The organism is Geobacillus sp. FSL W8-1251 (assembly GCF_038005945.1).
Classification (GTDB): domain Bacteria; phylum Bacillota; class Bacilli; order Bacillales; family Anoxybacillaceae; genus Geobacillus; species Geobacillus stearothermophilus.
In genome coordinates, this window is record NZ_JBBOUF010000001.1 from 937,380 (window position 1) to 1,049,858 (window position 112,479).

Annotated in this window: 128 protein-coding genes, 8 pseudogenes and 1 riboswitch (2 of these 137 running past the window's edge); of the genes and pseudogenes, 30 read left to right on the top strand and 106 right to left on the bottom strand. The window is 50.4% G+C overall.

What is annotated here, in order from left to right:
- Positions 1–442, bottom strand: partial view of an N-acetyl-gamma-glutamyl-phosphate reductase gene (gene argC / locus NSS88_RS04805; RefSeq protein WP_049624662.1) — the 5' portion only. The gene continues 593 nt to the left of window position 1, outside the view; only the first 442 of its 1,035 coding nucleotides appear in the window; its start codon is at positions 440–442; its stop codon lies beyond the left edge, outside the window.
- A gap of 324 nt (positions 443–766) precedes the next feature.
- Between argC and NSS88_RS04810 the strand changes: the two genes are divergently transcribed.
- Complete coding sequence (locus NSS88_RS04810; RefSeq protein WP_049626625.1) at positions 767–1,453, top strand: Crp/Fnr family transcriptional regulator; 687 nt, start codon at positions 767–769, stop codon at positions 1,451–1,453.
- Positions 1,454–1,718: 265 nt separating this feature from the next.
- Here the strand turns inward: NSS88_RS04810 and adhP are convergent, their stop codons facing one another.
- Positions 1,719–2,732, bottom strand: a complete 1,014-nt coding sequence (adhP, locus tag NSS88_RS04815; protein ID WP_049626626.1) for an alcohol dehydrogenase AdhP — start codon at positions 2,730–2,732, stop codon at positions 1,719–1,721.
- Positions 2,733–3,234: 502 nt separating this feature from the next.
- Between adhP and NSS88_RS04820 the strand changes: the two genes are divergently transcribed.
- The 3 genes from NSS88_RS04820 (at position 3,235) to ybaK (ending at position 7,613) form a co-directional block, all read left to right on the top strand.
- A complete protein-coding gene (locus NSS88_RS04820; protein ID WP_011230510.1) occupies positions 3,235–4,113 on the top strand; it encodes an IS982 family transposase in 879 nt (292 codons plus the stop codon).
- A gap of 251 nt (positions 4,114–4,364) precedes the next feature.
- A complete protein-coding gene (gene adhE / locus NSS88_RS04825; RefSeq protein WP_033017072.1) occupies positions 4,365–6,971 on the top strand; it encodes a bifunctional acetaldehyde-CoA/alcohol dehydrogenase in 2,607 nt (868 codons plus the stop codon).
- A 141-nt stretch (positions 6,972–7,112) separates the two neighbouring features.
- Positions 7,113–7,613: a Cys-tRNA(Pro) deacylase gene (gene ybaK, locus NSS88_RS04830; RefSeq protein WP_033017071.1), complete on the top strand. Its 501-nt coding sequence runs from the start codon at positions 7,113–7,115 to the stop codon at positions 7,611–7,613.
- Here the strand turns inward: ybaK and NSS88_RS04835 are convergent.
- A pseudogene (locus tag NSS88_RS04835) lies at positions 7,610–7,816 on the bottom strand (endonuclease/exonuclease/phosphatase family protein); the annotation flags it as partial. The gene ybaK and the pseudogene NSS88_RS04835 overlap by 4 nt on opposite strands.
- A 96-nt stretch (positions 7,817–7,912) precedes the next feature.
- On the opposite strand from NSS88_RS04835, the gene NSS88_RS04840 reads away from it, so the two are divergent.
- Together NSS88_RS04840 and NSS88_RS04845 are read left to right on the top strand one after the other, a co-directional pair.
- Positions 7,913–8,452, top strand: a complete 540-nt coding sequence (locus tag NSS88_RS04840) for an IS630 family transposase (protein WP_341083326.1) — start codon at positions 7,913–7,915, stop codon at positions 8,450–8,452.
- Positions 8,442–8,969 (top strand): IS630 family transposase, encoded by a 528-nt coding sequence (locus tag NSS88_RS04845; protein ID WP_341083328.1) that lies wholly within the window; start codon positions 8,442–8,444, stop codon positions 8,967–8,969. Before NSS88_RS04840 ends, NSS88_RS04845 begins: the two co-directional genes overlap by 11 nt.
- A 701-nt stretch (positions 8,970–9,670) precedes the next feature.
- Here the strand turns inward: NSS88_RS04845 and NSS88_RS04850 are convergent.
- The 5 genes from NSS88_RS04850 to NSS88_RS04870 are packed head-to-tail and all read right to left on the bottom strand — an operon-like array spanning position 9,671 to position 12,852.
- Positions 9,671–10,399 (bottom strand): YwiC-like family protein, encoded by a 729-nt coding sequence (locus tag NSS88_RS04850; protein ID WP_061580625.1) that lies wholly within the window; start codon positions 10,397–10,399, stop codon positions 9,671–9,673.
- Between the two features lie 5 nt (positions 10,400–10,404).
- A complete protein-coding gene (gene moaD, locus NSS88_RS04855; protein ID WP_055358139.1) occupies positions 10,405–10,635 on the bottom strand; it encodes a molybdopterin converting factor subunit 1 in 231 nt (76 codons plus the stop codon).
- On the bottom strand, positions 10,632–11,099 hold the full coding sequence (locus tag NSS88_RS04860; protein WP_033013773.1) for a molybdenum cofactor biosynthesis protein MoaE: 468 nt from the start codon (positions 11,097–11,099) through the stop codon (positions 10,632–10,634). The genes moaD and NSS88_RS04860 overlap by 4 nt, the downstream gene beginning before the upstream one ends.
- Positions 11,096–11,596: a molybdopterin-guanine dinucleotide biosynthesis protein B gene (gene mobB / locus NSS88_RS04865; protein WP_033013774.1), complete on the bottom strand. Its 501-nt coding sequence runs from the start codon at positions 11,594–11,596 to the stop codon at positions 11,096–11,098. Before mobB ends, NSS88_RS04860 begins: the two co-directional genes overlap by 4 nt.
- Positions 11,593–12,852, bottom strand: a complete 1,260-nt coding sequence (locus NSS88_RS04870) for a molybdopterin molybdotransferase MoeA (protein ID WP_033013775.1) — start codon at positions 12,850–12,852, stop codon at positions 11,593–11,595. Before NSS88_RS04870 ends, mobB begins: the two co-directional genes overlap by 4 nt.
- Positions 12,853–13,264: 412 nt before the next feature.
- Here NSS88_RS04870 and ric point away from each other — a divergent pair, with 412 nt between their 5' ends.
- Positions 13,265–13,972 carry an iron-sulfur cluster repair di-iron protein gene (ric, locus tag NSS88_RS04875; RefSeq protein WP_049626321.1) on the top strand — a complete coding sequence of 236 codons (708 nt, stop codon included), beginning with the start codon at positions 13,265–13,267 and terminating at the stop codon, positions 13,970–13,972.
- Between the two features lie 101 nt (positions 13,973–14,073).
- Here ric and moaA read toward each other — a convergent pair whose 3' ends face one another.
- Positions 14,074–15,099 carry a GTP 3',8-cyclase MoaA gene (moaA, locus tag NSS88_RS04880; RefSeq protein WP_049625254.1) on the bottom strand — a complete coding sequence of 342 codons (1,026 nt, stop codon included), beginning with the start codon at positions 15,097–15,099 and terminating at the stop codon, positions 14,074–14,076.
- Between the two features lie 168 nt (positions 15,100–15,267).
- On the opposite strand from moaA, the gene NSS88_RS04885 reads away from it, so the two are divergent.
- Positions 15,268–16,704, top strand: coding sequence for a DDE-type integrase/transposase/recombinase (locus tag NSS88_RS04885; protein WP_289667381.1), 1,437 nt, complete (start codon positions 15,268–15,270; stop codon positions 16,702–16,704).
- A gap of 315 nt (positions 16,705–17,019) precedes the next feature.
- Here NSS88_RS04885 and NSS88_RS04890 read toward each other — a convergent pair whose 3' ends face one another.
- The gene (locus NSS88_RS04890) at positions 17,020–17,250 is read right to left on the bottom strand and encodes an uberolysin/carnocyclin family circular bacteriocin (RefSeq protein ID WP_033013796.1); all 231 of its coding nucleotides are present in this window, start codon (positions 17,248–17,250) and stop codon (positions 17,020–17,022) included.
- Between the two features lie 63 nt (positions 17,251–17,313).
- Positions 17,314–17,484 (bottom strand): hypothetical protein, encoded by a 171-nt coding sequence (locus NSS88_RS04895; protein WP_015374078.1) that lies wholly within the window; start codon positions 17,482–17,484, stop codon positions 17,314–17,316.
- Positions 17,485–17,785: 301 nt separating this feature from the next.
- On the opposite strand from NSS88_RS04895, the gene NSS88_RS04900 reads away from it, so the two are divergent.
- The 3 genes from NSS88_RS04900 to metH all read left to right on the top strand — a co-directional run bounded on the left by NSS88_RS04900 (position 17,786) and on the right by metH (position 23,726).
- The gene (locus tag NSS88_RS04900) at positions 17,786–18,169 is read left to right on the top strand and encodes a zinc ribbon domain-containing protein (protein WP_033013797.1); all 384 of its coding nucleotides are present in this window, start codon (positions 17,786–17,788) and stop codon (positions 18,167–18,169) included.
- Positions 18,170–18,301: 132 nt separating this feature from the next.
- A riboswitch (SAM riboswitch) is annotated at positions 18,302–18,404 on the top strand.
- 71 nt (positions 18,405–18,475) lie between these two features.
- Positions 18,476–20,323: a bifunctional homocysteine S-methyltransferase/methylenetetrahydrofolate reductase gene (locus tag NSS88_RS04905; RefSeq protein WP_121678317.1), complete on the top strand. Its 1,848-nt coding sequence runs from the start codon at positions 18,476–18,478 to the stop codon at positions 20,321–20,323.
- Positions 20,316–23,726, top strand: coding sequence for a methionine synthase (gene metH, locus NSS88_RS04910; protein WP_341083338.1), 3,411 nt, complete (start codon positions 20,316–20,318; stop codon positions 23,724–23,726). The genes NSS88_RS04905 and metH overlap by 8 nt, the downstream gene beginning before the upstream one ends.
- A gap of 147 nt (positions 23,727–23,873) precedes the next feature.
- On the opposite strand, the gene NSS88_RS04915 is transcribed toward metH, so the two are convergent.
- Positions 23,874–24,293, bottom strand: a complete 420-nt coding sequence (locus tag NSS88_RS04915; RefSeq protein WP_015374075.1) for a PIN domain-containing protein — start codon at positions 24,291–24,293, stop codon at positions 23,874–23,876.
- Positions 24,294–24,317: 24 nt separating this feature from the next.
- A complete protein-coding gene (locus NSS88_RS04920) occupies positions 24,318–24,611 on the bottom strand; it encodes an AbrB/MazE/SpoVT family DNA-binding domain-containing protein (RefSeq protein WP_013523104.1) in 294 nt (97 codons plus the stop codon).
- Positions 24,612–24,841: 230 nt separating this feature from the next.
- Here NSS88_RS04920 and NSS88_RS04925 point away from each other — a divergent pair, with 230 nt between their 5' ends.
- Complete coding sequence (locus NSS88_RS04925) at positions 24,842–25,705, top strand: SDR family oxidoreductase (RefSeq protein ID WP_055358796.1); 864 nt, start codon at positions 24,842–24,844, stop codon at positions 25,703–25,705.
- Positions 25,706–25,872: 167 nt separating this feature from the next.
- On the opposite strand, the gene NSS88_RS04930 is transcribed toward NSS88_RS04925, so the two are convergent.
- From NSS88_RS04930 to NSS88_RS04960, 7 genes are all read right to left on the bottom strand, one after another.
- A complete protein-coding gene (locus NSS88_RS04930; protein WP_055358797.1) occupies positions 25,873–26,085 on the bottom strand; it encodes a hypothetical protein in 213 nt (70 codons plus the stop codon).
- A gap of 136 nt (positions 26,086–26,221) precedes the next feature.
- Positions 26,222–26,437: an efflux RND transporter periplasmic adaptor subunit gene (locus NSS88_RS04935; protein WP_055358799.1), complete on the bottom strand. Its 216-nt coding sequence runs from the start codon at positions 26,435–26,437 to the stop codon at positions 26,222–26,224.
- Between the two features lie 52 nt (positions 26,438–26,489).
- A complete protein-coding gene (locus tag NSS88_RS04940; protein ID WP_152968886.1) occupies positions 26,490–27,530 on the bottom strand; it encodes a LacI family DNA-binding transcriptional regulator in 1,041 nt (346 codons plus the stop codon).
- A complete protein-coding gene (locus NSS88_RS04945; RefSeq protein ID WP_055358803.1) occupies positions 27,531–29,066 on the bottom strand; it encodes an alpha-amylase family glycosyl hydrolase in 1,536 nt (511 codons plus the stop codon).
- A gap of 72 nt (positions 29,067–29,138) precedes the next feature.
- Positions 29,139–29,981, bottom strand: a complete 843-nt coding sequence (locus NSS88_RS04950; RefSeq protein ID WP_341083344.1) for a sugar ABC transporter permease — start codon at positions 29,979–29,981, stop codon at positions 29,139–29,141.
- Entirely contained in the window at positions 29,981–31,261 is a 1,281-nt protein-coding gene (locus NSS88_RS04955; RefSeq protein ID WP_341083346.1) for a sugar ABC transporter permease, read from the bottom strand. Before NSS88_RS04955 ends, NSS88_RS04950 begins: the two co-directional genes overlap by 1 nt.
- 69 nt (positions 31,262–31,330) lie before the next feature.
- Positions 31,331–32,602, bottom strand: a complete 1,272-nt coding sequence (locus NSS88_RS04960) for a sugar ABC transporter substrate-binding protein (RefSeq protein WP_341083347.1) — start codon at positions 32,600–32,602, stop codon at positions 31,331–31,333.
- Between the two features lie 253 nt (positions 32,603–32,855).
- Here NSS88_RS04960 and NSS88_RS04965 point away from each other — a divergent pair, with 253 nt between their 5' ends.
- Positions 32,856–34,622 (top strand): alpha-glycosidase, encoded by a 1,767-nt coding sequence (locus tag NSS88_RS04965; RefSeq protein WP_055358804.1) that lies wholly within the window; start codon positions 32,856–32,858, stop codon positions 34,620–34,622.
- 115 nt (positions 34,623–34,737) lie between these two features.
- Here the strand turns inward: NSS88_RS04965 and NSS88_RS04970 are convergent, their stop codons facing one another.
- Positions 34,738–35,598 carry a helix-turn-helix transcriptional regulator gene (locus NSS88_RS04970; protein ID WP_055358805.1) on the bottom strand — a complete coding sequence of 287 codons (861 nt, stop codon included), beginning with the start codon at positions 35,596–35,598 and terminating at the stop codon, positions 34,738–34,740.
- A 126-nt stretch (positions 35,599–35,724) separates the two neighbouring features.
- Between NSS88_RS04970 and NSS88_RS04975 the strand changes: the two genes are divergently transcribed.
- Positions 35,725–37,077, top strand: coding sequence for an MATE family efflux transporter (locus NSS88_RS04975; protein WP_055358806.1), 1,353 nt, complete (start codon positions 35,725–35,727; stop codon positions 37,075–37,077).
- Between the two features lie 40 nt (positions 37,078–37,117).
- Here NSS88_RS04975 and asnB read toward each other — a convergent pair whose 3' ends face one another.
- Positions 37,118–38,965: an asparagine synthase (glutamine-hydrolyzing) gene (gene asnB / locus NSS88_RS04980; protein WP_341083352.1), complete on the bottom strand. Its 1,848-nt coding sequence runs from the start codon at positions 38,963–38,965 to the stop codon at positions 37,118–37,120.
- 243 nt (positions 38,966–39,208) lie between these two features.
- On the opposite strand from asnB, the gene NSS88_RS04985 reads away from it, so the two are divergent.
- On the top strand, positions 39,209–39,757 hold the full coding sequence (locus NSS88_RS04985; protein ID WP_033013813.1) for a DUF2777 domain-containing protein: 549 nt from the start codon (positions 39,209–39,211) through the stop codon (positions 39,755–39,757).
- Between the two features lie 39 nt (positions 39,758–39,796).
- On the opposite strand, the gene NSS88_RS04990 is transcribed toward NSS88_RS04985, so the two are convergent.
- The 3 genes and pseudogenes from NSS88_RS04990 to NSS88_RS05000 form a co-directional block, all read right to left on the bottom strand.
- On the bottom strand, positions 39,797–40,150 hold the full coding sequence (locus tag NSS88_RS04990; RefSeq protein WP_025950975.1) for a YisL family protein: 354 nt from the start codon (positions 40,148–40,150) through the stop codon (positions 39,797–39,799).
- Positions 40,151–40,294: 144 nt separating this feature from the next.
- A pseudogene (locus tag NSS88_RS04995) lies at positions 40,295–40,576 on the bottom strand (fumarylacetoacetate hydrolase family protein); the annotation flags it as partial.
- Positions 40,525–40,659, bottom strand: a complete 135-nt coding sequence (locus NSS88_RS05000; RefSeq protein ID WP_255350133.1) for a hypothetical protein — start codon at positions 40,657–40,659, stop codon at positions 40,525–40,527. The gene NSS88_RS05000 and the pseudogene NSS88_RS04995, both read right to left, overlap by 52 nt.
- 312 nt (positions 40,660–40,971) lie before the next feature.
- Between NSS88_RS05000 and NSS88_RS05005 the strand changes: the two genes are divergently transcribed.
- Entirely contained in the window at positions 40,972–41,142 is a 171-nt protein-coding gene (locus NSS88_RS05005; RefSeq protein ID WP_033013892.1) for an aspartyl-phosphate phosphatase Spo0E family protein, read from the top strand.
- Positions 41,143–41,152: 10 nt separating this feature from the next.
- Here NSS88_RS05005 and NSS88_RS05010 read toward each other — a convergent pair whose 3' ends face one another.
- The 3 genes and pseudogenes from NSS88_RS05010 to NSS88_RS05020 all read right to left on the bottom strand — a co-directional run bounded on the left by NSS88_RS05010 (position 41,153) and on the right by NSS88_RS05020 (position 43,984).
- The gene (locus NSS88_RS05010) at positions 41,153–42,319 is read right to left on the bottom strand and encodes a DUF418 domain-containing protein (protein WP_341083360.1); all 1,167 of its coding nucleotides are present in this window, start codon (positions 42,317–42,319) and stop codon (positions 41,153–41,155) included.
- 137 nt (positions 42,320–42,456) lie between these two features.
- Positions 42,457–43,659, bottom strand: a pseudogene (locus tag NSS88_RS05015) (class I adenylate-forming enzyme family protein).
- A 100-nt stretch (positions 43,660–43,759) separates the two neighbouring features.
- Positions 43,760–43,984 carry a spore germination protein gene (locus tag NSS88_RS05020; protein WP_033013815.1) on the bottom strand — a complete coding sequence of 75 codons (225 nt, stop codon included), beginning with the start codon at positions 43,982–43,984 and terminating at the stop codon, positions 43,760–43,762.
- Positions 43,985–44,128: 144 nt separating this feature from the next.
- Here NSS88_RS05020 and NSS88_RS05025 point away from each other — a divergent pair, with 144 nt between their 5' ends.
- The 7 genes from NSS88_RS05025 to NSS88_RS05055 all read left to right on the top strand — a co-directional run bounded on the left by NSS88_RS05025 (position 44,129) and on the right by NSS88_RS05055 (position 46,719).
- Complete coding sequence (locus NSS88_RS05025; protein ID WP_055358442.1) at positions 44,129–44,353, top strand: spore germination protein; 225 nt, start codon at positions 44,129–44,131, stop codon at positions 44,351–44,353.
- Between the two features lie 70 nt (positions 44,354–44,423).
- Positions 44,424–44,645 (top strand): spore germination protein, encoded by a 222-nt coding sequence (locus NSS88_RS05030; protein ID WP_055358443.1) that lies wholly within the window; start codon positions 44,424–44,426, stop codon positions 44,643–44,645.
- A 15-nt stretch (positions 44,646–44,660) separates the two neighbouring features.
- Entirely contained in the window at positions 44,661–44,885 is a 225-nt protein-coding gene (locus NSS88_RS05035) for a spore germination protein GerPB (protein WP_341083366.1), read from the top strand.
- Between the two features lie 83 nt (positions 44,886–44,968).
- Positions 44,969–45,571, top strand: coding sequence for a spore germination protein GerPC (locus NSS88_RS05040; RefSeq protein ID WP_033011650.1), 603 nt, complete (start codon positions 44,969–44,971; stop codon positions 45,569–45,571).
- A complete protein-coding gene (locus NSS88_RS05045; RefSeq protein WP_033013817.1) occupies positions 45,568–45,759 on the top strand; it encodes a hypothetical protein in 192 nt (63 codons plus the stop codon). The genes NSS88_RS05040 and NSS88_RS05045 overlap by 4 nt, the downstream gene beginning before the upstream one ends.
- Positions 45,756–46,142 (top strand): spore germination protein GerPE, encoded by a 387-nt coding sequence (locus NSS88_RS05050; protein ID WP_033013818.1) that lies wholly within the window; start codon positions 45,756–45,758, stop codon positions 46,140–46,142. Before NSS88_RS05045 ends, NSS88_RS05050 begins: the two co-directional genes overlap by 4 nt.
- Positions 46,143–46,497: 355 nt before the next feature.
- On the top strand, positions 46,498–46,719 hold the full coding sequence (locus tag NSS88_RS05055; protein ID WP_033011644.1) for a spore germination protein: 222 nt from the start codon (positions 46,498–46,500) through the stop codon (positions 46,717–46,719).
- Positions 46,720–46,836: 117 nt separating this feature from the next.
- On the opposite strand, the gene NSS88_RS05060 is transcribed toward NSS88_RS05055, so the two are convergent.
- The 9 genes and pseudogenes from NSS88_RS05060 to NSS88_RS05100 all read right to left on the bottom strand — a co-directional run bounded on the left by NSS88_RS05060 (position 46,837) and on the right by NSS88_RS05100 (position 61,826).
- Positions 46,837–50,181 (bottom strand): SbcC/MukB-like Walker B domain-containing protein, encoded by a 3,345-nt coding sequence (locus NSS88_RS05060; protein WP_055358448.1) that lies wholly within the window; start codon positions 50,179–50,181, stop codon positions 46,837–46,839.
- A complete protein-coding gene (locus NSS88_RS05065; RefSeq protein ID WP_055358449.1) occupies positions 50,178–51,362 on the bottom strand; it encodes an exonuclease SbcCD subunit D in 1,185 nt (394 codons plus the stop codon). The genes NSS88_RS05060 and NSS88_RS05065 overlap by 4 nt, the downstream gene beginning before the upstream one ends.
- A gap of 18 nt (positions 51,363–51,380) precedes the next feature.
- Positions 51,381–55,109, bottom strand: coding sequence for a helicase-exonuclease AddAB subunit AddA (gene addA / locus NSS88_RS05070; protein ID WP_055358450.1), 3,729 nt, complete (start codon positions 55,107–55,109; stop codon positions 51,381–51,383).
- Positions 55,106–58,612 carry a helicase-exonuclease AddAB subunit AddB gene (gene addB, locus NSS88_RS05075; protein WP_341085350.1) on the bottom strand — a complete coding sequence of 1,169 codons (3,507 nt, stop codon included), beginning with the start codon at positions 58,610–58,612 and terminating at the stop codon, positions 55,106–55,108. Before addB ends, addA begins: the two co-directional genes overlap by 4 nt.
- A gap of 137 nt (positions 58,613–58,749) precedes the next feature.
- The gene (gene lepB / locus NSS88_RS05080) at positions 58,750–59,304 is read right to left on the bottom strand and encodes a signal peptidase I (protein WP_033013823.1); all 555 of its coding nucleotides are present in this window, start codon (positions 59,302–59,304) and stop codon (positions 58,750–58,752) included.
- Positions 59,301–59,924, bottom strand: a complete 624-nt coding sequence (locus NSS88_RS05085) for a TVP38/TMEM64 family protein (RefSeq protein WP_033013824.1) — start codon at positions 59,922–59,924, stop codon at positions 59,301–59,303. Before NSS88_RS05085 ends, lepB begins: the two co-directional genes overlap by 4 nt.
- A gap of 100 nt (positions 59,925–60,024) precedes the next feature.
- Positions 60,025–60,564 (bottom strand): competence protein ComK, encoded by a 540-nt coding sequence (locus NSS88_RS05090; protein ID WP_341083373.1) that lies wholly within the window; start codon positions 60,562–60,564, stop codon positions 60,025–60,027.
- A gap of 126 nt (positions 60,565–60,690) precedes the next feature.
- Complete coding sequence (locus NSS88_RS05095; RefSeq protein WP_033011626.1) at positions 60,691–60,885, bottom strand: hypothetical protein; 195 nt, start codon at positions 60,883–60,885, stop codon at positions 60,691–60,693.
- A 103-nt stretch (positions 60,886–60,988) separates the two neighbouring features.
- Positions 60,989–61,826 (bottom strand): annotated as a pseudogene (locus tag NSS88_RS05100) (hypothetical protein).
- Positions 61,827–61,998: 172 nt separating this feature from the next.
- Between NSS88_RS05100 and NSS88_RS05105 the strand changes: the two are divergent.
- A complete protein-coding gene (locus tag NSS88_RS05105) occupies positions 61,999–62,589 on the top strand; it encodes an SCO family protein (RefSeq protein ID WP_033013825.1) in 591 nt (196 codons plus the stop codon).
- A 112-nt stretch (positions 62,590–62,701) separates the two neighbouring features.
- Here NSS88_RS05105 and NSS88_RS05110 read toward each other — a convergent pair whose 3' ends face one another.
- The gene (locus NSS88_RS05110) at positions 62,702–63,007 is read right to left on the bottom strand and encodes an AzlD domain-containing protein (protein WP_033011622.1); all 306 of its coding nucleotides are present in this window, start codon (positions 63,005–63,007) and stop codon (positions 62,702–62,704) included.
- A gap of 171 nt (positions 63,008–63,178) precedes the next feature.
- Positions 63,179–63,343: pseudogene (locus NSS88_RS05115) on the bottom strand (AzlC family ABC transporter permease); the annotation flags it as partial.
- 180 nt (positions 63,344–63,523) lie between these two features.
- Between NSS88_RS05115 and dat the strand changes: the two are divergent.
- Positions 63,524–64,384, top strand: a complete 861-nt coding sequence (gene dat / locus NSS88_RS05120; RefSeq protein ID WP_341083375.1) for a D-amino-acid transaminase — start codon at positions 63,524–63,526, stop codon at positions 64,382–64,384.
- 57 nt (positions 64,385–64,441) lie between these two features.
- On the opposite strand, the gene NSS88_RS05125 is transcribed toward dat, so the two are convergent.
- The 3 genes and pseudogenes from NSS88_RS05125 to NSS88_RS05135 form a co-directional block, all read right to left on the bottom strand.
- On the bottom strand, positions 64,442–65,239 hold the full coding sequence (locus NSS88_RS05125) for an ABC transporter ATP-binding protein (RefSeq protein WP_033013827.1): 798 nt from the start codon (positions 65,237–65,239) through the stop codon (positions 64,442–64,444).
- A gap of 19 nt (positions 65,240–65,258) precedes the next feature.
- A pseudogene (locus tag NSS88_RS05130) lies at positions 65,259–66,044 on the bottom strand (AMP-binding protein); the annotation flags it as partial.
- A 133-nt stretch (positions 66,045–66,177) separates the two neighbouring features.
- On the bottom strand, positions 66,178–66,912 hold the full coding sequence (locus tag NSS88_RS05135; protein WP_341083376.1) for an MBL fold metallo-hydrolase: 735 nt from the start codon (positions 66,910–66,912) through the stop codon (positions 66,178–66,180).
- 150 nt (positions 66,913–67,062) lie between these two features.
- Between NSS88_RS05135 and yhfH the strand changes: the two genes are divergently transcribed.
- Positions 67,063–67,200, top strand: a complete 138-nt coding sequence (gene yhfH, locus NSS88_RS05140; RefSeq protein ID WP_064502499.1) for a protein YhfH — start codon at positions 67,063–67,065, stop codon at positions 67,198–67,200.
- Positions 67,201–67,389: 189 nt separating this feature from the next.
- Here yhfH and NSS88_RS05145 read toward each other — a convergent pair.
- From NSS88_RS05145 to NSS88_RS05185, 9 genes and pseudogenes are all read right to left on the bottom strand, one after another.
- A pseudogene (locus NSS88_RS05145) lies at positions 67,390–67,533 on the bottom strand (TetR/AcrR family transcriptional regulator); the annotation flags it as partial.
- A 226-nt stretch (positions 67,534–67,759) separates the two neighbouring features.
- A complete protein-coding gene (hemY, locus tag NSS88_RS05150) occupies positions 67,760–69,163 on the bottom strand; it encodes a protoporphyrinogen oxidase (RefSeq protein ID WP_055358342.1) in 1,404 nt (467 codons plus the stop codon).
- Positions 69,156–70,103 carry a ferrochelatase gene (hemH, locus tag NSS88_RS05155; RefSeq protein ID WP_055358341.1) on the bottom strand — a complete coding sequence of 316 codons (948 nt, stop codon included), beginning with the start codon at positions 70,101–70,103 and terminating at the stop codon, positions 69,156–69,158. The genes hemY and hemH overlap by 8 nt, the downstream gene beginning before the upstream one ends.
- Before the next feature lie 15 nt (positions 70,104–70,118).
- Positions 70,119–71,156, bottom strand: coding sequence for a uroporphyrinogen decarboxylase (gene hemE / locus NSS88_RS05160; protein ID WP_055358340.1), 1,038 nt, complete (start codon positions 71,154–71,156; stop codon positions 70,119–70,121).
- Positions 71,157–71,345: 189 nt separating this feature from the next.
- A pseudogene (locus NSS88_RS05165) lies at positions 71,346–72,320 on the bottom strand (hypothetical protein); the annotation flags it as partial.
- Positions 72,321–72,375: 55 nt separating this feature from the next.
- Positions 72,376–72,558, bottom strand: coding sequence for a hypothetical protein (locus tag NSS88_RS05170; RefSeq protein ID WP_341083379.1), 183 nt, complete (start codon positions 72,556–72,558; stop codon positions 72,376–72,378).
- 13 nt (positions 72,559–72,571) lie between these two features.
- Positions 72,572–73,081: a replication-relaxation family protein gene (locus NSS88_RS05175; RefSeq protein ID WP_341085351.1), complete on the bottom strand. Its 510-nt coding sequence runs from the start codon at positions 73,079–73,081 to the stop codon at positions 72,572–72,574.
- Between the two features lie 34 nt (positions 73,082–73,115).
- Positions 73,116–74,288 (bottom strand): FtsK/SpoIIIE domain-containing protein, encoded by a 1,173-nt coding sequence (locus NSS88_RS05180; RefSeq protein ID WP_341083381.1) that lies wholly within the window; start codon positions 74,286–74,288, stop codon positions 73,116–73,118.
- Between the two features lie 130 nt (positions 74,289–74,418).
- Positions 74,419–74,589, bottom strand: a complete 171-nt coding sequence (locus NSS88_RS05185; protein WP_165754801.1) for a hypothetical protein — start codon at positions 74,587–74,589, stop codon at positions 74,419–74,421.
- A 401-nt stretch (positions 74,590–74,990) separates the two neighbouring features.
- Between NSS88_RS05185 and NSS88_RS05190 the strand changes: the two genes are divergently transcribed.
- The gene (locus NSS88_RS05190; protein ID WP_341083383.1) at positions 74,991–75,206 is read left to right on the top strand and encodes a helix-turn-helix transcriptional regulator; all 216 of its coding nucleotides are present in this window, start codon (positions 74,991–74,993) and stop codon (positions 75,204–75,206) included.
- A 2-nt stretch (positions 75,207–75,208) separates the two neighbouring features.
- On the opposite strand, the gene NSS88_RS05195 is transcribed toward NSS88_RS05190, so the two are convergent.
- The 49 genes from NSS88_RS05195 to NSS88_RS05435 form a co-directional block, all read right to left on the bottom strand.
- Positions 75,209–76,018: a hypothetical protein gene (locus tag NSS88_RS05195; RefSeq protein ID WP_341083384.1), complete on the bottom strand. Its 810-nt coding sequence runs from the start codon at positions 76,016–76,018 to the stop codon at positions 75,209–75,211.
- 98 nt (positions 76,019–76,116) lie between these two features.
- Positions 76,117–76,758 (bottom strand): LysM peptidoglycan-binding domain-containing protein, encoded by a 642-nt coding sequence (locus NSS88_RS05200; protein ID WP_341083385.1) that lies wholly within the window; start codon positions 76,756–76,758, stop codon positions 76,117–76,119.
- Positions 76,758–77,171, bottom strand: a complete 414-nt coding sequence (locus NSS88_RS05205) for a phage holin family protein (RefSeq protein ID WP_341083387.1) — start codon at positions 77,169–77,171, stop codon at positions 76,758–76,760. Before NSS88_RS05205 ends, NSS88_RS05200 begins: the two co-directional genes overlap by 1 nt.
- A 36-nt stretch (positions 77,172–77,207) precedes the next feature.
- Positions 77,208–78,353, bottom strand: a complete 1,146-nt coding sequence (locus tag NSS88_RS05210; RefSeq protein WP_341083388.1) for a siphovirus ReqiPepy6 Gp37-like family protein — start codon at positions 78,351–78,353, stop codon at positions 77,208–77,210.
- 206 nt (positions 78,354–78,559) lie between these two features.
- Positions 78,560–78,943: a hypothetical protein gene (locus tag NSS88_RS05215; RefSeq protein ID WP_341083389.1), complete on the bottom strand. Its 384-nt coding sequence runs from the start codon at positions 78,941–78,943 to the stop codon at positions 78,560–78,562.
- An 11-nt stretch (positions 78,944–78,954) separates the two neighbouring features.
- The gene (locus tag NSS88_RS05220; RefSeq protein WP_341083390.1) at positions 78,955–80,439 is read right to left on the bottom strand and encodes a hypothetical protein; all 1,485 of its coding nucleotides are present in this window, start codon (positions 80,437–80,439) and stop codon (positions 78,955–78,957) included.
- 10 nt (positions 80,440–80,449) lie between these two features.
- Positions 80,450–81,307 (bottom strand): phage tail family protein, encoded by an 858-nt coding sequence (locus NSS88_RS05225; RefSeq protein ID WP_341083392.1) that lies wholly within the window; start codon positions 81,305–81,307, stop codon positions 80,450–80,452.
- Between the two features lies 1 nt (position 81,308).
- A complete protein-coding gene (locus NSS88_RS05230) occupies positions 81,309–85,733 on the bottom strand; it encodes a phage tail tape measure protein (protein WP_341083394.1) in 4,425 nt (1,474 codons plus the stop codon).
- Positions 85,734–85,748: 15 nt separating this feature from the next.
- Positions 85,749–86,009: a hypothetical protein gene (locus NSS88_RS05235; RefSeq protein ID WP_341085419.1), complete on the bottom strand. Its 261-nt coding sequence runs from the start codon at positions 86,007–86,009 to the stop codon at positions 85,749–85,751.
- On the bottom strand, positions 85,945–86,286 hold the full coding sequence (locus tag NSS88_RS05240) for a hypothetical protein (protein ID WP_341083395.1): 342 nt from the start codon (positions 86,284–86,286) through the stop codon (positions 85,945–85,947). Before NSS88_RS05240 ends, NSS88_RS05235 begins: the two co-directional genes overlap by 65 nt.
- A gap of 3 nt (positions 86,287–86,289) precedes the next feature.
- A complete protein-coding gene (locus NSS88_RS05245; RefSeq protein ID WP_341083396.1) occupies positions 86,290–86,871 on the bottom strand; it encodes a major tail protein in 582 nt (193 codons plus the stop codon).
- Positions 86,872–86,877: 6 nt separating this feature from the next.
- On the bottom strand, positions 86,878–87,198 hold the full coding sequence (locus NSS88_RS05250; protein WP_341083399.1) for a hypothetical protein: 321 nt from the start codon (positions 87,196–87,198) through the stop codon (positions 86,878–86,880).
- A 1-nt stretch (position 87,199) separates the two neighbouring features.
- Complete coding sequence (locus tag NSS88_RS05255) at positions 87,200–87,580, bottom strand: HK97 gp10 family phage protein (protein ID WP_341083401.1); 381 nt, start codon at positions 87,578–87,580, stop codon at positions 87,200–87,202.
- Complete coding sequence (locus NSS88_RS05260; protein WP_341083403.1) at positions 87,573–87,902, bottom strand: phage head closure protein; 330 nt, start codon at positions 87,900–87,902, stop codon at positions 87,573–87,575. Before NSS88_RS05260 ends, NSS88_RS05255 begins: the two co-directional genes overlap by 8 nt.
- Complete coding sequence (locus tag NSS88_RS05265) at positions 87,883–88,182, bottom strand: head-tail connector protein (RefSeq protein ID WP_341083405.1); 300 nt, start codon at positions 88,180–88,182, stop codon at positions 87,883–87,885. The genes NSS88_RS05260 and NSS88_RS05265 overlap by 20 nt, the downstream gene beginning before the upstream one ends.
- Positions 88,179–88,334: a hypothetical protein gene (locus tag NSS88_RS05270; protein ID WP_013876414.1), complete on the bottom strand. Its 156-nt coding sequence runs from the start codon at positions 88,332–88,334 to the stop codon at positions 88,179–88,181. Before NSS88_RS05270 ends, NSS88_RS05265 begins: the two co-directional genes overlap by 4 nt.
- Before the next feature lie 42 nt (positions 88,335–88,376).
- Positions 88,377–89,492, bottom strand: a complete 1,116-nt coding sequence (locus NSS88_RS05275; RefSeq protein WP_341083415.1) for a phage major capsid protein — start codon at positions 89,490–89,492, stop codon at positions 88,377–88,379.
- A 17-nt stretch (positions 89,493–89,509) separates the two neighbouring features.
- Positions 89,510–90,238, bottom strand: a complete 729-nt coding sequence (locus NSS88_RS05280; RefSeq protein WP_341083417.1) for a head maturation protease, ClpP-related — start codon at positions 90,236–90,238, stop codon at positions 89,510–89,512.
- Entirely contained in the window at positions 90,238–91,416 is a 1,179-nt protein-coding gene (locus NSS88_RS05285) for a phage portal protein (RefSeq protein ID WP_341083419.1), read from the bottom strand. The genes NSS88_RS05280 and NSS88_RS05285 overlap by 1 nt, the downstream gene beginning before the upstream one ends.
- A gap of 69 nt (positions 91,417–91,485) precedes the next feature.
- The gene (locus NSS88_RS05290) at positions 91,486–93,189 is read right to left on the bottom strand and encodes a terminase large subunit (protein WP_341083421.1); all 1,704 of its coding nucleotides are present in this window, start codon (positions 93,187–93,189) and stop codon (positions 91,486–91,488) included.
- Complete coding sequence (locus tag NSS88_RS05295) at positions 93,186–93,686, bottom strand: phage terminase small subunit P27 family (protein WP_341083423.1); 501 nt, start codon at positions 93,684–93,686, stop codon at positions 93,186–93,188. Before NSS88_RS05295 ends, NSS88_RS05290 begins: the two co-directional genes overlap by 4 nt.
- 97 nt (positions 93,687–93,783) lie before the next feature.
- A complete protein-coding gene (locus tag NSS88_RS05300; protein ID WP_341083425.1) occupies positions 93,784–94,185 on the bottom strand; it encodes an HNH endonuclease in 402 nt (133 codons plus the stop codon).
- On the bottom strand, positions 94,178–94,333 hold the full coding sequence (locus tag NSS88_RS05305; protein WP_341083427.1) for a hypothetical protein: 156 nt from the start codon (positions 94,331–94,333) through the stop codon (positions 94,178–94,180). The genes NSS88_RS05300 and NSS88_RS05305 overlap by 8 nt, the downstream gene beginning before the upstream one ends.
- Positions 94,334–94,415: 82 nt before the next feature.
- Complete coding sequence (locus NSS88_RS05310; RefSeq protein WP_341083428.1) at positions 94,416–94,688, bottom strand: hypothetical protein; 273 nt, start codon at positions 94,686–94,688, stop codon at positions 94,416–94,418.
- Between the two features lie 557 nt (positions 94,689–95,245).
- Positions 95,246–95,500: a helix-turn-helix domain-containing protein gene (locus NSS88_RS05315; RefSeq protein WP_341083430.1), complete on the bottom strand. Its 255-nt coding sequence runs from the start codon at positions 95,498–95,500 to the stop codon at positions 95,246–95,248.
- Positions 95,470–95,700, bottom strand: a complete 231-nt coding sequence (locus NSS88_RS05320; protein WP_341083432.1) for a hypothetical protein — start codon at positions 95,698–95,700, stop codon at positions 95,470–95,472. Before NSS88_RS05320 ends, NSS88_RS05315 begins: the two co-directional genes overlap by 31 nt.
- Before the next feature lie 21 nt (positions 95,701–95,721).
- Entirely contained in the window at positions 95,722–96,129 is a 408-nt protein-coding gene (locus NSS88_RS05325) for a hypothetical protein (protein WP_341083434.1), read from the bottom strand.
- Between the two features lie 134 nt (positions 96,130–96,263).
- Complete coding sequence (locus tag NSS88_RS05330; protein ID WP_445297959.1) at positions 96,264–96,719, bottom strand: ArpU family phage packaging/lysis transcriptional regulator; 456 nt, start codon at positions 96,717–96,719, stop codon at positions 96,264–96,266.
- Positions 96,720–97,124: 405 nt separating this feature from the next.
- A complete protein-coding gene (locus NSS88_RS05335; protein WP_341083436.1) occupies positions 97,125–97,418 on the bottom strand; it encodes a hypothetical protein in 294 nt (97 codons plus the stop codon).
- Positions 97,418–97,555 carry a hypothetical protein gene (locus NSS88_RS05340; RefSeq protein ID WP_200899929.1) on the bottom strand — a complete coding sequence of 46 codons (138 nt, stop codon included), beginning with the start codon at positions 97,553–97,555 and terminating at the stop codon, positions 97,418–97,420. Before NSS88_RS05340 ends, NSS88_RS05335 begins: the two co-directional genes overlap by 1 nt.
- Complete coding sequence (locus NSS88_RS05345) at positions 97,552–98,091, bottom strand: hypothetical protein (protein ID WP_341083440.1); 540 nt, start codon at positions 98,089–98,091, stop codon at positions 97,552–97,554. Before NSS88_RS05345 ends, NSS88_RS05340 begins: the two co-directional genes overlap by 4 nt.
- Positions 98,092–98,093: 2 nt before the next feature.
- On the bottom strand, positions 98,094–98,405 hold the full coding sequence (locus NSS88_RS05350; RefSeq protein ID WP_341083442.1) for a hypothetical protein: 312 nt from the start codon (positions 98,403–98,405) through the stop codon (positions 98,094–98,096).
- Positions 98,402–98,557: a hypothetical protein gene (locus tag NSS88_RS05355; RefSeq protein WP_165754804.1), complete on the bottom strand. Its 156-nt coding sequence runs from the start codon at positions 98,555–98,557 to the stop codon at positions 98,402–98,404. Before NSS88_RS05355 ends, NSS88_RS05350 begins: the two co-directional genes overlap by 4 nt.
- A 103-nt stretch (positions 98,558–98,660) precedes the next feature.
- Positions 98,661–99,092: a YopX family protein gene (locus NSS88_RS05360; RefSeq protein ID WP_341083443.1), complete on the bottom strand. Its 432-nt coding sequence runs from the start codon at positions 99,090–99,092 to the stop codon at positions 98,661–98,663.
- A gap of 10 nt (positions 99,093–99,102) precedes the next feature.
- On the bottom strand, positions 99,103–99,285 hold the full coding sequence (locus tag NSS88_RS05365; RefSeq protein ID WP_341083444.1) for a hypothetical protein: 183 nt from the start codon (positions 99,283–99,285) through the stop codon (positions 99,103–99,105).
- An 11-nt stretch (positions 99,286–99,296) separates the two neighbouring features.
- Entirely contained in the window at positions 99,297–99,464 is a 168-nt protein-coding gene (locus NSS88_RS05370; RefSeq protein ID WP_341083446.1) for a hypothetical protein, read from the bottom strand.
- A 158-nt stretch (positions 99,465–99,622) separates the two neighbouring features.
- The gene (locus NSS88_RS05375; RefSeq protein WP_341083448.1) at positions 99,623–100,105 is read right to left on the bottom strand and encodes a dUTP diphosphatase; all 483 of its coding nucleotides are present in this window, start codon (positions 100,103–100,105) and stop codon (positions 99,623–99,625) included.
- Between the two features lie 266 nt (positions 100,106–100,371).
- A complete protein-coding gene (locus tag NSS88_RS05380; RefSeq protein WP_341083449.1) occupies positions 100,372–100,554 on the bottom strand; it encodes a hypothetical protein in 183 nt (60 codons plus the stop codon).
- Between the two features lie 12 nt (positions 100,555–100,566).
- Positions 100,567–100,734: a hypothetical protein gene (locus tag NSS88_RS05385; protein WP_172706323.1), complete on the bottom strand. Its 168-nt coding sequence runs from the start codon at positions 100,732–100,734 to the stop codon at positions 100,567–100,569.
- A 208-nt stretch (positions 100,735–100,942) separates the two neighbouring features.
- Positions 100,943–101,770: an ATP-binding protein gene (locus NSS88_RS05390; RefSeq protein ID WP_341083456.1), complete on the bottom strand. Its 828-nt coding sequence runs from the start codon at positions 101,768–101,770 to the stop codon at positions 100,943–100,945.
- Positions 101,712–102,638 (bottom strand): hypothetical protein, encoded by a 927-nt coding sequence (locus NSS88_RS05395; RefSeq protein ID WP_341083457.1) that lies wholly within the window; start codon positions 102,636–102,638, stop codon positions 101,712–101,714. The genes NSS88_RS05390 and NSS88_RS05395 overlap by 59 nt, the downstream gene beginning before the upstream one ends.
- Positions 102,639–102,813: 175 nt before the next feature.
- Positions 102,814–103,659, bottom strand: a complete 846-nt coding sequence (gene recT / locus NSS88_RS05400) for a recombination protein RecT (protein WP_341083460.1) — start codon at positions 103,657–103,659, stop codon at positions 102,814–102,816.
- Positions 103,660–103,673: 14 nt separating this feature from the next.
- Entirely contained in the window at positions 103,674–103,850 is a 177-nt protein-coding gene (locus NSS88_RS05405; RefSeq protein ID WP_341083462.1) for a hypothetical protein, read from the bottom strand.
- A gap of 9 nt (positions 103,851–103,859) precedes the next feature.
- On the bottom strand, positions 103,860–104,768 hold the full coding sequence (locus NSS88_RS05410) for a YqaJ viral recombinase family nuclease (RefSeq protein ID WP_445297975.1): 909 nt from the start codon (positions 104,766–104,768) through the stop codon (positions 103,860–103,862).
- A gap of 142 nt (positions 104,769–104,910) precedes the next feature.
- On the bottom strand, positions 104,911–105,111 hold the full coding sequence (locus NSS88_RS05415) for a hypothetical protein (RefSeq protein WP_341083466.1): 201 nt from the start codon (positions 105,109–105,111) through the stop codon (positions 104,911–104,913).
- Positions 105,112–105,235: 124 nt separating this feature from the next.
- Positions 105,236–105,454: a hypothetical protein gene (locus NSS88_RS05420; RefSeq protein WP_341083469.1), complete on the bottom strand. Its 219-nt coding sequence runs from the start codon at positions 105,452–105,454 to the stop codon at positions 105,236–105,238.
- Complete coding sequence (locus tag NSS88_RS05425) at positions 105,454–105,717, bottom strand: hypothetical protein (protein ID WP_341083471.1); 264 nt, start codon at positions 105,715–105,717, stop codon at positions 105,454–105,456. The genes NSS88_RS05420 and NSS88_RS05425 overlap by 1 nt, the downstream gene beginning before the upstream one ends.
- A 13-nt stretch (positions 105,718–105,730) precedes the next feature.
- Positions 105,731–106,006, bottom strand: coding sequence for a hypothetical protein (locus NSS88_RS05430; RefSeq protein ID WP_341083472.1), 276 nt, complete (start codon positions 106,004–106,006; stop codon positions 105,731–105,733).
- Positions 105,978–106,247, bottom strand: a complete 270-nt coding sequence (locus NSS88_RS05435; RefSeq protein WP_341083474.1) for a DUF771 domain-containing protein — start codon at positions 106,245–106,247, stop codon at positions 105,978–105,980. Before NSS88_RS05435 ends, NSS88_RS05430 begins: the two co-directional genes overlap by 29 nt.
- 71 nt (positions 106,248–106,318) lie before the next feature.
- Between NSS88_RS05435 and NSS88_RS05440 the strand changes: the two genes are divergently transcribed.
- The gene (locus tag NSS88_RS05440; RefSeq protein WP_341083476.1) at positions 106,319–106,939 is read left to right on the top strand and encodes a hypothetical protein; all 621 of its coding nucleotides are present in this window, start codon (positions 106,319–106,321) and stop codon (positions 106,937–106,939) included.
- A 273-nt stretch (positions 106,940–107,212) separates the two neighbouring features.
- On the opposite strand, the gene NSS88_RS05445 is transcribed toward NSS88_RS05440, so the two are convergent.
- The 6 genes from NSS88_RS05445 to NSS88_RS05470 form a co-directional block, all read right to left on the bottom strand.
- Positions 107,213–107,506: a hypothetical protein gene (locus tag NSS88_RS05445; protein ID WP_341083477.1), complete on the bottom strand. Its 294-nt coding sequence runs from the start codon at positions 107,504–107,506 to the stop codon at positions 107,213–107,215.
- A complete protein-coding gene (locus NSS88_RS05450) occupies positions 107,506–108,273 on the bottom strand; it encodes a hypothetical protein (protein WP_068894736.1) in 768 nt (255 codons plus the stop codon). The genes NSS88_RS05445 and NSS88_RS05450 overlap by 1 nt, the downstream gene beginning before the upstream one ends.
- Entirely contained in the window at positions 108,242–109,183 is a 942-nt protein-coding gene (locus NSS88_RS05455) for a DUF3102 domain-containing protein (protein WP_341083482.1), read from the bottom strand. Before NSS88_RS05455 ends, NSS88_RS05450 begins: the two co-directional genes overlap by 32 nt.
- Positions 109,184–109,197: 14 nt before the next feature.
- Positions 109,198–109,629 (bottom strand): hypothetical protein, encoded by a 432-nt coding sequence (locus NSS88_RS05460; RefSeq protein ID WP_341083484.1) that lies wholly within the window; start codon positions 109,627–109,629, stop codon positions 109,198–109,200.
- A gap of 17 nt (positions 109,630–109,646) precedes the next feature.
- Positions 109,647–109,832, bottom strand: coding sequence for a hypothetical protein (locus NSS88_RS05465; RefSeq protein ID WP_341083486.1), 186 nt, complete (start codon positions 109,830–109,832; stop codon positions 109,647–109,649).
- A 174-nt stretch (positions 109,833–110,006) separates the two neighbouring features.
- Positions 110,007–110,222, bottom strand: coding sequence for a helix-turn-helix domain-containing protein (locus NSS88_RS05470; RefSeq protein WP_172706255.1), 216 nt, complete (start codon positions 110,220–110,222; stop codon positions 110,007–110,009).
- A 169-nt stretch (positions 110,223–110,391) separates the two neighbouring features.
- Here NSS88_RS05470 and NSS88_RS05475 point away from each other — a divergent pair, with 169 nt between their 5' ends.
- The gene (locus NSS88_RS05475; RefSeq protein WP_172706254.1) at positions 110,392–111,027 is read left to right on the top strand and encodes a S24 family peptidase; all 636 of its coding nucleotides are present in this window, start codon (positions 110,392–110,394) and stop codon (positions 111,025–111,027) included.
- A 68-nt stretch (positions 111,028–111,095) separates the two neighbouring features.
- On the top strand, positions 111,096–112,479 hold the 5' portion of the coding sequence (locus tag NSS88_RS05480) for a recombinase family protein (RefSeq protein WP_341083491.1). 41 nt of this gene lie beyond the right edge of the window; the window shows 1,384 of its 1,425 coding nt (coding positions 1–1,384); the start codon lies at positions 111,096–111,098; the stop codon falls past the right edge of the window.

A 112,479-nucleotide genomic window follows, 5' to 3' on the forward strand; every position in this document is an offset into this window, starting at 1 on the left:
AGCCCGGGTTGGATAGGAGCACGGCCTCGCGCACCGCCTCCCGATTCCACTCGGTCAGCCCGTACACCGCCTTTTGCAAATATTCCGCCGGCGCCGTCTGCCGCCCGTACCATTGTTCGTACACCGCTCCGTCTTTCAAACGGAAATCGCCCGATAAATCGATCACTTTCACTCCCCGATCCACGAGCGCCGGCGCCCACTCCCCGGACACCCCGGGCGGCGTGGCGAAAAAGACCGCATCGTAACGGGAAAGCGCCTCGATTTCAAGTTTATGCAACACCGCACCATCGACCGAACCGACGTGCGGGAAACTTTCCGATACATGAACCCCGTCCTGCGACGACGAGAACACGTCGCAACGGCTCACATGCGGATGCCCGTATAGCAAGCGGAACAACTCCGCGCCGCTGTACCCCGTCGCCCCGATAATGGCTACGTTCATCATGTTCCCCCTCACCCGTATGCCTCATGTAGTTCTCATTATAATACTGTATAAAAATAAAATCAAATGTATATTTAATAATTTTCAAGGATTTTTTTCTTGCCCCTCCCTCCGTCTATGGGAAACGAATACCGATTTGTCCCGGCAGCCAAGGTGCATCCTTGACTCCATCGCCCTCATGTTCTTGGGATGCAAAGACTTTCACAAACGATTCCACCGATGTTCAACAAGTTTTTTAATCTTTCCACTATCCTTATATTGACTTCCCTCTTTTTTCCTGTAAACTTTTATATAGCGATACATTTTACGTAAGGTTGTGATCGGATGAACGAGATGGAATCTCGTGAATGGCAGAAGTGGCTTACACCGCTTGGGCGCGATCTTCGCCTTGAGAAGGGAACGTACTTGTTTCAAGAAGGGGAAAAAGCAGACGATATTTACTATATCCAATCGGGGAAAATCCAAATCAGCAAAATGGACATGGACGGACAGGAGCTCGCGCTGCGCATTTGCAGCGAGGGCGATTTGATCGGCGAGCTGACACTGTTTTGCCCTGGCGCCCGCTACATGCTGACGGCGAAAGTGCTGGAAGACGGCGTCGTTTCCGCCATTAAGCGCGAGACGCTCGAACAAGAACTTGCCAACAATCCGACGCTGGCGATCGAGTTGATGAAATGGATGAGCCTCCATTTCCGCAAAACGCAGACGAAATTCCGCGACTTGATTTTACACGGCAAAAAAGGAGCGCTCTATTCAACGCTCATCCGTTTGTGCAACAGCTACGGCGTCATGAAAGAAGACGGCATTTTGATCGACGTGCCGCTGACGAACCAAGAGCTCGCCAACTTTTGCGGCACCTCCCGTGAAGTCGTCAACCGCATGCTCGGCGATTTGCGGAAAAAAGGCGTCATCTCCGTGCAAAAAGGCAAAATCCGCGTCCACGACCTGCAATACTTGCGCGACCAAATCGCCTGCGAAGGCTGCCCGCCCGAGCTGTGCAGCATCGACTGACGGGCGGGTGCGGAAAAAAAAGGAGCTCCTTTTTAATGGTTGGTTGCACTTTCATTTTAAGGGGATCCTCATGCAAGGGCTATTTTTATGCTTGTTTGAGTTTATCTAGCACCACGGGTAATATGCTATACCTCCTGAGCCGTCTGATCGACCGTATCGGACGTTTTGTGGGACGTAAATAAGGAAGAGCTTCATGATCATCAAGTATTTTCCGTTGAAGTAAAATAAGAAGGCGCCCTCAGACGCCTTCTTTTTAATCTACTTTTTAATCTACTTTTAACACGACGCGGCCGTTAATTTGCCCTTTTAACATACGATCGAATACGTCGTTAATGTTTTCAAGCGGTTGCACTTCGACAATTGTTTTTACTTTTCCTTCTGCTGCAAACTGAAGTGCCTCTTGTAAGTCTTTGCGCGTACCAACGATAGAACCAATAATTTTTACTCCATTTAATACTGTATCGAAAATTGGAATAGGTATTTCTTCCGGCGGTAATCCGACGAGTACGCAAGCACCACCGCGACGAATGGATTTGTAGGCTGATTCGAACGCGGCTTTTGAAACAGCTGTGACGACAGTCGCATGCACACCGCCCACTTTTTCTTTTATCCATTGTGCTGCATCATCATGTTTCGGATTGACGACAAGATCTGCACCAAGTTGTTTAGCAAGCTCAAGTTTTTCATCACCTAAATCGACAGCAACGACGTTTAACCCCATCGCCTTTGCGTATTGGACTGCGACATGTCCAAGTCCGCCGATACCGTAAATGGCTACCCATTCACCTGGTTTTGCGCCTGTTACTTTGAGCGCTTTATATGTTGTTACACCAGCGCAAAAGATTGGAGCGGCTTCTTCAAACGATAAGTTATCAGGAATTTTTACGACATAATCGGCTGCAGCACGGCAATATTCAGCATAACCACCATCGACGGAATAGCCAGCGTTTTGTTGATGTTCGCATAATGTTTCTTGTCCGCTTAAGCAATAGTCACAATGACCGCACGCCGAATAAAGCCAAGGGATACCTACGCGATCTCCAACTTTTAAATGTGTTACCCCAGGACCTACTTCTTCAATTACACCGACGCCTTCATGGCCAGGAATGAGAGGCAGTTTAGGCTTTACAGGCCAGTCGCCATGTGCGGCATGCAAGTCTGTATGGCATACCCCACACGCTTTGATGCGCACTAATACTTCCCCGTATGAGATCTTAGGTTTTTCCACTTCTTTCACTTGTAACGGCTTTTTAAATTGTTCCACAACTGCAGCTTTCATGATTATAATCCTCCTTCTAGGCAAAAAGGGACTTTTTGATCTGTACATATGTAGTGTAGCATACATTTAACTTGTGAAAAATATCGCAAATAAAATATTCACAAAAATGAAAAATATTTTTGGATAAAAAGTTAAAAATTTGGTTCGGGAGTTGACATCATATAAAGTTTCTGTTCTAGTCATATAGTGTAAATGGATTTACGTCAAATTTTTGGACACAAAAAAGTTAATTTTTTACTAAGTTCCTGCCCCTTTAAGAGTGGGGAGCGATGACGCTTGACATGGAGCCTCTGCGGGCATGATTCTACTGCCGAGAAGCCAGATGTTACAACATCAGCATCGCCAAACAAGGCTATCATGCCCGCCACTCCATGTAAAGCGGGTGCACAATCTTAATACAACCCGTGGTGCTAGATAAACTTGAGCAAGCATAAAAATAGCCCTTGCTGGCGGATCTCCTGTAGAATGAAAGTGCGACCTGCCATTCGAAAGGAGAATCCCCATGCAAGAGCACTTTCATTTTACTACAGATCGAGCCAAGATTCAAAAGCAATATGCCGCCATTTTCGTTTTTGTTTCTGCTCAACTTTCATGCATTCAGGTGCATCTTCATCGTCGAAATCGCCATTTGGTCAAGCAAGAGGACGCTGTCATCATCGCCATTCATCTTTTAGGAAAGCTGCTCGGTTTTACATCCGAACGGGCATGGCATCGTTTTGTCACGGGAAATTTGTTCACAAACGGCTCGTTTCTTGAACGCTCCCGATACAACCGCCGTTGCCGGGCGCTTGGTTTCGCCATCAAATGGATCCGTCATGAGCTGGCAAAACGCGGTCAACATCATGCCTATGCCGTCGTGGACAGCTTGCCGCTCCCGTTGTGCCATACGGCAAGAATGCATCGCGTCAAACGGTTTCAAGAGATCGCCGACATCGGGTATTGCGCTTCCAAAAAGCAATGGTACTACGGGTTGAAGCTGCACCTTCAAGTGACCGATCAAGGGCTGCCAATGGGGTATGTGGTGACGGAAGCATCTTGCCACGATCGAATCGCAGCCGAAAGCGTGATGACCCAAATTCCCCACCCGTATAACTTTGGGGACAAAGGATTCATTAGCCGTGACTTGCAAAAAAGGCTGTACGAAGAATACCAAATGGCGCTTTGGACTCCGTCTCGAAAAAACCAGAAACATCGTGCGTCTGAGACATGGGAGCAGTGGATCCAACAAAAACGCAAAGTGATCGAGACGGTGTTCTCGGTTCTGGTTGACCACTATCGCATCACGGGGATCCGAGCCAATTCGATTATCGGATTTGAAGTGGCACTAGACGGTATATTGTTAGCTTATTCCCTGGTTACACTTGGGCTAGTTGAGCGCTAAAGCTCAACTAGCACCACGGGTACAACGATATTTCGTTTGAAAAGATTCCACGCAATCCAGTGTGTGAGTAACCGCCTTCTTTATAAGAAGCGGTTCTCTTATACAACATATTTGCTCAATATTTCACAAAACTGACACACACAAACAGGCTTACCCCCGTTATAATGTGAATGTGAAAACAATCATATTTTTATTTTCAATTAACTTGTGAAAAACTTCACAAGGACAATACAGGAGGGGAAGGGTCTTATATGGCTGTTGATGAAAAAGTATTAGACCAAAAGAAAGAAGTTACAAAAATGATCGATACGCTCGTCGCGAATGCGCAAAAAGCGTTAAAAGCGTTTCGTGATTACGATCAAGAAGCGATTGATCATATCGTCAAGCAAATGGCGTTAGCTGGACTTGACAAACATATGTATTTAGCGAAGTTAGCGATTGAAGAAACAAAACGTGGCGTGTATGAAGATAAAATCATTAAAAACATTTTTGCGACAGAATACATTTATCATAACATCAAATATGATAAAACCGTCGGCGTTATTCGCGAAAATGAACAAGAAGGTATTATTGAAATTGCTGAGCCTGTTGGAGTCATCGCTGGGGTTACACCAGTAACAAACCCAACATCAACAACGATGTTTAAAGCGCTTATTTCAATCAAGACGCGCAATCCAATCATTTTTGCGTTCCATCCGTCCGCGCAAAAATGCAGCAGTGAAGCGGCACGCATTTTACGTGATGCAGCGATTGCGGCCGGTGCGCCAGAACATTGTATTCAATGGATCGAAACACCTTCCGTTGAAGCAACGCAACAACTTATGCATCACCCTGGTGTTTCGCTTATTCTTGCGACAGGTGGAGCAGGCATGGTCAAAGCAGCATATAGCTCAGGAAAACCAGCATTAGGGGTTGGACCTGGTAACGTACCTTGTTATATTGAAAAAACAGCAAATATTAAACGCGCGGTGAACGACCTTATTCTTTCAAAAACGTTTGATAACGGAATGATTTGTGCATCTGAACAAGCGGTCATTATTGATAAAGAAATATATGATGCGGTGAAAAACGAAATGATCGCAAACAAATGTTACTTTTTAAATGAAGAAGAAAAGAAAAAAGTCGAAAAGCTTGTCATTAATGAAAATACGTGTGCAGTAAACCCGAATATCGTCGGTAAACCAGCATATGAAATTGCAAAAATGGCCGGTGTGGACGTTCCAGTTGATACGAAAATTCTTGTCGCAGAATTAAAAAGCGTCGGTCCGCAAGAGCCGCTTTCTCGTGAAAAATTAAGTCCTGTATTGGCGTGCTATAAGGTGAATAGCACAGAAGAAGGGTTAAAACGAGCAGAAGAAATGCTTGAATTTGGTGGACTTGGCCACTCCGCTGTCATTCATTCAGAAAATCAAGACGTCATTCTTGAATTCGGTAAGCGAATGAAAGCAGGACGAATCATCTCTAATGCACCATCTTCACAAGGAGCGATCGGGGACATTTACAACGCATACATTCCGTCATTGACGCTCGGTTGCGGTACGTTTGGAGGCAACTCCGTTTCGACAAACGTGGGTGCGACACACTTAATTAATATTAAAAAATTAGCGAGAAGGAATGTAAACATGCAATGGTTTAAAGTTCCACCAAAAATTTATTTTGAAAAACATGCGACACAATATTTAGCGAAAATGCCAAACATCTCACGTGCCTTTATCGTTACAGACCCAGGTATGGTGAAGCTCGGCTATGTCGATAAAGTGTTATACTATTTGCGTAAACGTCCAGATTATGTGCATTGCGAAATTTTCTCAGAAGTTGAACCAGATCCATCAATTGAAACAGTGATGAAAGGTGCCGACATGATGCATGCGTTCCAGCCAGACGTCATCATCGCGCTCGGCGGTGGTTCGGCGATGGACGCGGCGAAAGCGATGTGGCTGTTCTATGAACATCCAAATACCGACTTTAATGGCTTAAAACAAAAGTTTTTAGATATTCGTAAACGCGTATTTAAATATCCAAAACTCGGTCAAAAAGCGCAATTTGTCGCGATTCCAACAACATCTGGTACAGGTTCAGAAGTGACATCGTTTGCGGTCATTACAGATAAGAAAAATAACGTCAAATATCCGCTTGCTGACTACGAGTTAACACCAGATGTCGCCATCGTTGACCCACAATTCGTCATGACGATGCCAAAACATATTACAGCGGATACAGGTATGGACGTATTAACACATGCGATTGAAGCGTACGTATCGAACATGGCAAACGACTACACAGACGGATTAGCACTAAAAGCCATTCAACTCGTCTTTGAATATTTGCCACGCGCATACAAAAACGGCAACGATGAAGTGGCGCGCGAAAAAATGCATAACGCATCAACGATTGCCGGTATGGCATTCGCGAACGCATTTTTAGGCATTAACCATAGTTTAGCGCATAAACTTGGCGCAGAATTCCATATTCCGCACGGACGTGCGAACACGATTTTAATGCCGCACGTCATTCGTTATAACGCGACAAAACCGAAGAAATTTGTAGCGTTCCCTAAATATGAACATTTTATCGCGGATAAACGCTATGCGGAAATCGCACGCATTTTAGGATTGCCAGCACGCACAACGGAAGAAGGAGTCGAAAGCCTCATTCAAGCGATTATCAAGCTTGCAAAAGAGCTTGAAATGCCATTAAGCATCGCGGAAACAGGCGTCAGCAAAGAAGAGTTTGAAAGCAAAGTCGAACAACTTGCTGAACTAGCTTTTGAAGATCAATGTACAACAGCCAACCCAAAATTACCATTAGTCAGCGACCTTGCCGACATTTATCGCCAAGCGTATAAAGGGGTTGAATGAAGAAACAGGGATGTCCCGCGGGGATGTCCCTTTTTATCATGATCAAAGACTTCTTCGCTTCCCTTGGTCCGTAAAAGTTGTTAAGAAAAGCGGTTCAAGGTAAACTAAACATGAAGCTACTTAATAGGTAGGGGAAATGAGATGAAACAAGCAAAAACGAACGCGATGCGTCTATTAGACCGAGAAGGCATCTTATATGATGTGTGGACATATGAAAACAACGATGGAAAAATCGATGGGGTATCCGTAGCGAAAAAAATCGGAAAAGACCCAAAAACCGTCTATAAAACGTTAGTGACAAAAGGAAGCAGCGGAACGATTTACGTATTTGTCATTCCTGTAGAGGCGGAACTTGATTTGAAAAAAGCAGCGAAAGCGGCACAAGAGAAAAAAGTAGAGCTTCTTCCTGTTCATGAGATTGAAAAGCACACAGGCTATGTTCGCGGCGGATGTTCACCGATTGGAATGAAGAAGCAATATGCCACGTTTATTGATGAAACGGCTCTTCAACTTAAAAAAATCATTGTCAGTGCAGGAAAGATTGGCATGCAAATCGAACTGTGCGTCGATGATTTGCAGAAGATGACGGGTGCAAAGCTCGTCGATCTTGTAAAAGAAAAAGAAAAAGACGGACACAACTAGGCGAGTCCGTCTTCAATTTCTACCTCTACTCCGAAATGGTCAGAAATGACATGGCCATTTTGGCCGTTAAAAATGGTTTTAGAGTATTTTACGTGTAAAAGCTTGTTTGATAGAATCAAATCAATGCGTAAGTTTTTTTCGTTTTCATTCCAACCATCAATTTTCCCTTGAACCGTAGTACCGCTATCCTTCTCTTTTGCTATATATATGCTCATTGAAAAGTTAACCTTCGTATAAGTGGTGCCCACTCCGGTTATACTGCTCCTAAGGAAAAGCATGGAAAAGGAGCGGAATTCTGCATGAAACGTCTCAAAATCACCAACGATCACGGATGGACACCTCGGACACTTCGCAAACAGGAACGGAAAATCAAAAACACCCTTCTTCGCCAACGGGTGATGGCGGTTCGCCTGGTCATGGAAGGCTATTTGGGCAAAGAGGTGGCCTCCATGGTCAACGTGTGCCGACAAACCGTTTCCCATTATGTGTCGCTGTTCAACGAAGGCGGTCTGGAGCTCTTGCTTCATCGGGATTTCGCCCCCGGGCGGGAGCCGTTTCTCACCGAAGAACAGCAGGAAGAGATCAAACAGCTTGTGTTGACCACCACTCCCGCGGAACTGGGCTGGGACGTCGCTTCGGCGTGGAACACCAAACTCCTGCAATCCTATGTCGAAAAGCACTTCGGTGTTTCCATTTCCCGCGAAGCGTTGCGAAAACTCCTGCACCGCAAAGGGCTGTCGTGGACACGGCCGACCTACACATTGGCGAAAGGCGATCCGGATCGACAAAAGAATTTTGAGAAACAGATCGACTTCATAAAAAAACTTAATGGATCCTGATTCGGTCTTGTTGTACCTTGATGAAACACATATCCGCTCTTACCATGTCTTGCGGTCCACATGGTCGGAAGTCGGCCGCCAAAAACAAGTGCCGACGTTCGGCCATCATGCCCACGTATCGCTGTTTGGCGCGGTCAACATCCACGATGGCGAAACGGTGCTTCATCAAACGACCGCTGCCAATGCCGCGACGTTCTTGGATTTCTTGAGAATGCTCAAAGAGCGCTATCCGGACCGTCTCATGGTCTTGGTGTTGGATAACGCCCGCATTCACCATGCCAAAATGGTCAAGGAGTTTTTGCAGGAAGAAGGGCAGTGTTTTCACTTTATTTACCTTCCTCCCTATTCGCCACAGCTGAACCCGATCGAACGCTTATGGAAATGGCTGAAAGATACGGTGATTGCCAATGTATTTCACAAGGATCGCAACGATATCATTCAAGCCATTACTCGGTTTGTCCACTACATCCACGAACGTCCGGAGGAAGTGCTGCAGCGCTTAGGGTGTGCAGGATGACTGAGAAGTTAACTCTTCATGTTGCATGTATATAGTACGTATGTGTCATAAAGCCCTCTACTCATCATGTAATCATAGCCCTCTCCACGAATGTGGGCGTCGTTATTAAAATCGCCCATGAGGAAGAAAGCGTCTTCATATTCAATTTTTTTAAGAAGTGTATCAAACTGATCGCCGAAAGGTTCTTCTTCATCATGCCACCAACCAAGATGACAAGAATAAAACGAGAGAGGGCGTCCATGCCAACGAATGGTTGCCCCAACGATTTTACGAGTTTTCCAAAATAAAGGATTCTGATTTTTAGAAACATAGAAAGAATGTTTCTTTATAATAGGATGTTTTGTTAAATGGCTAATCCTTCTTCATATTTCTCATAGCCGATATGAGCAAAATCCCAAACGAGAGAATAATCACGACAACCGAGTTGCTCAAGATTTTTTAATAAAATGAATGCAAAGTTATCTTCTTTTACCCGTGGTGCTAGTTGAGCTTTAGCGCTCAACTAGCACCACGGGTTTCCCTTCTTTCTTTATTTGAGAACGAGCATAGAAGAAGAGGTAGGCTTTTGAAACGACCCTTTGCAAAACCGTTACAAGGAATTCATGCCCATTTCACATCATGCTTGTGCAATGAAAAAGCAATCCCGCCTAACCAAACGAAAAACCCCAAACGGTCATGGATGCCTCCCGTTTGGGGTTCGCTCAAGAGTAGAGCACGATCATCGCGATGAAAAAGTACGCCGCGTTGGCGATTTCCAGCATGCCGAGTTTCATGATCGGCAGCGACTTGCCATATAAATAGACGGCGCGGATGACGCTCGGTGCATAGGCCAAGACGGCGAACGGCTCGCCGATGGCGATGAGGCCGACGATCAACAGGGCGTGGTAGCCCCATGACAGCCATTTGTACCGCTCGTTTTTCTTTTCGCGAATCATCGTTTTTACGTAAAACGTGCTGCCGATGAAAAAGAGGAAGGAAAACAGGGCGAGTTCAAACGCTTCAAGCGTCAACTCCCCGCGTCCGGCGTAAAAGGCGGCGAGGCCGCCGATGCAAAACGCCGCGATGGCCGCCGCGTCGTTCCAAAAGGCGCGCTCATTCTTTTTCTTGCTGTAGTAGGTGTTTACTAGGAAAAACGGCATCATGGCGAGCCCGAAGTAGAAAAGCGCCGGCTGCTGCCAAAGGGAAACGGCCAAGGCCGGTGCGGCGATGGCGCCATAGCGGGCGGCGGCGGGCACGTACGGGTCGTTCCGCTTCGTTTTCACCGCCATCAAGAGCGGATACGTCGCCAAATAGAGCGCAAGCCAGGCGACAAAGAGCGGCGCGTGAATCCACGAAAGCCCACCGGCGTACGCCCCGAGCCAAAACGGGATGATGAGCATCGCCCAGGCGCCGTGCTGTTTTGGCATCACCCATTTGCTTTTGTTCGCCATTGGTCTCATCCTCCGCTTACCGGTGGAATAAAGGCGACCGTGTCGCCGGCGTGAAGCGGCGCTTCGTCGCGGGCGTACTCCTCATTGACCGCAGTCATGACGCGCCCGAGCGAGACGCCGTAGCGCTCTTCCACTTCGTCTTTCAGTTGTTTCACCGTTTCCGGAACGTGCGGCCACATCACTTCCCGCTCGCCGATTTGTTCGCCTAAATGCGCGAAAAATAAAAGGCGGATCATTCCTCACTCACCTCCGGCTTTCCGGACGGATACGCCGTCGTTTCAAGCTGGTCGCCCACCCAGGCGCTTCCGTCCTCCCATTGCTCTTTTTTCCAAATCGGCACGATTTGTTTGATCCGCTCAATAGCGTAGCGGTTCGCCTCATACGCTTCGGCGCGGTGCGGTGAAGAAACGGCGATGACGACGGCGATGTCGCCGATCTTAAGCCGCCCGATCCGGTGGGTGATCGCCGTTTTCGCCCCCGGCCATTTTTCGGCGATTTCCGCCCCGATTTGCGCGAGCATTTTCTCCGCCATCGACACGTACGCCTCATATTGCAAAAAGAGCGTCCGCTTGCCGTTCGTCCATTCGCGCACCGTGCCGGCAAAGACAGCGACCGCCCCCGCTTCCGGACGCATCACTTTTTTCATCACATCTTCGACCGAAATCGGCCGGTCGGTAATGGCAAACAACGGTTCGGTCATGTTCGTGTTCTCACCTCGTTCATGAGCCATGGAATATATTCATCATCATCGGCCAGCGAAAACACCGGATGCACTAGCGGCCCTTCGAGTGGCTCCCAGGCGATGACGGCGCGGATGTCGGCGAGGTGCTGGAGCGACGCCCAATCTTTCGCGGAGCGCACAAGCACGACTTTTGGATACCGATCTTGTTTGTAGCCTTCAACCAACACGAGATCGAGCCGAAGCGGCGCATAAAGCGCCAACACGTCATCCAACCGCCATAGCGGACGGCGGAGATGTAGCTGCAACAGCCCGTCCCCTTCCACCGCCGTTGCCACCGCCCCGGCCCGCTCATGGCGGACGGAATCGACACCTTCCGGCCGCGCGGGCTCGCCGCCATGGCCGTGATGCTTCACCGTCCCGACGCGCCATCCTTCCCGGACCGCGGCCGCCACCCATTTTTCCATCAACGTCGTCTTGCCGCTATGTTTATAGCCGACGACTTGCCAGACGTTCATTCGCTTGACCCCTCATCGTCATCCAAAAGCCACACGTCGACCTCATCGCCAACCGCAAACCCTCTCGTTCCGCCCGGCAGCACCATCAAGGCGTTCGCAAAGGCAAGCGAGGTGACGATGTTCGACTTGTCCATGCCGACCGGCTTCACGACAAGCCGACCGTCAACCGCCTCGACCCGGCTGCGCACGAAGCGGGTGAACGGGTTCGGCTTTGGAAACTCGGCGCCAAGGGTGGCTTTCGCTTTTTTCAAATACGGCTTGGCCGAAAACAGCCGCGTGCGCACGACCGGGCGGACGAACAGCTCATACCCGACGTAGCACGCCGACGGGTTTCCGGATAGACCGAACAGCAGCTTGCCATCAATCTCGGCGACGGTCGTCACGCTCCCCGGGCGCATGGCGATTTTGTTAAACAACACGTTCGCTCCGAGCCGCTTGTAAATGGCGGGCAAATAATCGAAATCCCCGACCGAGACGCCGCCGGTCGTAATGAGCATGTCCACTTGATCGAGCGCCTGGCGCACAGCGTGAAAACACGCATCGAGGTCGTCGGCGAGCTGGCCGAAATAAATCGGCTCGGCGCCGCTTTTGAACACCTGCGCCTCGATCATGTAGGCGTTGCTGTTGCGGATTTTTCCCGGCACAAGCGGTTCCGAGACGTCGAGCAGTTCGCTGCCGGTCGCAAAAATGCCGATGCGCGGCCGTTTTGCCACTTTCACCTCCGCATAGCCGAACGTCGCCAAGAGCGCCGCCACCCCGGGATTGATGCGCGTCCCTTTTTCGATGAGCGGCTGCCCTTTTTTCGCGTCTTCCCCTTGAAACGAAATATTGTCGCCAGGGCGGAACGGGCGTTTAATGGCCATATACGTTTTTCCATCCCGCTCGTACTGTTTGGCGAGCTCCAACATGACGACCGCATCGCATCCTTGGGGAATTTGCGCTCCGGTCATCAAGCGCACCGCTTGAAACGGACCGACGGGCTGTTTCGCCACTTGTCCGGCGCCGATCGTTTCAATGACTTCAAACTCGACCGGATGGTCAAGTCCCGCTCCTTCCGAGTCGGCGGCGCGAATGGCAAATCCGTCATACGGCGAGCGGTCAAACGGCGGCACGTCATGATCGGCGCGCAAATCTTCGGCCAAATAGCGGCCGTACGACTGGCGAAGCGGCACCGTCTCCTCTTCCCCTCTCCCGGCGTAATGCATCACCCGGGCGATGGCTTCCGCGACAGGAATCGGGGTTCGTCTTTCGACCAACGGTGTTCTCCCCTTTCTTTCCCTCATTCACTTCACTAAGCCCATTTTATCGTTTTATCACAATGATTTCCAATCTTGCAGCTGCTTAATGATTTTGGCCAATTTTTCATCAACGACGCTGGCATCATCAATATGCTGCAAAATCATCTTTTTCTTCCTCCCAGCGGCTTGCCTTGGCCAGCAGCCACATGCTGACTCCCCCTCTTTTTTCGGCAGTTCACATCTTCTATGCAGCGCATTCACAATTTTTATCGTCCGTTTTATTGTACAGGAAAGAAGGGAGCCACTGTTGTGATGTTCATCACATTTCCTTGTTGTCTACTTTTTTCGTTTGTGTGAGATGTGTCACAACGTTGACGTCCAAAACAAGGTATGCTGAAGCTGTAACGATTTGGTGATGGAGGGATCCGAAATGGAACAGCGGTTTACCGAACAATCGTTGATCGGCGATATTGTCACTCAATTTCCGAAAGCAGCGGATTTGTTTAAAGCGCGGCGCATTGATTTTTGCTGCGGCGGGCAGCGCCCGTTAAAAGAAGCCATTGAAGAGCGCGGACTCGATGGCGAAGCGCTCCTTCGCGAACTGAACACCCTTTATGCGGAGGCGCAAAACAAACCGGCCGGAAACTGGAGCGAAGCGCCGCTAACCGACTTGGTCGATCATATCATCAACACGCACCACCGCTATTTGAACGAGGAACTGCCGCAGCTCAGCCCGTATGTCACGAAAGTATTGCGCGTGCATGGCATGCACCATCCGCATCTTTCCCACGTGCATAAACTGTTTCATGAGTTAAAAACAGAACTCGAGCAGCATCTCATTAAAGAGGAAACGGGAGCGTTCCCGCTCATTTTGCAATTTGCCGACAACCCATCGCCGGAAAACCAGGAGGCGGTCGAGCGGGCCGTTCGCGAACTGGTCAATGAACATGACGCAGCCGGCGATTTGATGAAAGAAATTCGTGAAATCACCAACGACTTCACCCCGCCGGAAGACGCGTGCGGCACGTACCGGCTCGTCTACAACCGACTCGCGGCGCTCGAAGACGATTTGTTTACCCACATCCATTTGGAAAACAACATCCTCTTCCCGCGCGTGTTGGCGGCGGTGAAGGCATAAGCAGACGAAGCCATTCCCCCATTTCTAAGGTAAAGGCAGGCGCATCGAGCGATAAAAAGCAGGGCTGCTTCTTTGACGAAAAGAGCAGCCCCGTTTCTTTGTTATCCCCCAATATACGACATTTCAATTTTCGGGCGCTGTTTCGCTGTCTCTGCCGTCCGTTCTTCCGAATAGCGGTCTGTCCGCTCGCTCCAAATGGCGGCGATCAACGCCTTCAGCTCTTCTTTCCCCGCGCCGGCGCGCAGTTTGTCTTTCAACGACACGCCCTCAGAAGCAAACAAACACGTGTACAGCTTGCCATCGGCGGAAATGCGCGCCCTCGTGCAGCTTTGGCAAAACGTTTCCGTCACTGAGGCGATAAAGCCGACTTCCACCTCCGTGCCGACGTAGCGGTAGCGGCTCGCCACTTCGCCGAAGTACGCTTTTTCAACCGGTTCAAGAGGGTGCATGGCGTTGATTTGTTCATACATCTCTTTTTTCGTCACGACATGGGAATAATCCCAGCCGTTCGTTGTGCCGACATCCATAAATTCAATCAAGCGGAGCGGAATGCCCAAGTCTTTAAAGTAGGCCGCCATCGGCACGATTTGCGAGTCGTTCCATCCTTTTTTGACGACCATGTTCACTTTCACGCCGAGCCCCGCCGCCAGGGCGGCTTCGATGCCTTTCAACACCGGGGCAGAGCCGATGCCAATGCCGTTCATTTTTCGGAAAATGTCATCATCCAACGCATCCAAACTGACGTTGACGCGCTTCAACCCGGCTTCTTTCAACCGCTGCGCCCATTTCACCAAATGAACGCCGTTGGTCGTCAATCCAATATCGCGCAGGCCAGGGAGCGCGGACAGCCGCTCAATGAGCGCATCGAGGTCGCGCCGAAGCAACGGCTCGCCGCCGGTCAGGCGGATTTTTTCAACGCCAAGCTCGACAAAACATTCCACTAAAAGCGCCATTTCGTCAACGGTTAACAGCTGGTCTTCCGCCAAAAAGCGAAAATTCGGCCCGAACACTTCCGCAGGCATGCAATAGACGCAGCGAAAATTGCATTGATCGATGACCGACAACCGCAAATCGCGAAGCGGGCGGGCGAGGCGGTCGGTGATCTTCACCCGGTCGCGCTCTTCCATGTCGCTCCCTCCTTTCCCTTTCATGGTATTGTCAAAAGTGTATCCTCCACACTCACGGTTTTCCCTTGAGTTTCAACGGTTGAACGAAAAAAAGCTTGCCACCCCCGTTGTTTTCGGCCATCATTGAGGTAACGACACCCAACAGCCAAAACAAAGGAGTGACAAGCTTTGTTACCTCAATTATTAGCCTATTTGCTCGAAATAATCAAGACCCAATATCAAATCATTGTGTATTTGATGGGTGTGATCGTGGGAAAATCCTTGAATCTCGAGGACTTGGACGAACCCATCCAAAAGCCGTACCGGAAACTTCAGGTCGATGACCTTCCGATCATCGATGTGCCGGAAACCCTTGATTACCGGAAGCTGTTGGCAGACTATGAAGCCCAGCACGGACGTCCTTTACGGCCCATCCAGCGCCGCGCGAATGCGAAACACCGTGTTCCGGATTCGTTGACCTGCCCTCGCTGCCAGGCTCCCTCTTCTTACCTGTACGCCAATAACGGCGGAAACGGGCAATACCAATGCAAAGTGTGCCAGTGCCGGTTCAACCACCGAAATCGGTTCACCAAGCAAGCGGTCTTTCGCTGCCCGCACTGCAAAAAGACGCTGGAAAAAATCAAGGAACGCAAAGAATACCACATCTATAAGTGCAAGAACAACGATTGCCCGTTTTACCAGGCCAACCTTCGCCGGATGACCAAGAAGGAGCGCCAACAGTTTCAACAGGATCCTCAAGCCTTCAAGGTGCGGTATTTGTTTCGAGAGTTCTTGTTTGACTTTCTCCCGTTGGCTTCCTCGTCGCCCATCCAACCGAAGGTCGATTTGTCCCGGCTGGCTGCGTCGCCGCACGTGTTGGGGCTCGTGTTGACGTACTACGTCAACTTTGGGATGTCCTCGAGGGAGACCGCCGCCGCCATGAAGGACATCCATGGCGTCTCGATCTCCCATCAGACGGTGCTCAACTACGCCAACAGCGTCGCGCTTTGGATCAAGCCCTTTGTCGACCGGTTCCCGTATGAGCTGTCCGGTTCGTTTTGCGGGGACGAGACGTATATTCGCGTCAAAGGGCGCTGGCATTACCTGTTCTTTATGTTTGATGCCGTCAAAAAGATCGTGCTGTCGTATCGCGTCTCGCCCAAGCGGGACACGCTCTCGGCCATCCAGGCCATCGATGATGTCCTGCGAAAGCTGCCGTCCCTCCCAGACGACTTGTCGTTTGTCGTGGATGGCAACCCGATTTACCGGCTGGCGCAACACTTCTTCGCCCAGCACGGGATTTCGTTTGACGTCCGCCAGGTGATCGGCCTAACCAACGAAGATCCGGTCTCGGAAGAGTTTCGCCCTCTCAAACAGATCATCGAGCGATTCAACCGGACCTTTAAAGGCAACTACCGCCCGACCCATGGGTTTGGTGCGGAAGAAGGCTCGGTGTCCTTTGTGACGCTGTTTGTGGCGTATTTCAACTTCCTGCGCCCGCATAGCGCACTCGAAGGCCGGGTCCCGGTCGTCATCCCGGAACTGGCGGATCTTCCGCATATGCCGGCCCGGTGGACGAAGCTCATCGCCATGGCACAAGCGTTTCTCCAACAAGAGGCGGCCTGACTTTTTTGTCCGCCGGAGCCCGTTGAACAGAACTCCTGCCGGATTCGGCGAAGCGAACCCTTGACCAACCGAACACCGCCAAAGGTAAAATTCGGTCATGGCAAGGGCGGCTTTCCTATTGCCTTCTTTTTGTCCCCGTCGCCCTTGACGACTCTTTCCCACCTTTGGCGGGTGTTGGTCAAGGGCGAATCCGGCCCTCCGCATGCCCCACGATGCTCAATGGGATGATCTGTGTGGAGTTTTCATAGAACTTTTGACGCTACCTGATTTACTCATTAGGAACGGCAGGGAGTTTTTCCCCTGCCGTTTTGCCTTTTACCATGCAATCGCTGCTGCTTTTCCTCGTTCCGCCACTATTTTTTTCACCGTCGCGACAAAAGCTGACCACCCAATTTCCAAAATGACGTCGACTCCACCTGACAAAATAGCGGTGATCCCAAGAATAATAGAAATGAGAGTGGAGCCGGTCAACACAATCGAAACAACCGTCGTCGCGATTGACTGTGACACGCCGAGCGTCCCGGCAACAAGCGCCAGCAAACTCATAACCTATCATCTCCTTCCAGTAAATGATAATCGATCAAAACTTTTTTCAAAAACATTCTGTGTCTATCTCATCCTTCGCACTAAACGAGAATAAACCCCGCCGTAAAGCAGCACCAATACAATAAATCCTATTTTGATGGGCATGCTGGCCGCTTTTAGGCGAAAAGCAACTCCAATCAACACAACAAGCGGCAGGCTAATCAGAATAAAATACGGCCACGACCATTGTTTCACCCACTTCACTCCTGTCTGCGATGCGGTTTCTAGTAAATTCCTTGTTAATATCATCCATTTTAATTATACACCTTGACTCTAAAAAAAAAAAAAAGAGAAATCGTTCGATAATTTTATCTTTTTTTACATATTTCGACATATTTCGTGCTATTGACATGAAACAGAGATGCTTTTAAGAGATTAGTACAAGGTAAGGGAGGAGATACAATGCTTCTTTTTTATTACGTCATCCCATGTTTCCTACATCATCATATGGTATAATAATCCCAACCAACATGAAACGAATGGAGAAGGAATCCACTTGAAAAGCATCAAACCCGGCCGCGTCCCGTCGATGCAAGGGCTGTTCGGCAGCATCGCCGCTGTGTTGTTCGGCATCTTTTGGATGGTGATGACCTTCTCCATCACCGCGGACTCGCCGTTTCCCGCCGCCCGCTTTTTTCCGTTTTTCGGCCTTGTCGTCATCGCCATCGGTGTATTTCAAGCAATTTACCATTACAAAAATGCGACGGGAAAACAACGCATGTCCTTATTGGACATTGTCGTCAGCGAGGAAGAGCCCGACCCACTGAACGTCCGATTTGGAGGCAAAGAGAAAACAAACAAGTATTGCCCATACTGCGGAGAACATGTGCAGCGTGATTTTCAGTTTTGCCCCCGATGCGGGAAAGCGCCGAGCCCTTGACGCGAGCCGCTCTTTTTATCTGAATCTCTTTAACTTTTGAAATTTCCTTCTTCACCGTATTGAATAATTTCGAAAAATACATTAAATTATATAGTAATCATCAAAACGTCACCGCACAATTGCATACCGGCATTCTTATCAAGAGAGGGGGAGGGACTGGCCCGGTGAACCCTCAGCAACCTGGCCCGCGGCCAAGGTGCTAAATCCAGACAGGCGGAAGCCTGGAAGATAAGAAGAAGCGAATGAAAAGTCTTCTTCTTATAGAAGGCTTTTTTCTTTTACTACGGAGAAACGGGGGAATCGAACGTGGGATTGCTGGATGAGTTGAAAGAGCGCATTCTCATCGCCGACGGGGCGATGGGAACGCTTTTATATTCGCACGGCATTGACCGTTGTTTTGAAGAATTGAATTTATCCAATCCAGATGAAATCGTCCATATTCATGAAGCGTATATCGCCGCGGGCGCCGACGTCATTCAGACGAATACATACGGCGCCAACTATGTGAAACTCGCCCGCTACGGCCTTGAAGATGAGGTGCCGGCCATCAACCGCGCGGCGGTGCGGCTCGCCAGGCAAGCGGCGAACGGGCGGGCATACGTGCTCGGAACGATCGGGGGGCTGCGCACGTTAAACAAAAGCGTCGTCACGCTTGAAGAAGTGAAACGGACGTTTCGCGAGCAGCTGTTTGTCCTGCTGGCTGAAGGAGTCGACGGCGTGCTGCTCGAGACGTATTACGATTTGGAAGAGTTGGAGACGGTGCTTGCCATCGCCCGCAAAGAGACCGACTTGCCGATTATCGCTCACGTCTCGCTCCATGAAGTCGGCGTCTTGCAAGATGGCACGCCGCTCGCGGACGCCCTTATCCGCCTGGAGGCGCTCGGGGCCGATGTCGTCGGACTGAACTGTCGTCTCGGTCCATATCATATGCTTCGGTCGCTCGAGGAAGTGCCGCTGCCGAAGCAGGCGTTTTTGTCGGCGTATCCGAATGCGAGCCTCCCGGATTACCGCGATGGCCGGCTTGTCTATGAGACGAACGCTGAATATTTCGAGGAAACAGCCAAAGCGTTCCGCGACCAAGGGGTGCGCTTGATCGGCGGGTGCTGCGGCACGACGCCGAAACATATTGAGGCAATGGCAAAGGCGCTCGCCGACCGGACGCCGGTGACGGAAAAAACGGTGAAGCGGCGCACGGCATCTGTATCGGTGCAAGCCGATCGGCCCGCGCCGACTCCGCTTCCCGAGCTCGCCCGCACGTACCGCTCGGTCATTGTGGAGCTAGATCCGCCGAAGCAACTCGGCATTGACAAGTTTCTTGCTGGGGCGAAAGCGCTCCATGACGCCGGCATCGATGCGCTGACGTTGGCCGACAACTCGCTCGCCACGCCGCGCATCAGCAACGCCGCTGTCGCCACGATCATCAAGGAGCAACTCGGCATCCGCCCGCTTGTGCATATTACATGCCGCGATCGCAATTTGATCGGCTTACAGTCGCATTTGATGGGCTTGCATACGCTCGGCATCACCGACGTGCTCGCCATTACCGGCGACCCGTCGAAAATCGGCGACTTCCCAGGAGCAACGTCGGTGTATGATTTATCATCGTTCGATTTGATCCGCTTGATCCGCCAGTTTAACGAAGGGCTGTCGTACTCGGGCAAACCGCTTGGGCAAAAAACGAACTTCTCGATCGGCGCTGCGTTCAACCCGAACGTCCGCCATTTGGATAAAGCAGTTGAGCGAATGGAGAAAAAAATTCAATGCGGCGCCCACTATTTCTTGACCCAGCCGATTTACTCGGAAGAGAAAATCGTTGAAGTGTACGAAGCAACCAAGCATCTTGACACGCCGATTTACATCGGCATTATGCCGCTTGTGAGCGCGCGCAACGCCGACTTTTTGCATCATGAAGTGCCGGGCATTACGCTCTCTGACGAGATTCGCGCCCGCATGGCCGCCTGCAGCGGCGACCCGGTGCAAGCAGCCAAGGAAGGCATCGCTATCGCCAAATCGCTCATTGACGCTGCGTTTGATTTGTTTAACGGCATTTATTTGATCACGCCGTTCTTGCGCTATGACATGACAGTCGAGCTCGTCCGCTACATTCACGAAAAAGAAGCGGCCGCCAAAGAAAGGAAAGTTGTTCATGGCTAACGTCACCTTAGAACAGCAACTGCAAAGAAAAATTCTTGTCATCGATGGCGCCATGGGCACGATGATCCAAAGAGCCAACCTATCGGCCGCCGACTTTGGCGGCGAGGCGTATGAAGGGTGCAACGAATATTTGACCCTCACCGCCCCGCATATCATCCGCCGCATTCATGAAGCGTACCTAGAAGCCGGTGCTGATATCATTGAAACGAACACGTTCGGAGCGACACGCATCGTGCTTGACGAATATGGCCTCGGTCATTTGGCGCTTGAGCTGAACATCGAAGCGGCCAAACTCGCCAAACAAACGGCTGAGTCGTTCTCCACCCCGGACTGGCCGCGCTTTGTCGCCGGTTCGATGGGGCCGACGACGAAAACGTTGTCGGTGACAGGCGGCGCAACGTTTGAAGAACTCGTCGCCGCCTACGAAGAACAAGCGCGCGGACTGCTCTTAGGAGGCGTCGACCTTCTCCTACTCGAGACGTGCCAAGATACGCTGAATGTCAAAGCCGGTTTTCTCGGCATTTCGAAGGCGTTTGAAGCGGTCGGTCGCCGCGTGCCGCTCATGATTTCCGGCACGATCGAACCGATGGGCACGACACTCGCCGGGCAGGCGATCGATGCGTTTTTCATCTCGGTGCGCCATATGAAGCCGATCGCCGTCGGCTTAAACTGCGCGACAGGCCCCGAGTTTATGACCGACCATTTGCGCACGCTCGCCTCGCTCGCTGACACGGCGGTCAGCTGCTACCCGAACGCCGGTCTGCCGGATGAGGAAGGCCGCTACCATGAAACGCCGGAGATGTTGGCAGAGAAAATCCGCCGCTTTGCCGAAAAGGGATGGATCAACATCGTCGGCGGGTGTTGCGGTACGACGCCGGATCATATCCGCGCCATTGCCGAAGCGGTGCGTGATCTCCCGCCGCGGGCGATCCCGTCTTCGTTTGATGTCCACGCCGTTTCCGGCATCGAGGCGCTCATCTATGATGAAACGATGCGCCCGCTCTTTGTCGGCGAGCGGACAAACGTGATCGGCTCGCGCAAATTCAAACGCCTCATCGCCGAAGGGAAATACGAAGAAGCGGCGGAAATCGCCCGCGCCCAAGTGAAAAACGGCGCCCATGTCATCGACATTTGCCTCGCCGACCCAGACCGCGACGAACTCCATGACATGGAACAGTTCGTCCGCGAAGTCGTGAAAAAAGTGAAAGTGCCGCTTGTCATCGATTCGACCGACGAGCGCGTCATTGAACGCGCCCTCACCTACTCGCAAGGGAAAGCGATCATCAATTCGATCAACTTGGAAGACGGCGAGGAGCGGTTTGCGAAAGTCGTTCCTCTCTTGCACAAATACGGCGCCGCTGTCGTCGTCGGCACGATCGATGAACAAGGGATGGCGGTCACCGCCGAACGGAAGCTGGAAATTGCCTTGCGTTCGTATGACTTGCTCGTTAACCGCTACGGGGTGCCGGCGCGCGACATCATTTTCGATCCGCTCGTCTTCCCGGTCGGCACCGGTGATGAGCAATACATCGGCGCGGCGAATGAAACGATCAAAGGCATCCGCCTCATTAAAGAGCGGCTGCCTCATTGCTTGACGATGCTCGGCATCAGCAACGTCTCGTTCGGCTTGCCGCCGGCCGGGCGCGAGGTGCTCAACTCCGTCTTTTTGTACCGTTGCACGCAAGCTGGGCTCGATTATGCGATCGTCAACACTGAGAAGCTTGAGCGGTTCGCCTCGATTCCGGAAGAGGAAGTGCGGATGGCCGAAGCGCTTTTGTTTGACACGAGCGATGAAACATTAAACACCTTTATCGAATTTTACCGAAGCAAAATCACCGCCGCCAAGCCGGCTGAGGAGAACTTGAGCCTTGAAGAGCGGCTCGCCCGCTACGTCATTGAAGGGTCGAAAGACGGGCTCATTCCCGATTTAGAGAAGGCGCTTGAGACCTACTCCGATCCGCTGTCGATCATCAACGGTCCGCTTATGGCCGGCATGGATGAAGTCGGGCGGCTGTTCAACAACAACCAGCTCATCGTCGCTGAAGTATTGCAAAGCGCGGAAGTGATGAAAGCAGCGGTCGCCTTTTTAGAGCCGTATATGGAAAAGAAAGAAGGAAGCACAAAAGGAAAAGTCATTCTCGCCACCGTCAAAGGCGATGTGCATGATATCGGCAAAAACTTGGTCGACATCATTTTAAGCAACAACGGCTACGAGGTGATCGACCTCGGCATTAAAGTCGCTCCGCAGCAACTCATTGAAGCGGTGCGCGAACATCAGCCCGACATCATCGGGTTGTCGGGCTTGCTTGTCAAATCGGCCCAACAGATGGTCGTCACCGCCCAAGATTTGCGGCAAGCCGGCATCTCAACGCCCATTTTAGTCGGCGGCGCCGCCTTGACGCGCAAATTTACCGAAAACAAAATCGCACCCGAATACGACGGCGTCGTCCTGTACGCGAAAGACGCCATGGACGGGCTTGCCCTTGCCAACCAAATCCAGCAGGGCGAGATTGACTACAAGAAAAAAGAAACGGCCGAAAGCGAGCCGACACGGCCAACGGCGGTCGCCACCGCGTTCAAATCGAACGTCTCGACCGATGTGCCGGTGTATGTCCCGGCCGACCTCGAGCGCCACGTGCTGCGAAACGTGCCGCTTGACCATGTGTTGCCGTACGTCAACTGGCAAATGGTGCTCGGCCACCACCTCGGCTTGAAAGGAAAAGTGAAGCGGCTGCTTGAAGAACGGGACGAAAAAGCGTTGGCGTTAAAAGCGGTCGTCGACGAACTCGTTGCCGAAGCGAAAGAACGCGGCTGGATTCAACCCGCCGGCGTCTACCGCTTCTTCCCGGCGCAAAGCGACGGCAACCGCGTCTACGTTTACGATCCGGTTGATCGCAAAACTGTGCTCGAGACGTTCGACTTTCCGCGCCAACCGCGGGCGCCGCATCTTTGCCTCGCCGATTATTTGAAATCGAAAGAAAGCGGCGAAATGGATTACGTCGGCTTGTTCGCCGTCACGGCCGGTCATGGCGTCCGCGAACTCGCCCAACAGTGGAAAGACGAAGGCGAATTTTTGAAAAGCCATGCCATCCAAGCGTTGGCGCTCGAGATTGCCGAAGGATTCGCCGAGCGCATCCACCAAATTATGCGCGACCGTTGGGGCTTCCCGGACGACCCGGATTTTACGATGGAAGAGCGCTTCGCCGCCAAATACCAAGGCCAGCGCTACTCGTTCGGCTACCCGGCCTGTCCGAACTTGGAAGACCAGGAGAAACTGTTCCGTCTGCTTCATCCAGAAGACATCGGCATCCGTCTCACCGACGGCTATATGATGGAACCCGAAGCATCGGTTTCGGCGATCGTCTTCGCCCATCCAGAGGCACGGTATTTCAATGTGTTATAAGCAAAATGAGAAACGAGCTGGGCTATGTGAACCAGCTCGTTTGCTTTTTTTACGCACCTTGGCGTTTCCCGTTTTGCAGCAAAAAAAGACGGGGATTGGCGCTCTGGGAAAATCGCGATGTTTGTTCAAGTGTCAACCATCATTGATTCAAATGATGGATTCAGGCATATAGCATTCCACGCCAAGCCGACGAAAATCTTTTTCGTTCCAGGTGATGATCCCTTGGATGGATGAAGTGTGCTGCGCCAGCGCCGAAAGATACGCGTCAGCAAAATCGACACTGCAACGGGCGTAATCGTCCAATGCCTTTCCAACAACTTCTTTGTCTATCGTCTTAATACAAGAAGCCTCCATGATTTGCTTCAGCTTACTTGCGATTTCTCCTTTCGTATACCCGTACCGTTTCGACTCGAGCACCCAGCAGCATTCCGCCACGACAAGAGGATGCAATAGGAACGCAAATTCACCGTTGACCGCCTTTTCAAATACCCGATAGGCAACCAAAGATTGTTCTTCATCGTCATTGGTTAAAAAACGAATGATGATGTTCGTATCTAAAATATACACCTTTCATCCTCTTCTCCCTATCATCTACTCCTCGTTCTTTTCCCTCTTGGACATCCGTTCCTCTTTCGCCTGTTTGCGAATATCCTCCCATGTCATCGGACGACTGTCCCCCCTAGGCGGCATGGTGCCGAACAAAGATAGCAACGCATCTTTCTTTTTCACCTTTAACGTCACCTCTTGATTTTCCCCATAAACAAACGCGACTTGGTCTCCCGGTTCTGCCCCAAGCACTTCTCTGATCTTCATTGGAATCGTCACTTGATGTTTCGAAGAAAGTGTGGAGTAATACGTATACGTTTCATGTGAGGATGGCTTCATCACAAATCCTCCTTCCCTCTTTGCTAATCATTTTATCTTTGCTTAATCAAAAAGTAAAGATTGTCTAATCCCCCAAGACTTCTATGGCAAGAAACGAAAAAACAGAAGAGAAAAACATGTTTCCCAAATTTCCAGATCTATTGAACAGCACGGTCCATCCCCTCTTGGCACATAATTCCCCTCCTCCGTCCCATACTAACGATGACAATACATGCTAAGGAGGAACAAACATGGTCACAAAGCAACAAACAACGCTGCCCCCGCAGCACCAGACGCGCCAGCCCGGCCTGCAAACGGAGATGAACCCGCAGCCGGTCACGATCAAAGATAGTTATAAAGGAAGCGGCAAGCTCAAAAACAAAACCGCCATCATCAGCGGCGGCGACAGCGGCATCGGCCGCGCGGTCGCGGTCCATTTCGCCAAAGAAGGGGCCGATGTGGCGATTCTCTATCTCAACGAACATGAAGATGCCGACGAAACGAAACGGCTCGTCGAGCAGGAAGGAAGACGGTGTCTGGCCATTGCGGGAGACATTGGCGATGAAGCGTTTTGCAAAGAGGCGGTGAAACAGACGATCGAAGCGTTCGGCAAGCTTGACATCGTCGTCAATAACGCCGCTGAACAGCACCCGCAGCCGAACTTTCTCAACATCACCGCCGCGCAGCTGGAAAAAACGTTTCGCACGAACGTATTCGGCTACTTTTTCCTAACGAAAGCGGCGCTCCCGCACTTAAAGAACGGAAGCGCCATTATCAACACCGCTTCGGTCACCGCCTACGAAGGAAACGAACAGCTCATCGACTACTCGGCGACAAAAGGCGCAATCGTCACCCTCACCCGCTCGCTCGCCAAAGCGCTCGTCGGCCAAGGCATTCGCGTCAACGGCGTCGCCCCAGGCCCGATTTGGACGCCGCTCATCCCGTCGACGTTCAAAAGCGAGCAAGTCGCCACATTCGGTGCCAACACGCCGATGAAACGTCCCGGCCAACCGTGCGAAGTCGCTCCGTGCTACGTCTTTTTGGCGAGCGATGAGTCGTCGTACATGACCGGACAAATGCTGCACGTCGATGGCGGAAAATTCGTCAGCGGCTGACCATCTCAGTCGCTGCGGTCAATCCTTTTTGACAAAACTTCGTTATCTTTTCTTACAAAAATATAGAATCATTGTAAAAAAACCGATACGATAAAGCTACGATGTTCCTCCACTTCTTTGCAAGGGCCCCTCTTCTCTCAGTCCGCCCCGGAATGGGGTGGATTTTTTTACGGTGAACTACCCACCACCAAAATGACGATCAATTGATGGATGCGTTCACGGTCGCCCACCCACTCAATAGGGATTTGCGCTTCGACGCTCATCGTTTTCTGCTGGTACGAAGCGATCTCGCTGTACTGTTCGCCAATGTCGCGGACCAATTCATCCAGCCGAAACGCTTCTTTTTGCATTTCCAACTGATTCGAGTCTGAACGCGCCAAGGTGAGCACATCATTCTTTCTTGCCGCCCTGGATTATTCGTACTGGAGGAAGTAGAAACGCTCGGCAACTGCACGATTTGCCCTTCGCTCAATCCATCGGTAATTTCAATGTTGTCTTCATTGCTAATGCCGGTTTTCACCGTTTGGCGCACAGCCGTGCAGCTGCTGGCGCTTCAATCGGATCGCTGCCATCAGTAAATGTAATGAGGTCTTCCCCCTTCGTCACGGTTTCCCCTTCGGAAACGAGCACTTCATCCACTTCTTTGCTGCCGTCAGCTTGAATGTCCGTGCTCGTTACGGACTCAACCGTTCCCGATCCACTCACTTTCACTTCCAACATGCTCGAAAACAAAAAAAAACGCCCGCCAATACGACGGACGTCTCTTTGCCAACACCGCTTCTTTCTAACGCTGTGCACACGACCCCCGTTCAACGAGACGATGGGGGATGATGATGCGCTTGATCGGTTCATTCGGGTTGGTGATTTTTTCGATTAAGTGTTTTGCCGCTTCATAGCCGAGCTGGAAAATGCCGATGTCGATCGAGGTGAGCGGCGGACGCGACATTTCGGCGAGCAGCGTGTTGTTGAAGCTGACGATCGATACATCTTCTGGGACGCCGAGGCCCATTTCATCAAGCGTTTTCAAGATGCCGAGCGCCATGAGATCATCGGCGACGACAAGCCCGGTCGGCGGCTCAGGCAACGAAAGAAGCTCCTTCATCGCCTCTTGGCCGCCTTCCTGCAAAAATTCTGCATGGACGACGTATTCCGGCCGGTACGGAAGCCCCGCCTCCTGCAAGGCCGCGGCGTAGCCGGTTTGGCGGTCGACGGTCACCAAATATTGCGGATTGCCGCCGACAAACGCGATGCGTTCGTGCCCGCGGGCGATCAACCAGTTTGCCGCATCTTTCCCCGCCTGGACGTTGTCGTTGTCGACATGGGTCACTTGTTCCGCTTTTTGGTGCGGTTTGCCGATGACGACGAACGGAAAGCCATGCTTTAACAAGTACTTCATGAGCTTATCGTTTTGCCGCGAGTAAAGCAAAATAACGCCGTCGACGCGCCGTCCTTGCAGCATCTCCACGACCCGTTCGTAAATCTCACCTTCTTTTTCCCCGGTCGACATTTGCAAAGCATATCGCTTTTCATGGGCGGCTTTGCTGATGCCGCGGATGACTTCCGGGAAAAACGGGTTTTGTAACGCCTGGTCGGCGGAGCTCGGCATGACGATGCCGATCACTTGCGTCATTTGGCTCGCGAGGCTGCGAGCAATAAAGTTCGGGTGATAGCCGAGCTCTTTCATCGCTTCGCGCACCCGCTGTTTCGTCTTCTCGCTGATGCGCGGGCTGTCGGCGATGACGCGCGAGACGGTTGACGGCGCAACGTTCGCGCGTTTCGCCACATCTTTAATCGTAACGGTCATAAGCTCCCTCCTTTCCTTCATTTATTCATGAATCCGTTTCGCCCGTTTTTTCACTAAGTACAAAAATAGGAGAAAGAGCGCGTAGACGGCGACAATCGCCGCGATAAATGGGATGTTGATCCCGGTTTTTTCCCGCAGTTTGTACACTTCCGCCGTTTCGCGGTCGAGCACAAGATCGTATCCGTCGCCATCGCCGCGGACGAGATCGTCCAATAAAAAGCCGCGCAGTTCCTTGTTTTTTGGCAGCTGGTCGTTCGTTAGGTGAACGTGCTGCGTTTCGCCCGTGTTGTTGATGGCGATAACCGTTGTTTCATCTTCATATTGCCGTTTCCACACCGCCATGCCGTCTTTTTCATACAGGAGCGTAAAATTGCCGCGCCGCAAAGACGGCAGCTGTTGGCGGAGCGGGCCGATTTTTTTCAAGTAATCAATGATCTCCGGATCGGCGCGGAAATCCATCAAGCGGCGGTTGTCCGGGTCTTCGCCGCCGTTCATGGCGATTTCCGTTCCGTAATACATGATCGGGATGCCGGGGGCGGTGAACAAATACGTCATCGCCAGCTTGATGCGTGAAATCGGATTGTTGCGGTTGTCAATCGAAAGTTTCGTAAACCGCACGGTATCGTGATTGTCCAAAAACGTCCCGAGCAAGTACGGGCGGTCGTAAAACGTTTTGTTGTATTCCCAGGCGTCATACAACGGCCGGAGCGATGCATCGCGCCTAGCAAGCGACTGCTTCACCGCGCCATACAGCGGATAATCGACAAAACCGTCGATGCCGTATTGGCCGTACTCGGCAATATAGCGCGGATCGTCGCTCCACACTTCGCCAAGAAGGAAAAAGTCTTGTTTCACCGATTTCACTTCTTTGGCGAACTCCTGCCAAAATGATTTTGGCACATGGCGCACCGTATCGAGGCGATAGCCGTCAATGTCCGTTTCTTTGATCCACCATTTGGCCGCATCGATTAAATATTTCTTGACTTCTGGATTTTCCTGCGCTAAATCCGGCAGCCCATACACCCATCCGTTTTCTAGTTGTGTTTGATCATTCCAGTCGAAAATCTCTTTTTTCGGATGGAACCAATCTTTTTTCGCCGGGTCGCGAAGCCATGGATGGTCGTAGCCGACATGGTTGGCGACAAAGTCCAAGATGACTTTCATATGGCGCTTGTGCGCTTCTTTGACAAGCGTCTTCAAATCATCCAGCGTGCCGAAATGCGGATCGACGCGATAAAAATCTTTGATCCAATACCCGTGGTATCCGCCCGGCATGTTTTCGAAAATCGGCGTCAGCCAAATGGCCGTAAATCCCATCTCCTTGATGTAATCGAGTTTCGCCGTCACCCCTTTCAAGTCGCCGCCGAAATACCCTTTCGGATCGTTGACATTGACGCCCTTGTCATTCGTCGGATCCATATTGTTAAACCGGTCGACCATAATGAAATAAATCGCTTCATCTTGCCACGTCCGTTCTTCTTTCTCCGCCGCCTGCACCGGCCAGGCATAAAAAAGAAGGAACGGAAGGACGAGCAGCATAAAGAGCCGGTTCCCCATTTCCATTCCTCCCTTCCCGATTCATTTGCTCATTCGGAAACGGGTAAGCCCACTATTCTATGACAGCGGTTCTTACCCTTTTGTGCCACCGGCCGTTAAGCCGGAAATCAAATACCGCTGCAGGAACAAAAAGACGACGGCGATCGGCGCGGCAATCAAAATCGAGCCGGCGGCAAAGCGGGTGAAGTTGTTCGCAAACCGGTCGCTGATGAAGTTAAACAGCCCGACCGCCAGCGTAAATTTGTCCGGGTCGCGCAACACGATCGACGGCAGCAAAAAGTCGGTGAACGGCGCCATAAAGTTGAACAACGCGACAACGGCCAAAATCGGCTTGGCTAAGGGCAGCATAATGCGGAAAAAGACGCCGAAATGCCCGGCGCCGTCGATGCGCGCCGCCTCATCCAGCTCGCGCGGGATCGTGTCAAAGTAGCCTTTGACTAGCCACGCGTTAAACGGAATTTGCCCGCCGACGTAAATGAGAATGAGCCCCCAAAGCGAATCGAGCAAATTGAGCATATTGAGCAAAATATAGATCGCGACCATCGCCATGAGCGACGGAAACATTTGCAACACTAAAAACAAATACAGCCCCGTTTTCCGCCCGACGAATTGGTAGCGCGAAAACGCATAGGCGATGAGCGCCGTAAACAAGACGGACAACGCCGCATTGGCCGTCGCAACAAACAAGCTGTTTTTATACCAAAGCAAATAATCGCTGTTCGGACTGGTAAGCAACCACTTATAGTGCTCAAACGACCACTTCTCCGGGATGAGCGACGCCGAATACAGGCTCGTTCCTGGATTGAGCGACATGCTGATCGTCCAAAGGAGCGGATAGGCGATGACGACAAACATGAAGGCGATAAACAAATAAATAAGCGCTACTTCCACGCGTGATTTCCATTTGCGGTTCATCAAATGTTCCCCTCCTCTTTAAAGGAACGGGTGCGCCGGAACTGGTAAATGGCAAACCCGCTGACGATCAAGCCGATGATGAGCGAGATCGCCGCCGCCATGTTGTAGTTGTTCGTCGTGAACGTCAAATCGTACACCCATGAAATGAGAATGTCCGTTCCGCCGGCGTTTTGCCCGCGCACCGCAGGCCCCCCGTGGTTGAACAAATAGATGATGTTAAAGTTGTTGAAATTGCCGGCATATTGCATAATCAACAGCGGCGCCGTCGCATACAAGACGTGCGGCAGCGTGATCGATTTGAACTTTTGCCAGCGCGTCGCTCCGTCGATGTCGGCCGCTTCGTACCAGTCGCGGGAAATGCTTTGCAAAACGCCGGTAAACAACGCAAAGACGAACGGGAAGCCAAGCCACGTTTGAATCAAAATAAGCGCCACTTTTGTCCAAAACGGATCGGTCATCCACGGGACCGACACCCCAAACAAACTCAACACTTCGCGGTTGATGGCGCCGAATTTGTCGTTGAACATCGCCGCAAACACCAAAATCGTGACAAACGCTGGCACGGCCCACGGCAAAATCAACACCGTGCGGATGAACCGCTTAAACTTGATGCGCGGGTCGTTGACAAGCAACGCCAAAAACAGGCCAAGGGCGATTTGCATCGTTGTCGCGACAACTGTCCAAACGATTGTCCACGCGAGGACGCTAAAAAACGTGCTTTTCCAAATCGGGATGGAGACTAAGTTTTTGAAGTTTTCCAATCCAACCCAATTCAGCAAATGCCGCGGCGGCGAGTGGTACAAGTTGTAATCGGTGAACGCGAGCGACACCATAAACAACAGCGGCAGCACAACGATAAACAACAGCATCACAAGCCCGGGCGTGACAAAGATGTACGGAAATCCTTTATCCCAAGCGTTGCGGCACGATTCCCACAGCGACGGAAACGGTTCGCCCCTTTGCCGGCGGCGGGCGTCGTTGCGCGCATCAATGATGTTCGCAATATGCAGGGCGGCCGCAAACACGATGATGATGACCGAAACCAATCCTTGAATCAAGAGAAAAATCGAATGATCAACCATCGGAATTTCGCCAAGCGTGACGAGTCCCCACAGCCCGATGTTCAAAAAGTTATAAAACGTCAGCAAAAACGAAGCTTCAATGATGATGAACAAGATGCCTTTGACATACCGGCGGTTGTACAACTGCCCAAGGCCGGCAAACAACAAAGACAGCGCCATCGCCACCGCCGGCCGATGGCGGACGTTTGCTTCCGGCATTCCAATCCCCCCTATCATATGGATAAGAATAGTGGATAGGGCTGATCCTATCCACCACGACATCACTCGTTATTTTCCAGCGCCGCTGGCAGCGATTTTATCTTGAATCGTTTTCACTGCCTCACTGAGCACCGCTTTCGGGTTTTCGCCTTTCGCGATAAATTGCAACGCATTGCCCATCGGCTCCCACACTTGCGACATTTCCGGCACGTTCGGCATCGGCTCGCCGTATTGGATTTGCTCCGCAAAACCGGCGATCAGCGGGTCGTTCGTAATTTTCTCATTCGTCAACGCTTTTTCGTTCGCCGGCATTTCGCCCGCCATTTCATAGTAATGAAGCGAATTTTCTTCGTTCGTGACAAACTTCATGAAGTCGACCGCCCATTCTTTGTTTTTCGAATAGGCTGATAACATCCATGTTTTCACGCCGACGAACGATTTCGGATGCTCGCCGTTGTCTAAGACCGGAAGCGGTGCGGTCGCTAATTTGTCGCCCAGCGCTTCTTTATACGACGCGATGTTCCATGGTCCGGTGATGGCAACCGCCACATTCCCTTTTGTAAACAGCCCGTTCATAATATCGCCGGTGATTTCTTTCGGAATGTAGCCGTTTTTAAACCACGATTGGACGAGCTCGGCTCCTTTGACGGCTCCATCATTCGCGAGCCCAATGTCGCTTGTGTCGTATTTGCCGTTTTCATTTTTAAACACATAGCCGCCGTAGCCAGCAAAGAACGGATAAACGAAATAGAAGTTCGCCGCTTCCATTAAAAAGCCGTATTGGTCTTTGGCCGCATTCGTTTTTTCCTTGGCGATCTTCATCAAGTCATCCAGCGTTTTCGGCGCTTCCGGCACTAAATTTTTATTGTAGAACACGCCGTATGTTTCAACGACCATCGGCACGCCATACGTCTTTCCGTCATAGGTGACCGCCTTGATGGCCGTCGGACTGTACTCGCCTTTCGCATCGCCAAGGTCGACTGGATCGGCCAATCCTTGCAGCACAATGTCGCCGATGCGGTCATGCGGCTGGTAGAACACATCCGGCCCTTTGCCAGCCGGTCCGTCGAGCGCTAGTTTTTTCGTTTGATCGAGCATGCTGACCGCAACCATCTCGATTTTGATTCCGGTTTTTTCTGTGTACTTTTTGAAAATATCTTTTAATGCTAGTTTCTGCTTTTCGTCGTCGTTCACCCAAACGACCAATTTGTCCGGTTTTTCCGCCTTTTCGGTCGTTCCTTGACTTTCTTTCGGCTGTTGAACGTCCCGTTTCGGTCCGCAGGCAGCGAGCACGCCCACGAGCAGCACAGCCATGAGAAACAAAGACAATGTTTTCTTCATGCTCTCCCTCCTCTTTTGATCGACTCTTTTTCGGTGCAACCGTAGCGAAACCGTTTGCGCATTAAAATCGCAATCACTCCAATGAAAACGATTGCACCTTTCAACTTCTATTATATCGTCTATTTTTCATTTTACAAGCTTATTTTTTATGAAATTTTGACTTTTTTTTACATTGGTGTACGCTTTGTTTAACGGAAGTCTATCATGCAAACGATTGCTTTCACCCAAATTGGATTCAAGAGGGGGAACGATGATGCAAAAAGAAGCCATTCACCACCGCCCGACTGACAACTTCGCCTATGCCTATGATGGCGAAACGCTTCATCTTCGGCTTCAGACAAAAAAAGATGATGTTGATCGGGTGGAGCTGTTGCACGGCGACCCGTACGAATGGCACGATGGCGCCTGGCAGTTTCAAACGATGCCGATGCGGAAAACGGGGAGCGACGGGTTGTTTGACTATTGGCTCGCCGAAGTCAAACCGCCATATCGACGGCTGCGCTATGGGTTTGTGCTTCGAGCTGGGGGCGAGAAACTGGTCTATACGGAAAAAGGATTTTACCATGAAGCTCCGAGCGACGACACCGCTTACTACTTTTGCTTCCCCTTTCTTCATCGGGTCGACCTATTCCAAGCGCCGGGCTGGGTAAAAGACACCGTATGGTATCAAATTTTCCCTGAGCGGTTCGCCAACGGCAACCCGGCCATCAGTCCGGAAGGAGCGCGGCCGTGGGGAAGCGAAGACCCAACGCCGACAAGTTTTTTTGGGGGGGATTTGCAAGGAATTATCGACCATCTCGATTACTTGGCTGACCTTGGCATCACCGGCCTTTACTTGACGCCGATTTTCCGCGCGCCGTCGAACCATAAATACGACACCGCTGATTATTTTGAAATCGACCCGCACTTTGGGGACAAAGAGACGTTGAAAACACTTGTCAAGCGCTGCCATGAAAAAGGGATCCGCGTCATGCTCGATGCAGTCTTCAACCATTGCGGCTATGAGTTTGCCCCGTTTCAAGATGTGTTGAAAAACGGCGCAGCCTCTCGGTATAAAGATTGGTTCCATATTCGCGAGTTTCCGCTCCAAACCGAGCCGCGCCCGAACTACGACACATTTGCGTTCGTGCCGCACATGCCGAAACTCAACACCGCTCATCCGGAAGTGAAGCGCTACTTGCTTGATGTCGCGACATACTGGATTCGCGAGTTTGATATTGATGGCTGGCGGCTCGATGTGGCAAACGAAATCGATCATCAATTTTGGCGCGAATTCCGGCAGGCAGTGAAGGCGCTAAAGCCCGATGTGTACATTCTCGGCGAGATTTGGCATGACGCCATGCCGTGGCTGCGCGGCGACCAATTTGACGCCGTCATGAACTACCCGTTCACGGACGGAGCGATTCGCTTTTTCGCGAAAGAGGAAATCAGCGCCCGCCAGTTTGCCGATATCATGGTCCGGTTGCTTCATTCGTATCCGAAACAGGTGAACGAAGCGGCGTTTAACTTGCTTGGCAGCCATGATACACCAAGGCTGCTTACGGTTTGCGGCGGCGACGTCCGCAAAGCGAAGTTGTTGTTTTTGTTCCAGCTGACGTTCACTGGTTCGCCGTGCATTTACTATGGCGATGAAATCGGCATGACGGGCGGAAACGATCCGGAGTGCCGGAAATGTATGGTGTGGGATCCAGAGAAGCAAAACAAAGAACTGTATGAACATGTCAAGCAACTGATCGCTCTTCGCAAGCAATATCGGGCGCTTCGACGCGGCGATGTCGCTTTTCTCGCCGCCGATGATGAATCGAACCATCTTGTTTATGAAAAAACGGATGGCAATGAAACGGTCATGATCATCATCAACCGGAGCAACGAAGCAGCAGAAATTCCCATGCCGATCGATGCGCGTGGAAAATGGCTGGTCAACCTTCTGACAGGGGAGCGATTCGCTGCAGAGGCGGAAACACTTTGCGTCTCCTTGCCGCCGTACGGGTTTGTGCTTTACGCGGTCGAAAGCTGGTAAGGCGACTGAGCGGGCGGTTACGGACAAACATATCGGTTGCCGGTGCAGAGGACAAGCTGCACCGGTTTGATCTTTTGCTGACCGTCCCCATCTATACCACCGGCATAGAAGAAGGTCAATTACGCCGCGCCATACGCCGATATTCGGTCGGCGTGATTCCTTCCACCTTTTTAAACAGGCGCGAAAAGTAGGCGCCATCGTCAATGCCAACCCGCTTGGCGATCGCCTCAATCGTCTCGTTCGTCTCCGCCAACCATTGCTTTGCCTTTGACAACCGATAATGTGCCAAGTAGCGGCTCAATCCCATGCCCATCGTTTTTTGCATGCAGCGTGTGATGTAGTCCGGGTGGAATCGGAGCTCCTGCGCGAGCATGTCCAGTGTAATCGGCTCGCTGAAATGTTTCTCGATATACGCAACCACCGCGGCGCTGATCTGTTCAGACGCACTCGGGACGGAAAGCTCTTGTTTTTGCAAGTGCCAAAGGAATTCGATGAACAACAGCAGCTGCCGGAGTGGCTGATCGATATCCCGCCGAATGTTTTGTTCCACGATTTGACTTAGCAGCTGTTCCACCCGCTCGCGCTGCTTGACTTCGCCATATTGACGGATGGAGAGCCGGTATTGGATCGGCTCGGTGTATGTCGCCTCCTTTTCGATCACGATCTGCCGGCTGACACCGCAATCGGAAACAACCGCAAAGTCTGGCAGCAAAAAATGAAGCCAAACCAGCTCCGTCCGTTCTTCGCATGGGCGGTGTCCGTAATGTTCCCTTCCCGGAATCAACAACAAATAGTGTCCACTGCCAACCGCAAACTCACGCCCGTTTTCTGTCATATACAAACAGCCTCGTTTCACGTAAAGCAAATCAAAGACGGAAAATGTGCGGCGGAAATGCTTCTTTCCTTCCAGAAATACACTTTCCGCCCCTTTGATGAACACCGGCAGCGGCGGCATGGAAAATGTGACCATATCCATCGGCCTCTCCCCTCTTTTGTCGGAAATGTGCAAGCAAAATCGCTTCTTTCTCTTTCCATTATGCAACAAACTAGCTAAACTGAATATATCGTTCAAGTCGGAATAAGAAAAAGGAGTTGTCTCAACATGCGCCATGAGGCCAAAACGCGGTCACTGTTTTCCTTGACGTGGCCAATTTTTATTGAAACGCTGCTCTATATGGTGATGGGCAACGCCGATACACTGATGCTCAGCCAGTATTCAGATCACGCGGTTGCTGCCGTCGGGGTGGCGAACCAAATCATCGCGTTAACGATCGTACTGTTCAACTTCGTCGCTTTAGCGACAGCAGTGCTTGTTGCTCAATATTTAGGCGCCCGCCGAGAGCAAGAAGCCGTTGACGTATCGCTTGTATCCCTCGTGGCCAATTTGTTGTTCGGATTGTTGTTAAGCGCCATTCTCGCCGCATTCAGCGAGCCGATTTTGCGAATGATGGACTTGCCCGCCGAGCTGCTCGATGAAGGAAAACATTATTTGGCGATTGTCGGTGGATTTTTGTTCATCCAAGCGCTGATGATGACGGTCGGCGCCATTTTGAAAAGCTATGGCTTCACCCGTGACACGATGTATGTGGCGGTTGGCATGAACGTTTTGCACGTCATCAGCAACGCGGTCCTCATTTTTGGCTTGTTTGGCCTGCCCGCCCTCGGCATCCAAGGGGCTGCTATATCGACCGCCGCCAGCCGTGGCATGGCCTTTCTCGCACTTCTTGCTTTGTTGCGCAAACGAACAAACATTTCGCTCGCACCAAGGGCGTTTCACCGCCTTCCGTTTCACTATTTGCGCTCACTGCTGAAAATCGGTGTTCCGGCAGCCGGGGAACATCTTTCGTACAATACGGCGCAAATGGTCATTACGTATTTCATTACATGGCTTGGCGCTGAGGCATTGACCGTCCGTGTATACACGCAAAACATTATGATGTTTGTGTTTTTATTCGGCATCGCCGTCAGCCAAGGAACGCAAATTCTCGTCGGCCACTTCGTCGGGTCCGGGCGATACGAGGAAGCCTACGCCCGCTGCTTGAAAAGTTTGTACAGCGCCATCGCCATCTCAGTGTTGCTGGCCGCAGCCGCCTATTGGTTTGCCGAACCGTTGCTGTCGCTCTTTACCGATGACCGCTCAATGATTGTTCTTGGCCGCAAACTGTTGCTGTTAACGATTATCCTTGAACCGGGGCGCTCATTTAATTTAGTGATTATCAGCTCGCTTCGTGCCGCTGGCGATGTGCAATTCCCTGTCTATATGGGCATTTTGTCGATGTGGGGCGTCGGCGTGACCATTGCTTACGTATTTGGCATCGCCCTCGGATTTGGCCTCGTCGGCATTTGGCTGTCGTTCATCGCCGACGAATGGCTTCGCGGACTGTTGATGCTTTGGCGCTGGCGGTCGCGCGTCTGGATGAAAAAAACGATGGTACCACAAGCAAAAATGGCGTAGCGCCGCCAAATCGAATAAGAGCTGCGCGTAGGCGCAGCTCTTATTCTTTAATGCGAATGCCGTAATGATCAAACCAAACGTGCACTTGGCCAAGGTAAGCGAGCAGCTGCGGACCGGTCATGAGCTGCCCAAACCACGGCACTTGGAACGACTTCCCTTCTGTTTCAATGAGCGCCAACAATTTTTCCCGGTCGAAAAACTCGTGCAAAACCGAAGAGCGGTCATGGAGCAACTGCTCAAGCCATTGCTTGACAAGTTTCGTATATAGAGGATGGTGCGTTTTCGGATAGGGGCTTTTTTTCCGGTAGAGCACCTCTTCGGGAAGCAATCCCTCGAGCGCTTTTCGCAAAAGGCCTTTTTCTCGTCCTCCATACATTTTCATATCCCACGGAATGTTCCAAACGTATTCGACAATGCGATGGTCAGCGAACGGCACGCGCACTTCCAAGCTTGCTCCCATGCTCATCCGGTCTTTCCGGTCAAGCAGTGTCGTCATAAACCAAATCATATTTAAGTAAAACAGCTCACGCCGCTTCGCCTCCTCGGCGCTTTCCCCCTCGAGACGCGGCACTTCAGCAAGCGTTTGTTCATAACGCATTTGCACATAGTCGTCAAGGCGAAGCTTTTGCCGCCACTCATCTTTTAATAGACCCATGCGCGCGTCGACCGAACGCATCCACGGAAATCCTTTCCGAGACAAATCGTCCGGCCGATGAAACCATGGATAGCCGCCGAAAATTTCATCGGCGCACTCCCCTGATAAGCTGACGACAAACCGGTTGCGAATTTGTTTGCAAAACCAAAGAAGCGAAGAATCGACATCGGCCATGCCTGGAACGTCGCGGACGATGACGGCTTCATGCAAATGGCGGAACAGCTCTTCTTGCGTGATCACACAGCGATGATGAACCGTTTGAAATTTGTTTGACACCTGTTCGATAAATGGCGCATCCGTGTTTGGTTGAAAAGCGTTGGCTTTGAAATACTGGTCGTTTCCTTCATAATCGATCGAGTAGGTGTGCAGCGGCCCTTTTCCAGCTGTCGCAAAGGCATTGGCGGCAATCGCCGTAATGGCGCTCGAATCGACCCCGCCAGAAAGGAAGGTGCAGACCGGCACATCGGAAATGAGTTGGCGCGTGACCGCATCCGTCAATAGAAAGCGCAGCTTTTCGACCGTTTCCTCGAATGAATCGCGATGGACGTCGCTTTCGACATTCCAATACCGCCAAATGCGAAGCCCGTTGCGTGAGAAAGTCAACGCGTGCGCGGGGCGCAATTCTTGGATGCCGCAAAACACGCCGTGCCCCGGCGTGCGCGACGGTCCGAGGCCGAACACTTCGGCGAGTCCTTCATAATTGACTTCTGCCTTTACATCGGGATGGGCCAAAATGGCTTTCACTTCCGAGCCGAACAGCAGCCCCCCGCCATCTTCTCGATAAAACAAAGGTTTTACTCCGAGACGGTCGCGCGCCATAAATAACAGCTCGCGCTCCCCATCCCAAACGGCGAAGGCAAAAATGCCGTTGAGCCAGTCAACACATTGTTCTTTCCATTCGATATAAGCGGCGAGCAGCACTTCCGTATCGGAGTGGCCGTCAAACCGGTAACCTTTATGCAACAGCTCCTTCCGGATGTCTTCCGTATTATACAGCTCGCCGTTATAGACGATCGTATAACGATGTCCGTTTTTTTGCCGGACCATCGGTTGTTTGCCGCCAGCCGGATCCACGACGACAAGCCGTTTATGACCGAAGGCGACATGAGTGTCCAGCCACGTATTTGTATCATCCGGTCCACGTTTGGCGAGCGTCTCTGTCATGCTGTCAATGACCGTCCGCTCGCGGCGCAAATTGCGCCCGAAATGGACACAGCCAGTAATGCCACACATACAAACCAATCCTTTCTTTTTATCAAAGATGGCAAGTTCTCACCCGTTTCCATCATTTCGTCCGTTCTTTTTTCACGATCGTTTCCAGCGATCGCTCCTTTGATTCATGATGGTTCTCCACGTCGGCATGATTCCATTTTATGCACCACTGGTCATTTCGATGAATTGTCCGATGTCAACAATAACGTGAATAAACGGACGAAAAGGTGGAAAAAAAGAGAAGTACAAGGAGGATGAGAGACATTGAATATTGAAGAGCGCCTGCAGTGCATTGCTGAACAGCCGCGGGCTTACGTGCAAGGAACAGCGGAGTTTGTCAACAATGAATGGGTGTTTTTTGATGAGGAAGCAGAGGAAGCGGTGTTAGTCGAGGAGATGGCCCAGCAAGGGATTAAACTGTTCCGCTATGGGCATTGGCTGTCCGGACGGTGGCAGGAAAACGGCACGATCGCGACCGACCTCGGCATCTTCCCCCTCACTGACGGCGACCGCATCCGCTTCCGCAAACAGCTGACATACGCGTACCGGCAATGGCTTGCCTCGCTTCCCAATCCGTCCTTTTTTCAATACGTCCAATGGCTGAACCATCTTGGGTTTTCGCTTTACGACTGCCTGTACTGCTACAACGGCTTATTGTTTGCCAAATCATCCGGCGTCAATTTTATGATCTATGACAATACAGAGCAAATCGCCAGCGTCCATCATTACTATGAACGCGGGCCGATGCCGGCCGACCGATTTGAAATAACATTCAACAGCGGCGAACGGGCGATTTGCGCCCAAATAGGCTGAGGACAAAAGCGGCAACCAATAGAAGGCTGCCGCTTCGCTTTAGAATAAGTCAAAACCAAGCGGCAGCAGCAGGCCAAGGAACAGCGTCACCACAAGGGCAATGACCCATTGCGTCCATCCTGCCGCCGCGCTTTTTCCTTTTTTTACAGCTGCTAAAACCATTTCCATCGCTCCGATCACCCACAGCCCGGCAAGCGCTTTTAGCCAATAAAGCGCGGATATCGAAGCAATGCTATGCAGCAAAAGCCCCCCCGTCGCGATCGTGAGAATGTAAAACAGCCGCAACACCATTTGCACGATCTTGGCTTTGCCCGCCCCTTGCCGCTCCATCGACACCGCAAGGAAAAACAAAACAATCGTGATGAGCCAGCTCGTAATATGGGCATGCGTCAACATCCATCCCTCCAACCATTCCTTGTTCCTTCCCATCATAGCACGGCGGGCGGACGGTTGACAAACTTCACGAAAACGAAAGACGCCCTTTCTTTCAAGAGGACGCCTTTTGAGCATCAATGGGGGCTTCCTCACTTTCGCCGTTTACTCTCCCACTTTGTTGCGCAACATGCCGATGCCTTCCACCGTCACCTCAATGACATCACCCGTCTGCAAAAAACGCGGCGGGTTCATCCCTTTGCCGACTCCAGCCGGCGTTCCTGTCGCAATGATGTCGCCCGGCTCAAGCGTAATGCCTTTGGAGATCGTCTCGATGATCGATTCAATGGAAAAAATCAACTGTTTCGTGCTCGCGCGCTGGCGCACTTCCCCGTTCACCCGCGTTTCAATGCGCAAGTCATTAGGATTCGGGACAAAACGGCGCGGCGCAAATGAACCGCCCGGTCGTCTCCTTGCGGCACGGCTCCAACAAACGTTTCTCCATCGAAAAGTGCGGTGATCAGTTTCATCGTGCCTCTCTCCCTTTCTTTGTTATGTAGCGGACGCTTCGTAAACTCTTCTCTTCCACCCGTCTTCGTCATTTTGGCGCGTTGAGGATGATATTCGCCATCGAGGCGAAAAAGTCCTGTTTTTGTAGAATTTTGTCTAAATTAGTAAATTTATCACTTATTTTCCCGAATCGCTTCCTCTTTTCGTCGGGATATGTATAATAATGTTTAGTTTCCACTAGGGCGTCGATTGCGACTTTCGTCATGCAACAAACGTCTTGCATCGACGCGGCATGTCTTAACCAACATTTCAAACAATTGATGGTGAAGGAAATGGTTCTGTTGCAAATTGAAGAAAAACGACAACAAATGATTGAATTGGCGCTCACGTATGGGTTCACGGCCAAAGAGACGATCGAATGCAGCCAAGAGCTTGACCAATTGATCAACCAATATTTGCAGCACACGAGAATGTTGGAATCGCCTTCCCCGTCCGTTCAGTAAGCGGGGGTTTTTATTGCCCCGGCCGGCGGCGAAACGGCGGCCGCGTTCCGTATGTCCCCCACCTCCACATCCACTCAACCGGACCATAATGAAAACGCGCAAACCAAAAGCGGCTTATCCACACTTGAGTCGCATACAAAGCAAACGCAATCAACATCTCCTGCCATGCGCTTGTGCGTCCGTACCACCCAAGCCCATAACCATAAAACAGCGACGTGCAAACGAGCGATTGCGCGAGATAATGAGTGAGCGACATTTTGCCAACGTCTTGCCACCACCGCCAAGCGCGCTGCCAACTTCGTTTCCCGCAGACGAACACGGCGGCCGCCGCGTAGAACACCGCCAATGCTGCGCCTCCAAAGCTGTCTTGGATGTACATGGTCAAGTCGTTGACCCCAGCCCAATACGGAATGGTTTTCAGTGCTAAACCAAAACATAGCGCCCACCTCATCAGGCGGCGCAGCTTCGCAGGCGAGTGACGATCGGCTTCAAGCGAACGTTGGTCGGCGGCATAGCCGCCAAGCAAACAAAACGGCAGCACGGTCAACACCGTAAGCAAAAGCCCTCCATCGTCGTTGATATACATCCAGTCGTTCCACCGTTGCCAAAACACGTCACGAAACGTTCCGTTTCGATAATGGCGAACCGCCGCGGCCGCCGCGGTCTCGTGGCCGCCGGCTGTCTCCATTTCTCCGGTCAATACATTGAGCGTTAACAACAGCGCCATGAGGCCGTGAAAAAGAAAAAAGACGGCAACAGCCGCCGTCCGCCACCAACGAGGCGGGGCGGCGAAAAAGAAAAGCATGATGAACCCGGCGACCGCATAGGGGATTAAAATATCGCCAAACCAAAGGCCAAACGCATGAGCAATGCCGATCCCAAGCAAAAGAAAGAAGCGGCGCAACAGAATCGGAATCGGCCGCTTTCCGCGGCTGCTGATCCGGCGGAACATGGTCATCGCCCCGAACCCGAATAAAAACGCAAACAACGGATAGGCGCTCGCTTCAAACAATACGTCGACGACCGCGTCCAAAACTCGGTCAAAAGCACCGCCCTTGACGCTTTCGTTGTATAACGCTGGCGAGGAAACATAACGCATGTTGACAAGCAAAATGCCGAGCAAGGCGAATCCACGCAACACATCCGCCGCAGCGATTCGCTCGGTCGATCTGATCATCGCTTTCTCCCTTCTTTCTACTGCCTAGTCGTCTGCGCAATCGGCGGCGCCTTACCGTCTTGCCGGCACGCCCGCCGCCTTATTCATTTCATTCGGCGCGCTCTCCTCTGTCCGTCTGAAGACACATGCCTGTATCATCAGTTGACATAGCGACCCGATTTTCCGATTGCATCCCAATATTGGCGGCGCAAGTGTACTTTCTGAATTTTTCCGGAGGCTGTTTTCGGCAGCTCATCAACAAACGTAACACCCGTAATGGCTTTGAAATGGGCTAGTTTTTCCCGTGAGAAAGCAATCAGCTCTTCCTCTGTCACATTGTACCCTGGTCGGACGACGACAAACGCATGCGGCGTTTCGCCCCATTTTTCGTGCGGCGCGGCAATGACCGCTGCCTCGAGCACAGCAGGATGTTCATAAAGCGCCCCTTCGACTTCAATCGACGAAACATTTTCTCCTCCGCTAATAATAATATCTTTTTTCCGGTCGACGATATCAATATGCCCGTATTCATCGACGGTCGCCATATCGCCGGTATGCAGCCACCCGTCACGGATCGTTGCGGCGGTTGCTTCTTCGTTTTTCCAATATCCTTTCATGACGCCATGGCTGCGGACGATCACTTCTCCAATCGTTCGGCCGTCCACCGGCACTTCCTCGCCGTTGTCATTCACCACCTTCACTTCGCAGCCGATCATCGGATAGCCGGCTTTTGCCTTGATCCGCTGCTTTTGCTCCACAGGCAGTCCGTCAAGCTGCGGACGAATGAGCGAAATCGTGCTGAGCGGAGATGATTCGGTCATGCCGTACACCTGGATAAACTCCCAGCCGAGCTTTTCCTCAACGCGTGCGATAAATGCCGGCGGCGGTGCGGAACCGGCGCTGACGACTGGGCGGCGAGCCATTCATCGTAATCGATTTCATCAATCGCCGCCTCTGTTTTATGGTGGACAATGATCTCCTCGACCGTTTCAAGCTTGTTTTTGACTGGTGCAATCAGCCCATACAGTTCCTGATCCACAAACAACACTTTCGTTTCGCTATGATTCAAAATAAAAACGTAATCATCCGATTTCAGCCGCGTATTCAGCGGCACCATCACCCCTCTCACCTCAAATACACCGTAAAACCCTTCCAGCATTTCCAGCATGTTCGGCGCGAGCTACGCCACGCGATCCCCCTTTGCGGATGCCGAGCTCACGCAACCCATTGGCGAGCCTCCGCACTCGTTCGCCAAGCTACCTGTATGTCACCGTCCGTCCGGAACAAATCATCGCCGGCTTGTCCCCGTACAGAGCGACAGCGCGGTCTAAAAAATGGGTCAGAACAAGCGGTGCGTTCATTCTCCCATCCCCCCCAAGCTTATATTTTAGAAAATTCATAATTATATTATAGATGAAGATGGACAAAAGAAAAAGACGGTCTTTTTGGTCATTCGGCCGTCTAATTGTTCCCTTTCGCTCCAGCGTCGAACACATCCGGGTCCACTGTATTGGTGACGCTGCAAAACGTATTCGTCTGCAAAAAGTCGCCCGTATTGCCGCCGCCGGCGCCTGAATTCGTCTTTGAGGTGCTTTTGGGAGCGATTTGCAGCACGTCGCCCATGTTCACCGTGCCGTTGCCGCCTACACTCGTTACTTTAATCCCGCCGATGACGATCGCTGGCATCGGTTGTCCCTTCCTTTCCATTCCTTCTCATTAGCATATGCTGACAACTTAACCTCCGATTGGACATCCGCCCCGCGTTGAACCAGTTACGTGTTTTTTTTATACAATATGCTATAACAATGGGAACAAAAGGAGGGGGAGCGAGTGCCTTCGTTTATCAGCGGACCGATTAAAATCACTCATGTGAGCGGAGATGGCACGGTCAATTTTGGCGATGTTTTGCAAATCGCCCCAAAGAGTACGTCCAAATCGCACACCGGCTCTGGGGGAAGCAACAACGGTGATTTCCTGCAAACGAACACATTTGTCAGCTTTACCAACACCGGCGATCCGGATATGATAGACGCGAACACAGCCGCGAACAATTAGGGCGAACGTCAGCCGGCTTGCGCCCATACACTATAGCAGCAACTGCGAAGCTGGGAAAGGAGCATGCCCCATGCCGGCTTTTGTCGGAATCGTGAAACTGAATAGCATCGGAAGCGGCGGCGTGTTCCATATCGGCGACGTGTTTGCGATTTCCCCGCAAAGCGTGACCAAAACGTTCGCCGGCGCCGGCTCGTTCAACACCGGCGACGGGCTTCATGTCTACAACTATTACAGCAATACGAATACGAATGACGCCGATGTCGCCGATGAAAATGTCGTCGGGAACGTATGAAGGAGGAGAAGGAGGTTGAATGTTTACATCAGCCAAAGCATTTGCATCCATCAATTGCGGATTGGCTCCGTCACCAACTCATCCGTTTCGCAAATCGGCAGCGCCGGCAGCATCCAAGCATTGTCAACGCTTGCCAACACCGGCGGTTTCACTGGCCCGGCTTCGCAAGCGACCGTGCCGCTTGGCACCGCCGCCCAGCCGTCCGCTCCTCTCGTTCCTCTCCATTCGGCCACCCGCTAAATGCAGAGAAAAAAAGTGATGAGGACGACAGGCCGTCCATATATTGAAGTAAGAGGGGAATGTAGAGAGGATGATGGTGCACCATGAGTATATACGACTATTTCGTCCAACTGCGCCGCTATTTATTATGGCAGACAAACAAAGTACGGACGCTCGAACGACGTCTTTCCGTTCTCGAAGCCCGGCTGCGGGAGCTGGAATCGCAGCCGCGCACTACGATCGAGCGGATTGAATACAAATTTGACCAGCTGAAAGTGGAAACGCTCGAAGGAACGCTCAATATCGGCATCGCCCCACCGGGGGCCGGCGGCACCATCGAAGATTTCGCTGTCGAACCGGTGAAAACCGTCGTCCCAAAGCCGGAGCCGGTGTTGATGCGCCCGATTCAGGAAAAAGTAGCCGCCTACTTAAACAGTGAGGCGGCAGAAACATTGAAGCGGCTTGAGCAGCAATACAACCGCCGCCTTGATGATACGTACCGGCAGTTTATTTTGCAAGATATCGCCCGACAGACGGATGAACGCATCCGCTTTTATTTGCAAGAGAAAGCAAACCAAGGCTATGTTCCCGCGGGCGATCGCGATGAAACGGTCGAAAACGAGATCTTCCAAAAAGTGAAAGCGGATATTGAACAATCGCTCGACGCGTTTTTGAAACACTTGCCTTCAGGGGAGGAATCAACGTGAATTATACCGTCATTAACCGCGATGTGCATGTCGGGGACATCCGCTTGACAGCCGTCGCCAGCGCCTCGCTGTTTTTAATCGGCGATGCTGATGCGATTCACTTGTCATCAGCGTTTGACACACCGCCCGAATCACTTATCATCGGCCCGTTCGTCCCGCTCGTGCCGGCTCGGGGTGGGGCATCGTGAAACGGACATCGATCGTTCAGGCGCTCCATGCCGAAACGTTGATTATTAGCTCTGTGCTGCAAATCGGCGACTCTGAACGGATTTCCGCCCGCACACGCGCTTTAGCCGTGCAGCGGCAATACGAGCTGTTTTTCGAGCCAGAAGGGGAACAAACATTCCCGATTTTTACCAAGCCGATTCCACGCTGGTCTTCCCCGCCGCCGGTTGCATCACAACAGACGCTCCACGAATCCCCGGTCATTTCCGTCCGGTCGATCCGCGTGCTAGGGATCTCCTCTTCGGCCGTTGTCCACATCGGCTCAACCTCCATCGCTGAAGGCGAAGCGCGCATCAAACATATCCGCCAGCTGGCCGGCCCGATGCCGTCAGCAGCAGATATATAGAGGCAACGAGGAAGTTTAACATGTCCCCTGACGGAAAAACGGTTTGCCCCTTTTCGACTGTCGAGGGAAAGCCACAGGCTTCTCCGTCACGCCTTGGCGTGACGGAGGACCGAACAACCGCCTGCTTCACAGACCTATATAATGGGTCTGGAAGTGGCGTTGTTCGGTCGCCCGACAGTCGATCAAATACTCGGTAAAAGTTGCAAATGGTAAATCTTCAAATTGCATCTATCCTGAAAATACCCGAACTTCAAAATGTGTAAAGTTGTAAAATTCAACATAGAGGTCTTTTCATCCTTCCGATGGTGACGAAATTTTTTTGTCATGGGAGTCTATATAGAAAGGAAGAGCTGTAATGCCTTCATTCGTCGGTCCGATCAAAATCAACAGCGTCGGCAGCGGCGCGGTCGTGCAAATGGGCGACTGCTTGTATATCGCACCAAAAGTCGCCACGAAAACGCAGGCTGGATCCGGCGGGTTCAACACCGGCGACTTTATCATGACAAACAACGCAATCAGCTTTACAAATGCGTTTGATCCCGATGTATCTGACCAAAACGTGGCCGCCAACAACTAAATGGGGGCAAGGACCGCCCCCTATCCCCCCGTTCCTTCAATCCAGTGGGCCGGACTAACCAGCCGGCGCAGCGGCCGCTGGCAACGCATCCGCCAAGCACTGCTCCCGACAGACGGGTTACATCCATTCAAGCCGGACGCGTGTGCCGGGGCCGGACGGCTCCGCCGGCTCGACAATGAGACGGCGCGGCAGCCGGTTGCGAATCTCTTGGACATGGCTGATGACGCCGACAGCCAGCTGCTGCGTATGCAACTTTTCCAAAGCAGAAACGACCGTATCGAGCAGCTCGGCATCCAATGTGCCAAACCCCTCGTCCAAAAAGAAAAACCGGAGCGGATATTCACCGCGCAACTGAATTTGCGCCGACAGCGCCAGCGCCAACGACAGCGATGTCAAAAACGTTTCCCCGCCGGACAGCGTCGACACCGGCCGCCGCACCCCCCCGTTGGCATCATCGCGAATCAAAAACCCGCCTTGCGAATCGAGCTCAAGCGCATAGCGATGGCGCGTCAACTGCTGCAGCCGCTCAGACGCCATGATGGTCACCTGTTCGAGTTGCTCTTCCGCCATAAATTCGACAAAACTATTGCCGCGAAGCAACGTTTGCAGCTGTTTGTACCGCTCAATTTGGCGGCCGAGAGTTGCCTGCCTCGCCTCCAATTCAACAAAACGGACATGTTTTTTTCTCAGCTCCGCCACTTTTCCGCGCACCGCGCCAAGCTGCTCGGTCATCATCTCAGTGTGCGCTTTCAACTCGTTGTATACTTGCTGCATCATCTCCCATTGTTCAGCGCTCACCGCTTCTTCGCCGATGACAGCCGCCAGCTGGGCGCGTCGGTGCTCAGCCTGCTCTACCTGGCGCCAGTAAAGGCGGATGGCTTCGTCCCATTCATCACATTGCGCTTTTGCCGCCCTCGACATTCGCACTTCTTCAGCATCAGCGAACACAGTGCCGGCCAAGGCGCGGCGCCAGCGAGCGAGCGCTTCTTCCTCGCGGCGGGCCGCTTCCTCGCACGCCTGCTTCGCTGCCTTCGCCTCACTTTCTGTCGCCTGGTATTGCTGTTGAGCGCGCTGCCATTCATCGTACGCCTGCTGTTCGCCGTTTTGCAGCCGGCGCCATTCGGCTTCCGCTTCCCGAAGCTGCACACCTGCCGGGCCAGGTCCGGCCTTCTCGCGCCGTTGCCGCTCATATTCTTTCCACAGCTCCTGTTTGGCGCTCATAAGCGATTCGAGGCGCACCCGCTCCGCCTCAAGCCGGCGACGCTCCTCAGCCGCCTGTTCTTTTGCTCTTTGTTTTTCTTCTAAAAATGGAACGCTGTCTTCAAGCCGTTTTTGTACATCACGCCACATTTTCTCTTGTTCGCGCAGCTGCTCGTAAACCACCGCGATCGTTTCCAGTGAAAAGGAAGGATGCGCCTCGCGCCACTGCCGTTCAAGCTGCTGTTTCTCCTCTTCAAGGCGCTGTTTCTCCGCTTGCAGCGCTTCGATATCCGCTGCCGCCCATCGGCAGGCGTTTTCCGCTTCACGCCGCGCCGCTTCCGCCTCATTCCACTGCGACAACGCCCGGTAAACCGCTTCCTTTCGTTCAATGACATCCTGCCCGAGCGCCCGGACTTCAACGGCCATATCGACGGTTTCGCCTGCCGGGCGGACAGCCGCCTGAACAGGGGGTGTCCCGTGGCTGGCCGCCAGCGCGGCAAGCTGCTCAAGCTGCGCCTTGAATGAGAACAGTGTCTGCAAATCTTGTTCGCAACGCTGCCGCTCTTGCTCGAGCTCAGACAACCGACCAGAGGCTACCGTCTGCGGCCTGGCGGACGGATGCGGGTGCTCACGCGAGCCGCACACCGGGCACGGTTCACCGGGACGGAGCCGCTCAGCCAGAACCGCTGCCAGTTCGGCCGTCTGCGCCTCTTCGATCCGTTGCTGCTCCGCCTCGATCTGTCGCCGCAAAACATGCAGCCGCTTTTCGATATCTTGTTGCCGGCTGCAGACGGAATGGTGCGTTTGTTCAACAAGCTGAAACAGTTGATGAAGGCGGGCGCCGGCAGCGGCGGCGCGGCACTCCCGCTCAGCCCGCTCTCGTTCGGCTTGGCGCCAGGCAGCTTCCTTTTGCTGGAGCTGCACATCGACGCGGGCGAGAGCGGACGCCGTTTGCTCAATGCGCCGCTTCTCTTCGCAGGCGCGCTCTATTTCGTCTTTGCCAGCGAGCGCAGCGGCATGCCGCTGCAACTCTTCTTTCAGCTCCTGTTGGCGCGCCAAGCCGCGCGCGTACCAGGCCTCCGCTTCCTCGAACTGACGCTGCACCGCTTTTTCCCGGTCCGCCAAGCGGTTCCACTCCTCATGGAGGGCGGCGAGCTCCGCCTTGAGTGTTTTCATTTGCCGTTCGAGCTGCTCCGCCTGCCGCAGCCGCTCCATTTGCACCAACAGCTCCGGCTCGCGCCGCGCTTTTTCCTGCCGCGCCTGCTCATAGCGGCGCACGGCATCCTCATAGTGGGCTTTGGCCGCCTCCAACTGTCGCAACGCCGCCTCCTGCCGCTGCAGCGCCGCGGCCTGCAGGAGGCGCATCTGTTCGTACTGCTCCCAGTACGGCCAAATGCGCTCCGCCTGCTCGGCCCGCCCTTTTTTCGCTTCAAGCGCCCGCACTTCGGGCTCCCGCCGGCGCAATGCCGATAATTCCGCTTCAACCGCTTCTTTTTCCTGCTGCCACGCCCGAAGCTGCCTCGCCCGTTCGACGTCTGCCTCGATTTTCTCAAGCTCTTTTTTGCGCTTGGCAAACAGCGCCGCAAGCTCCCGCTCTTCGGCTTCTGCCTGCTCAAGCGCCGCTTTCGAAGCATCGCCGAGTCCCGCTTTTTCCGCTTCGATTTTTTGCCATTCCTGCTCCGCGGCGGCGAGCCGCTCTTTTAACTTTTTATTCAACTCGTCACCGTATCGTTCAAGATGGAACAGGCGCTGCAGCATTTGCCGGCGCTCCGCCCCTTTGAGGGATAAAAACTCGGCAAACTTCCCTTGCGGCAAAACGACAGCGCGGGTAAAATCTTCCATAGTCAAACCAAGCAGCTGTACGACCGCCTTGTCTACATCAGAGAGCTTGTCCGCGAGCACGACCGGCTCGGCCTGATGTTCGATCAACCGGCAGACGGCGCTCCGCGTCCGCCATTCATCCGCCCTTTTCAAACTGCGTTCCACCGTGTACCGTTTTGCCCCAGCGGCATTTTCCAATTCGAACGTAAAGGAAACGAACAGTTCCTTTTCAGCGTGGTTGATGATCGCTTGTGTCCGATTGGCCGCCCGTCCGACACTTCCGAACAGCGCGAGCGTGATGGCATCCAAAATCGTCGATTTGCCGCTTCCGGTCGGTCCAAAAATGCCGAATACGCCGCCGTCGCAAAGGGCCGTAAAATCGATCGTTTGTTTTTCACGAAAGCTATGAAGCCCGGCGATCGTCAAGGAAATTGGCTTCATTCCTCTTCTCCTTCCCCTTCCTTCTCATCGGCCGCCAATTCCAAAAAAAGGCGCACGAGCTCTTCATCCGGTGTTTGTCCGCCGGTTTGACGTTCGTAAAAACGCCGGAACATTTCCACAAGGGAAAGCGGTTTGCAGTCTGTTTCAGCCGCCGCCTCCCGCTCCCGTTCCGGAAACACCGGGCGGATATGGATAAACCCTTGATGAAGCTTGCGCAGCCGTTGAATCTCTTCCATTGTCAACGGCTCGTTTACATGGACCTCTAAATCGATCCAGCACGACCGGTCTCTTCCTTCCTCGCACCAACGATACACTTGGGCAAGTCCGTCCGTCGCCTTCCAACGGACAAGCGGTTTGCCGGAAACAAGCGGAATCTCCGTCACGTTGGCCTTTCCGCCCGGATGGACGTCGACAACCGTCACCGACTTGGTGTGCCCAGCTTCGGAAAAGCTGTAAGCAAGCGGTGAACCGGCGTAGCGCGCCGCCGTCTCCGCCCGTCTGACGTCCTGCGGGCGGTGCAAATGACCGAGCGCCACGTATTGCGCCGCCCCGGGCAAACTGGCAGCCGCCACCGTATAGGCGCCGCCCACCTCAATCGGCCGCTCGGAATCGGACGTATGGCCGCCAGCCACGTATAGATGGCTCATCACAACATTGACAGTTTCATCGGCAAATGAGGCGGCCATCGCAGCGAACAACGCCCGGATGCGGTCGTCGTACCGATCGCGAAGCGCGGTTTCCTTATGGTCGGATGACAATAGCTCAGCGAGCCGCGATTCAGACGGGTACGCCAACGGCGCAAGCATCATCGCCTCGCCGCACGACGGAACGTCAATTCGGCAAACTTCCGCCTGTGGGCGGCCAAAAAGGAAAATGTTGTAGTCGGAAAGCAGCGGCCGGGCGGCGCTGATGCGGTCCGGATGGTCATGGTTGCCGCTGATGACCGCAACCGGACGCCGGCCTTTATCGGACAGTCGGGCCAAACTCTCGTAAAACAGCTGCTCCGCCGCCGCCGGCGGATTGACGGAATCGAACACATCGCCAGCCATCAAGACGACATCGATTTGTTCTTTTGCTACAATCTCGACAAGTTCGTCGATAAACGCCTCTTGCTCCGCCAACCGGCTTCGGCCTTCAAGCGTCCGCCCGAGATGCCAGTCTGCCGTATGCAAAATGCGCATCGTCTTTCCTCCTCCGCGTCATTCCACCGCGATAATGTATTGGCCGTCAAACGAATACAAATAGCACTCCGCTACCGGCACGCGCCAAATTTGCTCAATCGCTTGCCGATACAGGCGCATTTGCGTTCCGTAGCGGCCGAGCAAAAAGCGGGCGGCCTCCTCTTTCTGGCCGGCAAAACGGCCGGTCACCTCATCTGTTTTATAGTCGATCATCACATAACCGCGCTCATCCGCAAACACACAGTCAATCACCCCTTGGACAAGCACCCGGCGGTCGTCTTCCATCCCGTCATGCCCGTAAAGATGGGAAGCCGGAAGCCCTAGACTGAATGGCACTTCCCGGTGCACCTCGCGGGCGGCGCAAAGGCGGCGGCCGATATCCGTAGCGAAAAAGGCGGCGATCGCGGCCGCATCGACCGCTTCGGCTTGCTCGGCCGACAACAGCTCTTTTTCGATGAGCCGACCCATTTGCTCACGGATGGACGCTTCACTGACCGGCGCACGCAAGTCGAGATGGCGCATGACGATATGAAGCGCGGTTCCTTTTTCCGCCGGCGTCAACGTTTTTTCCTGCATAAAGCGCGGCCGCGAGAAAATCGGCGCTGTTCCTTGGCGCAGCGGCCATTCACTCGCCAGCTCGCCAAACAGCACCCGTTGCTCTTTCAGCTCCGACACCGACTGTTTGGCGCGCACAATCGTCCCTTTTTCATAGCGATACCGCCATAACAAACGCCGCTCTGCTTCCTCTTTCCAGCCGCCGCCAGCCGGAACAGGGCGGCCATGTTCAAGCGCAGCGAGCATGCTCTCGTCCGCCTGGCCGGCAGCCGCCTCGCCGCTGCGCAGCTCGGCCGCGGGCACAATGGCAATACGCCATACGGACGGATGGGAGGCGATTTCATCCGGCGCCTTCTCTCCCGCTAAAATGCGCCCGTCGCGGTGGCGAATGAGCGCCCGGCCGATCCAGTCTAAATAGGAACGGGCCGATGCCCGCACATCGTCGGGAAGCAGCCATTCGCGTTCTCCCGCAACGCCTTTCCATTTTTCGATCTCCTTATCGGCATCGTTGACCGCGGCGAGCAAATAAAGCTTCTCTTTCGCTCTTGTCAGTGCAACGTACAAAATGCGCATTTCCTCGGCGAGCAACTCGAGCCGCTTTTTCACTTGGATCGCCAGCAATGGCAGCGTTGGATAGCTGATGCGCAGCTGTGGGTGGACAAAACGGGCGCCAAAGCCGAGCTCTTTATCCAGCAAGTACGGATGATGCAAATCCCGCGTATAAAACGGGCGGGCGAGTCCGGCCAGAAAGACGACCGGAAACTCGAGCCCTTTGCTGCTATGGATCGTCATCACCCGCACGACATCTTCCTGCTCACCAAGCGGCCGGGCTGCTCCTAAATCATCGCCGCGCTCCTGCAGCCGCTCAATAAAGCGGAGAAAGCGGAACAGCCCGCGAAAGGCCGTCGATTCGTATTGGCGAGCGCGATCATACAAGGCGCGCAAATTGGCCTGCCGTTGCTTTCCACCCGGCAGCGCGCCGACAAAATCGTAAAATTGTGTATCGCGATACAGCTGCCAGATGAGGTCGGCCAACGAGCGGCGGCGGGCCATCGTGCGCCAGCGCCCGAGCTGCTCCAAAAACGCGGCCGCTTTTTTCTTGGCTGCCTCCTCCTCATCCGTTTCCGCCGGCTTTTGCCGGAACAACTGAAGCGCCTCATAAAACGTTCCTTTTGGATCGGCGAGGCGGATCATGGCCAGCTCGTTTTCATCAAAGCGAAACAACGGCGAACGGAGCACAGCGGCGAGCGGAATGTCTTGGTGCGGGTTGTCAATGACTTTCAGAAGCGACAGCATCACCGAAACTTCCGTCGCCTGAAAGTAGCCGGACGATAAATCGGCAGCCGCCGGAATGCCGTGCGCCTGCAGCTGCTCGATCATTTGCGGGGCGTTCGTCATCGAACGGACGAGCACAACGATGTCTCGGTACATGGCACGCCGCGGTTGCCCGCTTGAGCGGTCATGCACATAAAATGGCCGCGACACGATTTCTTTGATTTTCTCGGCCATTAGGCGCGCCTCCAGCTCGGAGCCCTCAAGCTCCGCTGCCTCTTCGTCCTCTTCTTCCGCCGCGCGCTGCCGGTTGATGATCATCACTTCCGGAACAGTATCCGCCCCATCCGGATAATCGGCGCCATACTTAAGCTGGGCTGCTTCATCGTACGCCATCTCCCCAACGGTTTCCCCCATGATTTGTGCAAAAAGGAAGTTCGTTCCGTCCAGCACCTCGGCGCGGCTGCGGAAATTGCGCGCCAAATCAATTCTCATTCCCCCTGCGTCCCCATCAGCGGCAAACCGTTTGTATTTGTCCAAAAACAGCATCGGCTCGGCGAGGCGAAAACGATAAATCGACTGCTTGACATCGCCGACCATAAATAAGTTGCCAGTCCGCTCGCTTCCTTTTTTAACGAGCTGCAAAATCGCTTCTTGCACAAGGTTCGTATCTTGATACTCATCGACAAGCACTTCATCAAACTGCGCTTGGTACTCCAAAGCGGCCGCCGATGGCTGCCATTCGCCCGTTTTCGGGTCGCGCTGCCGCAAAACATGCAGACAATAATGTTCCAAATCAGAAAAGTCGACGATCCCTTTTTCACGTTTCACGGCTTGAAACCTATCGGAAAAAGAGCGGACAAGCGCAACGATCGTCTCAACCGCCGGCTTCATCTCCCGCATATGGCGGATCCAGACAGACGGGGGCAGCGAAAATATGTTGTCGCGCAGCGCTTCCAGTTTCTTCTTCGCCTGGTCGCGAAGCGATTTCGCCTCATCAACGAGCCACTTATCATAGCCATCGCCGCGACAGCCCGGAAGCCGGCCGAACGCCAGCGACTGCAAAGCACGATACAGTCCTTCCCACGATTGCGACCGCCATCTTTCAAGTTCAGCGACAACGGCGGCATCCTCGCGCAGCCGTTTCTCATACGGCCGCGGCCCGCCCGGTTCCTGCGCAAGACGCAACGCCCTTTCGATGAGCCGTTTGGCCGCTGCCAGCTCCATCGCCGCATGTTGGTTGATATAGCGCGATGGCAAAAGCGACTCGGGCGGCGTCTGTTCATCGACCTCATACATGGATACAAGGCCTTTCAGCCATTCATCGGGCGCGGGGTGGGAGCGGGAGAAGTCATGCAACGCGAAAATCATGTCTTGCAGCTCGGCATCGCTCCGGTCTCCGGTGTAAGCATCAATGACGGCAAAAAAGCGCTCATTATCCGCCTTTCCATATTCCTCCTCAAGCAGCTCCTCAAGGACGTCCTCTTTCAGCAGTTCGATTTCTGTCTCATCAGCGATGCGAAACGACGGATCCAGATCGAGCAAATAATAATATTTGCGGATGACATCTAAGCAAAACGAATGGAGCGTCGAAATCGAGGCGCGGTTGAGCAGGCTGAGCTGGCGCCGCAAATGGAGCGAATGCGGCCGCTTGGCGAGTTCGCGCTCGAGCGCCTCGCCGATCCTTGCTTTCATCTCAGCCGCCGCAGCGTTCGTAAACGTGACGACAAGAAGGCGGTCAATATCGGTCGCCTCGTCTTCCGCCGTTACTTTTTGGATGATTCGCTCAACAAGAACGGCCGTTTTTCCAGACCCGGCCGCCGCAGCGACGAGAACGTCCCGGCCGCCGGCCACGATGGCTTTCCACTGTTCATCCGTCCACCGGCTTCCGGCCGGCTTCGGGCGAAACGCAACGCTCAAGACTCTCCCCTCCCTTTCGTTATATTCTTCATCACGTCTTCCCCCGTCTGTGGGGCAAGCTTTCGGAATTCGTTGCCGGACAGCGCCTCGTCAAATTGGCATATGGACTTAAAGGCGCAAAAGTCGCACGCTGTTTTGCTTTTCAGCTTGTACGGGGCAATCGATACAATGCCGTCAGCGATTTGTCCGCCAATATCGGCAAACAGACGGCGGACGTGCTGGCGAAGCGCATCAAAATCAGAAGCGCTCGCGACCGAAGACTGCGAATGAATCGCCCCGCTGCTCGTCAGCCTAACCGGCACAATCAGCGACCGCTGCCCTTTTTCCAATTGACTGTCCATCAGCCGGATTGCCTCCACATCGGCAAGCAGCAGACCGCGCATCCGAAACGGCTCAAGAAGTTGTTTCGCCATCTCCGCTTCATCGTCAAGCCACTGCTTCGCCTTCACAATCGGATTATGGACATGGAAATAGAGCACCCCGGCCGGCAGCGCCGGCTGTTTGACAAGTTGCTCAGCATACGTGAGCACAATGTCCAAATAGGTAAGCATTTGCAACGCCAAACCGTAATACACTTCCGTCAAATCAAGCGTTTTGGCGCTCGATTTGTAATCGATGATGCGAAGAAATACTCCTTCGCTGCTTTCTGCCTTTTCAACGCGGTCGATTCGCCCGACAAGCTCCATAACCGTCCCGTCGCGAAGTTGAAAGCGAAGCGGCGGCAAATCGCCGCCCGGTCCAAACGCCAGCTCGAGCCCGATCGGAACAAAGCCGCTCGCCCGCGCATGCTCGCTCAACACGTGGGTCGTGCGGGCGACAACGTGTTTTAATTTCCGTTTCATATATTCATAGCGAGACGAACTGGACAGCACTTGCTGTTGAATGAGGGGGGCAAGCCGTTCGACCGCTTCATCCGACAGACGCTCGCAATCCGGTTGGGACAGTTCGCTCCAATCAACGTGCTGTTCGCGCAGTCGGTCGGCGATTTGTTTAATGGCCGCATGGAACAACTGGCCGACATCCGGCGCCTCGAGGCGGAAAATGCTTCGCTCCTTCAAGCGCAGCCCGTGTGAAATAAAATGGGCGTACGGGCATTTTTGAAACTGCTCCATGCGCGAGACGCTCGCCTGAATTTTTTTTCCGTACAACCGCCGGCTCCATTGTTTTTTCAACGGCGCGGCTTTGTTTGTATAAAACAGCGCCGACACCGCCTTTTGCACCCTCTCGTTCCATTCCGGGCGGGCGATGAACACGTTGTACACATCCCACCAAAGCGGATCGATGCCATAGTTTCGCTTCCATGCGCGCAGCTGGCTGACCAAATACGTTTGTGTCGCCTGCGGCGCTGTCACAAACGCCTCCGCCTTCTCTTCCGGGGCATCGAACGGATCGTTGCCGCACAAGCGCACCTTCACCTTCGGGAACAGCTCCGACAATTGTTTAATCAGCGGCGATGGCATGAGCGCTTTCCCTTCGCCATCGGCCAGCGGGTATGTAACATACAGCCGTTCGCTTGGACAGGCAAGCGCCAGGTAGATAAAAAACGGGTCGTAAAACAGCTGTTCCCGGCTCCCCGGCGCAAGCGCCACACCGAGTTCGCGCAGCTGCTCCCGTTCGATTTCCGCCATAAGCCCATCCTCTTTCGCCCTGGCCGGAATGACGCCATCGTTGGCGCCAATGACAAACGCATACTTCACGCCGATGAGGCGCGAACGGTCGAGCTGGGCGACGATCACTTGATCGATGGCCGGCGGCACAAGGGAGAACTCAAGCCGGTCAAGCCCGGCCTCGATAATTTTAGCAAATTCGGCTAACGACAACGGTTCCGCTCCGAGCATTTCAACGTATTGGTCAAGCAAATCGATGACCGCGTTCCACACCTGCTCATGCTGGCGCGCTTCCACGAGGCGGCCTTCCGCTTCCGCCTGCGCGCTCATTTGTTCCAGCTTTTTCGGAATCTGCAATTCTTCTAACAAGAGATATAGCGCCGTGCAATACCCGCGCCCGTCCTTAGCCCGGCGCAAACGGCGCTCAAGGCGGCGGAGCGGGGCGGCCAGCGTCTCCCGCCATTCGTTCAACTTGTCCTCAAATTGCCGTTCTTCATCCGTCTGCGGCACATTCAACCCGTCAAGCGCCCGGTAGCGCCGATACGGCCAGCGCTCGCCGCTCGTCCATTTGTCCCCCTTCACCCCATAAGCAAGAACATAGTTTTCGAGTTTGTCGGCTGCCTCGCGCCACATGACCAAGTCACCGTCCAACGGAAAGAGCAAATCCGTCTTCACAGCGCGAAACACCGCCTCATACCGCCAGTTTGTGGAAATTGTTTCCAAAGCAGCGCGCACAAGTTCAATGAGCGGATGATGGTGCATCGGCTCTTTTTCATCCATAAAATACGGGATGCCAAAATCAAAAAACACCGTCTTCACAAGGTCGCGGTACGCCTCCGTTTGGCGGATGACGAGTGCGATGTCGCGATAGCGCGCCCCTTCGTCGCGGACAAGGCGGATGATTTCCCGGGCGACCGCTTCCAGTTCTGCGCGGCGGTTGGCCGCCTCATAAAGGCAGACCGCACCGTCTTCCGCTTCGTAAGGCGGCAGCGGGCGGCGATGAAACTGCGCCTCGAGATGGGCGAGCGCCCCGCTTTGATGACGTCGGTTTTCCGCGAGCACGACCGGCTCTTCAAGCAAAACATCGTTGGCCAAGGCAAGCTCGCGCAACTGGCGGTACGTCTGCGCCGGCAGATAAAACAAGTCGAGCTCGTCCGGCATCTCACCATCATACGGACGGTCGACCGTCAGGCAAACGGTGACCCGCCGGCAATGACGAAGAAGCTGCTCAATCACTATGTATTCTTGCGGGGCAAAATGATGGAATCCGTCGATATAAACATCGGCATCACGCAAATAGCAGGAGCGGGGGATTTGTTCGGCGAGCAGGCGCAAATAATCTTCCGAATCGAGGTAATGGCCGCTTAAGCTCCGCTCGAGCTCTGCATAAACGAGCGCGACATCGCTGAGCTTATCGGCCAGCAGGCGCCGTCCCGGCCGGCTCGGCCCGCTTTCCAGCTCCTCGACACGGCGGCGAAGCTCGTCCGGCGTTAAGCAATACCGCTTGCATTCGGCGATCATCTCATGCAGCTGCTCGACAAAACCGCTTTTGTCCGCCGCGCGGCCAAACAGTTTAAGCTCCTGTTTCCGCTGTTCAATAATTTTGCGAATCATCATTTGCACGCCGACATCGTGGACGTGGTAGCGGTTCATGCCTCCCGTCTCCTGCAAGACGCGCCAGGCGAGGCGGGGGAAGCTGAACACTTGGGCGCGGATCATTCCTCCTGCTCCCTCGGTATGGATTAAGGCGTATTCACATTGAAACGTCATCTGCTCCGGAACGAGGTAAACAATCGTCTTTCCTCTCGGATCTTCCTGCAGCTTGCGGCGGATTTCCGCAAGACACATAGCCGTCTTCCCGCTTCCCGATCGTCCAAGCAAAAAGCGAAGCGACACGGCGATCACCACCATTCGTTTCCTTTATCTTTTCTATTTTAGCACATATGTTCGTATTTGGTAAAGAAAAACTGCCTTCCTTGAAAGCAACCGCTCCCTTAGGCAAAACCGTCGCCGCACCTCGATGCGCCATTTTCTCAAAAATGGAAAGCAATCTCCCGAAACGGCCAATAGCGGAGGTCTACCTTGCCGACCACTTGGCTGATTTTGACGAAGCCGAAATGGCGGCTGTCCCAACTGCTGAGCCGATTGTCGCCAAGGACAAAAATGCAGCCAGCCGGCACCCGCTTTTCTCCCGTCACCTCTTCAAGGGTAAAACCGCCTGTCAGCTTCCCGCTAAGGAGTTGCTGCTTATACGGCCGCAAATACGGTTCATCGACCTGTCGACCGTTAATATACAGCACATCGTTTTTGTACTCGATCCGATCCCCCGGCAACCCGATGACCCGTTTCACGTAATCTTCCTTTTGATTGGCGTGAAACACGACGACATCAAACCGATGAATCGGGGCAATTTCATAACGGATCTTATTGACGATCAGCAAATTGCCGCTTTGCAGCGTCGGCATCATTGACTTTCCTTCCACCATATAATTGCTGAAAACGAAAAAACGGAGCATGGCGACAAACCCGACAGCGGCGAGCCATGGCCAGCGGCGTCCCCGCTTCTTTCCTTGTTTCCGTTTGGTCACTCCCTGTCCTCCTCGCTGCGTTGTTTTTCCGTCAACGAAAATCTTGCCTCTACTCGTTTTCCCGCATACCAAAGCAGCAGCACAACAACAGCGATCGCCGCCGTACGCAACGGCTGGCGGACAAGCGCCACCAAGTCATACCCGATAAAGCTGATCGTAAAAATCATGATCATCTTTCCAAGCAAGACCGCTAATACAAACTGCTGGCGGCTGATGCGTGACAGACCGGCAACGATATTGACAAGCGCCGACGGGGTGAAAGGAAAGCAATACAGCAAAAACAGCGGCCCGAATCCGTGCCGTTCAATCCAGTGCATAAACTGGCGCACTTTTGGATGGCGGCGGACAAAATGAAAGAAACGCTGCTGGCCGATCTTCCGCGTCAGCCAAAAGACGATGAGCGAGCCGAGCGAAGCGCCAATCCAAGAAATGAAAAACCCTTTCCACAACCCGAATGCCGCTGCGTTCGCCATCACAAACACAACCATCGGCAAAATCGGAAAAAACGACTCGAGCAGCGTCGCCGCAATGCCGGGAAATATGCCGAAGGAACGGTAATGGTCGAGTAAGGAAAGCACGTGGTCGAGCGTGAGCCATTGTTTCAAATTTTCCATATTCATCTTTCTTTCTCCATTCAAATGCCGTTTATATTTTTATTTTACACGCTCGGCCGCGCAATTTGAACTTTTGCTTGTGAAAACCCATTTTTTATCATGGCGGTTATTCCGTCACATGCTTTTCTTGCTGCATGCGATATATGTATTGCAGTTTGCGCTCTCTCGCCTCCATTTGCTCCGACAGTTTCGTCCGCAGCTGGGCTGTTCGGTGCAATTGGTTGATGAAAGATTTGCAGGACACATCGAGGACAACGCTTTTCCCGTTGCGGAAGTATACAACCGTCCGCTCATATTTCGCAGGCTCATACCGATAGACATGCATATGCGACAGCCAAACACAGCAGGAATCTTTCGGGGAAGCGGTGGGAAAGAAGTAAATTTCGTTGGACGGTTCAATGGCGATCGGCGCTTTGTGGGTGATGCCGATCACGGCCTTTGTTCCCTCTTTTCTGCCTTGAAAGCTGCAGCCATAATAATCGCAGCTATGTCTAATAATGTCGAGGGGCGTTTGTTTGACAATGTACTCGCCATCTTCCTCGACGACCTTTGCATACAGGTCATTGTTCAACAAATAAGGGAGAATCGCCATCGTATAACGGCTCACGACGAAATGGTTTAGGATGATAAATTCATTTACTTTCATCGTCTCATCTCCTCTCAACGAACTCACCACTCCTATCATACCACCAATAGTTATATTTTTCTATATTTTTAAAAAAGCCAGCGTTTTTTTGCGCAAAAAATCCCATGACGATCGTCATGGGCATTGTCAGGAGTTTTCAAACGTCTGGCCGATTTCTTTCATTGCTAAATACTCGTTCGCTTGCTCGAGCGCCGTATGTTCGCCGACCGAATCGCCTGCATACGTTTCCTCGTTCATCCACGATTGTTCAAAATGGAGATCGGTGCTGACGCGGAATTCGGCAGGGATTAGCTCCGGCAGACTATCTTTTTTCTTTTCCATTTCATCGCCTCCCTCCGTCTATAGAGTGCGCCAGCTTTTTCCTTTTATACGCAAAAAAGCCCGGTCAAACCGGGCTTCCGTCGATATACGGCAATAGCCGCCGTCAAGCGGTCGTAAACTGCTCCTCTTCCGTCGATCCTTTCAAGGCGACGGTGGATGCTTGACCGCCGGAGATGACTTGGGCGACTTCATCAAAATAGCCGGTGCCGACTTCGCGTTGATGGCGCGTTGCAGTGTAGCCATATTTTTCAGCGGCAAATTCTGCTTGCTTCAGTTCGGCGTATGCAGCCATGCCGCGTTCTTTGTAGCCGCGCGCCAGTTCAAACATGCTGTAGTTGAGCGCGTGGAATCCAGCCAGAGTAACGAACTGGAACTTGTACCCCATTTTGCCGAGCTCTTGCTGGAATTTGGCGATCGTTTCATCGTCCAATTTTTTCTTCCAGTTGAACGACGGTGAGCAGTTATAGGCCAGCAGCTTGCCCCGCCCCGGCATCAGCCACGATCGGAACAAAGTAGTCGATGTCTCCACTACCTTCCAAATATTGAATTTGATCAGCGCGCTGCAACGCCTGATTAATGCGTTTGACGACGTGCGGAACACTGTTGGACGGATACAAGCTTTGGTCCGGATACATTTGCCCGGCGAGGTTGGCGTCGGCTGCCACCTGCCATCCACTTAAATAAATGGCTTTCAACCCGGCTTTCACTTGTTGCACGGCCTGATTCCCCGTCAACACACCAAGCGCGTGGACATAGTCTTCGGTATGGAGCAGTTTCCATAGTTTTTCTGCGCCGCGCCGAGCGAGCGTATGCTCAATATCGATCGAGCCGCGCAGTTTAATGACATCTTCGGCGCTGTACGGGCGGACGATCCCTTTCCAGCGCTCTTCATTTTTCCAGCTTTCCTCTAATTGTCGGACACGTTCAGCAAATGACGCCATTTTTCCTTCCCCCATCTCTTTGTTATAATACATCATTTTTATTTACGGTTTTATTATATAACAAAAAAATGCAAGCTTTTTTGAATTAGGAAAATAGACACAAACTGTTCGTAAACAACACCGTTTTCCTATCCTTACTTTTGGTATGATCATGAATAGAGGAGTGATGGGAATGAGAAAGTGGTATACGATAGCAGCGTGCCTCGTACTGTTCGGAATCGGCGCCGGCATCTTTTACTTTACCGTTTATAAGCCATCTACCGCGCGCCTTCCCCATGATGTCACAATGGAAACTGCCTGGGGGCGTCCGTATGCGTTCGGCGACTTGCCGCCGAAAGTGCGGCTCGTTGAGTTTATTTATACAAACTGTCCAGATATTTGTCCGAATACGACAATGCAAATGGCGAAACTGCGCGACCGGCTGGAAAGCGCCGGTGTATTTGGGCGGGATGTCGAATTTATCACCATCACGATTGATCCGGCCCGCGACACGAAAGAAAAGCTGCAAACATATGCCCGCACGTTTGGCGTAACCGGCGACGGGCAAGGCTGGGTATTTTTGCGCGGCAGCGAGGACGAAACAAAAAAAACAGCCGACGCCTTCGATTTTCAATACCGAGACCCGGGCAACGGGATGATTGTGCATACAGCGCTCGCGTACTTGCTTGACCGCGATGGCCGCGTCATTGAGCAGGTCGGGATGGGGACTTCGCGGTTTCACGTCGATGACGTATATGAAACCATTATGAATGAGTTGCCGTAATATCGCCGCAACAAACAGGTGTCCCGATCACTCGGGACACCTGTTTGTGCTGGATGATGTGTGTTCCAGGGAAATCCAGCGCCTTTTGCCCCCTTGCCAAAGACAGCATCATTCAAACGACGAGCGAATACAGACTGAGGACCGCAACCGCGGCAAGAACGACGACCATGACATTGGCCCCGAACCAAGCCGCGATGACAGCCGCCGCAAAACCAATGGCTCCGAACACAACATCATCTTGGATGAAAAAAACGTCAGGAATAATGAGCGCCCCAAGCACTGCATACGGCACGTTTTTCAGCACCCCTTGCCAAAACGGCGGCAGCTGGATGCGGCCGAGCAGCACAAACGGCAGCAGGCGGGGCAAGTACGTCACGACTCCCATGCCGATGATCATCCAGACGATCGTGCTATTCATCGCCGTTTCCTCCTTCTTTCGCCAGCCATTGAACGATGACAGCCGACAGCAACGTAGCCAACACGATCGACCATCCTTTCGACAAGTGAAGAACAAACGTGCCGATAGAATTAAAATAAACGTCGTCAACACGATTTCCAACGCCCCGGTGCCGGCGGCAATCAAACTGAGGGCAATATATTGCGAAGCGCCAGCAAAGACAACAAGGCTCATCAGCACCGTTTCGCCAAGCATCAGCCCGGTCGTCTTGGCGAGTAGTCCAAAAGCGAGCGCAATCGGCGTATAGCCAATGGCGATCGCCACCCCCGCTTGCACTCCTTGGCGAAACGGCGCCATCTTGCTAGCTTCCCATGTCGTTTCCACTGATCATCCCCCCGTCTTGCTAGATTAATAGCTCCATTATGCAAAAAAGAACGATGTTTCGTAACCCGAAAATCCATCACAGTTTTTTTTTCCTCTATGATATAATCAAATTGATTGACGATCGATTTGTCACAAGAAAAGGAGTGCACGTCCATGACCGTAAAAGCATATGTTTTGACCGAACGCGGCCTCCTTCGTTCCGAACAAGTTGCCTATCCGATGGAAGAACGCGGCTTGCAGTTTGGCGACGGCGTCTACGAAGTCGTTCGTCTATACAGCGGCACGTACATCTGGCTCCATGAACATCTAGACCGCCTATACCGCTCGGCGGCGGCCATTCGCCTCGCCGTTCCGTTCAGCCATGAAGAGTTGGCTGAGCGGCTCGAGCAGCTGCGCCGCATGAACGATGTGCGAGAAGATGCCATTTTGTATTTGCAAGTGACGCGAGGGAGCTTCCCGCGCAGCCATGCATTTCCGGCCGAAAACCGGCCGAATTTGTACGCCTACATTCAGCCGATGGCGCGAAAAACGGAGGAAATGGCGCGCGGCGTGCGCGCGATTTTGACCAAAGACGTCCGCTGGGAGTACTGCTGCATTAAAAGCTTGAACTTGCTGCCGAACGTACTTGCAAAACAAGAAGCCGTCGAGCGCGGAGCGTTTGAAGCGATTCTCCACCGCGACGGCGTCGTGACCGAGGGAAGTTCATCGAACATTTTCCTTGTCAAACACAAAACCGTCTATACTCACCCAGCGACGGAGCGGATTTTAAACGGCATCGTCCGCACCAAAGTGAAGGAATTTTGCGCTGAACTTGGCATTCCGTTCATCGAAAAGGCGTTTTCCGTCAGCAGTCTCGCCGAAGCCGATGAATTGTTTTTGACGAGCACCACCTCGGCGATCACTCCGATCGTCCAAGTAGAAGAAACATTGATCGGAAACGTCGAACCGGGGGACGTGACGAAAGCGCTGCAAGCCGCCTATCAAAAGGCGACCAAGCCGCTTCCAACCGCTTGACCCGTTCCATTGCACCGAAAATGAGGCGCCCGCAACGTTGGGGCACCTCGTTTCGTTTTATGAACCGAGTACAGCGCGGTCGCTCGCAAACCGGCTGCCGCGGATGCGCTGAAACTCTTCCAACAGCCGCTCGACTGTCAATTTTTCTTTTTCCTCTCCCGCGGCCGTGAAAATAATTTGCCCGCCATCCATCATGATGAGCCGGTTGCCAAGGCGAATCGCCTGCTCCATATTGTGCGTGACCATCAGCGTCGTCAACTGATGCTGTCTGACAATTTCCTTCGTCAATTCGGTGACAAGCTCGGCCCGCGCCGGGTCGAGGGCGGCGGTATGTTCATCAAGCAAAAGCACATCCGGCTTTGTGAATGTGGCCATCAACAGTGAAAGCGCCTGCCGCTCCCCGCCGGAGAGAAGGCCGACTTTAGCGGCGAGCCGGTCTTCGAGCCCTAAATGGAGCGTTTGCAGCGTTTCCCGAAACCACTTTCGCTTTTCTCTTGTTACACCAAGACGCAGCGTGCGCCGTCTTGTTCGGTTGTAAGCGAGCGCCAAATTTTCCTCAATCGTCATATGGGGGGCGGTGCCGGCCATCGGATCTTGAAACACGCGGCCGATGTAGCGGGCGCGGGCATGTTCTTTGAGCGCCGTGACGTTGCGGCCGTTGATCCACACTTCACCCGTATCAGGGGACAACCGGCCGGAAATGATATTCATCAACGTCGACTTTCCGGCGCCGTTGCTGCCGATGACCGTGACAAAATCGCCGGGGGCCAGCGTTAAATCAATCCCCCGCAAGGCGACTTTTTCATCAGCAGTTCCTTCGTTAAATACTTTTGTAATTCGTTTTAGCTCCAGCAACCGTCTCTCCCCTCTCAAGCTGTGCTGCTTTCCGTTTTTTCCTCTGTACAAACGCCAGCACCGCCTCGCCGTAATCCGGATCCGGCACGCCGATCACAGCGGCTTCGACGACGCCTGGATGACTGTACAGCACTTCCTCGACCTCACGCGGATATACATTGTAGCCGCCGACGATGATCATCTCTTTTTTCCGGTCGACGATGTAGAAATAGCCCTCCTCATCCATCGCGCCAAATCGCCGGTGTGCAGCCAGCCATCGCGCAAGGCAGCCGCCGTTTCTTCCGGCATTTTGTAGTACCCTTTCATGACGTTCGGGCCGCGCACAACAAGTTCACCGACTTCGCCGGCAGCCAACACTTCTGCAAACGATTTTATTTCATCGGACAGCGTAATCCCTTTTTCCTTTCCTTGCGGCGTTTCACAAACGATGGCCTGCTTCAGCAAAGGCAGGCGCTGCTTCGCCCCGGCAAAGAGCGGAGCGAGCAAATCGAGCCCGATTACCGCTTTGACGTCGCCATTAAGCAAAATATACCCAATTTCTTCCGGCGTATAAATCGGATTGATCGGGATGACGGTCGCTCCGAGCCGCAGCGCCCCGTACAGGCCGATGACAAATTACGGCAAATTGCCAAGCAATAAGGCGATGTGATCCCCCCCGGCGAATGCCAAGCTGCGCCAATCCGTCGGCAAACCGCGACACCGCGGCGTCCAATTGTTGATACGTGCATCGTTCCCCCATAAACACGTACGCTTCTTTGTCCGGTAGTTGTTTGGCGATTTGCGCCAACCGTGTCGTTAAGTTCATCCAATCTCCCCCCTTAAAAATGAATGACCATTCATTTTTCAAGTAAAAAAATTCGAACTATAATTTATTATAAAAAAAGAACGGCGAAGGACAATCGAAAGCGCTTCCCTCGCCGTTTTTTCGCTACTTTTCGCTACTGCGCCCACACTAAGCCGGTGCGGGCAAGGCGAATAACGCCGCGGAACGTCCGCTCCGCTTCTTCAACGAGCTGTTCGTGCCTGCCAATGTGCGGCAAGTGCGTCAACCATAGTTCACCAACGCCCGCCCCCTCGGCGATGGCCGCCGCTTCCTCGCTCGTCATATGGCCGGCCGGCGCCGCGTTTTGTCCAGCGTAAAAATTGCACTCGCAAATGAGCAAATCAGCTCCTTTTGCAAACGGTGTAAATTCCGGCATGTAGCTCGAATCAGCCGTGTACACGACCGTGTTGCCGCCGGCAGTGATGCGCATCGCATAACACGGAACCGGATGGACTGTTTTCAAAAATGAAAGCGAAAACGGACCGACCGCAAGCACCTTGGCCGGGACATAAGGAATCCCTTCCGTAATGCCGCTATGCGTCAGGCGGGCGAAGGCCGCCTCATCTTCTTGGTGGCCGTAAATCGGCAGCACCGGCAAATCCGCCCCTACATTTTTATGAATGAGGCGCGCATATTGGAGCGGGCCGATATCGGCGATATGATCATAGTGATAGTGGGAGACGACAACCGCATCCAAGTTTTCTACAGCCGTGTAGTTTTGCAGCTTGGCGAGCGCCCCGCTTCCGCAGTCGACAAGCATGCGAAACCCGTCATGCTCAAACAAATAAGCGGATGTCGCTTCATTGGCGGCGGGAAACCCTCCCCAATAGCCGATGACTGTCACTTTCATTCCCTTTCCTCTCCTTCCACCCATTTTGTCTTCATCATACACGACGGCTGCCTTTTTTTCATCTTTGTTGATGTTGTTTTAAAACACCTATTGACATTTTTATCTGTGTTATAATACAATGAAATCACCAAGACAACGGAGGGGATCACAATGTTGATGAAAGTGTTAGAATTTTTCAAAAACATAGCACCGAAAAAGTGCTCGCAATGCGGCAAAACGATCGACGAGCAGCACGAGTGCTACGGCAACACATGCTCTGACTGCCTTGGCACCGCTTACCGCCACTAGGTGAGCGGACGCTGCCCTTGCGTCACGATGCCGGCTGCCCCGCCGGCAATAGGCTGTTCCCCGATGCAACCTGCCTTTTTTGCTTTAATGCCCCCCGTGTGGGGGCGTTTTTTTTTACACAAAAAACATCCATGAGTAAGCTTTTACTCGCCACCCAAGCATGAAAATAACCGCTCATGGATTCATTATTTTCACGGAAAAAAACGTATAAATCGTTCCCTTGCCGACATTGGCGAGCTTGGCGATTTGTTCCATCGTCGTCGCCTTGTAGCCGAATGCCGCAAACGATTGAGTTGCCGCCTCGATAATTTGCCGTTTACGGTCGCTTGCCATTGGCCTCATCCTTTAATTTGACTAAATGAACGATTCAGTCAATTCGTATCCATTATACTATGCGGCCGTTTTCCCGTAAAGCCCTTAAAAACGCCGCTCAGCTTCCCGAAACGGCGGCACCCCTTGTTCTAGGGAACAGCGCGGCCGGACAACGGAATACACGGGCCGCCTAACGGTACAAGGCGGCCCGCTAATGGGCGCGGCTGTACATCCCGACCGGCTGGTGTTATTCCGTTTGGCGCAAGTAGTCAAGCACATCACCGACCGCCTTCTCTCCTTGGTCGATGCAATCCGGCAGCCCGAGCCCTTCATACGAGCTACCGGCCAAAAACACTCCCGGCAACTCAGCCGCCATCTGTTGCTTAATTTTCGCCAGCCGCTCGCGATGCCCGACTGTATATTGCGGCATCGCCCGCTTCCACCGGGAGATGACGGCAAACTCCGGCCGGCCGTCAATTTTCATCACTTTACTTAAATCATCCAACACAACGCGGACAATCTCGTCATCCGGTTGATCGACGATCTCCTCATCGCCCGGGCGTCCGACATAGCCGCGCAGCAGCGCTTTGCCGGGCGGAGCCGTGTGCGGCCATTTTTTGTGCGTCCACGTGCACGCCGTCAGCGTGTAATCGCTGCGGCGCGAGACAACAAACCCAGTGCCGTCAATATCTTGACGGATCGCTTCCTCTGGAAAGGCAAGCGCGACCGTTGCCACCGACGTCAGCGGCACGGACCGAAACGGGGCGAAAAACGGATAATCAGCGAACATATCCGGCACGACATGGTGCGGCACCGCAACAATGACGCTGTCCGCCTCCCACGTTTCACCATTGCTGAGCCGCAGCTGATACGCTGAACCGACGCGGACGATCCGCTCGACGCGCGCCCCTTTGACGACGCTGCCTGGCTCAAGCCGCTTTTCCACCTCTTCGACGAGCGACTGCAAGCCGGTTTTTAACGTCTGAAATGCCCCTTTTCGCTCCTTCTGTTCCTTTGGCGTCGTCCGTTTCGCACCGCGAACGAGGCTGCCGTATTTTTGTTCCAGCTGAAAAAACTGCGGGAACGTTGCCATTAAGCTCATTTCGTCGATGTCGCCGGCGTAAATGCCAGACAGCAGCGGTTCGATCAAATTGTCCACCACTTCATCGCCTAAACGGCGGCGAAAAAAGCGGCCAAGCGGCATATCACCGGCTGTTTTCACCGGCGGCAGCACGAAGTCGAGCGCCGCCCGCAGCTTGCCGGCCGGCGAAAACAACCCGGTCGCCACAAACGGGGCGATGCGCGTCGGGATGCCCATCACCGCTCCGCCTGGAATCGGGTGCAGCTTGCCATTGACCAAAATGTACGACTTTCCGTTCGCATTATGAACGATTTCCCGTTCGAGCCCGACTTCTTTCACAAGGCGGAATGCGCTCGTTTTCCGCGCCAAAAACGAGTCCGGCCCCCGTTCAATGACAAAACCGTCACGAACGACCGTCTGCACTTTTCCGCCGAGCCGGTGCGTCGCCTCGACAAGTTTACACGTCACTGGCAGTTGCTGTTCTTTAGCCGCTTTTTGCAAGTAGTAGGCGGCCGCGAGACCCGTAATGCCGCCGCCGATAATCACAACCGTCCGTTTTCCTTCACTCATGCTTACCGCCTTCTTTTGCGAGCCGCTTTAACACGACCGTCGCCAATGCATCAATAAACAGCGGATCGGTATTCGGCATCTCCGGCCGGTAATAGCGGGCGCCAATTTCTTCGGTTACTTGCTTGCATTCAATATCGTTGTCATACAACACTTCCAAATGGTCGGCGACAAAACCGACCGGCGCATAAACGAACGACGTATAGCCGTGCTCTTCATGGAGCTGGCGCGTCAAATCTTGCACGTCCGGGCCAAGCCATGGCTCCGGCGTGCTGCCGGCGCTTTGCCAGCCGACGGCGTAATGCGAGACGCCGGCTTGTTTGGCAATACGTTCGGCTGTGTCTTGGAGCTGTTCTGGATACGGGTCGCCCGCTTGAATGATTTTTTCCGGCAAACTATGGGCCGAGACGATCAACACCGCCCGTTCCCGCTCTTGTTCCGGCATGGCATCAAAAATGGCTCTCACTCGTTCGGACCAATATTGCAAAAACTTCGGCTCGTCATACCACTGGTCAATCGTATAAATAACCGGGCCGCCAAGCTTTTCCGCCGCCGCTTTCGCCCTCTCGTTGTACGAGCGGATGCTGAATGTGGAATAATGAGGGGCTAGGACGATCCCAACCGCTTCTTTGATGCGGTCATCATGCATGCGCTCGACGGCATCCTCAATGAACGGCTCAATATGTTTGAGCCCTAAATACATGCGAAACTCGACTTCATCTTGCACTTCGTTCAGCCGCTCCTCGAGCCGTTTCGCCTGCTCTTCCGTAATTTTCGCAAGCGGCGACAGGCCGCCGATCGCCCGGTAGCGCGCTTTTAAATCCTCGATTTGTTCTTGCGGTGGCTTCCTCCCGTGGCGGATATGCGTATAATACCGTTCAATATCGTCTTCCTTGTACGGCGTGCCGTACGCCATCACAAGCAGTCCGACAATGTTCTTCATTGTGTTGCACCTCGTTTACTTTGCTGAAGTATACTCATGGATAAAAGCCGTCAGCCGCTTCAAAGTCGCCGGCTGCACATCAGGGAAAATGCCATGTCCCAGGTTAAAAATATAGCCCGGCTGCTCCATCCCCTCGTCCAAAATGCGTTTCACCCGCTCTTCGATCACATTCCATGGAGCGAGCAACACCGCCGGATCCAAGTTGCCTTGGATGGCTTTCACAATGCCTTGGCGGCGCGCCTCCCGAATTGACAGCCGCCAATCAAGGCCGATGACGTCAAGCGGCAAATCGTTCCACTCGCGCGCCAAATGGCCCGCCCCGACGCCAAACATAATGAGCGGCACGCCTTCCTCGCGCAAAGCGGCAAAAATGCGCGCCATCGCCGGCTTAATAAACGCCCGGTAATCGTCCGCATTCACCGCCCCGACCCAAGAGTCAAAAATCTGCACCGCGCTCGCCCCGGCCTGAATTTGCGACCGCACGTAGCGGATCGTCATCTCGGCGAGCTTGTCCATTAAGGCAAACCATGCCTTCGGTTCCGCATACATAAACGCTTTTGTTTTATGGTAATTTTTTGATGGTCCGCCTTCAATCATGTAGCTCGCCAACGTAAACGGCGCACCAGCAAACCCGATGAGCGGCACGTCAAGCTGCTCGTTGACAAGCAACCGGATCGTCTCCAGCACGTATGGCACATCATGTTCCGGATCGATCTCCCCGAGCCGTTCGACGTCTTGAAGCGAGCGAATCGGATTGGCGATCACCGGCCCGATGCCGCCCTGAATCTCAACATCAACGCCAATCGCCGGCAGCGGCGTCATAATGTCTTTATATAAAATCGCAGCATCAACGCCGTATTGTTCGACCGGAAGCCTCGTGACATAGGCGCACAGCTCCGGTTCATGCGTAATCTCAAACAGCGAGTATTTTTCTTTCAGCGCCCGGTACTCCGGCTGCGACCGGCCGGCTTGCCGCATGTACCAGACCGGCACATAATCCGTTTTCTCGCCGCGGCAGGCGCGCAAAAATGTATCGTTGATCCGTCTTGTCATCTCCATCCGCCTTTCTTTTCCCCAATCGAGCTGTCCGTTTCCGATTTTTTGCTTATCTATTTTTCACTATACAGGTTTCCCCGCTCTATGTATAGAGAAGGAAACAAACTGTCAAAAAATCGACCGATTTTCAGCCTATGACCATTATACCAAAAAAGCTGCCCTGGCCGCACAGGACAGCTTTTTTCGTCAGATCAGAAACATGGCGACAACGGTTGTGACCGCCAGACCGACCGCTACCGGAATCAAGTTGCGCCGCGCCAACTCAAACGGATCGACGCCGCAAATGGCCGCGGCCGGGATGAGCGCCCACGGAACAAGCGTGCCGCCGCCGACCCAAATGGCAGCGATCTGGCCGAGCGCCGTTAACGTGGCCGCCCCGCCGCCAATGGCGACCGTAAACAAATGGGCGACCGAACCAGCGAGCGAGATGCCGGAAAACCCGGAGCCGTCAAGACCGGTAATCGCCCCGACAATCGTGAGCGTCACTGCCCCGATTTCGTTGTTCAGCGGCACTGCATGAGCCAAGGCGACCCCTAAATCGTTGACAATGCCCTGTGACGCCTGCGGCAAGTAGTCGCCGATAATTTTTACAAATCCGGCATCGCCAAGATAGAAAAAGGCGGCAATCGGAATGACAGGACCGAACACTTTAAATCCGAACTGAAATCCTTCAATAAAGTAATTGGTCACTTCAGCAAAGCTCTCTTGCCGGTGGGCTAAAACGGAAATGAGGATCAAAATAAAAATCGCGGTTCCGCCGACTAAGGCTGTCGCCTCGCCGCCTTGCAAGCGCAAATAAAACATCGCGATGACGTCAAGGGCAAACAACACCGGAATCAACAGCGCCAGCCATTTTTTCGCCGTCTCGGCGAGCAGTCCTTCCGTTTTTTCGAGCGCCGAATCCGTGGCAGCAGCGATTTCTGCATCGCCGACCGCCAAACGTCCTTGCTTCATGTCGCGGCGCAGCAAATAAAACGCGGTGACGGTCGTGACCGCCCCCATGACAAACACGAGCGGCACACTAGCGGCGATGACGTCGCCAACCGGCAGGCCGGCTGCATCGGCGGTCAGTTTCGGCGCCCCTTGAATGATGAAATCGCCAGAAAGCGCGATGCCATGCCCAAACAAGTTCATCGCCATCGCCGCTCCGAGCGACAACAAAATAAACAATAAAAAAAGGCGGATCACTCCGCCTTCTTTTCTTCTTCCGTTGTTTTCAAACAACGCTTTCATTCCACATTTCTTCAAGCGCCTCTTCAAAAAACTCGCACGCTGCCAGCACGCCGCTAACAAATGCTTGTTCCCGTTCGTCACTCGTCTCCATCGCCGCATATTGCAGTCGGTGATCCGCGACGGTGACTTGCAGCAGGAGCAGTTTCACAAGGATGTCTCGATTCATCTTCTCGCCCCCTCTATACTTTCAATAAGCACTCACAAGGCACGCCGTACTCTTTGGTGATCGCTTCAACTTGCCGCTTCTTTACGGCTGATACAGTGTAGAACAACAAAACAGGTTCTCCTAGTTGCTGTCGCTGTATGAATCGGAAAAGATATGCGTACTTCTCGACCTTCCGTTTGTTCTCCACCATCTTCTGCGTGATGTCCACCTCAAGGAAATACATCTGATTGTGATACGTAAACCTAGCATCAGACACAATGCTGTATTCCTTCCCGCCTTCTTTCCAACGCGTTTTCGCTTCCGGCTTCCAGTCGCGCGGATAGTGGTAAAAAATATAGATGTCATTTCGCATGACGATGTGTTCAAGCGGGCTGTTGCGGCGAATCGTCGCTTCTCCACCTACCATTTCGGCTCCTTTTTTGTTCAAGTAATACACATCCTCGCCGATGCGTTTTGTATGTGTATACTCCCGGACGCCTTGCAGGATACGATTGGCGTTTCGTTTGGTTCCTAGATCAAACATGTGTTGAATCTGTGAGCGGCTAAGGGCTTGCAGGCTATTCAAAGTGTATAAAATCTTGAGTTGACGTTCGGTCAACTTCTCGGTGCTCCGGCTTTTCAATGCAGTACACCTCCAATCGCTTCATCATCTCATCATCGTCAATAAGGGGCGTTTGTACGATCATTTTCTCATGCGTCTTGACGATCGCCCGCCCTTTTATGTCGGACGGTAATTCCTCGGCTCCATAGTCGTCGATAGCCACTTGCGAAGCATAGCCAGTCGGCAGGCGGAATGTGATTTTCAAGTCTGCGTTCTGCTTCACTTGTCGTGGAAGTGTGTCGCTGGTTGGATACTGCGTGCAGAAGATAAGTCGGAACCCCAATGCTCCGCCGATCCGCGCGACTTCTCCCAAGATGTGCTGGCATTCCAATAGCATATTGCGCTCTTCTTTCGTCATGAAGCGATCCGGTGCCAATTGCGCCCCTTCGTCCACGATGATGAATAGACGCTCCAGCACAGGCGAATGCACGACGTTAGACCATCCACTTCGCTTGAATACGGCCTCCTTTCGCTCCATCAGTATTTTTACCCTCCGGAGCGATTCGAACGCCTCTACAGGGTTGCTAGCTACGTTCTCGACTTGTTTTAAATCGGCGTATCGACTGAACTCCAGGCCACCCTTTAGGTCAACAATGACAAACGATACGTCGTCCGGGTGGTGTTCGATAAGATAGGTCATCATGCTCTTTAGCATCACGGTTTTCCCGAAGCGTGTGACGCCTGCAATCGTGCAATGCGGCGTTTTGTCAAAATCATGGAAGTGCCAGCCTTTTTCGTTCAAGCCTAACGGGATCACCCAGCCTTTTTGATCCGGCACGTCTTTATACATCACTTTTCCCGGCATCGCATGATGGAACACGTCAATATACAACCACTTTTTAAACGTCACTTCCACATATCGGTCGATCGTTGCTTCCAGCACTTCCTTAACTGGTTCAAGCGTCTTTTTGGTCAATCCCAGCGGAACACGGTACACATATCGGGTGTACAAGTCTTTTTTCTCTTTTGCGACAAGCTTCGGATAGACGTGCTCACCGCGGACGGTTGTACCCACTTTTAAGTGTTTAAAGGTGGTTTCTATATCGCGCTCATAATCTCCTTGCCTCCGTCGGCCGAATGCGACGGCCGCTGCCCCCACCGTGAGAGGGAGGAGGAAAAATTCAAGCATAAACATCACCCCTGGAGAGAAAGACTATCCCAAGCATCGGGTATATTCCCGATAGCTTGGGTATACAATAGAATACAGGAACATGGACCTGCTCACCCGTGTTCTGTGAGGGAATATGCGAGGGTAGACATCATAAGAACCAAATGGACAGCTTATGGATGAAGTAGAGCAAGCTCCCGCATATTCCCGCCTGCATACCCACGTTGACGATGAAACCAACCTTCTCCCTGTCCAACCAACCACGGTTTTCCGCGAAGGCAATCCCGACTAAGACGAGACCGCCGCCGATCACTTCGATCATTTTCGCTTCCCCCTCATGTTGTATTTCGCAAAATGTTCATAAAGTGAGTAGTACCCTCTATACTCTTTGTCATTCACTTCGAAACGCTGATAGTCCGAACTATGCAAGTATGGTGTGCGATCAAGATATTCAAACTCATTCATCTTCCGGTGCCGCTTCCGATGTTCAGCATAAGCCTGAAAAATGCTTTGAAATACTCCCTCGCCTTCTAAACGCTGTTCCCCCCTCTCATTCCCTGTTTTTCTGAAAGACTTTAAGATTAACTAGATTTGAAGGAAATCGGGTATGCTGTGTGGAATTTTGTTTGGTATGGTAAAGAGTATTCGGGAGGGATTGTCCGATATATCTTGTCCACTTAAAAAATTTTTGTGATAATTTAGTTTTAAATGAGGGGATAAAAAATGGAGTTTAAATGCCGGTTGAAAGTAATATTTGCGGAACGGGGTATTAAACAAGGGGATTTCGCAAAGAAGATTGGTATTAGCCAAGCAGCATTGAGCGCCATCGTAAACAATCGCTCATTACCATCGTTCGCTGTGGCATATGCGATCTGCGAGGAATTAGGGATGTCAATCCATGAAATATGGATAAAAAAAGAGCTTACTCAAAGCGAGTAGGCTCATTCTTTCAATAATGCTGGATGCACAAAATATTGTGGAGCAATTTTTTCGAAGTTCTTGTAATAAAAGTTCTTCCAGTTGATTTTATCAGCTGTCGCACGATCCAGCCCAACTTTTAAAACAGTATCAACTGATTCATTCCCGTACTTATCGACAAGCGTGAGGTTCCACATTAAAACAGCTTCGCTTATCTCTTTGTGTTTAAACATTTCTTGAAACAAATCTTTGCTATCCATTAGGATCCCATCTCTTGTCATATTAGTCGTTAAATTTTCATCAGCATACAACTTTGCGATAATGATTTTATCTGTCTTATCAGGTGTTCCTAAATTGTCATTGACTTGTAGTTCGATGATACGTTTTTTCCCCATATTCGATTTTTTGCCGACTTTGTCATAGATGATTTCTTTTACAACCTCATCGATTGTTTTTTCTTGCTTTTTAGGTTCAGCCTTTTTAGCTGGCTCCTCTTTCTTTACCTCTGCTTTTTTTGGTTCCGATTTTTCCTCTTTCTTTTCCTCTTTCGGCTGAGCAACAGCTGGTTTAGATTTTTGTTCATCAGACGACTTTTCCGATTTTTGCTCTTTCGACTGCTCTTTCTTCGGTTCATCCGCAGCTTGTTTCGGTGGTTCTGTCGTCATCCCGAAAATAACGAACCCTACAAAAGATACTACCAAAGCGATAAGTGATCGTTTAAATAGCACTTTTGTTCCTTCTCTTTTTTTCGCAACCCCCGCGATGCCACGAACCAAATAAACAAGAAAAGCAACCACCGCAATAAGACTAATAACTAAAGCAACGTTGTCCATATTATCCCCCTTCTTTTTTATTCTCTCTTCCTATAATACCACTATTTTCCCTATTTTGTTTCAACAAAAATAAAAAAAGCCCTGCCAGTCGGCAGGGGTTATTTTACGCGCAATTTCTGCCCAACCCGAATCAAGTTCGGATTGCGAATCCTGTTCAGTTTTTGCAGCGCATCTACTGTTGTGTTGTACTTCTTAGCGATCTTAGAAAGCGTATCCCCTTTTTGTACTGTGTACGTTTTAGGTGTTGGTTTAGACCGCACTGCCTCTACTGCGCTTGTTGGTTTTATTACTTGTTGCGGCGGACGTTTTCCAGCCCTCAAATCAGCAAGAGAAAGGCCGAATGTGTATTGGAAGTGCGGATAATCAGGGAACGACTTCCAATCTCCGCCCCATTCGAGTCCAAACGACTTTCCAATTTGGGCAACACGTTTCCACTTCGCATCAACATTCCAGCTGATGCTACCATCCGGGTTCATTAATGCAAAGTCAATGGCAAGCCCATAATTGTGATAAGAGTCGCCGCCACGCGCGTTTGTGACAATTTTGCCAGGTTTGCTCCGACCTTGTGCATAGAGTGCGTCTTGCTCTTCTTTGGAACGATACCCTTGCGTGATGACAACATAAATGCCCTCATTGTACGCCTTCGTAATCAATTGACGAGCTTTATCTGCGACGACAGGATGAACATTTTGCAATTTTTGATTCGCTTTTGCCAATAATTCTTGTAAGCTGATAGCCATTATTTATCCTCTCCTTTCTCGCTTCTTCCTTTCAGCACCTCAACTGCCTGTTTGATTTGTTCAGGGACAGGCAAGCCCATTCGCCCTGCATTCTCAACGATACTCAACAGCTCATTCGCTAAATAAAAAAAGATCGTCGCGTCCCGGAATAACCCATTCGTTCCGACCGCACGATCAATCAAGTGCCCAACTGCTACAAGCACGAAAATCATGATTTTTTTTGGAATACGCTTGAACCCAACGGCGCTTCTCAACGTTCCTTCTTTTGATGCCGCCAGCACGCCCGTGACATAATCCATGATAACAAATGCCAGCAAGATGCCAAGCAGTTCTGACCATCCACCGAAAAGATACCCAACCACGGCCCCAATTGCAGCCACGCCGGTCTTGTATACCATATCTAATCGTTCCATCTTATCGCCGCCTTTCTAAACAAAAATAAAAAAGCCCTATTTTCGGACTTCTCCACTAATTTGAGCCAATTCCTGTTTCAATTTTTTCACCAGCGTTGGCCGACTCTCACCAAAAGTCGCCTCAATTTGAAAACCGCCTGGCTCATAAATTTCTTTTATCTCAGTTATGCGGGCATCCCGCGTCACTCCCCATTCTCGGTTTTGAATGGTCACTATATCGCCCAGGTCATAGTCTTTTTCGTACTCGAATGGTGAGTTGGTAAGAATCTGACCTTCAAGAAAGAATTCCTGGGCGAACTCCGCTAACTTTTGCTGTCCTCTCTGTTGCAACTTTGCGATGATTTCAGCTTCTGGGAGTGCTTGCTGATCTTCGTCTTGCTCCGATATATCCCTAGCATCAATGAAGGTTTCAATACGAGAAAGGCCTTCAGCCTCGCCAACTTCAACTACACGCCGATCCTCGCCCTCGCCTTGCCCGGCGATGTAGCCATAGTTGCGATAATTGAAGTCAGACTCAACAAATGACAACTGTTTCAGACTCTCGAATTGTGGACTAAAAATAATAGGAGGGTTAACCGATTGATTGACGGTTAAATCCCTCCCCACAAATATATCGAATACCCACTTTTTCCGTTCGAAATCAAGAATAACATCCCATCCAAGCCCGCTAGCTTTCGAGATTTCAATGAGCTCCTCGGCAAGATTTTTGAACCGCGATTCCCAACTGATTTGTGAACCGCGTTGCTGGTCCGAAGCAAGCACAACCATGTCAATTTTCCGTTTCACATCGACCGGATTGACAATGTGATTGTTGACATAGTGCTTCATAACCGTTTCTGCCGGACCATTTGCTCGGTCATGGCTATCACCAACAGGAGGAACCGTAATCCGTTGCGCCGCGACTCCTTTCAGCGCAATGCCTTTCACGAGCCAGTTTTCCGATGCCTTTCCATTCTCATCAAGTTCGATTTCACGATGCTTGATGATACCAACCTTGTTTCTGCTTGCACCGAGCATGATGAGATTGCCGCGTTGAAGCAGTTCCGTATGTCGCTTGTATCGGTTGATTCGCAGTTCAAATTCCCCGACTTCATGCCATCGCCTTGTGAATAGCAACGATTCATAGTCGTCAATTTCAGCGAGTAAATCCAGTATCGGTGTCAAAATCCGAATTGGTTTCATTTTTCACCACCTAATAAAAAACACCGCTATCAATCGGTGTTGTGTCGCGTTATCGTCCGAATGTTCATTTCTGCAAGCTATTGACTACTTGCGTAACTACTTCTTTGAGGTTAAATAAATTAGGAACTTGATCGAGCGTATATGTGCCATTCAAAACGAGGCTCACCCAAACTTTTACAAGACCGCTGTTTTCAGTGAATACCATTTTACATACCTCCATTCATTGTCGCTAATAGTAATGTTAATTCTACTACTGCTTGTTGCGTTTCTTTTAACTGTTCTGTAAGTGGTTTCTGATAAACAGGCTCTTGCGGCTCGGTTGCGTTCGGGTCGGGATACGAAAACTCTAATTCTAGCGTTTCGGGATTGACGCGGTATCCGTTACACTCCGCAAAATCCTGCGCGTATTGACCGTATTCAAGCTGAATAACGCCGACTGTATCACGGACACGCTCTTTCAACGCTTGGTATGTCTCGAAATCTTGATCGATGGTTGTTTCAATAACCGCGCCCATTTTTTCACCTGTGTCAAGAATGACGTTTCCTGTTGCTTTGTCGTAATAAATTTTACGCCCTATGCGATTATTCATTTTATCCCTCCTTATTCAATTGCAATCCAGGCATAGTCGTATAGTGTCCAGCCATTACTATATATAAGCAGATTAACTGTAAAACCATCATTATTAATTTTGTTTTGACTTGAATCACTAAGGCCATAGATAGTACTTGGTTTATATGTCCAATCAAGTTGGTTTATAGCAATATTTGATACAATCTTTCCGCTTCCACTAGGGTATACAGCGTAACTTGGTGTAACTCTTTGTATTAGTGAAATCATCCACCTTGCTGTGTTAATACTATTTACATATACAAGAACGATACTTGGTTTAAAAGCTAACCCAGATACTGTATAAGTTTTTTCTGATGTTGTAAATGTTCCACTCGCCCATCTTTTACCTTCTACCAATGTTCCTACAACACCAAAAATATCTACGCCCTGCTTGATATTTGCCGGGATTAAATCGGGATCACCTTTGACGATTCCGCTTCCATTGTGATACCCCGCCGGAATCGTTTGGTCTATTGTTGTAGGTGTAATTGTGATAGCGCCAATATTAGGCATCGTTCCTGTCTGTTCGCCACTATCATTCGTAAATGTTTTGCCACTCAATACATCAGAAGGCTGTGCGTTACCCGACCCCCCTTCACCCTGTAAGATAAAATTTGTGCCGTTGTAACGGAGTGTATAAATACTTCCTGCCTTTAAATTACCAGCTGATACATCGTTACCGTTAGGCTTCTTGATTGCTTTCGCGCCTAATCCGTTGACGTTAATAGTTGATGCTCCGGTATTGTCCATGTTGATTTTTACGGCAATTGCCATACCTTCGACATACGCTGTTGGCGCTGGATTTAAGGTAACTTCATAAGCATTCGCTGAACCGGTAGCAACCCCGTAACCGGGATGTTTCACATAATCAGCCAAATGTGCATCAAATTCCGTCCGCGGAGTAAAACCTTCATCCTGCACACTTGCCATAAAAGCATCCCATTCAGCTTGAAATTGGCTAGTTGGTATGCTAATGAGTGAATGAACCAAACCACACAAATTTTCGTCCAGCCGCTCATCGATTAAGTCTGCAGGATTCAACGTTGACGTATTCGCTCTTACACGAATTTGAGCAAGGGATAATTCGTAAATAAAATCGTCACGTTGCAGTTCTGGAGGAACCGGGTTCTCTGAGGGAGTGCCTTGTTTAACAAACGCTCTAATAAAACGAGACTGATTTCGTTTGTCCAATCGGAGCACGATCCGGTCGATCCGGTCATATGTCGCCTCCGGCAGCGCATGTTCCAGATACAGATTGCTTGTATTTTCATAGAGATAGCCCTGCATAATCGCTTTCCCCGGTGTTACATACGTCCGTAAGTCGTTACCATCGCATTTTACTTCTAGTGCAGGGATATTGTCCGTATGCAATAAACCTGTACTTAGCACACTTCCGAAATAATCCGCGAAATCACTAGCTTGATAGGCTCGTGGATCACCCGGCGCGCTATTAAAAAACTTACTGATTTCCGCCATATTCTCACCCCTATACAGCGTTATAAAGTTTTCTGTAGCTAATATTCACGATAGCTCCTTGAATATCGCTATCCGCTGAATATTCAATCTCGTTTTCTCCTACGACAAGTTGGAAAAAAGAACTGTTCAGGTCAATCCAATTGAAAACGTTTCGTTCTGTTCCGTCCGGTTGAACAAAATAAACAGATTTTCTGCCTGGCGTAGTATCAATTTTCATCACTTCGCCTTCTTGTAACGTTTGATTCACCTTAATAAACTCTCCGGTTGTTCGATTTATGATGATCGGGTTGACGGCAGGCCCGAAAAACTCGATATACAAAGGCGCAGGCGCATCTCCATCATTCACGATAATTCGATTGTCTCGTTGCATACCGATTTCAAATACACCCTCAAACGGGAATTGGAAAAGTGGTTCAAAGGTAGGTTCTTCTGTTATTTCAGGCGATTTCCAAAAAGGATTTGGACAGAGCAAGTTCACAAGTGCCTTTTGAAAGAATGGTCCACGATTTTCTCTTCCACTTGGAAAAACAGGTACACCATCCGGAACAGCCTCTATTTCGCGAATGGTTTCGCCATTTTCGTAGCGAAGTATACCTTGTCCTAGCTTTGGATTAAAAACAGAAGCAAGGAATTGACGACGTTTAAATAGTGTCGGTTTGTCCGATGCTAGAATCACAATTTCCAATGAGATAGCACGTTCTTGTAAAACAGAATCGATGTAGGTCGAACCATCTTGAAATGGGGCCTTCTGTGTTTGAATATCAGCGTCCACGTCACCAAGCCCATCAATGGACTGCAAAAGAAAAGGAGCTGATGATTTCAGCTCCACAGATTGTCCTCTTGCGTTTGTAAAGATGATTCGCTGCATATCATAGCCCCCATTCCATTGCGAGCTGGCGTGAAACTTGTAGATGTTTTCGTGCAGTTTCTGACGGCGTTGGCGCAGTTGAATGGAAATGGAAATGTTGTTCTATTTTCGCGCCAGCCATTTTTGGAACGTTGATTGTTGCCGTAGCAGGGACGACAGCACCGGAATATCCTGCAACACTCGGTATCGTTTCTTGTGCCATGTGATTCGTAGCAGAAACAACGGCATTGATGTTTCGATTGATTCCTTCTGCTAGTCCAGCAGGAATCCACTTTCCTAGCTCCATCATGACACGACTCGGAGACTTGATTTTGAGCGCATTTTTAATCGTTGCTTGTACAACATTAGCAATCTCTTGCGCCTTTTGCCGAAGTGGACCCATCATCGAATTCAATCCATCGATGAGCCCTTGCATGGTGTTTTTCCCGATGTCAGCCATCGATGCGGTCATAAGATTCAGTTCTGTTTTCGTCCCCTCCGTGATCTCCTTGATCTTTGCCATCCACTCATTTTTGTGCTGTTCAAGCTCGGCAGCTGCTTGCGCGCGCAACTGAGCGATTTTGTTTGTGTATTCAATCTTTACTTGCTCGAGTTCAGTGCTTGCAGTGGCTCGTAACTGTTGAATTTTCGATTGCGTTTCCAGCCTCATTCCTTCGAGCTCGTTGATCGCTTGCGTGCGGGCCAATGCGTTCTTTTCACGCCACAATTGAACGTACTGATTCAGCTCTTCGTCAGAAAGGGAATTGAGCGCTGCAATTTCGTCGACGGCTTTCGGCCCCATCTCCCGCAACTCTTGAAGAAGTCCTTCGTCGATACCACGGTTAGCCAAAGAAACAATATTCGCTTGCCAATCCTTGAACGCACTAACTTGGTCGGAAAGGTTTTTCAGCAGCCCTTGCCCAGTTACGTCATCCTTCCGCTTAATCTCATCAAAAATGCCGGCAAAGCTATACAATGCTTTAGTTCGGTCGTCGACCGCTTTTTGATATTCTTCGGTCAGTTTTCGCTCATCTTCTGCAAGACGGTCGTTGATTTCCTTTACTCTTGTTTCATACTCCTCTTTTGCTTTTAGCTCATCTTGTTGTAATCGCTCGTTAATTTCCTTGACCTTTTCGGCATACTCATTGTTCGCCGCTAAAAGCTTATCGTTGATTTCTTTCTTGACGCGATATATCTCTCGTTCCCAGTATATCCGTTCCTCCGTACCTTTTTTGTAACTTTTGGCGACAGTATTCAATGATTCAAGTTCTTGAACGAGAGAAAGCTGACCATAATATTTCTTTTCCTCGAACCACTTTTTCTCGTTCTCGAAGTTGCGCTTGGTGATTTCCTCTTTGACGCGAGCATATTCCTTCTCTGCTTCGATACGTTCCTTGGTACCTTTCTTGAACAGCTTAGCAAGGTTGTTCCACCATTGCAGCTCTTGTTCAAGGGAAACATTGCGGATTTGCTTTTGATATTCAATAGCTTGTTTTCCTTGTTCAAAGGTCTTTTTCGCGACTTCTGCCGCTTTTTTCGCCTGCTCATCTTGTGCTTTTTTGATTTCCAGGTTCACTTGCCGAACTTGGTCGGATGTTTTAGCGTAGTTTTTCAGGATATTGCGCAAGGCGGATATATATTGCACTTCATCAATTTTTCCAATTTTAAAGTTATATTGCGCTCGCTTGAAAGCTTCCTCAAAGGCTTTTTTAGCCGCCTCCGCATTCTTTTTAGATGCTCGTTCAACGTCCTTTTTCTTCGATTCAATCCCTCTCGCGAAACCTTCTGTTGTATATCTACCTAATCTTTCTGTTTCACGTGAAGGGGAATGAATATCGAGTACCTTTCTGATTGTTCTTGTGACGGAATTAGCTATGTCCCTTACTTTTTCTATAACAGCAGAAGCCATTGAGGAAATGCCTCGTGCTAACCCTTGTATGATGTTTTTACCAATGGAGTAAAGATCAATTCCCTTTAAAAAGCTCACGGCACTATTCCACATGCTTACTATGGTGGATTTGATGCCGCTCATGATAGATGAGACGGCATTTTTCATCGCAGAGAACGCGTTGCTTACCGCTGATTTTGCAGTATTAACCGCGTTGGAAATAGCTGATTTAATTCCGTTCCAGATGGATGATGCTAGCGATCGGATGCCGTTAAAAACAGATGATGTTGTAGACTTTATGTTCGACCATGCGGCGCTAACAAACCCTTTTATTGCAGAAACTGCGCCGGAAAATACTTGCTTGATTCCATTCCAGATAGAAGACAGGGCGTTTTTTAGGTTGTTAAAGATTGCTCTTGCATCGTTAGAAAGATTTTTAAAATCGCCTGTCACAAGGTCAATGATGAGAAGAACGGCACCAATAAAAATATTTTTAATCGCCTGCCACACACCGCTAAAGTATTGCTTTAATCCGTTCAAAATAGTTTGTAATCCACTTTTCATGCCATTAAATAGGTTAGTGATCCCGTTCACGAAAGGCATAATAATAGCAAGTGCTGCACTCTTAATGGTATTCCATACCGTAACAGTCACTTGCTTGATTGTTTGCCATGTAGAAGATGTGAAGCTTTTAATATTGTTCCATACGTTGTTAAAAGATTGTTTTATGCTCTCAAGTGTTGAGCTGAACCATTCTTTGAGCGATCCCCATATTTCCGTTGTTTTAGCCTTGATTTCATCCCAATTTTTATATATCAACACACCAGCCGCTACCAATCCGGCGATTGCTGCTATAGCAATACCGACTGGCCCTGTGATTGCTGCTATTGCTGCGCTAAAAACTCCTGCCATTCCTCCTGCCGCTGCAATAGCGCCTGATACCGCCCCAAACGCCGCCGTAAGGGCTCCGATTCCGCTCGCTGCTGTGCCAATAATAGCAAGCACCACACCGATAGCCGTACCTATACCGGCAAGCACAGCCGCTACCGCCGCCGCAGTCGCAATAAATTGTTGAGTAGACGGCGATAGATTATTGAACCAATCCACAAGCTGTTGGATATATCCAGCCACCTTTTGAATTGCAGGAGCCAGAGCATTTCCGATCGTGATTTGCGCCGTTTCAAATGCACCTTGTAGTTCTTCGAGCGAACCTTTGAGGTTGTCTTTCATTTTCTGTGCTGCTTCCTGTGACGCCCCGGCCGAATTTTGCAATGATTTCGTGAGTGCATCTAATTTTTGCGGTCCGGCTTCTACTACCGTTAGCATTCCGCTGGCCGCTTCTGTTCCGAATATCGTAGACAGTGCAGCGAGCTTCTGTGCGTTGCTCATATTTTTTGTTTTTTCGGCCAGTTGTCCGATGATATTGCTGAACGGCAACATTTTCCCATTGGCATCGGTTATTTTCACGCCCAAGGCTTCGAGTGTATTCGCTGCTTCTTTCGGCGGATCGGAAAGGCGAATAAGAGCCGCACGCAATGTTGTTCCGGCTTGTTCGCCACGGATACCGTTGTTGGCCATGATTTCCGTTGCGGCCGCGAGCTGTTCCAAGGAAATACCAAGGGATTTTGCAACCGGCGCCGCATATTTGAACGTGTATTGCATGTCCTGAATACCAGCCGCCGAATCATTCGCTGCTTGTGCAAGAACATCTGCTACTCTACTCGCTTCACTTGCAGCTAAACCGAACGAATTAAGCGCCGCAGATACCGTATCAGCGACCAGTGCCATATCTTCGCCCGATGCTTCCGCCGCCGCAATGATACCAGGCATTGCCGCAAGGATTTGGTTTGTGTTGTATCCCATTGCGGCCATAATTTCCATGCCTTGTGCAACTTCTGTTGCGGATTTAGATGTAGATGCACCAAGATCAAGAGCCGCTTTTTCCAACTTTTTTATTTCCGCTGGGGTAGCACCCGCAATTGCACCAACGCGGTCGATCTGCGCCTCGAAATCCATTGATTTTTTGACGGCAAATCCTAGCGCTCCGCCGATCGCTGTGGCTGCCGCACCCATCGACGTGGCCATGGATTGCCCGATCGATTGCATCCGTTGGCCTACATCACGAAGATTGTTACCGACCGTTGAAAGTCGTTCCTGTAATCTCCCCCATACGGTTGTGTGTCTGTTAATCGCGCCGTTTATTTCTTCAAGACGACTTTGTAGAGTACGGAGTTGTCCTTCCGTCTTCTCAACCTCGCGCTGGAATGCGCGATATTGCCCCTCCGAGATCTCTCCGCGCCGGAATTGTTCGTTTACCTGCTGTTGAACCGATTTCAGACGATTCAGTTTCTCACTCGTGTTCTCGATCGCTTTGGAAAGAAGTTGTTGCTTCTGTGCCAGCAAGGTCGTGTTGGACGGGTCGAATTTAAGAAGACGCTCGACTTGCCGCAACTCTGATTGAATACTTTTGCTTTTGGACTCGACATCAGCGAGAGCTTTTCCAAGCTTTGTGGTGTCCGCTCCAATGACGACGTTCAAGCCGCGTACACTTTCTGCCATATTCTCACCACCTTATTAAGAGAAGAAGCGATCTATATCCTCTTGAGTGGCCATTCTCGCCTTTTCCGCTTTCTTGCCTATGTAAATATCCGCATAAGCGAGAAGGTCACGGACACGCAATTCATTCATTTCGGAAAAAGAAAGACCGGTACGCTTCCCGATCGCGATCAATTCGAGATCGAGGCGTTCCGGCTGTTCATATGTCTCTATATCACTTTGCTCCTGTCCGGCTCCCTCGGCGAAAAAATCCGTCCGATGCTTCGCCCATGATTGCATTAATCACATCATCATCAGTAAAGTCGAACGATTCCAAATCAGCTACCCAGTTCATAAAATCCGGGAATTTTTTATCGACACCTTCATAAGCTCTTGCCATCGCCCATGTCACTTGCAAAAGGAAAACCGAGTCAATCTTTGATGGATCCTCCGCTATTTCTTGCATTTTCACAAGGTCGCCCACCAAATCACTGCCGAATGCCTGTTTATAATAAACAAGGGCCAAAGGCGTAGCCTTTAGCCCGATTTCTTTCTCGCCGATTCTAATGGTTCTCATTTATTACACCCCCACCTTTACGCCTGGAATAGTCACGCTCTTGAAGAAGTTATTATAGACCGTTGTGTTCTTGTCGTTCAACTCCAACACGCCACGAACAATGTTTTGGCCATTGACTTCGATCGGTAGAATACGAATGTTTAGGGTATCTGTGTCTGGCTTTATCGATTCGGCACGGGTGTTGAGCTCCTTGCTCGGACGGCTTGCTTTGCAACGATAGTAGACAAAGCGCCGGTTTTTCTTGTCGCCCAAGATTTGACCAAGCAGCGCGAATTCCTTCGGCTCGCCGTCTGTCGTTTCCACTAGCATCCCGTTCGCGTCAATTTCCCAGCCAAGCAATTCTGCAAGCACTTCGTCTGGAATGTTGGCTACTTCCAGTTCAGCTGTGTAGCCGTTGTTGCTAGTGTATGTCCAATATGGACCGTTATCAGCGTATAATGTAGTCTCATCGCCTTCTGGTTTCGGACTGAATTTCACCGCGCCTGGAATAGGGATTGGTGTATCCCAAGTCGGCGTTGGTGACGTTGTATTGAGATACGCAATATGAACTTTCTCTAAACCAAATGTAACTTTGTTTTGGCTCATAGATTTCTAACCTCCTAAAGTTTGGATTTCATAGAGTATTTGATACATTTTTTCAGTATCGAGATAGGTTTCGAATTTCCGATACGGCAAACCCAACTCTTTCAATTTGTCCTGCACTTTTTGTTCGGCAACTAAATCTTTTTTTGCTGTGTATAGTTCCACTTGAAAATCATCAATCGCGACATAGTTGATATTGTCGGCGATGAGGTCATTTGAATAAGCGAATTGATACGTAATAAACGGCGGCGTGACCGGACTGGAAAATGAACCGTAGGCGACGGGATAGCCAATACTTTTAAGTGCTTGATATAACTCCGCTTGTGTCATCTTAACCACCGTTTTCGATTACTCTTTTTAGCTCGTTCGGCAAGTCTGCCGCGTGTTTCTCATACGCTGGCCGTAAGTGCGGATAGGCAGGAACACGGCCACCGTTCACTTTCGCATGTCCAAACTCAAGAAGATGAACACGTCGATAGTGTTTTTTGTTCCACACGATGCGTTTAGTTGTGCCGTATCCGTCCTCTTTCGTGATTCCAAATGACTGCGCGTATTCACCCGTTCGTTTCGGAGCGAGCGCCTTGGTTTCTTGTAATACTTTCCGCGCAGTTTTGTCTATTGTTTTCCGAACACCTTCAGCCACATCGTCCGTGTATTCTTTTACCGCTTGCACCAATTCGTCGGCTAGACGATCAATCGAAATGTTAGCCATCCGCCGCCACCCTTTCCGTCGCGATGATAGTTAATGTTTTTTTACCCTCGTCGTCGTTCAAGACACTCTGTATATCAAACTTCCGTCCTTGATAGTCGATCCTCATTGTTTCATTGATTCCAGGAGTGTACCGAATGATAAAACGATAGGTTCGCTCCGCTTGGACGGATGCGGCGGCAAAGTATTCCCTGCCACTTACCGTCTTAATTGCCGCCCAACATGTCCGTACTGGCTGCCAATCCTCAACTTGTTGGCCGATCTCATCCTCTGTGACAACCATCTTCAACAGCGTGATACGATGCCTAAACAATCCCGGATTCATCGCTGTCACCACCGTAACTGTATGTGAGTTGAGTTAAGATGCTCTGGATGATCGGCCTTGTTTGATCGGTTGCTTTCCCGACCATTTCCCGGTTCTCGTACCATTCAGAAATCAATGTCATGCAGAATAGCTTCGCCAAGTGATTCGTCGAATCATAGGCGATGCCTGTGGCGTTTTTGAGGTACTGTTCAGCCGCGCTAATTAAGGTAGTCAGTAATGCGTCGTCATCCGTAAAATCCACACGTAGCCACGTCTTTACCTCGTCCAAAGAAACGATCATTCTTTCACCTTCGTTTCTTTAGACTTTTTCACTTCCTCCACGTATCCGAATCGGATAAGCTTTTCCGCTAGTTCTTTCGGCAAATTAGCCTCGTCGTCTTTTTTCAAGTCATAGCCGATGCCAACGCAATCAATGAGAGCCTTTACCTTCATGTCATCACCCCTTCAAAGAAAAAGAGGGGATTGCTCCCCTCATTAAGCAAGTTGTACCTCACCGAATACAAACGCTTCATCGTCGCGCATTTTTACATCCATACGCTCGATAGCACGCCATAACGTAGCGTCAGTTTCGAACGCGTCCATAGCGACATTCGACGACATGATTTCTGTGCGCTGACGATCGAACATGACAACAGCCTCTTTGAGGTCGCCGACAATGATCGGGGCGAAACTTTTTCCGGTCGTCCCATCCGTACGAGTCGTCAACGTTTTATTCGAGACAATGACTACCGGCAAACCGAGCAGTTGGCGGCCGGTCGGCGAAGAAACGGATGGTTGTAACAAGTATTGGCCGTTCGCGTCTTTCAGTGTGTCGAGCCAGTTATAGGCATCTTGGTTGACGATAACGCTAGACGTTGAACGGAATGCCGGGTCTAATTGGACGTTAATAACTTGTTTCAATGCGTCAAGGTTAGCGATGGCCGTTTTCGCTTTCGTACCTAACAGCGAAGTAATTAAATTATTGCGTGTTACGCGGGATTCGTCGCCAATCCAGCGAACCAACGTATTGACAATGGCTTCTGTACTGTCGTTTAACAGTTCGTTGGTGACACGGAAAAAGCCAGCGTATTTTTTCACTTGATAAGTGAGAACCGTGAATTGAGGAGTAGCTTTTTCCGGGATTTTACCGTTTTCCGGAACCTCAATAAATCCGGTTTGTTGCGAGCGCTTCTTAAATACACGCGAACCGCTCAAAGTCGTTACAGGCTCAACTGTAATAAGGTTTTGCAAAGCGTCTTTGCTTTCGCGAAGTTCGTTAATGCGTGTTTGAATGTCCTGTGGAACCGTATAACCGCCGTCCGTATTGCTCCCTTCACTCATCGCGTTGCGGAAGCGTGTACGGATATGATTGACGAATGTTTCCACTTCGTTTTCTTTGACTTGGACAGTTGCTTTTAACGGCTCTTTGTTCTCCACTTGCGCTTTTTCTTCCTCATACAACTCTTTTGCGATGTCAAATTTCTCTTGCAAAGCCACGATTTCTTCTTTCAGTTGCTTTGCTTCCTCAATTTTGTTTTCAGCTAACAGCTTGCGCGCTTCTTTCTTCTTGTTCTCGATTTGTTCTAACAGTTCACGAAGTTCTTTTGGCATGTGTATTCCTCCTTTGATTAAATAAGGTCTAATTCTAAGAGCAAGCGCTCTTTTTCGTCCTGTTGTTTTTGTTTGCTAACAATTTTCATAATGTCCTGCATAGACCGGTTCGCGCTGTTGACAATCGCCAGCCGGCTAAACGCCGCGACATCCGTCACCTCTGGCTTCCCGTCTTGGTATAGGATGCCGTCTGCAAAGCCCTCTTTGACCGCTACATTAGCCGACATCCATGTTTCATCGTCCATCATTTGCGAGATTTTGCTGCGAGAACGCCCCGTTTTTAATGCGTAGGCGTTGACGATGGATTCCTTGATTGTGTCCAAGATGTCCGCGACTTTCCGCAAATCATGCATATTCCCGTAGGCAGCTGTTAAAGGATTGTGAATCATCATCACCGCCATCGGGCTCATCAGTACCTCATCGCCAGCCATCGCGATGACAGACGCCGCACTCATCGCCTTGCTGTCAATCTTGACAGTGATCTTACCATTGTGCTCCTTCAATGCGTTGTAAATTCCGGCCGCCGCGAATACACTGCCACCGTAGCTATCAATCCATACGGTGATGTCCTTGCCTTTGTACTGACTCAATTCTTCTTTAAATGCGTTTGGAGACGTGGACGGCATCCCGAACCATTCGTATAGCCACGCTTCGTCATCGTCTACAATATCGCCCTCAATGCGCAGCTCCACGCTCTCATGCTCGGTTTCAGTCGCTTGGTTGACGATGAATTTCCAAAACGGCATCAGCCCTCACCTCCTTTCTGATACTGCTGACCAATCATCGTGATCGGAATATAGTTGCCGTTCACCATTAGGACGTCACCGCCTTCCTCGGCAGGCAAATCAAGGTAACTTCGGGCCTCGTTCGCCGTGTAAATCCCATTATTGACACCTTTAGACAAGGCTTCCATTTGCGTTTTAATGTCCGCTCGCAAGATGACATTTACATTGAACTTCCAAAAATACCCGTCTCTTATCATTTGGTCTGACAGTGTTTTGTAAGTGATTTCTTCCTCATACTGTTTCAGTACGTAAAGCAACGTATCCACATAAAAAGCCAAGTTCTGCGCTTCAGCTGACGCATAACTTGACTTCTCATAGTCATTGATTTGATTCGGTTTAATCCCGAACGCCGCTGCTATTTGAAGAGCCGTGTATTTCTTCAACTCAAAAAACTGACTGTCCGTCAGCTTAATATCCAGTGGAACAAGTTTCATCCCTAACGGCACCGGTATGATCTTTCCGGCGTTTTTTGAGCCGTTGGCAAACTGTTCAAAGCCTTTCACAAGACGGTCTCGTGCTTCTTGGTTAAGGTCGCCGGTGTACTCTAGCACGGCTTTTCCTGTCAGCCCTGTTTTATAGAGGTTGTTCATGAATTTTTGACTCTCGAGCGCGCCGTCAACCGTATGCTTCAGTACATCCCGGACAGACAAGCCGGTGATGCCGTCAAATGTTACGGACGTTTTGAAATGGAGAATTTCGTCATTACGGAAAACATATATTTTCCCGTCGTATGGGTCGTTATATCGGTACCATATCGCATTTTTCTCACCCAAAATACCCCCGTCGTCCACCACGATAGTGACATACTGGCTTGGGAGTATCCACATGTCTTGTAGCTGCGGACCGTTGTACCGGCACCATACATAAGCGTTGCCGTAATGGTTCCGGTTCATTTCCACTGTTGACCAAAAGATGCTGCTGGTCATGTAGGGATTCGGACGTAGCTTTAAAATGTTGTAGACATCCTCTTTATCACTTTTCACGATGCCTCGATCGGTACGCTGATACATCTTTAGTGGTAATTTTCCCAGGCTTTCAGATAAGATTTTCAAACAAGCAAAATAGGTTGCTTCGGACAATTGATCTTTTGGCGTGTCCGGATCAATGCCTAGCCATTGTAAAAGCATCGGGTTGTTCATGTCCACCGTCTCATTTCGCGGTCGGAAAAATCGCGTCAGACGACTCCACCATCCCATGCCCTCACCTCCTTACCATCCCATCATTTTAAGGTATTCTTCTGTCACCTTGTTAATATCAATATCATTCGCCCGCGTCATTGCCCTGACCATGGCGTTGATAACAGCCGCTAACGGGTCAATGCGGTTAGTCGATTTATCTTTATCCAGCATGATGTTCTCGTTGTGATCTTGTCGCACAACAGCATTCCCGACTGCCCAATTGAGCACAGGATTATCATCGTGCACAATCTTGCCCGAAAAAACCAACTCTCTGAAAAACTTCGTTGGCTCCGACAGCGTACGAATCCCTTGCCTAATTTCGATCATTGTATAGCCTTCCGCTTCCATCTCCTGAGCGAAGTGCGTGGCGTTATACGGGTCATAGCAAATCTCCTTAATGTCCCACAGCTTGTCATCAGCCAATTTCTTGATATACGACTGGATAAAGTGATAATCCACCACAGAGCCAGGTGTGACGGTGATCCAGCCTTGCTCTACCCATAAATCATATGGAACTTTATCCGTCCGTCGCTTCTCAGCCAGCGTATCCTCCGGAATGAAGCTATGCGACCATACATAAAAACGGCCGTCGCCTAACGGGACAACGCCGCTGATGCTCGTCAAGTCGATTTTTTTAGACAAGTCCACACCGATATAGCACTCTCGGACATCTAAATCAATTTTCTTCGATGTAGCACATGCACGCCATTTATCTAACGGAATATAGCCGTTGTCTTTTTGGTCTACCCATATATTCATGTTCTTCGTTAAAAAGCTCCGCATTTTTTCAGGCACATCTAAAGCTGTTTGCAGTTCGCTTCGCAAAAAATTCATGCCTTCCTCATACGTCGCGACGATCGGATTGGCTTTTATCCAATTCCGTTCGTCTTTGATGTCGTCGTCCTTGTCCAATTCACAAATCATTACGAAATACTCATCGTTTTCAATTGGCGAATCAGGATCGAGAATCTTTGACACGTACTGATATTCGGTATAGCAAGGCGAATCAAGGTTAAATCCTGCTGTTGTGATGACGACGATCAATGGGTTTTGACGTGCGACCATGCCGGAAACTAGTACGTCATATATCTCGCTCGTTTCGTGTACGTGGTATTCGTCAATAACAGCAAGGCTAGGGTTCTTCCCGTCCCCTGTTTTTCGCGCTTCTTTTGACAACGGCTGAATAATGCTGCCGCTCTTTTTATGCCGAATACGCCCGTAGGAATCGGTGTATTTGCCGTTTAACAATGAGCATGACTGGACTTGCGACAGCACCTCATTGTATACGATGCTGGACTGTTCCCGGCCCCATCCGGCAATATATACCTCGGACTGCTCTGGCGACAGAAAGCATTCATAACTAGCGATTAACGCGAGAAGTTGAGACTTTGCATTTTTCCTGGCAAGCTGGATATATGCTTTCCGAAACCGGCGCAGGTGATTTTCTTTTCGTTTCCAACAGAAGATATTACCGACGACGAACAATTGAAAATCGGTCAATTCGATCGGCCGGCCGGCCAATATGCCTTTGGTGTGCTTGAACATCCGTGCCCAGCGATAGAAGCGGTACAACTCTTCACCGTCAAAATAGTAAGGGGAATCGTCTTCTGTGATCCTCTCAATATCATTTAAAAAACGCTCACACGCCCATTTGTGTTTTTGACATGCTATCGTACGTCCGTCCACCACATCCTGTGCATAGTGGACGATCCGCTCAAGTAAACTCTCGATCATAACACATCACCGAAAAGACGCTCTTCTTCCGTTTTGGGCTTTTCATCTTTCTTCGGAATAGCAATTTTAGCGCGCGCGGCCGGTGTGAGTCCGAATTCTGATGCGATAGATTTCATCTGATCGTAAAGCTGTCTCTTTTTAGTCATCAACGGATGAGGGACTTTATTGGTTTCGGCCGCCTTATTGGTGTACTCAACCATCAACCCTTCTTCTTGAATGATTTTTGTGCATTTAATGTAGTCTGAGTACGCATCGCAATATGCAGCCAAGGCATTCACATCAATGTTGGTCAGCAACTCCAACTCCATGAGTTCGGCCGCGATCCGCTTGAACTCTTTTTTCGCTGTCGAGTCCAGCCAAGACGGCGGCTTCACTTTGTCAGTCTTAGGTTTGAGCCGCTGCTCCACTTCTAATCGCTGCTCAATCTGTTTTTTTGTCAGACGATTTTTATTCCCCTCAAGCAAGTGCAACTGAATCGGTTTTGCTTTTCTTCCCATCTTGTCGCCTCCCATTTTTACCCATTTTCAAAATAAAACGAATTTTGTGCGCGCGAAGCTGCCCCCGCCGGTCCCATAGGGCGCCGCAAAACTTTTTTCATACCCCCTGCCCATACCGTCGTTTGTCTTCCGCCGTTTTCCGGTTGTGGCAGCTAGCACACAGGGATTGTAGATTGTTCATGTCTAACCGTCTTTCCCAATCAACAAGCAATGGTCGTATATGGTCCACGACAACCGCCCTTGTAATCCGTTTCTCATTTAGACATCGCTGGCACAAGTAGTTATCCCTTGCTAACACAGCCAGCCTTGTCCGTTCCCATTCTTTACTGTGATAGAATGCCCTTGCTTGCTGGTTCCGTTTATACTTGTCGTACTCCTTATCATTCTGTCTTGATCGTTGTCTTTTTTCGGCTAGGTGTTTATGTTGCTCACAATATCTATCCCTTGTTAAGTTAGTACATCCGATCTTATTGCATGGTTTTAGTGGTCTGTTAGGCATCGGCGCTCCACCCGACTTCTATGACGCACCGAGGAAACAGGCATGAAACAATATAAGGCGTTTGCCATTTCGCCCATAAACAGCCTTTACACTTATGCTTCTCGTATTCCTCTTTCGCTTTTTCTTCTTCCTCGTCGTATCGTTCCATGCCTGTCACCTCGCTTTCTTCATCCGATCATCTCTATTCCGTTATACTCCCGTTGCACCGATTCCATGTATAAAAACGCCTGTCATTTAGACAGACGCCCACACTTATCGCATTCACAAAGCTCCAAGTAAGCCTCTCCGTCTCTGTAAAATGTGGTAGTTGCAATATTCCCGCCACACTCAGGACATTGCTCGTCATTTTGTTCATCAACGGCTTCTTTTAGCTTTAAAACCTTTTCTAATGCCTTTACGGTCTTATTCGCCTCTCGTCGTAACGCCTTCAATCCCTTCAATGCATCAGATACATCAACATCCACTTTCACAACCAATTTGTTCGACTCGCGCATTTCTGCCATGTCGCAACACTCCTTTTCAAATTTAAAATAAAAACGCCACCCGATCGGGTGACGCTCATGGAAGGGGGATTTGGTTGATACCATTGTAACACGTCTAAACAGAAATATTCTGTCATTTTTCCTTCATTTTTCTTTCAGTTTTCTGTCATTTTGTTCCCGGCCATCCGTCATCAATTATGTCAGTACTCCTTCATGACGGACGACATATTTTCCATCGTCACGCTGCACAAAGAGCGATCACGGCGCACTGGCCGTGAAAGCGCAATGTGGGCAGCTGTCGACTTGGTGGACAGTAACTTGCCGACGGCTGTTTTCGCAATAGACTTCGTCTCTGGACCAATCGCGCAGCAATTTCCCTCCGCAACGCGGGCAAGTCATCTGATCCAATCTATGCCACGGCTTCAGCGCCGCGGCGTCAAACCGATAGTCGCACGTTGGCGGCTCTACTTCAAGTCGGCCCGGAAGAACAACAAAGTCATCGTCGTAATCTTTTGCGTAGCGAGGCGCTCCGCAAGCCTCACAAGGCGAATATTCAACATACCCGAAAAACATGCCTTTCATTTTTCATTCTCCTTTCTCGGTTCTCCATATACTTCCCGAAGTGCCTGTTCCGTCAAATACCAATCGGATTTTCCGTTTTCATATTGGTACTGACGAACCAGACCTTTTTCGATCTGTTCGTCAAACAGCCCTCGATTGAGGGCTGCGATGATTGTGTTTCGTTTCAATCCCCATCTTTCCGCCGCTTCGCTTGGTGACATGACCGCGGAAAGGGGGAAAACTACTCCCCCGGTCGCCCTAATTCCTCCCATAATGCCACGACGCCATCAAAATCATCTTCTTCTGCCGGAAAATTGGCCGGGTTTTCGCCAGCCGAATACCAAATGTAATCGGCTTTCCGGTCCTCGAAATCGATCGTGACAAGAACAAGGTCATCATCCTTCGCACGTTCCAAACGTTCAGCGTCGACCTCAAAATATTTTTTGGCTTCCACAGTAAATTGGACTTTCATTTTTCATTCCTCCTAACTCACTCACGCAATTTTGTTCGCTGCTTCCTCTGCGGCGATCTCGATGATTTCGCCGTTTGCTACCGTCACGAAATAGCGCCCCGCATACGGCTCATTCACTTCGTAAACCTTCCCTTCTTGAAGAAGGAAAGTTGTCGTTCCCGTCTTCCCGCTGCTGCTCCAATTGCGAGCGATCGGGTTCAAAAAACGGCGCTCGAAGTTGTATTTCGGGTGGCGGCCAACGATTTCAGCTACCCACTCTTTTCCGCCTGACGGTTGATGACGAATCACTAGCGTCGCTTGTTTTGGCTCTCTCGCCTCCTTCCAAGCGAGCTTGAGAGCCGCTGCGAAATACTCTTTCACCTTTCCTCCGAATCGTTTTTGTCCTTCTTTCGCGATCTCCCAAGCCCGCTTCATGATTTTCTTTTTCATTTTGTTTCCTCCTTCGCATTTTTTGTTTTATCACCGTTTGGTGATGTTCTACTTTCATTATAGTCATCGTTCGGTGACTAGTCAACACTTTTTTTAAATTTTTTTTTCGATTTTTTCGTAAATAAAAAAGACACCTAAACAGGTGCCTCTTCTTTGTATACTTCGATTCTGAGCGCAAAGGCTAGTTTGTAAAACGCCTTCTCACGGATACGGTAAAACTTTGATTCGCTAATTCCCATTTCATTGTAAACTTCGTAATCATATGGCTCATCAATAGACATATATCGCTTTATAATTAGTTCGCGTTCTGTCTTATTTAGCCTGTTCACCGCGCGGCGTATTCTCTCCATGTACTCGTCTCTTTCACGCTCAAAGTCCACCTTCTTGATTGCCGCGCTCTCTGTTGATGAATGAAAAGCATTCGTGTTGCTTGGCGGCACAAGTGAATATGTCTGTGTTACGCGCGGGAGATACTCGTCTGGCACGGTCAACATGTACATCCGATATTTTTCAAGCGCTGCCTCGACTGCTTCTTTTGTTTTCTCGCCGTCCACATCGCGAAGGAATGACATCTGTTTATACTTTACCAACCGGACCACTCCCGTTATAATATTGTCAAGGATTCCCATTGTTCACCGTCTATTCACCGTCATTGACCGGGAGAAGTCCGGTCTTTTTTTATTTTTCTGTGGATCATACTTATTCACGAGCTTATACCCGCGTTGCTGGTATAACTTCACTTTCCGTTTGCGTTTTGTTTTGATCTCCGCATTTGTTTTCGGGTGGCGCAAGATGTAGATCATTCGGCTCCCTCCAATATCGATTTGATTCTTTTCGCAAACTCTTTTTGCGGAGGTGGTCTAAACCAATCTGCCAAAGTGTAATGTTTCTCACACTCTTCGCAAATTGAATCTATTCCATCCGCAAAAAGAATGCCGATTAAGACCTCTTTGTACTGCCCGCAATAATGACATCTGATCCCCTTTTCTGAAAAATCATCTGTAGTCATCTGCCGTGGTATTGTTTTGTTCCAAGGTAGATTCATTCCATCCCCTCTTTTCCCTCATAAAATCAAGAAAATGTTCACGAATTTTCCATGCTGTCTTTTCACCGATTCCCGGGATTTCCTCAATCTTCCCAAGCCATTCCAGCATGAGTTTTGTGTCCAACTCATTTTGCTGTTTGGCTCCTGCTTCAAATCCGCGATTCCATGCCGTCATTACATCTGGATGAAAGGGAGAAGAAATTTCCTCCCTTTCACGCTTGATTTTGCGCAGCGTTTTCCCCATCACGTCACTACCTTCCAGCCTTTTTTCAGCCGGCTTTTCAACTCGCACTTTTGCAACGGCTCATAGCGGTAGACGGCTTGTCCATCCTCACGTCGATACAGCAGATACCATCTCAGCCGGCGCTTACGCTTGCTCATGACTCGTATACATCCTTTTGTAGTTTTTGGAGAGCGTATAGTCTCAGTGCTCGGAGCTCTCGCGTCGCATCTGCCCAGCCTTCTTCGCTCCTATCTTTCCGTTCGCGCAGCTCGTTGACTAGCTCTTTCAGTCTTTGTATTTCATTTTCGAGGGCAAGGATTTCTTTATGCAGCCGTTCGTTTTCTGTCATTGCCTCTTCAAAAAGCTCTTTCCGGTGATCTGCTTCCCGTTTCAACTGTTCACACTTGTCGCCATCTGCCCCAATATTCGCTTTTAATTTCTCCAGTTGCTTCTTCAGCTCATCCCGTTCCGCCACAACTTCCTCATACTTCGTGTATGCGATCACTTTTGGCTTTTGTTGTTCCATTTCTTTTGCCTCCTTCAAGATATCATCAAGATTTTCACCAGCACGTAGCCTTTCTAATTGTTCCGGCGTCAGCTGATACGTTTTGACGCTCGTATCAATATTGTGCGGACGGTTGCCAAACCGTGGCGGTCCCGATCGATACGGAGAAACTTTCGTCAATGTTGCCATTTTCATCGCTCCTCTGCTTCAGCGCATGTTCCAATCAACTCCAAAAACTTTTCTAACTTCATTACCACAAGCCAATCTTTCCGATCTGCTTTCAAAGCCAGCGCGTCCGGCTTCTCCCTCTCGTCTTCGAGCCACTTATAAAGCGTCTGGAAGCCGTTTTTCCGCGCCTTTACCTCCCACCGAATACCTAACCCCTCGACGTCATTTTCAAAGCCTTCTTGGGCGCCGGAAAGGGGAATTCTGCGCCCTTCAATCAGCTTCGCAAACTCCCTTTCCCGGCGTTGGCCTTTGTTTCGTGATTTTCGTCCGCTCATAGTTTCCCGTCCCTCACGTCATCCAGCACGCTTTTCAGTACCTTTTGCGCGATGACACATTTTTCCCGGTCTACTTCATTTTTGGACGTCTCGATCATCCGGCTGTACATGATGATGCGTCGTGTGAGATACTCAATCAGTTGTTCCTTCATTCTCAGTACCACCATACCTGTCTGTCTTTTTCTGTTTTTGCGTCAGACAATAATTTCGCTGTTGTTTGCTTACGGGATTCTAAATACTCAATGAACTTATCGCTCATTCTTCTTCACCGCCTAATAGGTGATGGTGCTCGTATATGTTGCCGATGACTTCTATATGTGAAAAATCTTCATCGAATAAACCGATACGACCCTTAAAAAGTCCGATTTGATTATCAAAGCGCAAAAAGCCAAGAATCGCATTGTTCCATTTGACTGTAAATATTCTCGGTTTTAATGTAATAATGTTCTCTGTTTCTTCAGCGTCTAAATCTCTAATAATATCCCCTTCATAAATCTCTGTTCCGTTCTTGTCTTTTAATCCGGTGTATAGCATGATGATGCTATTTGGGTAATAATTAAATTGGTCGAAGTCATGGGCATTTACCGGTATTTGATAAGTTATACCACCATCGCTTTCTGGTGTAATGCCAACACCGTAAATCATTGTTTCACTATCTTTATCCCATGCACGTATTTTGATTTGCATTGCTATCACCTCACGATCTTGATAAAGGAATCTCGCATTTTATATCTTCATAAGCCCATTTCCCGTCCTTCTTTTTATCCAGCATGACAACCACTGTCCCGCTGGATTCACGAACCTCATAGCCGTACATAACGTACTCGTCGCCAACGCCTAGCTTTTCTCTCGCTATTTTTTCAGCTTCTTTCCATGTCAAAAGTTCCCACCTCACAACAACGCCCGCAATTCCGCGACAAACTTTTGTTTCTGCAATACAACGATTTCGCATATCGAATAAAGAACGTCATCCGGCTTCGTATTGCGCTTCGTTTCCAGCAATCTTTCAATCTCTTGTTCTTGTTCCCGGATGAGTTGCTGTATCTGTTCCTGTGTCATGCTCCATCTCCTATCTCACCTCATGTTCTGCCTTGCACTCGGTACATACGGCGATCAGTCCGTTTTCTGTTTTCTTGATTCGGAAAGCTGTATTGCTGCACGGCTTCCCTTCGCTATTTTTTGTCAGACAAATAAGGAATTCGCGCATACGCTACACCTCAATATCCACGTTCTTGCCGCGCGTAGTTCTCGGCATGTTTTCTCATATATGCCGCTTCAAGTTCGTGCTGTGTGAACCCGAGCATTTCTATCAATCCCGCGAACACATCTAATGATGCTTCCCACATCGTTTTCACATGCGCCAATCTTGCATACTCGTACAACATCATAAACTGTCTGTGTAACAGAATGGCTTTTGTAGGGATAATGATTATGTCATCCTCGTTTGCGCCAATGTCATTGCCGATGGACAGAAGAAAATGCAGCACGTCTGCGGCTTCTTCCAAGATTGTTTCTCGCGACGACGGGCCCTTGTTGCTCCAAAACTTAAAACAGCGTGTCTCGTTTGCCAATTCGCCGATTTCGACGAGAAGCGCAAGGATTTTCTTTGCAAGCCTGTCCTCGCCTTCTTGTTGTGGGTGTTGCTGTTCGATGTGTTCGTCAAGCTGGCGTTGCATTTCAAACAGTTTAGCTAAATTCAACACTTTTCACCTCGTTAGTTTTAATCTCGTTACGCGAAAACCAAATACGCCAAAACAACAAGGAGAACTACTATTCCTAGTACACACACAATTGCTGTAGCCGTCAAAAAGACGTCCCACATATATCGGTTCATCTCATTCCCTCCAGCTAGGCTTATAGACGCCTGTTTTTGCCCTGTACGGCGTTTTTCTCGTTCTGGGATACTTTCCTATTACCCTCGCAAGAAAAACGCCACAGAAGCCAAAATTTGAAGATTTCGAGCGTGTTAGTTTTTTAGACTCTGCAAAAGCTTCAATTGCTTTTCATGCTTCGCCCGCTTCTTGCTGTGCTTCGTGTACTGTATCAGCTTTTCCGTGCGCTCAATATGCCGATCTAGCGATGCTTGCCATACCAATTCGGATGCTTTTGCTAATATCGCATGTAGCGAGTCTGCTGTTGGTTCAAACATCTTCTTGCCTCCTTAATCTTTTAGTTTTTGCATCGCCAGCACGTGGCGTAATGTGTAGTAATCCAGATCGTAAACGGATTGCCCTTGATGTTCGGTGATCCCCATGTCTAACAGCTGACGAATCATCATTTGACGTTTGAGCTCCTGGGTGAGTTGAACTTTTTCATAGAGAATGCCCAACGCGATCACCTTCCTCCCAAGCAATATCCTGTGTGATTCCCAATCGCCCGCATGCCTCTGCCAGTCGTTTACGCCATTCTCGCAGCTTGTCCTCCTCTTCCTTCCGCACTCTCGCTGCATCCTCGCAGTCGCACGCTGTCACCAGCCACGCTCCGCTCATCACTCTTGTGTATAGCCGCCCCGTTCCATCGCACTTCACACACATGTTTTATGCCTCCTTCAACCGGAAATCTTCGCCTTCTACTTCCAAGAGATATGGACCGCACTGGCCGAGCAGCCGGCTGGCGGCCGCATAGCCGATTTTTTCGCTCAATGTTCCACGATCTTCGTTAGAATTGAACACGATTGGCTTTTGTTTTCTGTAGCGTTCGTTAATGATCTGATAGTACAGAGCTTCTTTCGCTTCCGACCACTTCGCCTTGCCGATGTCGTCCCACACAAGCACATCCGCATGGATCGCGCTGTATAGAAGCCGGTTCAACGTCTCGCCTTCGTCGTTCGTCATCTTGGCCTGGATCAGCTCGTCCATGAATGTGACATCTGAAACCACCAACACATTGAATCCGTCTTTGATCAGCCGTTTGGCCAGGGCGATTTGTAGATGCGTCTTACCTACCCCAAAATTGTTGTGCTGTTGCTTCATCTCCGCTCGTTTGCCGGCCGGTAGTTCTCGAAGACGTTGTTCCCCCAATACGGCAATGAAACCAAAATTTTTGTCAGACAGTTTTTTCGTTCCGTTCTCCGCGCCAAATTCTTGCAGGTAATTGACTGTCATGTCATACATATCCTGTTGATATGGCGTCGATCGTCTGAAGTTCTCGAAATTCGCGTGCACGAATTCGTCCGGAATGAGTGCCTGCTTGAACCGCCGTTTCCACGCCTTCCGTTCCCGGCATTCACAAGGCCGGGCGAATTCATAGCCGCGCTCATCCCGATAGAAGATGAACTCCGCATCTTTACACTTGTGACACTCGTAGTCACCCCTTCCATCCCCAAGCTCGTCTGGCTGCTTCAGCTTCTCGGAGGATTTGCTCATAAGACTTGCCTTCTTTTGTAGATCGGCTAACACCTCGGCGATGCTTGTGAACCGTGCCTCCATTGGTTATCCCCTCTCCTTTTTGACTAAAATAGCGATCAAGAATGGCCTTTTCTACATACTTGAAGCTTTTGATGTAATCTAACCGATGCTTTGGTTCGTACTCATCGAATACTTCATCGATGTATTTCAGAATGGTGTCTATAGGGATGTTGTCATCTAACAATCTATGGATAGCTAACTCATCTTCTGGGGATAAATCAAAGCCATGTGCTCTTCTTTGAATGAACTTGTTGGCGATTAACTGAAAATGGTCCATTCTATCTTCCTCTTCTTCTTTAATATTTTTTATATCTTTTATATCTTTATTACATCGGACGTTTTTGTCCGATCTCCCTACAAAAAATGTCCGCTCTGTTGGAACAGAGTGGTCATTTTTGTCCGCTCTCTCTGTATAAGATAGGACATTTCTGTCCAGTCTCTCTGTGTCAGATAGGACATTTCTGTCCAGTCTCTCTGTGTCAGATAGGACGTTTTTGTCCACTCTGGAATGATTAAATTTCTTCGACTTTCTAACTCTAAAAATCTCTCCATAAGGAGCTCTTTTTGAATCGATATAACCGTGCTCTTTGAGTTTGGCTAAATTACGCCGAATACTTCGCTCGTTCCCGCCTAAATCAGCGACTATTTCAGCTACTTTCACAGGTCTGCCACCGAGTACGATGCCCCAGGTTTCACCTTCCTCCTCTATTTCCTTTGTGACTTTAGAAATGAGCCATAAAAACTCCCAAATTGCTGGTCCGATCCGTTCTCGGTGTTCGGGGGTAAGAAGCCCCGTATAAACAGGGAAGTAAAAACTGTCGGGCATCGTATCACCTCGGCTTTCCTATTTCTTGATGCATATCGCAAACCCGTTGGTCACACGTTTGACGGTCAGTTCCGGGTACCTCCGCATATACTCTCGTACCAACTGTTTGAAATGCTCCTCGTCTTTGGCCTCCTCCCAAATCCATCTTGGGAGGAGGACTTTATATGTGGGCGGATTATTCAGCATCGAAGACGATCTCCTCTTGTTGCGGTTCCTCTGTCTGCGGCTGCGGATCGATCACCTCGTATGCCTCGGCTTCGATGTAGTCAACCGGTTCCGGATCAGCTGTGATGTCCTTCTTCACTGTCTCGTCTTGAACAACAGCTTGCTGAATCTCAATCGAAATTGGCAGGTACTTCCACATATGCCGGATGACAGTCTTTTTCGCCATTTCCTCATAGTCCGTGACCCATGGGCCGTTATTGGCAGCTCTAGAGCGCTTGCGACGTTTCTCGATCTCCTCTTTTGACATGAATTCGAACTGATAGCCGCCGTCTTTAAAATGTGCAACCGCATAGGCGCCAATGAAATCGCCGCGGTCTGTCATCGCTGGTTTATGCACGAGTTTCGGATGTAAGCCGTACTCATATTCGAACGTGTCATTTGCGTAGACTGCATGAGCGTAGATGCTTTCGATATTTCCACTTCGTCTAGCTAGGTCAATCATACCTTTGTAACCAATAATGAACTGAACGTCTGTCTGACCCGTTTTTCCGTTCTTGAATGGTACTAAATAGCAATGTCCGATGAGTCCTGGCTCTAATCCAAGCTGTGCTGCTTGCATCACCGCGCCAAGAAGCGATGGAACAGAACATTCAAGCAATTTTGGATTCGTCCGGATAGTTGTAAGAGCAATTCGTGCCATGCGATCGGCATCCATGTGCTTTGGAAGAGCTTTTTCGATCTCTGGTCCCATCTTTTTGAGATATGCTGCAATCGTTTGGGCTGGAGTAGGCGCTGCCGCCTCTGTTTTGTTCGCTTTATTTGCAAGCTGATTTTTTAAAGATTGATTTGTTGCCATACCTTATGACCTCCCTATTTCTTTTTGAATTGCTGCGCCGCAGGGCAAGTTGCCCAGTGAGGCATATGCCCTTTGACAACCTCGCCCTTTGCAGTCACTACGGTAATGATTTCAATATCAACCGGCATGGCTTTGCCGGCGGGCGTTTTAATCCACTCGATTTTCTTGCCACAACCTTTGCATTTGGCCATATCATTCACCTACTTGATGGAGAATCGCCGTGATACCGTTTCTTTGACGACCTCTTGGTATATTTCCGGATACTTCTCTTTGAGTAACTTCATATCAACTCGACTGCTGTGAACGTTTTTCCACGTGACGATACGGTCACCGGCAAATGCTCTTTCATAATCACCGAGCATAGCCTTGAGCTGATTTTCAGCTTCCTTGCGACGCTCGGCAGCTTCGGCTTCCTCTTGCTTGGCTTGTTCATATTTCGCAATCAACTCGTTAGCATGCGGTGGAAGTTCAATCTCTTCATCGAACTTCGCTGTCGGATATAAAGTTTTTAGTAAATCACTCGAAGCATCCGAACCGTCGAACATCGGCGGATTTTTCTTGAGAACGTGATTGTTCCAAAAGTCAATCTCCGCCTGGAAGATCATCTCGATCAATTCGTCGTCTCGCTCGATTTCCTTCCAGATGAACTTTTGACCGCCGATGAGGACCGCAAAATAGCCTTTTTTGTATTCCGGCCCCAGAACGCCAAGATAATGCTGCATTTGAACGATATAGGCCTCCGGGATGTCATCGCCTTCCCACTCCTTGGCTAGGAACGCTGAGGCAGTTTTGCATTCCAAAATGGCCTTTTCACCCACGATGAATCGATCAATATTCGCCAAGATGAATTCATGCTCTGGATGTTGAAACATCGCGTTCCGTTTCCGCACCTTCTTACCGGATCGCTTTTCGAATTCTTTTGCCACTAAGTCCTCCAAAAGCGTCCCGAAATAGGCTGCTTCACTTGTTGAAGATTGTGGAGTGACTTGTCCAGTTTTTTCGAGCCACAACTCAAATGGTGTTTTGTATCGATTCAGACCCAGCACCACAGAAGCATCACTGCCTCCCAATCCACAAGTGCGAGCTTGCAACCATTCTTCATGGCTCATTTCGCTTGTATTTGCCAAAATAACAGCATCCAAGTTTCACACCTCCATTTGATTTTTTCGAGGCGATCCTGTACTATGTAAGTAAGTTTTCACAGAGGATCACCTCTTGCTAAGTGCCTCGCTCCCTCCAGCGAGGCGTTTTTCATACCCGCATCGACCGGCCGAACTTGGCGCAATAGTCATAGGCGCACCACGCGTCTTGGTGGATCATCAGCCCGTCGACAAACTCAATGACGTCATCTCCCTCGACGATCTCACCGCCGCACCCCTCGCAGTATCCCACAACGTGCGGTTCCTCTTGCTGAATCGGGTGGCGGTCAGAGATGATCGGGTTCTCGATCATGCAGGTTCACCTCCTTTCCTGGCGCGCATCGGCAGGCGCAAGAACGCGGGGAGAGGGGGGGATCGCGCTCCCACGCCTGGCGACAGGCACCAGGCCTGTCCTTGTGTTGGGAAATGGAAATGTGCTATATTGTGATTGGGCTGGTTTTTCTTTTGTGTTGCAACGCCGCTTTGAGGCATTTGCGGCGGATTGCAACTTTTTGTTTTTCCCGTTTCAGCACGGACACTTCATTCCAATTTCGGCGTCGGATATGAAGCTCGATTTCTTGCGCCAAACGGGCTTCCCAGCACAAGAGATTCATATATTCATCCCAAGATGGATTGAAATAGTTAGGTGTATACATCACTCATTCCCCTTTCCGATAATGATTGCAATATCAACACCGCGTTCTTTCATCATCTCAACGACCTGAAGCAGTTTGTCGTGCTCCTCTTTCCGTTTGATGAGCTCGTCCAACTCACGACGACAGCGTTGGTATTCTTCGACCCAGCGATCGGCAGCGTCTACATCGCCTTGCTGTAGCTCCATATAGGCTCTCGATACGTAGAATTTGCAGTGTTCAAGCAGGCTGGCGCCGTGCTCTATGTCGCCAGGAAGAACGTTCATCATTTCACCTCCTTCACTCGAGACCGAAGCGTTCTGGATGCGCTTTGACCGCGTCGCGAACCGTATCCACTCCGATGCGGTTGACGTGTTCAACTCCCAGCTCGCTGACGCTCAGCTCTAGTATGAAGCTAGCGCTAATCGCGCCGATCTCGTAGTACACGCGCCCGTCACCAAAATCCAATTCAGTGACTCGAAAAACATTTCTGACTTTCCATTCCGCCATCGCCCGATCAGCTACTTCTCTGACGCCGCTAGGCAATTTATCTAGCGAGATGTTTTTGATTTGCATGAGTATCCCCCTTTTTCAAAAAGATGTCTCGAAAATGCTTTTGAAGAAATTCCTCCATCTTCGATGCGATGAAGCACCAGCGTTCTCCCTTTTTCTCTGGGTAGTACACGAAACCACCGTTTTCAATGTCGAGCATCGGCTTGTAGCGAGGATGAAGCAGAATGTGTTCCTTGAGCCAATCCTCGCTGTAGCCGGTGCGCTCCTTTAGGTCTTGCATTGACCACCAGACTTTGTTTCTCACTTCGTCTCCCTCCCTTGTAGGATTTTCCTCCCTTCGTGTCGAATAGTGATCTGGGAAGGGAGGTGAGTGCAATGACTACTGCTACTAGACCAAGTGTAGGACTAACACAGTTTATCGATTTCACCATTAAAAGCAGTTCAGCTAAAATAAACATGGTTCGCAGAATCAAGTATCAAGATGCCTACCATCCATCGTTTGATTATTGGAAACAACTTAGAGAGGCTATAATCACATTCCATGAACAAGGATTAAGCTTCGATTATTTTGAAACATTCATTAAAAGTGTCGATGTTAGAAAAAAAGAAAACTATACTTTTGCGATCAGACAGTATCGTAAATTTTTAAATGGCAAAAGAATTTCTTGGTTTAATCCAGGAAAAGCAACTTGGGTTAGTAACGAATTAGTGGTTCGTTCTTCGCCTGAGTTAGGTTTAATAATCGACGGCGAACCGCACCTCATAAAACTTTACTTTAAAGGCGAAAGAGAAAAAGTTAATCGCAGAAATATCGGTACAGCACTTACACTTTTAAACACATCCATATATGAAGAAGATCATGATCGTCACATTAACCGTTCTGTCTTGAACATTCACAAAAGCAAACTTTTTACAGACGATACAATTAACCAAGATAAACTAATTGCCTTACACTCAGAAGCAGCTCAGTTCATGTATATTTGGAATAACATCTAATGTAGTGACAGCTCGTGTCCTGCATCACTCATGTATTGGGCGCAATCTTCACAAATCCAATCATGATCATTGAGCTGTAGAGTAGCTTGGGAGCTATCGCAATTCACGCACCTTTTCTTCGGCCGCCGGTTTTTCGGTGGCTTCTTTTTCATTCCCCTCACCCCCTTTCTAACGCCGGTCAATTGACGCAGGAGGACAGGACAACTTGGCTGGTAAAAGGAAACTCCCGCGCCCACCGACAGGCGCTAGGCCTGCCAACAAGTTCCGGTTGTCTCACTCACCCATCCGTGCTACAATGGAGACGTCAACGCCGTTCCGTTGCATTTCCTCAACAAGTCGGACGAGCTTGTCATGATCTTTCTTCCGCTCAATGAGCTTGTCCAAGTCGCGTTTGCAACGGAGGAACTCTTTCACCCAGCGTTCCGCTTCCGCGAGGTCGTTTGAATACATCGCCGTGCGGGCGCGGAAAGTGGCGTAGTCGCAACAATCCAACAGTGTAGCTGCTAGTTTCATATCGCCTGGCAGGACGTTGAGGGCGTCCTGCCGGTTGTGTAGGCGGAATGTCATTACGATGTCACCTCCCCTTCGATCATGGCGATCTGAATATGTGAAGGAATCAAAGCCAGCGCCTTTTCAATATCGGGCTTGTATTTTCTTAACAACGCAAGCTCATGGTGCTGGCTATGTTCTTGTGTTGCTAACGCGGCGATTTCTCTATAATACTCTGTGATGTTTTTTCGAATCTCCGCATTATCAATGTCCGTAATCCCGAAGTTTTTGAGGTTTCGTCCGTATACACTGGCGTTTCGTTCAATCAATCGGCGCGTCAAGAAATTGATTTTCAGAATGGTTTGGGCAATCACGCTGCGAAGTCGTTTTTGTTCATACAGTTCCTCAAGCAGTTTAATGCCCATCACCGCCGCCGCTTTTGCCAGCCAATCCCGGTCATTGAATGACAGCTTGTACATCTCAGCTAACGAACGCGACTTGACGAATTGCTTGTCCGTCAATTTCTCATAAGCGAATTTGATAAAAGCAGGGAAATTGACCGGCTTCCACATACCGTTTTCAAAATGATCGGGACGCTCCTTTTTATAGCGAGTGATAATGCCCTCGCGAACCCCGTTTTTTGACGGCTTATCATTCAACCAAGCAATGAGACTATCTTTAGAAGCAAACCCCTTCGGAATGTTGTTCATCAAATCGGCATAGTAAATGCACGAGCATTGCTGGGCGAGATACACTTCAACCGCTAAACTGATTTCTTCCTCAACACTTTTCAGCACTTGGCGTTGTACATAATCAACGGGATTCAATAACGTAATATTCTGCATCAATTGTCCCTCCGTTCGATTGTTTTTTGATATGAAGCAGGTTGTGCAGGTCTTTGATCGCTTCCTCCAACACCTCAACACAAGCTCGAATCGTCCGGCTAACTTCAGCGTCTCCCTCGACTTCTCCCCAACGGTGAATGTCTAACCTCAACTTGTTCACCCATTTCCCAACATCACGGGAAAAATAGGACACATTTTCATAAATCATCCGTCGGTCTTTCATGCGCAATTGTTCTTGTGTCAACGCGAGAAGTTCATCGGTTTTTTCATTCAACTCTCGTTTGAGTTCGCGCAACTGACTTTCGTATTCAGCGCTTTTTGCCGCCTTTTTCTCCAGCTCTTCCCGTTCTTGTTTGAGCCGCTCGATGTCTCGTTCAAGCTGCTCGATTTTGCCGTAATCGGTGCGATCAACAACCTTTTCCACGACTTTTTCTACAACTTGAGGCGGTTTGTTGCGCTCTTGTTCAAGTTGGTAGGCGAGGCGGCGCTTTTCTTCCTCCGCTTGTTTTAATGCCTTTTTGACTTCTCTAAGTTCGCGAATGGTCATTTCATCGATCGTTTTCTGTTCACCCGTGCTCGGAATCGTGTGTTTTTGTTTAATGAATTCCTGGCGATCAATTGATTCAGGAAGAGATAGCATTTCGAAAATTTTGCCGCTCTCAATTTTCCACGACGTCGTGGAATTTCCAAACTGTTCATATGCACGCATAAATCGTCTAGCTTGTTCTTGTGAAAAATTAACGTGTTCCTCTAGCCATTTTCCCCACTGCCCATGCGTCAAATCGTTTTCTTTAACATGCTTCAACCGGCGTCCGATCTCGAAGATAGCTTGTCCGGCCATGTTTTTGTAGCTGTTGATCTCGGCTGTAATGACAGTCAAATCATTGGATAAGGCTAGTTCGTTGCTCAATAAAACCCCTCCATTCACCGAAGGAAAAGATGTTTCATCGCTTCTTCTAAAAGCGACTTTCCCGTTTTCTTGCGGTACAACTCCGACGTGGCCTTCATGAACGCTATCCCAACTCTGTGAACAAACGGGTTCTCATAACACCCCATCATAAGCAGGTTCAGAAAATCCTCCTTGCCGAAGCGCTCGCCTAAATCTTCCTCAATCATTTTCAAAGTGCTTTTATAATCCCACGTCCCGTCATCGGTGTATCGCTTAATCGGCGGAAATAGACGGAAGAAGTCTTCCACAGGCGTCCACAACAATTGCTCTTCGATCAAACTGATTGCCGCTATAATCTCTTCCGGTTCGTATTTGGCGCCAGCCTTTAGATTTCGTCCTAGCACCAACAGATTTCTGTATCCATTCTTTTGTCTGTTCACTATTTCACCCCGCTTGTCCATTTTCACCGTAAAAGGAATGCCCCTCACAGGGCAGCCGGATCATATTCCCGGTCGATGCGCTCATGCAGTTCCCGCTTGAACCGCATGATTTCGTCGTGCAGGCTGTAGTCACGGGATTTTGCCACTTCCGCAACAGTTCGCGTATAGAAAGCGATCGCTTCTTCAAGTTTGGCGAAGTCATACGCGCTGGGGAGTTGGTTCTTTTGCACTTGTGTTCACCTCCTTCCTCTGTTCTGAAAGGTGACGGATGAGACCCGGAATTAAATGTTTAATGACTGCACGAGCGAGCTTCTCGCTTGGCACTTCGATCGTTTTTGCCATTAGATCGCCCCCATTTTTTTGTTACAGTGTATGCGGAACGGATTGTCCTTTACGCCACATCTCTAACTACAGATTTTCTGTACATCTTTATCAAAAAAAATTATCTCATCCATTTCAATTCCGGTGATTTTTGAGAACTTGTATGCCATATCCATACGAAAAACCTTTCTGTATTTCTCGTAATCAATATACGTCTTCTCGGAAATCCCGAGCCTTTTTGCCATCTCCCTTTGAGACAACCCGGATAATGCTCTGGCTTGAGCGATTGTGTATTTCATTTTATTTATCACCTCCTCGTCTATTACTTTACTACAGATTTTCTGGAGTTGCAATAGTTTTTTTCAGAAATTATGTATTTTTTTACGTCTATACATTATTCAATTGGAGAATGTCTGTACAAAATTACAGAATAAATTTATAATGTTACCAGGAAGGGAGGTGATAAAAATGAAGTTGGGCAAAAAGATAAAAGAATTGCGAAAGAAGCATCGCATGACCCAAGCAGATTTGGCGAAGAAATTGAATGTCGCTCCCACCGCAGTTTCTGCCTGGGAACGGAACGAAAACCGTCCTTTAATGGATAAGATCGCGATCATGTCCGAGATGTTCGATGTTCCGATCAGTTACTTTTTTGAAGATTTTAATGAAAATCAGGTTAAAGAACCGCCACCCACTTATATAAATAAGGGAATAGAATTCTGTAAATTGCCGATTGTCGGTGCGATCAGTTGTGGGGACGGCGTCATTGCTTACGAGGAAATAAAGGGGTACGAAGAAGTGCCTAAGAGTTGGTTGAATGGTGGGGAATATTTCTTCCTTGAGGCAAAAGGGGATAGTATGATCGGCGCACGAATCATGGATGGTGATCTACTCCTCATCCGCCGCCAGGATGATGTAGAAAACGGAGACATCGCCGCCGTATTGATCGACGACGATGCGGTGCTAAAACGGGTGTATAAATCGGGGGACACTATTATTCTACAAAGCGAAAACCCGGCGTACAAGCCTATCATCCTGCATAAAAACGATATGAAAAACGTCAGGATTATAGGCAAACTCAAGAAAGTGGTCCTAAATTTCTAGCGCTAGGAATTTAGAGGGCGGGCGACGGCTCGCCCATTTTTTGTGAAATGTGAAGGAGTGGGGAAGTAATGAAAGCGGCTCTTTACGTCCGCGTCAGTACAGATGAACAAGCAAGGGAAGGATATAGCATCGAATCACAAAAAGATTCTATTATTCACTTCGTTAAGTCGCAAGGATGGGAAGTTTATCATCTTTACATTGATGACGGATACAGCGCAAAAGATTTGGATCGTCCAGCTATGCAACAATTGATTCGAGATGCAGAAGAAAGAAAATTTAATGTCGTGGTGTTTTACAAATTAGATCGGCTTGTGCGGTCTGTCGGTGACTTGGATAAGCTCCTCAAACTTTTTGATAAACATAACATCAGCATTCGCTCCGTGACAGAGCCTTTTGATACCACAACCGCAGTAGGAAGATTTTTGATAACCCTTGTCGCCGCATTGGCTCAGTGGGAGCGGGAAACGATTTCTGAACGCGTTGTGATTAATATGGCTAAAAAAGCCATGTCCGGCGAGCGGAATGGAGGGCGCGCCCCTTTTGGATATGATATTAAAGATGGACAGCTGGTGATCAATGAGGAGGAAGCGCGATTGGTTCGCGAAATATTCCGAATGTATATTAGCGGAAAAGGGATTCGCCAAATCGTTCTATACTTGCAACAGCTCGGTGTAGACAAAGATATTCGCACAGTGTCACGAATGCTTGAAAATCCGGTTTATTGCGGAAAACTTCGTTGGGGGAAAAATTCAAAAATGCATGAAATCGTTTCTTACGGCCCTCATCCAGCTATTATCGATGTAGAAACTTTTGAGAAAGTACAACAGCTACGCAAGCAACGATCCCAAGAAGGAAAAAGGGCCACGTCTCCATACCCCTTTAGCGGCGTTTTGCGTTGTGCACGTTGCGGATCGGCACTGTCCGGGTACTACAAGAAAGAACGCGGGACAAAACATTATATTTGCATCACTAAAAAGAATAAGGGTACATGCAATCTCCCGATGTTCACAGAACAGGCACTAACCAAGGTGTTCCTTGAAATGTTGTCACCTAAAGACCCGGAAGAATTTATAAAATTAATCCAAAACGCAGAAATTAAAACAGAAAACGAAGATCATACTGCGCTAATCGCAGAGCTTGAAAAAGAACTGTCCGTGATCAAAAAACGGAAAAAGAACTGGCTACTTGCGTTAGGAAATGGCGTCATCTCACCGGAAGACTATAGAGAGATGACGGCCGAAGACGCAAAGCGAGAAATGTTCATAAGAGAACAACTTGAACAACTAAATAAAAAATCGGTTTCGATCGATTTAGAGTCTGTTCTTAACATAGCACAAAATATTCCGGCGTTATGGGAGACAGCGAATGACTATGAGAAGAAAAGTTTTGTCAACGAATTGTTTGAAACCATCGTCGTCGACGTCCCACGCGATTATTACCGCGCGCGAGGAA

Bases quoted from the DNA above. Each gene is read 5' to 3' on its own strand.
- NSS88_RS05060 (WP_055358448.1), bottom strand. From the start codon at position 50,181: ATGAAGCCAATTTCCTTGACGATCGCCGGGCTTCATAGCTTTCGTGAA.
- NSS88_RS05195 (WP_341083384.1), bottom strand. From the start codon at position 76,018: ATGGACAACGTTGCTTTAGTTATTAGTCTTATTGCGGTGGTTGCTTTT.
- NSS88_RS05295 (WP_341083423.1), bottom strand. From the start codon at position 93,686: ATGGGAAGAAAAGCAAAACCGATTCAGTTGCACTTGCTTGAGGGGAAT.
- NSS88_RS04975 (WP_055358806.1), top strand. From the start codon at position 35,725: ATGCGCCATGAGGCCAAAACGCGGTCACTGTTTTCCTTGACGTGGCCA.
- NSS88_RS05340 (WP_200899929.1), bottom strand. From the start codon at position 97,555: ATGAGCAAGCGTAAGCGCCGGCTGAGATGGTATCTGCTGTATCGACGT.
- NSS88_RS05250 (WP_341083399.1), bottom strand. From the start codon at position 87,198: ATGACACAAGCGGAGTTATATCAAGCACTTAAAAGTATTGGCTATCCC.
- NSS88_RS05390 (WP_341083456.1), bottom strand. From the start codon at position 101,770: ATGAGCAAATCCTCCGAGAAGCTGAAGCAGCCAGACGAGCTTGGGGAT.
- mobB (WP_033013774.1), bottom strand. From the start codon at position 11,596: ATGAACGTCTGGCAAGTCGTCGGCTATAAACATAGCGGCAAGACGACG.
- ybaK (WP_033017071.1), top strand. From the start codon at position 7,113: ATGAAACAAGCAAAAACGAACGCGATGCGTCTATTAGACCGAGAAGGC.
- yhfH (WP_064502499.1), top strand. From the start codon at position 67,063: ATGTTGATGAAAGTGTTAGAATTTTTCAAAAACATAGCACCGAAAAAG.
- NSS88_RS05310 (WP_341083428.1), bottom strand. From the start codon at position 94,688: ATGGCAGAAATGCGCGAGTCGAACAAATTGGTTGTGAAAGTGGATGTT.
- NSS88_RS04810 (WP_049626625.1), top strand. From the start codon at position 767: ATGAACGAGATGGAATCTCGTGAATGGCAGAAGTGGCTTACACCGCTT.
- NSS88_RS05255 (WP_341083401.1), bottom strand. From the start codon at position 87,580: ATGGCTAACATTTCGATTGATCGTCTAGCCGACGAATTGGTGCAAGCG.
- NSS88_RS05445 (WP_341083477.1), bottom strand. From the start codon at position 107,506: ATGACATTCCGCCTACACAACCGGCAGGACGCCCTCAACGTCCTGCCA.
- NSS88_RS05335 (WP_341083436.1), bottom strand. From the start codon at position 97,418: ATGGGGAAAACGCTGCGCAAAATCAAGCGTGAAAGGGAGGAAATTTCT.
- NSS88_RS05290 (WP_341083421.1), bottom strand. From the start codon at position 93,189: ATGATCGAGAGTTTACTTGAGCGGATCGTCCACTATGCACAGGATGTG.
- NSS88_RS05440 (WP_341083476.1), top strand. From the start codon at position 106,319: ATGACTACTGCTACTAGACCAAGTGTAGGACTAACACAGTTTATCGAT.
- NSS88_RS04945 (WP_055358803.1), bottom strand. From the start codon at position 29,066: ATGGGGAACCGGCTCTTTATGCTGCTCGTCCTTCCGTTCCTTCTTTTT.
- NSS88_RS05395 (WP_341083457.1), bottom strand. From the start codon at position 102,638: ATGCCCGACAGTTTTTACTTCCCTGTTTATACGGGGCTTCTTACCCCC.
- NSS88_RS05315 (WP_341083430.1), bottom strand. From the start codon at position 95,500: ATGGGAGGAATTAGGGCGACCGGGGGAGTAGTTTTCCCCCTTTCCGCG.
- NSS88_RS05205 (WP_341083387.1), bottom strand. From the start codon at position 77,171: ATGGAACGATTAGATATGGTATACAAGACCGGCGTGGCTGCAATTGGG.
- NSS88_RS05350 (WP_341083442.1), bottom strand. From the start codon at position 98,405: ATGAGCGGACGAAAATCACGAAACAAAGGCCAACGCCGGGAAAGGGAG.
- NSS88_RS05215 (WP_341083389.1), bottom strand. From the start codon at position 78,943: ATGAATAATCGCATAGGGCGTAAAATTTATTACGACAAAGCAACAGGA.
- NSS88_RS05430 (WP_341083472.1), bottom strand. From the start codon at position 106,006: ATGCAAATCAAAAACATCTCGCTAGATAAATTGCCTAGCGGCGTCAGA.
- NSS88_RS05450 (WP_068894736.1), bottom strand. From the start codon at position 108,273: ATGCAGAATATTACGTTATTGAATCCCGTTGATTATGTACAACGCCAA.
- NSS88_RS04840 (WP_341083326.1), top strand. From the start codon at position 7,913: ATGAAACGTCTCAAAATCACCAACGATCACGGATGGACACCTCGGACA.
- NSS88_RS05240 (WP_341083395.1), bottom strand. From the start codon at position 86,286: ATGAGAACCATTAGAATCGGCGAGAAAGAAATCGGGCTAAAGGCTACG.
- NSS88_RS04970 (WP_055358805.1), bottom strand. From the start codon at position 35,598: ATGGATATGGTCACATTTTCCATGCCGCCGCTGCCGGTGTTCATCAAA.
- hemH (WP_055358341.1), bottom strand. From the start codon at position 70,103: ATGAAGAACATTGTCGGACTGCTTGTGATGGCGTACGGCACGCCGTAC.
- NSS88_RS05420 (WP_341083469.1), bottom strand. From the start codon at position 105,454: ATGTATACACCTAACTATTTCAATCCATCTTGGGATGAATATATGAAT.
- NSS88_RS05230 (WP_341083394.1), bottom strand. From the start codon at position 85,733: ATGGCAGAAAGTGTACGCGGCTTGAACGTCGTCATTGGAGCGGACACC.
- NSS88_RS04925 (WP_055358796.1), top strand. From the start codon at position 24,842: ATGGTCACAAAGCAACAAACAACGCTGCCCCCGCAGCACCAGACGCGC.
- NSS88_RS05265 (WP_341083405.1), bottom strand. From the start codon at position 88,182: ATGATCGTTTCTTTGGACGAGGTAAAGACGTGGCTACGTGTGGATTTT.
- NSS88_RS04890 (WP_033013796.1), bottom strand. From the start codon at position 17,250: ATGAGTTTGCTGGCGCTTGTTGCCGGGACGCTCGGCGTGTCACAGTCA.
- NSS88_RS05360 (WP_341083443.1), bottom strand. From the start codon at position 99,092: ATGCAAATCAAAATACGTGCATGGGATAAAGATAGTGAAACAATGATT.
- NSS88_RS05200 (WP_341083385.1), bottom strand. From the start codon at position 76,758: ATGGCTATCAGCTTACAAGAATTATTGGCAAAAGCGAATCAAAAATTG.
- adhE (WP_033017072.1), top strand. From the start codon at position 4,365: ATGGCTGTTGATGAAAAAGTATTAGACCAAAAGAAAGAAGTTACAAAA.
- NSS88_RS05135 (WP_341083376.1), bottom strand. From the start codon at position 66,912: ATGAAAGTGACAGTCATCGGCTATTGGGGAGGGTTTCCCGCCGCCAAT.
- NSS88_RS04860 (WP_033013773.1), bottom strand. From the start codon at position 11,099: ATGACCGAACCGTTGTTTGCCATTACCGACCGGCCGATTTCGGTCGAA.
- NSS88_RS05185 (WP_165754801.1), bottom strand. From the start codon at position 74,589: ATGATCGAAGTGATCGGCGGCGGTCTCGTCTTAGTCGGGATTGCCTTC.
- NSS88_RS05410 (WP_445297975.1), bottom strand. From the start codon at position 104,768: ATGAGCCATGAAGAATGGTTGCAAGCTCGCACTTGTGGATTGGGAGGC.
- NSS88_RS05415 (WP_341083466.1), bottom strand. From the start codon at position 105,111: ATGATCGAGAACCCGATCATCTCTGACCGCCACCCGATTCAGCAAGAG.
- NSS88_RS05380 (WP_341083449.1), bottom strand. From the start codon at position 100,554: ATGTTTGAACCAACAGCAGACTCGCTACATGCGATATTAGCAAAAGCA.
- NSS88_RS05355 (WP_165754804.1), bottom strand. From the start codon at position 98,557: ATGAAGGAACAACTGATTGAGTATCTCACACGACGCATCATCATGTAC.
- NSS88_RS05105 (WP_033013825.1), top strand. From the start codon at position 61,999: ATGAGAAAGTGGTATACGATAGCAGCGTGCCTCGTACTGTTCGGAATC.
- NSS88_RS05180 (WP_341083381.1), bottom strand. From the start codon at position 74,288: ATGCTTGAATTTTTCCTCCTCCCTCTCACGGTGGGGGCAGCGGCCGTC.
- NSS88_RS05110 (WP_033011622.1), bottom strand. From the start codon at position 63,007: ATGAATAGCACGATCGTCTGGATGATCATCGGCATGGGAGTCGTGACG.
- NSS88_RS05300 (WP_341083425.1), bottom strand. From the start codon at position 94,185: ATGCCTAACAGACCACTAAAACCATGCAATAAGATCGGATGTACTAAC.
- NSS88_RS05275 (WP_341083415.1), bottom strand. From the start codon at position 89,492: ATGCCAAAAGAACTTCGTGAACTGTTAGAACAAATCGAGAACAAGAAG.
- NSS88_RS05065 (WP_055358449.1), bottom strand. From the start codon at position 51,362: ATGCGCATTTTGCATACGGCAGACTGGCATCTCGGGCGGACGCTTGAA.
- recT (WP_341083460.1), bottom strand. From the start codon at position 103,659: ATGGCAACAAATCAATCTTTAAAAAATCAGCTTGCAAATAAAGCGAAC.
- NSS88_RS05235 (WP_341085419.1), bottom strand. From the start codon at position 86,009: ATGCAATCATGGGCGAAGCATCGGACGGATTTTTTCGCCGAGGGAGCC.
- NSS88_RS05030 (WP_055358443.1), top strand. From the start codon at position 44,424: ATGCCGGCTTTTGTCGGAATCGTGAAACTGAATAGCATCGGAAGCGGC.
- NSS88_RS05085 (WP_033013824.1), bottom strand. From the start codon at position 59,924: ATGAATATGGAAAATTTGAAACAATGGCTCACGCTCGACCACGTGCTT.
- NSS88_RS04965 (WP_055358804.1), top strand. From the start codon at position 32,856: ATGCAAAAAGAAGCCATTCACCACCGCCCGACTGACAACTTCGCCTAT.
- NSS88_RS05225 (WP_341083392.1), bottom strand. From the start codon at position 81,307: ATGCAGCGAATCATCTTTACAAACGCAAGAGGACAATCTGTGGAGCTG.
- ric (WP_049626321.1), top strand. From the start codon at position 13,265: ATGGAACAGCGGTTTACCGAACAATCGTTGATCGGCGATATTGTCACT.
- asnB (WP_341083352.1), bottom strand. From the start codon at position 38,965: ATGTGTGGCATTACTGGCTGTGTCCATTTCGGGCGCAATTTGCGCCGC.
- NSS88_RS05270 (WP_013876414.1), bottom strand. From the start codon at position 88,334: ATGAAGGTAAAGGCTCTCATTGATTGCGTTGGCATCGGCTATGACTTG.
- NSS88_RS05170 (WP_341083379.1), bottom strand. From the start codon at position 72,558: ATGAATCGAGACATCCTTGTGAAACTGCTCCTGCTGCAAGTCACCGTC.
- moaD (WP_055358139.1), bottom strand. From the start codon at position 10,635: ATGATCCGCCTTTTATTTTTCGCGCATTTAGGCGAACAAATCGGCGAG.
- NSS88_RS05285 (WP_341083419.1), bottom strand. From the start codon at position 91,416: ATGAACAACCCGATGCTTTTACAATGGCTAGGCATTGATCCGGACACG.
- NSS88_RS04960 (WP_341083347.1), bottom strand. From the start codon at position 32,602: ATGAAGAAAACATTGTCTTTGTTTCTCATGGCTGTGCTGCTCGTGGGC.
- NSS88_RS05090 (WP_341083373.1), bottom strand. From the start codon at position 60,564: ATGAAAGTAAATGAATTTATCATCCTAAACCATTTCGTCGTGAGCCGT.
- NSS88_RS05370 (WP_341083446.1), bottom strand. From the start codon at position 99,464: ATGACACAGGAACAGATACAGCAACTCATCCGGGAACAAGAACAAGAG.
- dat (WP_341083375.1), top strand. From the start codon at position 63,524: ATGACCGTAAAAGCATATGTTTTGACCGAACGCGGCCTCCTTCGTTCC.
- NSS88_RS05260 (WP_341083403.1), bottom strand. From the start codon at position 87,902: ATGAATCCGGGATTGTTTAGGCATCGTATCACGCTGTTGAAGATGGTT.
- NSS88_RS05425 (WP_341083471.1), bottom strand. From the start codon at position 105,717: ATGAACGTTCTTCCTGGCGACATAGAGCACGGCGCCAGCCTGCTTGAA.
- NSS88_RS04845 (WP_341083328.1), top strand. From the start codon at position 8,442: ATGGATCCTGATTCGGTCTTGTTGTACCTTGATGAAACACATATCCGC.
- NSS88_RS05000 (WP_255350133.1), bottom strand. From the start codon at position 40,659: ATGAAACTGATCACCGCACTTTTCGATGGAGAAACGTTTGTTGGAGCC.
- adhP (WP_049626626.1), bottom strand. From the start codon at position 2,732: ATGAAAGCTGCAGTTGTGGAACAATTTAAAAAGCCGTTACAAGTGAAA.
- NSS88_RS05220 (WP_341083390.1), bottom strand. From the start codon at position 80,439: ATGGCGGAAATCAGTAAGTTTTTTAATAGCGCGCCGGGTGATCCACGA.
- metH (WP_341083338.1), top strand. From the start codon at position 20,316: ATGGCTAACGTCACCTTAGAACAGCAACTGCAAAGAAAAATTCTTGTC.
- NSS88_RS05010 (WP_341083360.1), bottom strand. From the start codon at position 42,319: ATGATCAGATCGACCGAGCGAATCGCTGCGGCGGATGTGTTGCGTGGA.
- NSS88_RS04950 (WP_341083344.1), bottom strand. From the start codon at position 29,981: ATGAACCGCAAATGGAAATCACGCGTGGAAGTAGCGCTTATTTATTTG.
- NSS88_RS05245 (WP_341083396.1), bottom strand. From the start codon at position 86,871: ATGAGCCAAAACAAAGTTACATTTGGTTTAGAGAAAGTTCATATTGCG.
- NSS88_RS05405 (WP_341083462.1), bottom strand. From the start codon at position 103,850: ATGGCCAAATGCAAAGGTTGTGGCAAGAAAATCGAGTGGATTAAAACG.
- NSS88_RS05345 (WP_341083440.1), bottom strand. From the start codon at position 98,091: ATGGCAACATTGACGAAAGTTTCTCCGTATCGATCGGGACCGCCACGG.
- NSS88_RS05305 (WP_341083427.1), bottom strand. From the start codon at position 94,333: ATGGAACGATACGACGAGGAAGAAGAAAAAGCGAAAGAGGAATACGAG.
- NSS88_RS05190 (WP_341083383.1), top strand. From the start codon at position 74,991: ATGGAGTTTAAATGCCGGTTGAAAGTAATATTTGCGGAACGGGGTATT.
- NSS88_RS05175 (WP_341085351.1), bottom strand. From the start codon at position 73,081: ATGTTTGATCTAGGAACCAAACGAAACGCCAATCGTATCCTGCAAGGC.
- NSS88_RS04920 (WP_013523104.1), bottom strand. From the start codon at position 24,611: ATGAAGCCATCCTCACATGAAACGTATACGTATTACTCCACACTTTCT.
- NSS88_RS05470 (WP_172706255.1), bottom strand. From the start codon at position 110,222: ATGAAATACACAATCGCTCAAGCCAGAGCATTATCCGGGTTGTCTCAA.
- NSS88_RS05475 (WP_172706254.1), top strand. From the start codon at position 110,392: ATGAAGTTGGGCAAAAAGATAAAAGAATTGCGAAAGAAGCATCGCATG.
- NSS88_RS04850 (WP_061580625.1), bottom strand. From the start codon at position 10,399: ATGGCGAACAAAAGCAAATGGGTGATGCCAAAACAGCACGGCGCCTGG.
- hemE (WP_055358340.1), bottom strand. From the start codon at position 71,156: ATGACAAGACGGATCAACGATACATTTTTGCGCGCCTGCCGCGGCGAG.
- NSS88_RS05280 (WP_341083417.1), bottom strand. From the start codon at position 90,238: ATGCCGTTTTGGAAATTCATCGTCAACCAAGCGACTGAAACCGAGCAT.
- NSS88_RS04955 (WP_341083346.1), bottom strand. From the start codon at position 31,261: ATGCCGGAAGCAAACGTCCGCCATCGGCCGGCGGTGGCGATGGCGCTG.
- NSS88_RS05055 (WP_033011644.1), top strand. From the start codon at position 46,498: ATGCCTTCATTCGTCGGTCCGATCAAAATCAACAGCGTCGGCAGCGGC.
- NSS88_RS05325 (WP_341083434.1), bottom strand. From the start codon at position 96,129: ATGAAAAAGAAAATCATGAAGCGGGCTTGGGAGATCGCGAAAGAAGGA.
- NSS88_RS05040 (WP_033011650.1), top strand. From the start codon at position 44,969: ATGAGTATATACGACTATTTCGTCCAACTGCGCCGCTATTTATTATGG.
- NSS88_RS05320 (WP_341083432.1), bottom strand. From the start codon at position 95,700: ATGAAAGTCCAATTTACTGTGGAAGCCAAAAAATATTTTGAGGTCGAC.
- NSS88_RS04940 (WP_152968886.1), bottom strand. From the start codon at position 27,530: ATGAAGGAAAGGAGGGAGCTTATGACCGTTACGATTAAAGATGTGGCG.
- hemY (WP_055358342.1), bottom strand. From the start codon at position 69,163: ATGAGTGAAGGAAAACGGACGGTTGTGATTATCGGCGGCGGCATTACG.
- NSS88_RS05210 (WP_341083388.1), bottom strand. From the start codon at position 78,353: ATGAAACCAATTCGGATTTTGACACCGATACTGGATTTACTCGCTGAA.
- NSS88_RS05020 (WP_033013815.1), bottom strand. From the start codon at position 43,984: ATGCCAGCGATCGTCATCGGCGGGATTAAAGTAACGAGTGTAGGCGGC.
- NSS88_RS05095 (WP_033011626.1), bottom strand. From the start codon at position 60,885: ATGGAAAAGAAAAAAGATAGTCTGCCGGAGCTAATCCCTGCCGAATTC.
- NSS88_RS04820 (WP_011230510.1), top strand. From the start codon at position 3,235: ATGCAAGAGCACTTTCATTTTACTACAGATCGAGCCAAGATTCAAAAG.
- moaA (WP_049625254.1), bottom strand. From the start codon at position 15,099: ATGGAAGAGCGCGACCGGGTGAAGATCACCGACCGCCTCGCCCGCCCG.
- NSS88_RS05005 (WP_033013892.1), top strand. From the start codon at position 40,972: ATGGTTCTGTTGCAAATTGAAGAAAAACGACAACAAATGATTGAATTG.